The following is an 84,067-nucleotide window of genomic DNA, read 5'->3' as shown; positions in this document are numbered from 1 at the left end:
GGCTCCCGGTAGACGACCGGGTTGATAGGCCGGAGGTGGAAGCACGGTAACGTGTGGAGCTGACCGGTACTAATAGGCCGAGGACTTGACCACAAGGTTCTTGCTTGCGTCCACTAGGCAATTCTGAGACAGCAAACAGTTTTGTTTGTTTGTTTCATAGGGTTACGGCGGTTATGGCGGGAAGGAAACACCCGGTTACATTCCGAACCCGGAAGTTAAGCTTCTCAGCGCCGATGGTACTGCACTCGGGAGGGTGTGGGAGAGTAGGTCACCGCCGGACAATTTTTGTTGAGGGAATTGGGGCTTCACCTTCGGGTGGGGCCCCTTTTTCTATGTGGGCCTGGGCCCCCGGGCCGGACCGGTCGCGGCGGGTCAGTAGGGTTGTGATGTGGACTATCGTGCGGTTGAACGCGCGATCATGGAGCGTGGCGTCGAGTGGGACTTCGAGCCGACGCTCGACAGGATCGCGGCTCTCATGGATCTGCTCGGCTCGCCGCAGCGGGCGTACCCGGTCATTCACATAGCCGGCACCAACGGCAAGACGAGCACGGCCCGGCTCACCGAGGCGCTGCTGAGGGAGCGCAACCTGCGGGTGGGCCGCTTCACCAGCCCGCACCTGGTCTCGATGCGCGAGCGCATCACCGTGGACGGCGAGCCGCTCAGCGAGGAGCGCTTCGCGCAGGTGTACGAGGAGATCATCCCGTACGTCGAGTTGGCCGACACGCAGGGCCGCCGCATCCAGTTCTTCGAGCTGCTGACGGCCATGGCCTTCGCCGCGTTCGCCGACACGCCGATCGACGTCGCCGTCGTGGAGGCCGGTATGGGCGGCTCCTGGGACGCGACGAACGTCGCCGACGGCACGGTGGCCGTGATCACTCCTGTCTCGCTCGACCACACCGACCGGCTCGGGCCCGACATCCCGAGCATCGCGGGCGAGAAGGCGGGCATCATCAAGCCGGGCGCCACCGCCGTGCTTGGCCAGCAGGAGCTGGAGGCCGCCGAGGTGCTGATGCGCCGCGCCGCGGACGTCGGCGCGGTGGTCGCCCGTGAAGGGCTGGAGTTCGGCGTGCTCGCCCGCGAGGTGGCGATGGGCGGCCAGTTGCTGACGCTGCGCGGGCTCAAGGGCGTGTACGACGACGTCTACCTGCCGCTGTACGGCGCGCACCAGGCGAGCAACGCCGTCACCGCGCTGGCCGCTGTGGAGGCGCTGACGGGCGGCGACGAACCGCTCGACGCCGATCTGGTGCGCCAGGCTTTCGCGCAGGCTTCGTCGCCGGGGCGCCTGGAGGTGGTGCGGCGCAACCCGACGGTGGTGGTCGACGCCGCGCACAATCCCGGCGGCATGCAGGCCACGATCGAGGCGCTGCACGAGGCGTTCGACTTCGCCAAGGTGGTCGGCGTCGTCGCCGCGATGGGCGACAAGGACGTCGAAGGGCTGCTGGAGCTCCTGGAGCCCATCCTCGACGAGGTGATCGTGACCCGCAACTCCTCCCCCCGGTCGATGACCGCGGAGGAGCTCGCCGAGCTGGCCGGGCCGATCTTCGGCGAGGACCGGGTGCACGCCGTCGAGCGGCTGGACGAGGCCATCGACAGAGGCATCGCGGCAGCGGACGCGGAGGGCGAGTTCAGTGGCACGGGGGTGTTCATCACCGGTTCGGTGGTGACCGCCGGCGACGCCCGCCACCTGCTCACGGGGGAGGGCGCCTGATGGGGTTCCAGGTCACTCCGGGCATGCGCAGGCTCGGAGCAAGCGTGCTCGGCATGGAGTCCATCGTCGCCGCGCTGACCATCCCCGTCGCGATCGCCGTGGGCGGGGTGCGGCCCGTGCTGGCCGTGTGCGCCGGCGCCGGGCTCGCGGTGCTGTGCGTCGTGTCGGCCGGGCTGCTGAAGAAGCCGGTCGGGTACGTTCTCGGCACGCTCGCCCAGGTGCTGGCGATCGCCACGGGGTTCCTGGTGCCCGCCATGTTCCTCCTCGGAACGATCTTCGCGGCATTGTGGATCACGGCGATATTCGTCGCTCGCCGTGTCGAGGGCGTGACTTCCCGCTAAAGTCGGCGAACATGGCCGTCCCCCCGATTCAGCGGTCCCCGAACCAGTCAGCCACGGGACCCGCCGAGAGCGTCAGGCTTCCCTGGCTGCTCGACACCGTGCTCGCGCTGCTCGTCGTGGCGGCGCTGCCCCTGGCGATCGTCTCGATCCCCAACACCGTCTCCGTCGTCGGAGACCTGCTCCCCGACGGTTTCGACCGGCTCGGTCTCATGCGCGCGCACGGCCTCGCCCTGCCGGCGATGATGCTGACCGTGCCGCTGGCCGCGGTGGCGCTGGGCCGGGTGAAGGCGCCCCACCTCGTGACAGCGGGGCTGTTGCTGCTCGCGCTGGCCGACGCCTCGGGCGGGTACGCCGCCTCGACGTTCCTCGTCGGCGTCATGCGCGTGCTCCACGGCATCGGCGCCGGGCTGCTCGTGCCCGCCACGCTGGTCGCCGTGTGGGAGCGCCCGCCGCTGCTGCGCGCCCTGTGGGCGGGGGTGCTCGCCCTCAGTCTTGTGGGCGCCCAGGCGCTGGCGCTGTGGCCGCTCGACGGCGTGAACGACTGGAAGGTGACGCTCCAGCCGTACCCCATGGTGAGCGGCATCGCGCTTGCCCTCGCCGCCGCGTACCTCGTGGTCTGGCTGCTGCGGGACCGCAAGCCGGCCCCGCGGCCCGAGCCGCGCGAGCGCAACCGTCTCCTGCTCGCGGCCGTGCCCGCGGTGGGCATCGCGGTCGCGGCGATCAGCACCGCGAGCCAGGACTGGCAGGCCAACGTGGTGATCCTCGTGGCGGTGCTTGCCGTGGTGGCGCTGCTCGCGCTCGCGTCCGTCGGCACGGCCGAAGGGCGCACGCTCGCCTGCACCATGGTGGCCGTCGGAGTGGTGCTGCTGCCCAGCATCGCCCAGGTGACGTACGTCGAGATGGGCGGGCTCGGCGGGCCGGGGCTGAAGGGGTTGTGGATCCCGTTCGGCGTGGCGGGGCTGCTGGCCGTGGCCGCCGCCGTGCTGGTGTGCCTGTTCGCGGCGGACGGCGGACGGCGGTTGACGTCGCTGGGCCTGCTGGCGATGGTGCTCGGGCTCGGATCCGTGCGGGTCCTCGTGCCCGACCCCGACGGGCTGGTGCTGGTCGTGCCGTTCACGCTGCTCGCCGTGGGGGCCGCCGTGGCGCTCACGGCGGCGCTGCGCGCGGCCGGTTTCGGGGCGGCGATGTTCGGTGTGGCGTTGTGCTTCCCCGGGGTGCTCGCGGGCTACCTGCTGGGCACAGGGGTGCAGATGGCCATGCTGCAGGGGGTCAGGGCGCCACAGGAACTGGTGGACAGGTTCGTGGACGCGCTGCACCTGTGGGCGTTGATCGGCGGGTTCCTCGTGGTGGCGGTCATCGTGTTCGCCGCGCTGCTGGCCCGGCGTGGGGGCGTGGCCGAGGAGGATGCCGGCGTGCGAGGGGACACCGCCGAGGGCGGGCCGGGGGATACCGGGCCGCTGGGGGCGGGTCCGCAGCGGGCGGCGGAGGAGGGCGGTAGGTCGGGAGACGACACCGGGCCTGTTCCACGCGTTCCGTCAGGCCCGCCGCCCGTTCCGCCTGTCCCACGGGTTCCGCCCGTGCCGCCGGTTCCGCCGGTTCCGCCGCAGGCGGGCTCTCCCGAGGACACGGGGACGGCGTAGGCGCGGGGTCGCGTCGGACGTGTGCCGTACGGGCGTCAGGAGGGTCTGAGGCCGCACAAGCGGGCCGACGGCCGCGGGGCGGTAAGCTGAGCCGCAGCTACGGCGATCGAGGCGCTCCGAGGCGCAGAGCCGTTCCCGGCCGCCCGAGACGGAGGCTCCCCGGCGCGCGTAGCCGCATCCGCGACCCCAGACCCGTTCGAAGGAGAACCTCAAGTGTCCGAGCGCACTCTTGTCCTGATCAAGCCCGACGGGGTGAAGCGCGGCCTCATCGGTGACGTGATCGCCCGCGTGGAGCGCAAGGGCCTCAAGGTCGTGGCGATGGACCTGCGCACCCTCGATGTCGACACGGCCAAGGCGCACTACGCCGAGCACTCCGAGCGGCCGTTCTTCGGCGAGCTGGTCGAGTTCATCACCTCGGGCCCGCTCGTCGCCCTGGTGCTCGAGGGCCCGCGTGCCGTGGAGGCATTCCGCGCACTGGCCGGGCTCACCGACCCGGTGAAGTCGGCTCCCGGCACCATCCGCGGCGACCACGCCCTGGAGATCGGCGAGAACGTCGTCCACGGCTCCGACTCGCCCGAGTCCGCCGCCCGGGAGATCAAGATCTTCTTCCCGGACCGCTTCTAGTCTCGCGTCCGTCGCGCGGGTTCGCCCGCCGCGCCGCCCTTGATGCCCGCCTGGCCGTACGCGCCCGGCGGGCATCATGCTTCAGCCCGCATTTCGGGCAAAAGGGGCTTGGCGCAGAGGCGGCAGGATTTTTGAGGGGCGCGTGGGCTCATTGCGGGTCCTGGTGGGTACGTCACGTTACGATTCGAATTCGGTCCGTAGTCAAAGGCGTACGACACGGAAGGCTCCGTTCCCCATGGGCAGCAAGCTCGCGTTTCTCGGCCGTGACATGGCCGTTGACCTCGGCACCGCCAACACGCTGGTGTACGTGCGGGGCCGCGGCATCGTGCTCAACGAGCCGTCCGTCGTCGCCATCAACACCTCCACCGGCAAGATCGTGGCAGTCGGCATCGAGGCCAAGCGGATGATCGGCCGCACGCCGGGCAACATCGTGGCCGTCAGGCCGCTCAAGGACGGTGTGATCGCCGACTTCGACGTGACCGAGCGGATGCTGCGCTACTTCATCCAGCGGGTGCACCGGCGGCGCCATTTCGCGAAGCCTCGGGTGATCATCGCCGTGCCGAGCGGCATCACGAGTGTCGAGCAGCGGGCGGTGAAGGAGGCCGGCTACCAGGCGGGGGCGCGCAAGGTCTACATCGTCGAGGAGCCGATGGCCGCGGCGATCGGCGCTGGGCTGCCGGTGCACGAGCCCACCGGCAACATGGTGGTCGACATCGGCGGCGGCACCACCGAGGTGGCGATCATCTCGATGGGCGGGGTGGTGACCAGCCAGTCGATCAGGATCGGCGGCGACGAGCTCGACCAGGCGGTGATCACGTTCGCCAAGAAGGAGTTCTCGCTGATGCTGGGCGAGCGCACCGCCGAGGAGATCAAGATGGCGATCGGCTCGGCGTGGTCCACCGGCGAGGAGGCGCACGCCGAGATCCGCGGCCGTGACCTGGTGACCGGTCTGCCCAAGACGGTCGTGGTGTCGGCGGCGGAGATCCGCAGGGCCACCGAGGAGCCGGTCAACACCATCGTGGACGCCGTCAAGGCCACGCTCGACCGGTGCCCGCCCGAGCTCTCGGGCGACCTGATGGACCGCGGCATCGCGCTGACGGGCGGCGGCGCGCTGCTCAAAGGCATGGACGAACGGATCAAGGCCGAGACCGGCATGCCCGTCCACCTGGTCGAGAACGCCCTCGACTCGGTGGCGCTGGGCTCGGGCAGATGCGTCGAGGAGTTCGAGGCGCTGCAGCAGGTCCTCGTGCCGGAGTCGCGGCACTGATGAGGGACTCACGCCGCGCCAGGCTGACCCTCGGCATCCTGCTGACGGCCGCCCTGGTGATCCTCACGGTCGACCACCGCCTGGGCGCGGCCTCGCCATTCGGGTCGCTGCGCGCGGCCGGCACCTGGATCTTCGGCACGGTGGAGCAGACCGCCGGGTCGGTGACGCGCCCGCTCGGCGACTTCCTCCGGGCCATCGCGAACGCTCCGAGCGCCCACGAGGAGATCGAACGCCTGGAGCGGGAGAACGCCCGGCTGCGGACCGCCCTCATCGCCAAGGAGCTCGACACCGCCCGTTCCGAGCAGCTCAAGCGGATGCTCGGGCTGGCCGGGAGGGGCGGCTACAAGGTGGTGACGGCCAACGTGATCGCCCGGCGCGGCAGCCCCGGATTCGAGGAGGCCATCCAGATCGACGCCGGCGCCGCCGACGGAGTCCGTCCCGAGATGACCGTGCTGAACGGCGACGGGCTGATCGGCCGCGTCATCAGCGCGACCGACGACACCGCGACGGCCGTGCTCATCAGTGACCGGGGCTCGGCCACGGGGGCCAGGCTGGAGGGCGGTCAGGAGATCGGCGTGGTCCACGGCGTGGGCGAGAACGGGCGGCTCCTGAGGTTCAAGCTGCTCGACGCGTCGGCGCCGCTCGCGCCCGGCGGGCGCATCGTCAGCTTCGGATCGCAGCACGGCCGGCCGTACGTGCCGGGGGTGCCGATCGGGGTGATCGAGCGGGTGGAGGCGACGCCCGGCGAGCTGACGCGGGTCGCATTCGCCAGGCCGTACGCCGATCTGACCGCGCTGGACGTGGTGGGCGTGGTGGTGCGGGCGCCCGCGCGTGACCCGCGCGACGCCGTCCTGCCGCCCAAACCCGACCCGAAGAAGCAGTTGGCCGACACCGCGCGCCCGCCCAAACGAGGTGTGGTCCCGCCGGAACGTGACGCGCGTGACGCCGCGCTGCGTCCCACCCGCGGCCGGCGGCCCGGCACCGGCCCGCGCGTGCAGCCGCCCGTGCAGCCACCCGTGCAGCCGTCCGGGCAGCCGTCCGGGCAGCCGTCCGTACGGCCGGGCGTCCCGTCGGGGGCGCCGGACGCGCCGGCGGAGGGGGAGCGGGGTGACGGGCCGCGGAGCCCGGACGCCCCGACCGGGCGGGAGAGCGGCGGTCGCGAGCCGGTGGGGGCGGGGGTGGCACCGGGACGTGACTCGACGAGAGCGGTCCGGGGGCCGGCCGCCGAGCAGCAGGCCGCCCGTCCCGCCGCCCGTCCCTCGGCCCGTCCTGTGGCGCGGCCCTCGACCCGTCCTGTGGCGCGGCCCTCGGTTCGGCCCTCGGCCCAACCTGCGGCCCGTCCCTCCGTACGGGCGGCCGTCAGGCCCGCCGAGCGCGGCAGCGAGGACGTCGGACGGGCCCGGCCGCGCTCCGCGACACGTGACGCGGGCGCGGCGCGGCCGCCGGCCCGCGGCTCCGAGGACACCGTCAGGCCCGCCGCGCACGGCGGGCGGGCGTCGCGCGGGGAGGGAGGGCGATGACCGGCGTGCTGATCGTGCTGGCCACGGTGCTGGTGCAGGTCATGGTGGTCAACCGGATGCCGCTGCCGGGCGGGGTGACGCCGGACCTGGTGGTGCTGGCCGTGGTCGGGGTGGCCATGGCGCGGGGGCCGGCGGCCGGCGCCGTGATCGGGTTCGGCGCGGGACTGCTGGCCGACGTGATGCCGCCCACGGCGCACCTGCTGGGGCAGTACGCGTTCGTGCTGGCGATCGTCGGCTACCTGGCGGGGCGGGGGCTGGGCGGCAACGCGGTCACCACCGTCATGGCATGCGTGATCCTGGCTCCGCTGCTGGCGGCCGGGCTGGGCGGGCTGATCTCCGACCCGCGGGTGACGGTGGCCACGCTGACCGAGCAGGTGCCGCTCACGATCGCCTACACGCTGCTGCTCTCGCCGGTCGTGATGTGGCTGTCGGGCCGGACGATGCGGGCGGGGTACGCGACATGATCAGAATCAGGACCCGGCTGTTCATCCTGCATGTCCTGGTCCTGACGCTGCTGGTGGTGCTCGCCGTGCGGCTGTGGCAGGTGCAGGTGGTGCGCGGGCAGGAGTTCGTGACCAGGGCGGCCGAGACGCGGACGCGGACGGTGATCGTGCCCGCGGTGCGGGGACAGATCCTCGACTCCTCCGGGCGTCCGCTGGTCCGCAACCACACCTCGCTGGTCGTGTCCGTCGACCGGACGACGCTGTCGCGCACCCCCGACGGCGGCGTGGGTGTGCTGCGCAAACTCGGCGCGGTGCTGGGCAAGCCGCTCAGGGAGCTGCAGCAGCGGATCAGGCCGTGCGGGCCGACGGTGTCGCAGCCGTGCTGGACCGGATCGCCGTACCAGCCGGTGCCGATCGAGGAGAAGGCCGGTACCCGCGAGGCGCTGCAGATCCTGGAGCGCCAGGAGGAGTTCCCCGGCATCACCGCCGAGATCCAGTCGGTCAGGCAGTACCCCCTCGGCCAGGCCGGCGCGCAGATGCTCGGCTACCTGCAGCCGGTCACCGAGGCCGAGCTGGAGAAGCGCGAAGGGTTGAAGGCCGCCTACTCCGGTGTCGACCTGGCCGGGCGCGACGGCCTCGAACAGGTCTACGACGAGGCGCTGCGCGGCAAGTCCGGGCAGCGCCGGGTGCAGGTCGACCGGATGGGCAAGCCCATCGGGCTGGAGCAGGAGGTGCGGCCGGTCAGCGGCGACCACCTGATCACCAGCATCGACGCGGGACTGCAGGAGGTCACCGAGCGGGCCCTGCACCGGGCGATGGAGCGCGCGCCGAAGGCCGACGGCGGCGCCGCCGTCGTGCTCGACGCGCGGACCGGGCGGGTGCTGGCGCTGTCCAGCGCGCCCGGGTACGACCCGGGGATCTGGGCCGGCGGCATCACCGCGGGCGCCTACCAGCGTCTGATGTCGGAGAAGTCCGGCAAGCCGCTGGTGTCGCGCGCCATCAACGGGCAGTTCGCGCCGGGATCGACGTTCAAGGTGTCGTCGGTGGCGGCGATGCTGCGGGCCGGCTACCCCATCGACGGCACGTACGGCTGCCCCGGCTCCTACATGGTGGGCGACCGGGCGTTCAACAACTTCCGCGGCATCGGGCTCGGCACGCTCACCCTGCACACGGCGCTGGTCAGGTCGTGCGACACGATCTTCTACCGGGCGGCCTACGAGCAGTACCTGCGTGACGGCGGGCGCAGCCCGAAGAAGACGGCCAAGGAGGTCTTCGCCAACACCGCCAGGGGTTTCGGGTTCGGCAGCCCGACAGGCGTCGACCTGCCCGGCGAGTCGGCCGGGCGGATCCCCGACCGGGCCTGGAAGAAGGAGATGTGGACGCTGACCAGCGCCACCAACTGCAAGCGGGCGCAGACCGGCTATCCCGAGGTGACCGACCGGGCGCGGGCGGATTTCCTCAAGCGGCTGGCCCACGAGAACTGCACCGAGGGGTTCGTGCTGCGGCCCGGCGACTCGGCCAACTTCTCCATCGGCCAGGGTGACGTGCTCGTGACGCCGCTGCAACTGGCCCGCGCGTACGCGGCGCTGGTGAGCGACGGCAAGCTGCGCAGCCCGCGCATCGGGTGGGCGCGGGTGCGGCCCGACGGCACGGTGGTCGAGACGTACGACGTGCCGGTCGTCGGCAGGCTGCCGGTCAGCGAGAAGGAGCGTGTCTACATCAAGAACGCGCTCAGCGAGGTCGCCTCCGACGGCACCGCGGCGGGGGCGTTCAGCGGGTTCCCGATGGACGAGGTGCGCATCGGCGGCAAGACCGGCACGGCCGAGGTGTGGGGGAAGGCCGACACCTCCTGGTTCGCGTCGTTCGCGCCGACGAAGAACCCGCGTTTCGTGGTGGTCGCCATGATCTCGCAGGGCGGGATGGGGTCCCAGGCGGCGGCGCCGGCCGTACGGGAGATCTACGAGGGGATCTACGGCATCAAGCGGCCCGCCGTGCTGCCGGGCGGCAAGCCCGTCAGCACGCTGCCGACGTTCAGGCCCGACGGGACGGTGGCGCGCGGATGATCGACGGCGCGGTCACGCGGGGACGGCGGTCGTTCGCCCGGCGGGCGGTCGGCGCGCAGTCGCCGCTGTGGCGGCTGGACGGGGTGCTGCTGGTCGCGGTCGCCGCGCTGTGCGTCATCGGCACGCTGCTGGTGTGGTCGTCCACCCGGACGTGGGCGCCCGGCGCCACAGGGCTGGTCAAGAAGCACGTGCTGAACCTGCTCATCGGGACCGGACTGTTCGTGGTGACGACCGCGATCGACCACCGGGCGATGCGCGCCTACGCTCCGCTGGTGTACCTGCTGAGCATCATCGGGCTGATCCTGGTGATCACCCCGCTCGGCGCGACGATCAACGGGTCGCACTCGTGGATCCTGCTCGGGGGCGGCTTCGCGGTGCAGCCGTCGGAGTTCGCCAAGCTGGGGCTGACGCTGATGCTGGCCATGCTGCTCGCCCAGCCGGCCGACAGCGGCGAGCGGCCGCGCAACCTCGACGTGGTCATCGCCCTGGTGGTCGCGACGCTGACGATCGGGCTGGTGATGGCGCAGCCCGACCTCGGCACCGCCCTGGTGCTGGGCGTCATCGTGGTCGGCGCCCTGGTGATCAGCGGAGTGCGCAAGCGGTGGATCACGCTGCTGGGACTCGCGGCCGGGGCCGGGGTGTTCGCGGTGTTCGCCTTCCAGATGCTGGAGCCGTACCAGGTGGCGCGGTTCACGGCGTTCGTGGACCCGGGGGTGGACCCGCGGGGGGTGGGCTACAACAGCACCCAGTCGCTGATCGCGATCGGCTCGGGGCAGGTGTTCGGCAAGGGACTGTTCGAGGGCGGGCAGACGACCGGCAGGTTCGTGCCCGAGCAGCACACCGACTTCATCTTCACGGTGGCGGGGGAGGAGTTCGGCTTCCTCGGCTCGGTCACGATCGTGCTGCTGCTCGGGGTGGTGCTGCTGCGCGGGCTGAAGATCGCACGCAGATGCGACGACCGGTTCGGCACGCTGGCGGCCGGGACGATCGTGTGCTGGTTCGCGTTCCAGACGTTCATCAACATCGGGATGACGATCGGGATAATGCCGATCACCGGGTTGCCACTGCCGTTCGTGTCGTACGGGGGGACGGCGACCTTCGCCAACCTCATCGCGGTGGGCCTGTTGCAGTCCATCAGGATCCGCGAACAGTCGTTCACCTGACGTGACGCGGGCGTCACCGCCACCTTGCGCGCGCCGCTACCCTTGACATATGCCTGTCGAGTCGATTTTCCACCGCCTGGAAGCGCTGCTGCCCAAGGTGCAGAAGCCGATCCAGTACGTGGGGGGTGAGCTCAACTCGACCGTGAAGGACTGGGACTCCGCCGACGTGCGCTGGGCGCTGATGTACCCCGACGCCTACGAGGTCGGCCTGCCCAACCAGGGCGTCGCGATCCTCTACGAGATCCTCAACGAGCTGCCCGCGACCCTCGCCGAGCGCACCTACGCCGTGTGGCCCGACCTGGAGGCGCTCATGCGCGCCGAGGGGGTGCCGCAGTTCACCGTCGACGCCCACCGGCCGGTGCGCGCCTTCGACGTGCTCGGCCTGTCGTTCTCCACCGAGCTCGGCTACACCAACATGCTGACCGCGCTGGACCTGGCCGGCATCCCGATGCTGGCCGTAGACCGCGGCGACGACGACCCGATCGTGCTGGCCGGCGGGCACGCCGCGTTCAACCCCGAGCCGATCGCCGACTTCCTCGACGCGGCCGTGCTCGGCGACGGCGAGCAGATCGCGATCGCCGTCACCGAGGTCGTGCGCGAGTGGAAGGCCGAGGGCAGGCCCGGTGGCCGCGACGAGCTGCTCATGCGGCTGGCCGAGTCGGGCGGCGTCTACGTGCCGAAGTTCTACGACGTCGACCACCACCCCGACGGCCGGATCAAGCGGGTCGCCCCCAACCGGCCGGGCGTGCCGTGGCGCATCCACAAGCACACCGTCATGGACCTCGACGAGTGGCCCTACCCGAAGAAGCCGCTGGTGCCGCTGGCCGAGACGGTGCACGAGCGGTTCAGCGTGGAGATCTTCCGCGGCTGCACGCGCGGCTGCCGGTTCTGCCAGGCCGGCATGATCACCAGGCCGGTGCGGGAGCGGTCCATCACCACGATCGGCGCCATGGTCGACAACGGCATCAAGGAGTCCGGTTTCACCGAGGTCGGCCTGCTGTCGCTGTCGTCGGCCGACCACTCCGAGATCGGCGACGTGGCCAAGGGACTGGCCGACCGCTACGAGGGCACCAACACCTCGCTGTCGCTCCCATCCACCCGCGTCGACGCGTTCAACATCGACCTGGCCAACGAGTTCTCCCGCAACGGGCGGCGCTCCGGCCTGACGTTCGCGCCGGAGGGCGGCTCCGAGCGGATGCGCAAGGTGATCAACAAGATGGTCACCGAGGAAGACCTCATCCGCACCGTCACCACCGCCTACTCGCAGGGCTGGCGGCAGGTGAAGCTCTACTTCATGTGCGGGCTGCCCACCGAGACCGACGAGGACGTGCTCGGCATCGCCGACCTGGCCAAGAAGGTCATCAAGGCGGGCCGCGAGGCGACCGGCTCGCGTGACATCCGCTGCACCGTGTCCATCGGCGGGTTCGTGCCCAAGCCGCACACGCCGTTCCAGTGGGCCGGCCAGGCCGACCACGAGACCGTCGACCGGCGGCTCAGGGCGCTGCGCGACTCGCTGCGCGGCGACAAGGAGTACGGCCGCGCCATCGGCTACCGCTACCACGACGGCAAGCCCTCCATCGTCGAGGGACTGCTGTCGCGCGGCGACCGGCGGGTCGGCGCCGTCATCCGCGCCGTCTGGGAGGACGGCGGGCGTTTCGACGGGTGGAGCGAGCACTTCTCCTACGAGCGGTGGATGTCCGCCGCCGAGAAGGCCGGCGTCGACGTCGACTGGTACACCGTGCGCGAGCGCGAGGAGAACGAGGTGCTCCCCTGGGACCACCTCGACGCCGGGCTCGACCGCGAATGGCTGTGGCAGGACTGGCAGGACGCCGTGTCCGGGGCCGAGGTCGAGGACTGCCGGTGGACGCCCTGCTACGACTGCGGCGTCTGCCCGACGATGGGCACCGAGATCCAGATCGGGCCCACGGGCCGCAAACTCCTCCCGCTGACGGTCGTCTAGCCCCGCTGGGTGGGCGGGCGGTGTCTCGCCGTACAGGTGCGGAGCCGACCAGACGGCGGGGCGGCTTATTCTGAAACGAAGACACTTTGACACGGGAAGGACGACGAAGCTCTGAAACCTGTTCCTGATGGGCCACCGCCCGCGCCGACGGTGCAGCGACTGCGTGTGCGCTACGCCAAGCGCGGCCGCCTGCGCTTCACCAGTCACCGCGACATCTCGCGGGCCGTCGAGAGGGCGGTCCGCCGTGCCGGCATTCCGGTGGCCTACAGCGCGGGTTTCTCGCCCCACCCGAAGATCTCCTACGCGGGCGCCGCGCCGACCGGCGTGGCCAGCGAAGCCGAATACCTCGAGCTCGGTGTCACGACGCCGTGCGACCCGGAGCGGATCCGGGCCGACCTGGACGGCTCGCTGCCCCCCGGCCTCGACGTGCTCGACGTCGTCGAGGCGGGCTCGGGAGGGCTGGCCGACCGCCTGGAGGCCTCCGAGTGGGAGGTGCGCCTCCCTGGCGCCGATACCGAACTCGCCGGAGCCGCGGTGGAGAAGTTCCTCGCCGCGGGCGCCGTGGAGGTCGAGCGCCTCACCAAGAAGGGCCCGCGCCGCTTCGACGCGCGGGAGGCCGTGCTGAGACTCGCGGTGGCGGGGACGCCGCCCGAGGGGACAGCCAGAACCGCAGCTCAGGTGCCCGGACGGTCGTGTGTCATACTGCGCATGGTTGTTCGGCACATGACGCCTGCCGTTCGACCCGACGACGTGCTCACGGGGCTGCGCCTTGTGGCCGACTTCGCGCCGCCGGTCCCCCCAGAGGTGACCAGGCTGGCGCAGGGGCCGCTCGACGCCAGCACCGGTGCGCTTGCCGACCCGTTCGGCCTTGACCGCGAGACTACGCGCGGCGGCATCCCGGGACAGGCGAGCGAGCAGGTCGCCGGATAGGGAGTGCCTTGCGAGAGCGAGGCGCGACCGCTGACAGGACTTGGCGCCCAAGCCCCTTGACGGGGGCGGGGGCGGACAACGAAACACGAGAGCTCCTGCGCGGCGCGGCGACGCGCCCGGGAGCTGACGGGAGAGCGCCCGCATGCTCGAGAACGAGCCCAACGCCGGGGCCACTGGCCCTGACGGTGAAACAACAGAACAGTCAACGGCGGCTCCGCGCCGCAGGGCCAGCCGGCCGGCCGGGCCGCCGCCCGAGGTGCCCGACGAGCCTGCCCCGGTGACCGTGGCGCCCGCCGCGGGCACGGGTGGTCAGGTGATCACGGGGGAGCAGGCGGCCTCGACGGCGGGTTCGGCCCGCCGCCGGGCGTCGCGACCCGCCGGGTCGCCGGCGCCGGTGGAGGAGTCCGCCGGATCGTCCGTGACCGCGGCGAAGTCCACGAGATCGGCCGCCCGGAGCCAGGTCGAGGCCGCAGCGGCCGAAGCGGTGGCCGACGCCGTGTCCGACGCTGTGTCCGGGGCCGTGGCGCAGGTGGCCGCCGAGGCGGGCCTCGCCGACGACGCGGCGGACGGGGCCGCCGAGCAGGCTGCCGGGGACAAGCCCAAGCGGGCCGCCCGCACCAGGTCGACGGCGACCACGTCGCGCCGCCGTACGAGCAAGAAGGCCGCGGAGGCGGAGGACGCCCAGCAGCTCGCCGGCGGCGGGCAGCAGGCGGCGAGCGGGGCGGACGCGCAGGACCCAGGGCAGGTCGCACCGGCCGCCCAGGGCGCCGCTGCGGAGACCGTCACCCAGGACACCATTGCCCAGGACGCCACCGGCCGGGACACCGCCACGCAGGACACCGCCACGCAGGACACCGCCACGCAGGACGTCGCAGTCGAGACCGCGCAGGCCGAGGCTGCGCAGGCAGAGGCGCGGGCGGCCGCCGGCGCGGGTGACGAGCAGGCCGCCGACGAGGGCGTCGCGCCGGTCAAGCGGCGCCGCACGCGCAAGAAGGCCGAGCCGGAGCCCGTCGAGGAGCAGCCGGTGGCCGCCGCCGAGGCCGACGACATCATCGAGGTGCTGCCCGAGGACGAGCCGCTCGACGACGAGCCCGCGGGCGAGGACCTCGACGAGGAGTTCGACCGGCCGAGCCTGCTGGCCGACCCGTTCGGCCTGTCGGCGACGCGCAGGGACGACGAGCCCGGCGCCGCGATCCGGCGGCCGGCCGCCATCTTCGCGCCGCTGTTCCAGGCGCCCGACCCGAGCCAGGCCAAGCCCGTCGCCAAGCCGGCGCGCGTCGAGCCGGAGCCCGTCGAGGAGGTCGAGGAGGCCGAGGAGGCCGTCGACGAGCCCGTCGACGACGAGCGCGACACCGCCGACGACCAGGACGAGGACGAGAGCGGCGGCCGCCGTCGCCGTCGCCGCCGCGGCGGCAGGGGGCGCGGCAAGCAGCGCGAGCGTGACGAGGCCGACGACTCCGACGAGCAGGACGACGACGGCGATGAGGAGCAGGCCGAGGAGACCCAGGAAGAGGAGGTCTCCAGCTCGCGTCGCCGTCGCCGTCGCCGTCGCCGCGGCTCCGAGGAGGGGGCCGAGCCGGTCGCCGACGACCCGCCCAACACGGTCGTCCGCATCCGCGCGCCCCGCTCGGGTCGCGCCGCCGCGCTCGACACCTCCGCCGACGGCGTGCAGAGCGTGCGCGGCTCCACCCGTCTGGAGGCCAAGAAGCAGCGCCGCCGCGAAGGGCGCGAGCTGGGCCGCAGGCGTCCGCCCATCATCACCGAGTCGGAGTTCCTGGCCCGGCGCGAGTCGGTCGACCGGATGATGGTGGTGCGCCGCCAGGGCGACCGCACGCAGATCGCGGTGCTGGAGGACGGCGTGCTCGTCGAGCACTACGTCAACCGCGAGGCGAGCCAGTCCTACGTGGGCAACGTCTACCTCGGCAAGGTGCAGAACGTGCTCCCGTCGATGGAGGCGGCGTTCGTCGACATCGGCAAGGGCCGCAACGCCGTCCTGTACGCCGGTGAGGTCAACTTCGACACGGCCGGGATGGAGGGCCAGCCCAAGCGCATCGAGTCGGCGCTGAAGTCCGGGCAGTCGGTCCTCGTGCAGGTCACCAAGGACCCGATCGGCCACAAGGGCGCCCGGCTGACCTCGCAGATCAGCCTGCCCGGCCGCTACCTGGTCTACGTGCCCGACGGCTCGATGACCGGCATCAGCCGCAAGCTGCCCGACAAGGAACGCACGCGGCTCAAGACCATCCTCAAGAAGGTCATGCCCGAGAACGCCGGCGTCATCGTGCGCACGGCGGCCGAGGGCGCCTCGGAGGACGAGCTGGCCCGCGATGTCGCCCGCCTGTCGGCGCAGTGGGAGAACATCCAGAAGAAGGCCAAGTCGGCCAGCCCGCCGGAGCTGCTCTCGGCCGAGCCCGACCTGACCATCCGCGTGGTGCGCGACGTCTTCAACGAGGACTTCAGCTCGCTCGTGGTGCAGGGTGAGGACGCCTGGGAGACGGTCGACGAGTACGTCAAGTACGTCGCGCCGCACCTGACCGAGCGCCTGTCGAAGTGGGACGGCGAGCAGGGCGACGTGTTCGAGTCGTACCGGATCGACGAGCAGCTCGCCAAGGCGATGGAGCGCAAGGTCTGGCTGCCCAGCGGCGGCTCGCTGGTGATCGACCGGACCGAGGCGATGACCGTCGTCGACGTCAACACCGGCAAGTTCACCGGCCAGGGCGGCAACCTGGAGGAGACCGTCACCCGCAACAACCTGGAGGCGGCCGAGGAGATCGTCCGCCAGCTCAGGTTGCGCGACATCGGCGGCATCATCGTCATCGACTTCATCGACATGGTGCTGGAGTCCAACCGTGACCTGGTGCTGCGCCGGATGCTGGAGTGCCTGGCGCGCGACAGGACCAAGCACCAGGTGGCCGAGGTGACCTCGCTGGGCCTGGTGCAGATGACGCGTAAGCGGGTCGGCCAGGGGCTGCTGGAGGCCTTCTCCACGCCGTGCGAGTGCTGCAACGGCCGCGGGCTCATCGTCTCCACCGAGCCGGTGGAGTCCAGGTCCGAGTCGCGGGGCACGCAGGGCAAGATGGCGGTCGAGAAGGCCGTCGCCGAGAAGACCTCCGACAAGGCGGACAAGGTTTCCGCCGCGAAGGACTCGGCCGGTCGTGATACTGTGACCGGTGCGCTTGATGACGTCCCCGCAGAGGACGACCAGGCCGGTCAGACTTCCGGCCGGGGGCGGCGACGCTCTCGCCGAGCCAAGTCCGCCGAGTAGCACCACTGAGTGGTCTCGGCTGGCTGTCCGACGATCCGTCCGGTTCGCCTAGGACACCGTTAATCCGGTAACCTAGTGGATCGGTGCGTCAGGTGACGTGCCCTGTTGGCGCGCCCACTCGGGTCGTTGGTTCCAGACCATGCGGGTGCGGGCGCAGCACTCGGCAGTCAACGGTCCTCCCGTCCGGGATGACCGAAGATCGCAGCAGTAGACAGTAGAAGGGTTCCGCGGTGTACGCGATCGTTCGTTGCGGCGGCAGGCAGCAGAAGGTCTCCGTCGGTGACGTCCTCGAGGTGGACAAGGTCGCCGGCGAGGTCGGCTCTTCGATTTCGCTGCCGACGGTGCTCGTCGTCAACGACGGCGATGTGACCACGGAGGCGGGCAAGTTCATGGTGAGCGCCGAGATCCTCGGCGAGACCAAGGGCCCGAAGATCCGGATCCTCAAGTACAAGAACAAGACCGGTTACAAGAAGCGCCAGGGTCACCGCCAGCGGTACACCCAGGTGAAGATCACCGGTATCGACCAGGCCTGATCGGGAGTTTGAGAGATGGCACACAAGAAGGGCGCGTCGTCCACCCGGAACGGCCGTGACTCCAACGCTCAGCGCCTGGGCGTCAAGCGCTTCGGCGGCCAGCTGGTCAACGCGGGCGAGATCATCGTCCGTCAGCGTGGCACCCACTTCCACCCCGGCGACAACGTCGGCCGTGGTGGCGATGACACGCTGTTCGCGCTGACCGCCGGTCACGTGCAGTTCGGCCTCAAGCGCGGCCGCCGGGCCGTGAGCATCGTCCCGGTCGCGGAGTAATCCGCCGCCGGTAAGCGTTGGCACAGGGGTGGATCGGTGTCGATCCGCCCCTTTGCGTGTTCTGTGGGGGTTTCTGCCTCCGCGGGATCGCGGCGTTCCGTGCTGGTGTCCGGGCGGGTTCGCCCGGTGCGTGGGCCCGTGAGAGGAGCGACGCCGGGCGCCCCAGGCCGCACAGGCCGGGCACCCTGTCGTCGAGAAGGAAGCAGCCCCCTGCGGGGGGCCAGAGGAGAGGCAAGCATGCCGGACTTCGTGGACCAGGTCACCCTGCACGTCATGGCCGGTGGCGGGGGGAACGGCTGCGCCTCTGTCCATCGGGAGAAGTTCAAGCCGCTCGGCGGCCCCGACGGCGGCAACGGCGGCCGTGGCGGCGACGTGATCCTGGAGGTGGACCCCAACACCGCCACCCTGCTCGACTACCACCGCCGCCCCTACCGCAAGGCGGAGAACGGCAAGCAGGGCCAGGGCTCCAACCGTGACGGCGCCAACGGCGCGGACGTCGTGCTGCCGGTGCCCAACGGCACCGTCGTCAAGGACGCCCAGACCGGCGAGGTGCTCGTGGACCTCGTCGGGGTGGGCACCCGCTACGTGATCGCCAAGGGCGGCCACGGCGGGCTGGGCAACGCCGCGCTGGCCTCGGCCAAGCGCAAGGCGCCCGGGTTCGCGCTGCTCGGCGAGCCGGGCGACGGCCTCGACATCGTGCTGGAGCTCAAGAGCGTCGCCGACGTGGCTCTCGTCGGGTTCCCCAGTGCCGGGAAGTCGTCGCTGATCGCGGCGCTGAGCGCGGCCCGGCCCAAGATCGCCGACTATCCGTTCACCACGCTGATCCCCAACCTCGGCGTGGTCACCGCGGGCGACACGGTGTTCACCGTCGCCGACGTGCCGGGACTGATCCCGGGAGCCTCCCAGGGCAAGGGCCTCGGGCACGAGTTCCTGCGCCACGTCGAGCGCTGCGACATGCTGGTGCACGTCATCGACTGCGCCACCATGGAGCCTGGCCGCGACCCCGTCACCGACTACGAGGCGATCGAGACGGAGCTCCAGGCGTACGGCAAGCTGGAGGGACGCCCCCGGATGGTGGTGCTCAACAAGGCGGACGTGCCCGACGCGCAGGAGCTGGCCGAGCTCGTCAGGCCCGAGTTCGAGGAGCGGGGCCTACGGGTCTTCACGATCTCCGCGGCCACCCACGCCGGGCTGCGCGAGCTGACCTACGCGATGGGCGAGTGGGTGGCCGCCGCGCGGGCCGCCAAGCCGGTCGAGGAGCCCACGCGCCTGGTGATCAGGCCCAGGCAGCTCGGCGAGACCGGCTTCACCGTGCGGAAGGTCAACGACAACCTGTTCCAGGTCACCGGCGAGAAGCCCCAACGGTGGATCCGGCAGACCGACTTCACCAACGACGAGGCCGTCGGCTACCTCGCCGACCGGCTCGAACGGCTCGGCATCGAGGAGGAGCTGGTCAAGGCCGGCGCCACCGCGGGAGCCGAGGTCGTCATCGGCTCCATGGAGGACGGCTACATCTTCGACTGGCAGCCCACGCTGAGCGCCGAGTCCGTGCACCAGGGGCCGCGCGGCACCGACAGCCGGCTGGGGTAGGAAGAGCGATAGGGTTTCGGTCGTGCGGCAACGGATCAGCGCAGCGTCGAAGGTCGTCGTCAAGGTCGGCTCGTCGTCACTCACCACGCCCCAGGGCACGATCGACGTCGACCGGGTGGACGCGCTGGTCGACGTCCTGGCGGCGCGCCGGCTGACCGGCACGCAGATCGTGCTGGTCTCCTCCGGAGCGATCGCCGCGGGCCTCGGGCCGCTCAGGCTGAGCACCCGCCCGCGTGACCTCGCCACCCAGCAGGCCGCCGCGTCCGTCGGCCAGGGCGTGCTCGTCGCCCGCTACACCTCCTCCTTCGCCCGGTACGGGCTGCGCGTCGGCCAGGTGCTGCTCACCGCCGACGACATGATGCGCCGCGCCCACCACGCCAACGCCCAGCGGACCCTCGACCGGCTGCTGGAGCTCGGCATCATGCCGATCGTCAACGAGAACGACACCGTCGCCACCGACGAGATCCGCTTCGGCGACAACGACCGGCTCGCCGCGCTGGTCACCCACCTCATCCACGCCGACGCCCTCGTGCTGCTGTCCGACGTCGACGCCCTGTACGACGGGCCGCCGAGCCGCACCGGCACGCGACGGCTGGCGGAGATCCGCGGCGCCGAGGACCTCGAAGGCGTCGAGCTGGGCCGCAACGGCGCCGCAGTCGGCACGGGCGGGATGGTCACCAAGGTTCAGGCCGCGCGGATCGCCACCGGGGCCGGCATACCCGTCGTGCTGACCGCCGCCGCGCACGCCGCGCAGGCGCTCGCCGGGGCCGACGTGGGCACCTACTTCCACCCCGGCGGCCGACACCCCGGCACCCGGCTGCTGTGGCTGGCGCACGCCACGACGGGGCGGGGGCGGCTGCACCTGGACGACGGCGCGGTCGAGGCGATCGTGGACCGGCGCAAGTCGCTGCTGCCCGCCGGGGTGACCTCGGTCGAGGGTGACTTCGCCGCGGGCGACCCGGTCGACCTGTGCGGGCCGCGGGGGGCGGTGGTCGCCCGGGGGCTGGTCAACTTCGACGCGGTGGAGATCCCCGGGTTGCTGGGGCGGTCCACGCGGGACCTGGCGAGCGAGCTCGGTCCGGAATATGAACGTGAGCTGATCCATCGCGACGACATCGTCATACTGGAAGCCCACAGCTGACCTGACGGCGCGTTACGGGTGCCGCCAGGCGCGTGGCGGGCGGTGGCCGGCCGCGTGGCGGGCCGGCGGTCGGGCGCGTGGCGGGCGGCGGTCGGGCGCGTGGCGGGCGGCGGTCGGGCGCGTGGCGGGCGGTGGCCGGGCGGTGAGACGGGCGGGGCGGCGAAGGACGTCGCTCCGCGAGCGGCACGACGACGAGGAGCATGTGATGTCCGAGGAGTTCCTGAAGGTCGCCCGCGCGGCACGAGAGGCCGCCGCCGAGCTGGCCCCGCTGCCGCGGGCGCCCAAGGACCGGGCGTTGCGCGCCGTCGCCGACGCCCTGGTCGCCGGCACCGCTGAGATCATCGAGGCGAACGCCGGAGACGTCGAGCAGGCCCGCGCGCAGGGCACCGCCGAGGCGATGATCGACCGGCTGCGGCTCGACGAGGGCCGGATCGCGGCCATCGCCGAGGCCGTGCGGCAGGTGGCCGACCTGCCCGACCCGGTCGGCGAGGTGGTGCGCGGCGGCACGCTGCCCAACGGGCTGGAGCTGCGCCAGCTCCGGGTGCCGCTCGGTGTGATCGGCATCATCTACGAGGGCCGCCCCAACGTCACCGTGGACGCCGCGGCGCTCTGCCTCAAGAGCGGCAACGCGGTGCTGCTGCGCGGCTCGTCCAGCGCCTACTCCTCCAACACGGCGCTGGTCCGGATCATGCAGGACGCGCTGGCGGCGACGGAGGTGCCGGCGGGCGCCGTGCAGCTCGTGCCGGGGCTCACCCGCGACTCGGTCAAGGAGCTGATGCGGGCGCGCGGGCTGGTCGACGTGCTGATCCCGCGCGGTGGGGCCTCGCTGATCAACTCGGTGGTCGAGGAGTCGACCGTGCCGGTCATCGAGACCGGGGTGGGCAACTGCCACGTGTACGTCGACGCCGAGGCGGACGTGGACCTGGCCGTCGAGATCCTGGTCAACGCCAAGGCGCAGCGGCCGTCGGTGTGCAACGCCGCCGAGACGTTCCTGGTGCACGCCGACGTCGCCGACCGGTTCGTGCCCAAGGCGCTGGCGGCGCTCGGGGAGGCGGGCGTGACCGTGCACGGCGACGAGCGGATCGCCGGCTACGGCGACGCCGTCGTGCCCGCCGCCGAGGACGACTACCTCGCCGAATACCTCTCGCTCGACATCGCCGCGGCCGTGGTCGACTCGCTGGAGGACGCGGTGGCGCACATCAGGAGGTACGGCTCGGGACACACCGACGCGATCGTCACCGGGTCCCAGCAGGCAGCCCGCAGGTTCGTGTCGCTGGTCGACTCGGCGGCCGTGGCGGTCAACGCCTCGACCCGGTTCACCGACGGGGGCGAGTTCGGGTTCGGCGCGGAGATCGGCATCTCCACGCAGAAGCTGCACGCCCGCGGGCCGATGGGGCTGCCGGAGCTGACCTCGACCAAGTGGGTCTACACCGGCGAGGGACACCTGCGCACGTCCGAGGGGACGGTCATCCGGGGGTCAGCCTGCTGACCTGATTACGGCAGGCGGCGGCGTGTCGGCGTGGCCGGGCGGCGGCGACCGGTTTGGCTGGACGCATGGAGATCGTCATCGCGCTGGCCTTCTCGGCGGCCGTGCTCGTCGGCGCCGACCGCCTGCTGTTGTGGCTGGAGAGCCGCGGACACGTCCGCTGGCGCAGGACGGGTCGCCGGGACCTGTCGGCCGAGCCCACCACCCGCCTGGATTCCATGCTGTCCGAAAACGCCCGTCGATGAATCCTTCGGCGCGCCTCGGACACCACGGGCCTCCCTGACGCTAGGGTTGTGCCCCTTATGGGCACGCCGAGCAGGGAGGGACGGTGAGCAAGCTCGGCAAGGTCGGGCCGTATGCCTTGCTCGAGCGGCTCGGCCGGGGCGGCATGGGCGAGGTCTACCTCGCCAGCTCCCGGCGCGGCGAGCGCGTCGCGCTCAAGGTCCTGCACGAGCTCACCCAGGATGATTCGTCCCGTATTCGGCTTGAGCGCGAAGTTCGTGCGCTCCGGCGGGTGGAGAGCCCGTACGTGGCCAAGGTGCTCGACGCGGACCTCGACTGCGACCGTCCCTACCTCGTGATGGAGAACATCGAGGGCGTCACCCTGCTCGACCGCGTCCGCCAGGACGGGCCGCTCGACCTGCCGCGGCTCGTGCAGCTCGCGCAGGGCATCGCCGCCGCGCTGGCCATCATCCACGCGGCCGGGGTGGTCCATCGCGACCTGAAGCCGGCCAACATCATCATGGGCGCCGACGGCCCGGTGCTCATCGACTTCGGCATCGCCCAGGTGCTCGACGCGACCCGGCTGACCATGACGGGCACGTTCCTCGGCACGCCCGGCTACACCGCGCCGGAGATCTTCGCCGACGAGCAGGTGGACTCGCCGGCCGACATCCACGCCTGGGCGGCGACGGTGGCGTTCGCGGCGACGGGACGGCCCGCGTTCGGGCGGGGCACGGCCGAGGCGCAGATGTACGCGGTGCTGAACGGGCAGGCCGACCTCAAGGGCGTGCCGGTGGCGCTGCTGCCGCTCGTGCGGGCGGCGCTCAACCGCGAGCCGGCCAAGCGGCCCACGGCGGCGCTGCTGGCCGACCGGCTGTCGAGACTGGCCAAGGCGACCGGGGTGCCCGACGCCTCCGCCGCGCCCGCCGGGCTGCTCGCGGCGCCGGTCGCGGAGGAGACGCGCGATCGTCCGGGTGAGGCGCGGGGACGGACCGGTGAGTCGCGTGGCCGTCCGGGCGAGGCGCGCGGGCGCGGCGGTGAGGACGCCAGGCCGCCGGCGCCGCGCAAGGCGGCGGGGGAGGACAGCCGGGGCTCCGGGCCGCGGCCCAGGCCGGGCGGTGACGCCCTGGCGCGCGGACGCGCAGGGGCCGACGCGCCCCCCAGGGGCCGGGCGGCCGGGGACACCGATCCGCGCGGCCGCACGACGGGTGGCGGCGCTGCCGCCACAGACGGTGTCGCGCGTGGGCGGGGCGCTGCTGCGGGTGGTGCTGAGGGCGCGGTGCGTGGGCGGGGCGCTGGTGCCGGTGTCGACGGGCGTGGGCGGGAGGCCGGGGCCGAGGGCGTACGGGGTCGCGGGGGAGCGGGCACGGACGGGGGCGGTCGCGGGCGTGCGGCGGGTGGCGGGGAGACCGATCCCCGTGGCCGTGCGGCAGGCGCGGACGGCGCCCGGCGGCAGGGCGGTGACGGCGAGGTGCCCGCGCCGCGAAGCCGGGCCGCCGCGGAGGTGACGCGCGGCCGGGCCGGTGGTGAGGGTGGGCGCGGCCGGGCGGGCGCGGAGAGCGCGAGGAGCCGGGCCGCGGCCGAGCCGGGGCGCGGCCGCGCCACAGGAGACGGCGCGAGAGCGCGCTCGGCCGCGGAGGCCCCGAGGGCGCGCTCGGCCGTCGAGGGCACGCGGGCACGGTCCGCGGTGGAGGGCACGCGGGCACGGTCCGCGGTGGAGGGCGCCGCGGTGCCGGCGCCGCGGGGCCGGACGGATGCCAAGGCACGGGCACGTGCGGTCGAGGGAGCGGCGCGGGTCCGGGCACGGGCCGCGATCGGAACGGCGCGGTCGCGCGGCGGGCGCACCGCCGGGAGCGCGACCGGGGGCGGTGCCGAGCAGGGCGGCGGGCTGCCGGCCGGGAGCGCCGCGCTGCTGCTGCTGGCCGTGCTGGCCGTGCCGTGCGTGGTGGCGTCAGTGATGTGGCCGATCGCCTCGATCGGTATCACGACGGTGTTCGTGGTGCTGGCACGTACCATCTGGACGAGTCACTGGCTGGTCAGGAAGCGTCCGTCGCGGCGGTGGCGGATCGCGCTGCGGGTGCTGCTCTTTCCGTTCGCGCTGACCGGCTCGGCCGTGAGCGCGGTGGTCTGGCCGGGCGTGCCCGTCGCGGCGGCGGCGGGCGGGGCGCTCTGGCTGACCGGCGGCGGCGAGATCGGCTCCGACTGGTGGCAGCAGCCCGCGCCGGTGACCGCCGCGGCCGTGGTGTTCGGCATGCTGTGCGGCGGGATCACCGGCCGCGAGATCGAACGGGTCGGCGCGCGGTTGCCGGGGCTGCGCCGGGAGAGGCTGCGCGCACTGGCCGTGCTGGGCGGCTTCGTCGCCCTGTGCGCGGCCGCCGTGCGCGCCATCGCCCTGCTGCTCTGACTCCTGCTGCTTTGACTCTTGCCGCGTACTTGGCTGCTCCGGCTCGGTTGCTCCGACCGGGGGCACGCCGCCCGCCGGCCGGCGGGTCAGCCCTGGCCGCCGTCGCGGCGGGAGAAGCGGTTGAAGATGCGCTCGCCCGCGTTGACCGCGCCCTCGGCCACATCGCGCAGCACGCCGATGAACGGGTCCTGCGACTGCGACCATGACGCCCGGTAGGACTCGGCCGCGGCCTTGACCTCGTCGGTGACCCTGGCGTTGGCGTCGTCCTCGCGGCGCGGGTAGTCGCCGGCCAGGATGCGGTCGTAGTCGCCGCTGCGCTGCCACTTGTCCAGCTCGGCGACCCGCACCACGGCGAACGGGTGGGTGGTGCCGAGCAGGTTGAGGACCTTGAGGAAGCCGTCGCGCAGGTCGCCCGCGGTGTCGTACTCGTTGTACTGCTCGAGGAAGGCCTCGATGTTCATCTCGTGGGTGTAGTCGCCGCCGGCGAGCTTCATCAGCGCGCGCTTGGCCGCCTCCGGGTCCTGGCCGGTGAGCAGGCCGCCGCGGTCGGACGACAGCTCCGACTTGCGATACCACTCCTCCAGGCCCGCCACGATCGCCCGCAGGCCGATGTAGCCGAGGGGGATCCAGGCGACGCGGGAGGCGAGGCGCGTGAGGATGTCGAGCATCGTCCGGTAGACCGCGTGTCCCGACAGGATGTGCGAGGTCTCGTGGCCGATGACGAAGCGCTGCTCCTCCTGGTTCATCAGGTTGAGCAGGCCGGTGGTCACGACGATGAACGGGTCGTCGAAGCCGATGGCCTTGGCCTGCACCTGCGGGTCCTGCTGGACGTAGATCTCGGGGATGCGGTGCAGGTCGAGTGTGTAGGCGGCGTCGCGGCCCATGTCGTAGAGGGAGCGGAACTGGGTCTCGCTCACGCGCACGGCCGACGCGAGGTACATCAGGCGCAACCGCCGCTCGCTGACGAGACCTGACATCTGCTTGAGAACCGTGTCGAACCCACTCAACTTACGCAGAGCGACCAGCGCGGACCGGTCTGCGGGGTGTTCGTAGGCACGGGACGAGATGCCGGGCAGTTGGACGCGGTTGCGGTCCGGGGTGGTCGTCATGCCCGGCATGCTACGTCTGCATCGGGAGAGACGCGCGGGCATCGCGGCGGGGGGTGCCGTCGGGCGGGATACGCCCTCCGCGTAAGGTCCGTTTCATGATGAATGCCCCAGGTGTCGATGGGAAACGGCGTGTGGGTGTCATGGGCGGCACGTTCGACCCCATCCATCACGGTCACCTGGTGGCCGCCAGTGAGGTGGCACACCACTTCCAGCTCGACGAGGTCGTCTTCGTGCCGACGGGCCGGCCGTACCAGAAGTCGGAGCGGGAGGTGTCGGCGCCCGAGGACCGCTACCTGATGACGGTGATCGCGACCGCGTCCAACCCGCGCTTCTCGGTGAGCCGGGTGGACATCGACCGACCCGGCCCGACGTTCACCATCGACACCCTGCGCGACATCGCGCAGGTCCACGGCCCCGACACGGAGCTGTACTTCATCACCGGGGCCGACGCCCTCGGCGCCATCCTCACCTGGCAGAACGCCGACCTGCTGTTCGAGCTGGCGCACTTCGTCGGCTGCACCAGGCCCGGACACCCGCTGCACGACCCCGGACTGCCCGAGGGCAAGGTCACGCTGCTGGAGATCCCGGCGCTGGCCATCTCCTCCTCGGAGTGCAGGCAACGCGTGGCCATGGGCGAGCCGATCTGGTATCTGGTGCCGGACGGCATCGTGCAGTACATCAACAAGCGCGGCCTGTACCGCGACCCGGAGGAGTGACGTCCGGAAAGGGTAGGCTCAAGGTTGGGCATACTGCCGACACAGGAGGACCGACCCGCACCGTGACCGCATCTGACAGAGCCGTCCAGCTCGTCCGGATCGCCGCCGAGGCCGCGGCGGACAAGCTGGCCGATGACATCCTCGCCTACGACGTGAGCGAGCAGCTCGTCATCACCGACGCCTTCCTGCTCTGCTCCGCCACCAACGACCGTCAGGTCCGCGCCATCGTCGACGAGATCGAGGACCGGCTGCGCACCGAGGCAGACGCCAAGCCGGTGCGCCGCGAGGGCGAGCGCGAGGGCCGCTGGGTGCTCCTCGACTACCTCGACATCGTCGTGCACGTCCAGCACGAGGAGGACCGCACCTTCTACGCCCTGGAGCGGCTGTGGAAGGACTGCCCGGCGATCGGCCTGCCGGAGAGCGTGCTGCAGGCCAACATCCAGCGAGCGCGCAGTTGAGCAAGCGGATCGTCTGCCTCCGGCACGGGCAGACGTTGTGGAACGTCGAGCACAGGTTCCAGGGGCATTCCGACATCCCCCTGGACGAGACCGGCGTGGCCCAGGCGGCCAGGGCGGCCTCACTGCTGGCGTCCTTGCGCCCGACGCTCATCGTCTCCTCCGACCTGCGGCGCGCCAACGACACCGCGCTCGCGCTCGGCCGGCTCGTCGGCCTCGACGTGGCCGTCGACAAGGCCTTCCGCGAGCGGGGCGGCGGTCAGTGGGAGGGGCTGACCCGCGACGAGATCGCCGCCCGCTGGCCCGAGGAGTACGTGGCGTGGGACGCGCCGGACGGCGAACAGGTCGCCGACGTCGCCGCGCGGGTCGGCGCCGCCATGCGCCGCTGGGCCGCCGAGATCGACGACGACGGCCTGCTCGTCGTCGTCTCGCACGGCGCCGCGCTGCGGCTCGGCATCTGCGAGCTGCTCGGCCTGCCCGAGGAGCTCTGGCCCGCCCTCGGCGGGCTGGGCAACTGCTCGTGGTCGGTGCTGCAGGAGGGCCGCAAGGGCTGGCGTCTGCTGGAGCACAACGCGGGCACGCTGCCGGAGCCGGTCAGCAGCGACGACCGTCCCGAGACGCAGGTCTGACCACGCCCGTACGGCCAGGGCCGTACGGGCCGGCTCGGTCGATTAGGTGATTCGTACGGATGGCTATATGCTTCCCGAGCGCCGTCTTCGAGCGGGCTCGAAGCGGTGACCAGGGGCTATGGCGCAGTTGGTAGCGCGCCTCCATGGCATGGAGGAGGTCTGGGGTTCGAATCCCCATAGCTCCACCCACCTCGAAGGCCGCTTCCGGAGCGTCGGAAGCGGCCTTTGGCGCCGTGGGTGACCGGCCGGTCACTGGCTGGGGATGACCGGCGGGCCCTCGCTGGCCTGCACCAGGACGAACCCCTGCCCCTGGAAGGCGAGCTGCATGGCCTCGCCGCTGCCCCGGCCGATCAGCGCGCCGGCCTTGAAGGTCCGGTTGACGCCCACGTGCAGGCCGGCGCTCCAGCACACGGCCGACTGGCCGTCGGCGTAGGTCGGCGCCTGGGCGGCGTCGAGCAGGACGGGCGTGCCGTGCGCGGTGACCGCGACCCAGCCGGTGCCCTTGAGGGTCATGTTGAACAGGCCGCCGGCCGCGACGCCCGCGCCCTGCACCCGCTGGATGTCCCAGGTGAGGTGGGCGTCCATGGCGAGCAGGTTGCGGCCGTTGACGGTGAGTGCCTCGTTCTCCAGATAGAACAGGTGGATGTCGTCGGCGTTGTCGGCGAGGAACAACCTGCCCTGCCCCGTGACGCGCATGAGCGGCGCGCCCTCACCCGTCACCATCTTCTTGAACATCTTGCCGACGCCGCCGCCCTCGTAGCTGAAGTCCATCTGGCCCTGGAAGGCCACCATGGAGCCCTGGCGGGCGAGCACCTCCGGAGGCAGGTGGACGACGAGCATCTTGGAGTTCTGCAGGGCGAAGGTGCCGGGCACCTGCTGGGAGTCCAGGTTTCCGAAGAGCGCGCTGCGCATGTGGCCCCATTCCGCTGATGACGGTGTACACGGTGAGGACGTACGGGCGGGGGCCTCGGGTTCCCCTTGGCGGGGAGGCGCAGGTCACGCCGGGACGTGGTGCCGCAGCCGCAGCTCCTCCGGGTACGGGGCGAGGAAGGTCTGGGCGCGGACGTAGGCGGCGGCAGGTCCCTCGGCCTCGGCGTCGTGCCGCAGCAGCGTCGCCGGTACGCTCAGCGGCACGATCCCGGCCCGGTACGCCTCGATGACCTCCAGCAGGTGGTCGCGGCGGGACCGGTCGAGCGGGACCATGCCCAGCAGGTGGTGCAGCACGTTGACGTTCCGGCCGGGGCCGGCCTTCCTCGACAGCGCGGTGCGGAACGCCTCGGCGTAGTCCGCGGCCAGTTCGGCGGGCCGCCGCGCTCCCGCCCGGGCCACCAGGGCGCCCGCCGCGCGGTAGCCGACCGGGTCGTGCGCGAGGAGCTGCATCTTGTGCCGGGCGTGGAAGCCGACGAGGTCGCGCGGCCGCCAGCCGCCGGACAGCAGCTCGCGCAGCCGGGCATGGGCGAAGACCCGTTCCGCGAACGCCTCGCGCAGCACGGCGTCGTTCAGCCTGCCCTCGTCCTCCACGGGCAGCAGCGGGTGCGCGTCGACGATCCGGGCGGCGAACACGCCTCGACGGCGCCGGTCGACGGGCGGGCCGTCGGCTCCGGGGTAGAGCGGGATGCCGTGGACGCCGCAGGTGGGGCTGCGCGACTTGAAGACGTAGCCGTCCACGTCGAGCGAGGCGGCGCGGGCCGCTGCCAGGGCGGTCATCCGGTCGGTGAGGTCGGCGCGGGTGGTGCGGGTCATCAGGCGCGGACCGGCGGCGGAGCGCTCCAGCCGCAGCGTCTCGCGCGGCGTGCCCAGCCCGGCCTCCATCTCGGGACAGATCGGCACCCAGTCGACGTGCGGGTCGAGCGGGCCGGACAGGAAGCGGTCCCGGCTGTGGCCGCCGTTGTAGCGGACGGGCTCGCCGATCAGGCAACTGGACACCGCCACCCTGGGCCTGGTCATGCCGGCTCCAGCAGGCCGGACAGCCGGTGCAGGCCGCGGGCGGTCCGGGCCTTCACCGTGCCGAGCGGCACGCGCAGCCGTTCGGAGATCTCGCGCTGGGTGAGCTGGCCGTAGTAGGCCAGCTCGATGGCCTGCCGCTGGGCGGCGGGCAGCTCGGACAGCGCCCGGTGGACCAGGTCGCGCCGGGCCAGGCCATCGCTGTCGGCCCGGCCGTCGTCCCCTGCGGGCTCGCCGACGGCCTCCAGCGGGACCGTGGCCGGGCGGCGGGCGCGCAGGTGGTCCACGGCCCGCTTGTGCGCGATGCCGAGGAGCCAGGCCTGCGGGCTGCGGGCCGGGTCGTAGCGGTGCCGGGACTGCCAGGCCTCCAGGAAGACCACCTGGGTCAGGTCGTCGATGTCCGCGGTCGGAACGAAACGCCTCAGGTACGAGCGGACCAGCGGTGCGTGGGTGCGGTAGCACGCGGTGAGCGATTCCATCGCCCCCTCCTTCCACGGATAACCTCTTCAAAACTTATTCAACGCCTTCCGCGTGAGACCGGGCAACCAAGGGCGGGGAGATCAGTCCAGTGTCGCGGTGATCCGGGCGACGGCGTCCGGCAGCGAGTCCACCCGGACGGCCTTGCGCGGCAGGCCGGAAGCCCAGCCCGGGCCGCCGACGACGAGCCGGGCGGGCGGGCGGGACGCCGGCAGAGCAGCCAGCGGCGCGGGGTCGCCGGTGGCCGGCGTCTGCGACCAGACGAAGACGACCGCGGGCCCGAGGCGGCGCATCGCGTCCGCCAGCGCCGGGTACGGGGTGCGGGCGCCCAGCACTCGGCAGTCCACGTCGCGTTCGCCCGCCAGCGCCGCGGCCAGCGCGTGGACCGGCAGGCTGTGCTGCTCGTCCTCGGCGCAGGCCAGCAGGACCGGACGGGGGTTCACCGGATGGTCGGGGCGGGCCCCCAACGGGAGCAGGGCCGCCAGCAGCCGGTCGGAGAACAGGTGCTCGACGTCCACGCCCGCGCCGGTCTCCTCCTGCCGGCGGCAGATCGTCGCGAAGACCGGGCGGACCAGCCGTTCCCAGGCGCCCACGACGCCGAGCCGGGTCAGCGCGGCCGTCAGGCCCTCGGCCACGGTGCGGCCGTCGAGGGCGTGCGCGGCGCGGGCCAGCATGGCGGCCGACGGCACGTGGGGCCCGAGAACCTCGGGCGGCGCGGCCTTCGAGGAGTGCTCCGACGGGGCGGCCGTCGGGGAGGTCTCGGGCGGGGCGGCTTTCGAGGGGGTCTCGGGCGGGGCGGCCTCGGCCGGGACGCGGAGGCGCAGGGCCTGGCGGGCGGCGTCGGCGGGCGGGACGCCCGCGTGGATGAGCCGGTTCATCTCCTCCAGGCGCGCCAGGTCGGCCCGGTCGTAGCGGCGGTGCCCGCCGGGGCTGCGGCGGCTCGGGCCGATGCCGTAGCGGAGGTTCCAGGTGCGCAGCGTGGGGGCGGGCACGCCGAGCCGCCGGGACACGGCGCCGATGCCGTACCCCGGCTCCTCCTCGGTGGTCACCGAGCCGGTCTCCTCCACGCGGTGCGCCCCCTCGCGTTGCTCCTGGTCATTCTTCCGGACGCCGCCGCCGGGCGGTTGCATCCGGGTCAAACCGGCCACCCGTGAGATCACGGAACCGTTACGGCAAGTTGGGGCAACGATGATCTTTCTGCGAGGGTTGGCCCATGGACCCATGCCGCCAGGAGGACGTCACCGTCCGCGGGTTCGCCTCGGGCGACGAGGCGGCCCTGGTCGAGAGCTGGAACCGCAGCATGCCGGCCGACCCCACCACCCGCGCGTGGCTGCGCGAGTGCGTGCTGCTCGACCCGAACTTCGACCCCGACGGCCTGCGGGTGGCCGTCGTGGACGGGCGGGTGGCCGGATGCGCGTACGCGGTGCGCAGGCTCGTCCCCATCGCGCCCGGCGCCGACCTGGAGCCCGGGACCGGCTGGATCCCGTTCTTCTTCGTCGTGCCGGAGCACCGGGGACGTGGGCTGGGGCGGAGACTGCTCGACGAGGCGGTGGCGTTCCTGACGGCGCACGGCAGGACGCGGGTGGACTTCGCCTGCTACACGCCGCACTACGTGCTGCCGGGCATCGATCCGCAGCTCTATCCGGGCGGGCTGGGGCTGCTGCGCCGGGCGGGGTTCGAGCGGCTGTACTCGCCGGTCGCCATGGACCGCACGCTCGTGGGCTACCTGACGCCGGACGACGTGCACGAGCTGCGGGCCAGGCGGGAGGGTGAGGGGTACGCCTTCCGCGCGCCGCTGGACGGCGAGCTGCCGGAGCTGGTCAGGTTCGCGGCGAGCGCGTTCAGCCCGGACTGGGGTGAGGCGATCAGGCGCCATCCGAACCCGGACCGGCTCATCATCGCAGAAAAGGGCCGCATAGTGGGATTTGCCGCCTACGGGGCCTATCGCGGGATTCCTGAGCGGTTCGGGCCGTTCGGCGTCGATCCGGCGGAGCGCGGCTCCGGGCTGGGCAAGATCCTGCTCCACCTGACCATGGCGATGATGCGCGCCGAGGGGCTGCACTCGTCGTGGTTCCTGTGGACGGGGGAGACCAGCTCCGCTGGGCACCTGTACGCGCGGGCGGGCTACGGCGTCACCCGGCGCTTCGACGTCATGCGGTGGCAGGGCGGCTAGCGTCACCGCCATGGCGGCGGGCCACCGCCGCGGCCGTCACCGCGATCGCGCGGCGCAGCTCGTCCGGCTCCAGCACCTCGGCCTCGGCTCCCAGCCGCAGGAACTCGCCCGTGGCGTGGCCGACCGACTCGATCGGCACGGTCACCCGGGTCCAGCCCTCGGCGTCCGGCGGCGCGGCGCTCGCCCTGGCCGCGGCCACCACACCGGGCGTCATGAGGTTGCCGAGCAGCTCCAGCCCGCGTGCAGACAGCCGCACCACCGCCTCGCCCCGGCGCAGCCGCTCCTCGAACTCGGCCAGGTACGCCTGCCAGTAGCCCGCCAGGTCGAACCCGGCGGGCCGGGTGAAGCGCTCCTGGAGCGGGTGCAGGGCGAGGATCTGAGAGACCCGGTAGGTGCGCACGTGGCGATCGGACCGGGCCACCAGATACCAGCGCCCCGCCTTGACGACCAGCCCGTACGGCTCCAGCCGCCGCTCCACCTCCTGCGGCGCCCGCCAGCGGCGGTATCTCACCTGAAGCACCCGATCGTTCCACACCGCGTCGGCCACGGCGGGCAGGTGGCTGACCGGCTCCTGGTCGCGGTACCAGGTGGGGGCGTCCAGGTGGAAGCGCTCCCGGACACGGCCCGCCCGGTCGCGCAGCTCCACGGGCAGCGCGGCCATCAGCTTGAGCTGCGCGGCGGTCACCACCGCGCCCAGGCCCAGCTCGGCGGCCGGGCCCGGGAGTCCGGCCAGGAACAGTGACTCGGCCTCGTCGTTCGTCAGCCCGGTCAGCCGGGTGCGGTAGCCGTCGAGCAGCCGGTAACCGCCGCTGGGGCCGGCGTCGCCGTACAGGGGGATGCCGGCGGAGTGCAGCGACTCGACGTCTCGATAGATCGTCCGGACCGAGACCTCCAGCCGGTCGGCGAGCTCCCGGGCGGTCATGCGCCCGCGCGTCTGCAGCAGCAGGAGGATCGAGACGAGCCGGGAAGCGCGCATTCCACTGACACTACCTGTCAGTGACCCCGGCCTACGGTCTCCCCATGAACGACTTCGACTTCTTCATCGGCGCCTGGAACGTCCTCAACCGCAGGCTCGTCAAACCGCTGTCCGGCAGTGACGAGTGGGACGAGTTCCCCGGCACCACGATCAGCACCCGGCACTTCGACGGGGCGGCGAACTTCGACGAGATCGTCTTCCCCACCAAGGGCTTCTCCGGGCTGACCCTCCGCCTTCACGACCCGGCCACCGGACTGTGGTCGATCTACTGGGCGAGCAGCGCGCGGGGCGTGCTCGACCTGCCACCCATGGTCGGCCGCTTCGACGGGCCCAGGGGCGAGTTCTACGCCGACGACTCCCACGAGGGCACGCCGGTGCGCTGCAGGTTCGTCTGGACGGTGCACGGACCGGACTCCTGCCGGTGGGAGCAGGCCTTCTCGGTGGACGACGAGCGAACCTGGGAGACCAACTGGACCATGGACTTCACCCGCGCGTGACCACCCGGCCGCTCAGGAGGGCTGGGGCGGATGCTGCCGGCCGGGCTGCTGCGGGGGCTGCGGGTACGGGTAGGGGGGCGGTGGGGCCTGCGGCGGCTGCCAGGCCGGCTGCCGCGGGTCCGGGGCAGGTCCCGAGCCCGGGGCCCGGCTCGGGGGGCGGCGGGCGATCACGGCCCAGATCAGCAGCCCGGTGCCGACGACGGTGAGCAACGTCTGGAGCGCGTTCTCGGCCAGCAGGACGACCGTGAGGGACTGCGAGCCCACGGCATCGGCCACCATGGGCAGGGTGAAGCTGCGCACGACGCCCAGGATCAGACCGATCAGCAGCACCACGCAGCCCCACAGGCCCAGCACGGCCGCCGTGCCGTGCTCCCTCCGGCCCCGCGCCATGAGGATGACGCCCACGACCAGCAGGACGGCGACGGCCAGGCTGAGCAGGACGTTGACGAGGGTGTAGGCCATGCTCACATCAACCGCCTCCGGTAGAGATCCACCGACGGTACGTTACGCACCCCGGCCGTACTCCGCCACACGTGAGCGGCGGGCCCGACATATGAAATGACTCACCATCGTCAACGGCGGTCGACGTTCGGTGACGATGAATGGCCGAGTTGCGACCGCCCGACCGGGGGCTTATTCTCGCGGCTCATGAGAATCCGCCCTTTATCGGTGCTGGCCTGTGCCGCACTGATCCCCCTCGCGAGTCCGGGCGCGGCCGCGGCGCAGACCGCCTACCCCGTCAAGAACGCCACCCTCACCAAGAACGCCCTGTACGGGGCGGGTGCCCTGCCCACCACGACCTGCGCCGAAAAGAAAGTGCGGGCCAATGACCGCGTTTCGGCCAAGGCGTATCTCGACGGCATTGTCGAGTGTCTTGACGCCACGTGGCAGCAGCACCTCACCGGTGCCGGGCTGCCGTTCAAGAAAATTCGCGTGAAGCACGTCACCAAAACGCCGAAGAAGTGGTGTGGATTCATCACGGGCAAGTCGAACTCGCAGGCCTACTACTGCGGGAACAACAACACTCTCATGATCCAGCTCGGCAGGTCGTGGCTGAGCGAGCCGCACGACCTGTGGCTCGCCTACGTGGCCTCGTCCATGTACGGCATGCACGTGCAGAACCAAAGTGGCATCAGCGCCGCGTACGACAAGCTGTCGTACCGCAGCACGGCCGAGGACATGGAGCAGACGCGGCGCCTGAACCTCCAGGCCGAATGCCTGGGTGGCGCCTTCCTGAAGAGCGTCTGGCCGCTGGACGGCAGGCACTCCAGGGACTGGCAGCAGCTCCTCGGCCTCATGGACGGCGACGGCTGGTCCGGCAAGACGTCCAGCATCAAGGCGTGGCTGAGGGCCGGGTATGCGACGGGTGACCCGGGCTCGTGCAACACGTGGGTCGCGTCCTCCACGAAGGTCGCCTAACACCATATTTCCTGATTTCTGGGTCTTCTCAAGGTGAGCGTGGCTCGTTACGTTCGGGCAGCGCGCATGGATCCACGGGAGCGGCGCGCCCGCCGCTCCCGCTGAGCACTCCTTCGTCCCCACCCCAGCGGAGGACCCATGAAGCAGCTCCACGCCCTCCTGGCCGCTCTCGCGCTGGTCGTCGCGCTGACCCCGGCGACGCCCGCGAGCGCGGCGACCTCCCTCGCGGCACCACCCGACATCCCGCTGGCGAACGTCAAGGCCCACCTCGCCCAGCTGCAGACGATCGCCAACGCCAACGGCGGCAACCGCGCCCACGGCCGGCCCGGCTACCTGGCCTCCGCCACCTACGTCAAGGACAGGCTGGACGCCGCCGGCTTCACCACCACGCTCCAGGCGTTCACCTACAACGGCGCCACCGGCTACAACGTCATCGCCGACTGGCCCGGCGGGGACCCCGGCGACATCGTCATGACCGGCGCCCACCTGGACAGCGTCACCGCCGGGCCGGGCATCAACGACAACGGGTCGGGGTCGGCGGCGATCCTGGAGGTGGCGCTGGAGGTGTCGCGGCAGGCGCTGCGGCCGACCAAGCACCTGCGGTTCGCCTGGTGGGGCGCCGAGGAGCTGGGCCTGCGCGGCTCGCGGCACTACGTGAACACCCTCCCCGCCGCCGAACGCGCCAAGATCAAGGCGTACCTGAACTTCGACATGGTCGGCTCGCCCAACGCCGGCTACTTCGTCTACGACGGTGACGACTCCGACGGCGTCGGCGCCGGGCCGGGGCCCGCCGGCTCCGCCGAGCTGGAGCGGGTCCTGCAGTCGTACTTCACCTCGATCGGCGTCCCCACCCGGGGCACCGACTTCGACGGCCGCTCCGACTACGGCCCGTTCATCAGCGCGGGGATCCCCGCCGGCGGCACGTTCACCGGCGCGGAGGGCACCAAGACCAGCGCCCAGGCGCAACTGTGGGGCGGCACAGCGGGACAGGCGTTCGACCGGTGCTACCACCGCTCCTGCGACACGACGGCCAACATCGACGACACGGCGCTGGACCGCAACGCCGACGCCGTCGCGCACGCCGTGTGGACGCTCGGCACCGCCGTGCCGCCGCAGACGGTGTGGGCCGACACGTTCGAGACCGGCACGCCGGCCTGGACCGCCGACCCGGACGGCACCGACACCGCGACCAGCGGCCAGTGGGAGCGCGGCGACCCCGAGCCCACCAGCTCCAGCGGCGCCAAGCAGCTCGGCACCACCGTGAGCGGCGTGAACGCCCTGGTCACCGGGCGGCTCGCCGGCTCCGGCGCGGGCGCGCACGACGTGGACGGCGGCACCACGTCGATCCGGTCGCCGGAGATCGCGCTGCCGTCCGGCGGGCCGCTGCGGCTGACCCTGGCCTGGTATCTCGCGCACGGCAGCAACTCTTCGAGCGCCGACTTCCTCCGCGTCCGGATCGTCGGCGGTGGCGGCGCCACCACGGTGCTCAGCCAGGCCGGCGCGGCCACCGACCGTGACGGCGCGTGGAGCACCGCCACGGCCGACGTCTCCGCCTACGCCGGGCAGAGCGTCCGCATCCTCGTGGAGGCCGCGGACGCCGCCACCGCCAGCCTGGTGGAAGCAGGCGTGGACGACGTGACGATCACTCGCCCGTAGCGACCGCCCCTGTGCCGGTTCACCGGCGCGGCAGCGCACCGACACGTGGGAGTACCGATGAGCGGCAGCCGCCGCTGGGGCCGGTCCACCAGCACCCGCGAGGCGCTGCTCCGCGCCGCCCGCGACGTCTTCCCGGCCAGAGGGTACGGCGAGGCCACCGTGGCCGACATCGTCCAGGCGTCGGGCATCAGCGTGGGCAGCATCTACCACCACTTCGGCGGCAAGCCGGGCCTGTTCCTCGCCCTGTGGGAACAGTTCGTGCGCGCCCAGCAGGAACGCACCTCCCGGGCGGCCAGGGCGGCCGGGAGCAGCGGTGAGCGGTTCCTCGCCGGGGCGCGCGCCTACCTCGAAGGCTCGTGGGAGGACCGCGATCTGGCCCGGCTGTTCCTGGAGAGCGACGGGCCGGCCGAGTTCGACGCGCTGCGCCGGCAGCGGGGGTGGGACTGGATCGGCGGCAACAAGCGGCTGCTCGGTCTGGACGACACCCGGCGCAGCCACGTGCTCGTCGTGCTGCTGACGACCATGATGCGCGAGGCGGGCCGCGAGGTCGCCGTCTGCGAGTCGGCGCGCGAGGCGGCGGAGACCATCGACGAGGCGATCCGGCTGGTCAGGCGGGTGCTGCCGCCGCCCGCCGGGTGACGGTTCACGGCTCCAGGGCCCGCAGGTGGTCGGCGGCCTCGGCGAGGTGGTCCTCGGTGAAGACGCGGATGCCGTTGGCCTCCAGCAGTGCCGTGGTGACCCCCTGCCCGGCGGTGCGCCGTCCCTGGAACGTGCCGTCGTAGACGGTCAGCGCGCCGCACGACGGGCTGCCCTCCTTCAGCACCGCGAGCCGTATCCCGAACGACCGCGCGACCGCGAGGGCCGCCCGCGCGCCCGCCAGGAACTCCGCCGTCACGTCGGAGCCGTCGGCGGCCAGCACGCGGGCCGCGCCCGCCAGCACCGCGGCGCCGCCCGCGCCGCCCTCGATCTCGGCGGCCGGCCGCGGCGTCGGCAGCCCGCCCTCCACCTCGGGGCAGAACGGCACCAGCCGGCCCTCCTCGCGCCAGGCGGCCAGGCGCGCGTCGGCGCTCGTCCTGGCGCCGCCGTCGTAGCGCACCCGCCGGCCCATCAGACACGCGCTGACCAGGATCCTCTCCACACCTTCGATCCTACGGGCGGCCACGCGACGTGACCCCGCCGACGTGATCCCGCCGGGCAGGACAGCGTCGGCGGGATCAGGGGGCGGCCCCCGCGGACGATAGCCTTTGCGCTGATGAACACCACCGTCGCCACGATCGTCATCACCGGGTCGCTGCTGCTCGCGCTGGCGAGCCTCGTCACGGCGATCCGGGACCGGGCCATGGGCATGATCCTGCTCGTCGGCTTCGCGCTGCTTGAGGTGGCCGTGCTGGTCCAGGCCGGCATCGTGATCGCGGCCGTCGCGGGCGGCGAGGGCGCCGGCGTGTCCAGGGGCACGCTCTTCGGCTATCTCGGTGGCCAGGCCCTCATCCCGCCCGCCGGGGTCTTCCTGGCGCTGGCCGAGCGCAGCCGGTGGGGCTCGGCGATCCTCGCCGTGGCCGGATTCGCGATCGCGGTGATGACGGCGCGGCTGCTGCAGATCTGGCAGGGCGTGGCGTGAGCGTGCCGTCGCTGGGCACCGGGCCGGGCCGCGCGCTGGTCGCCGTCTACGGGCTGTTCGCGCTGGCCGCCGGGGCGCGGGCCACGGTGCAGATCGTCACCAGGTTCGAGGAGGCGCCGCTGGCCTACTCGCTGTCGGCGTTCGCGGCGCTGGTCTACGTGCTGCTCACCGTCGCGCTGGTGCGTGGCGCGCGGCGGCTCGCGCTGGCGGCGCTGTTCGTCGAGCTGGCGGGTGTCCTCGTCATCGGCACGGCCAGCCTGCTCGACCCGGCCGCCTTCCCCGAGGCGACCGTGTGGTCGGCGTACGGCAAGGGCTACCTGTTCATTCCGCTGGTGCTGCCGCTGGTCGGCCTCTACTGGTTGCTGCGCCGACGTTAGAGGCGGATCCGGCGGGGCAGTCAGCATTGCCATGAGTACGATCGAGCATTCCGTAGACGTCAACGTTCCGATCAGGGTCGCCTACAACCAGTGGACCCAGTTCGAGAGCTTCCCCGAGTTCATGGAAGGCGTCGAGTCCGTCAAACAGCTAACCGACACGCGCACCCACTGGATCACCGAGATCGCGGGGGTCAGGCGCGAGTTCGACGCGGAGATCACCGAGCAGCATCCGGACGAGCGCATCGCCTGGCACTCGACCGACAAGCCGCGCCAGGCCGGTGTGGTGACGTTCCACCGGCTCAACGACGAGACGACCAAGGTCACGCTCCAGATGGAGTACGACCCCGAGGGCTTCCTCGAGACGGCCGGTGACTGGCTGCAGCTCGTCCGCCTGCGCGTCCGTGGCGACATGGAGCGTTTCAAGACGTTCATCGAGTCGCGCGGCGGCGAGACCGGCGCCTGGCGGGGCGACGTGCCCGGCCCGCACCAGCACGGCTCCGGCTACGACGCCGGCGGCGCCGTGCCGCCCGGCACCGGTGGGAACGTGCCTCCCGGGACGGTCGGCGGTCCGGACCTCACGCCCGGCGGCACTCCGGGTGGCGGCTCCACGCTGCCCCCGCCCGGCCCGATCCCCACGCGGGACGAGCCGCCGCAGGGTCCGCGCCCGGTTCTCTAGCCGCTGAGAGGCGCGTCACATCAGGCGCGAAGAGCCCCCGAGAAATCGGGGGCTCCGCCATGTGCCAGGAATAAAACACCATTTAGGGCCTGTTAGCATGCGAGTCATCCCATGACCCCATGACCGAAGGATTGACTCCGCATGACTGCGCTCGCCCCCGAGTCCAGGGACCGGACCAGGCCCTTGGCCTGGCTCCTCGTGCTGGGGATCGTCCTCGCGGCCCTGAACCTGCGCACCGCCGTCACCAGCGTTGGACCGCTGCTGGACCAGCTCGCCGGCGCCCTGGGCATGACCAGCGTCGGCACCGGGCTGCTCACCACGCTCCCCGTGCTGGCGTTCGCCACGGTCGGCGCGGTCACGCCCGCCCTGGCGCTCCGGATCGGCGAGCACCGCCTGCTGCTGCTCGCGCTCGTCACGCTCGGCGTGGGGATGCTCGTGCGGTCGGTCGTCGGCTCGGCGACGGTCTTCCTGCTGAGCAGCGCGCTCGCCCTGTCGGGCGGCGCCGTGGGCAACGTGCTCATCCCGACGCTGATCAAGCGCCACTTCCCGGCCCGGACCGGGGTCATGACCACCGTCTACACTACCTCCCTCGCCGCGGGCACCATGCTGGCGGCCGCCGCCACGGTGCCCATCGAGCGGGCGTCGGGCGACTGGCACATCGCGCTCGGCGTGTGGGCCGCGCTGGCCGCCGTCGCCGCGGTCCCGTGGCTGGGGCTGCTGCGCAGCGAGCCCGAGCGCGGCGACGCCCGGCGGGGCACCGGTCTGCGCCGGCTCGCCCGCAGCAGGCTCGCCTGGATGGTCGCCGTGTACTTCGGCACCCAGTCCACGATCGCGTACGTCATGTTCGGCTGGCTGCCCACGATCCTCACCGACGCCGGCTACAGCACCGGGCAGGCCGGAGTCATCCTCGGCGTCTTCACCGCCCTGAGCATCCCCATCTCGATCCTGGTGCCCCTGGTCACCGCGCGCTTTCGCGACCAGCGGCCCGTCGTGGCCGGCCTGGTGGCGTTCTACGCGGTGGGGTTCCTCGGGCTGTGGTTCGCGCCCCCCTCGACCGCGATGGTCTGGGTGGTGCTCGTCGGGGTCGGCATGGGCTCGTTCCCGCTGGCGCTCATGATGCTGGCGCTGCGCACCCGCACCGCCGAGACCACGGCCGCGCTGTCCGCCTTCGGGCAGAGCGCCGGCTACCTCATGGCCGGCGCCGGGCCGCTCGCCGTCGGCGTGCTGCACGACCTGAGCGGCGGCTGGGCGCTGCCGTACGTCCTGCTCTTCGCCGTCCTGGCCGCGCAGCTCTACACCGGCCTGTACGCGGGACGGGACCGGTTCCTCGAGGACGAGCGCGACGCGAAGCCGCGCGACTTCGCCGGTGCTGGCAAGATGGCGGCGTGAACTCGACAGTCGTCACCTTCCCGAACGGTCATGTCACCGGCCGGTCGGACATCGTCGGGGTCGTGCCGGTGGGGGCCCGGCACGGCCTCGTCGTCGCCGAGACCCCGTTCCACCCGCTCGACCACACCTGGCCCGACCAGCCGGCCGACCTGGGCACGCTCGGCGGGCTCCCCGTCGTCGACTGCGTGACGGGCGCCTGGACAGAGCAGGAGGGCCTGCGCCTGGGGCCGGACATCCCCGTACGGCGCGGCGCCGAGGGCTGGCAGTGGCTGGTCGTGCACGTCACCGACACCCCGCTCCCGGTGGGGGAGACGGTGGACCTCGTGGTCGACGCCGGTCGCCGGGCGGCGCTGTCGGCCGGGCACACCGCCTGCCATCTCGCCGCGCTCGCCCTGAACGCCGCCGTCGCCGGGCACTGGCGCAAGGAGGCCACCCGAGACGGGCTCGGGCACCCGGACTTCGACCAGGCCGCGATCACCTCCTCTCGCATCACGCCGTACGGCAGCGTGGACGTCTACCGGCTCGGCAAGTCGCTGCGCAAGAAGGGCTTCGCGGGCGACGAGCTGGACCTCGACCGGGTGGCCGCGGACGTGAACGAACGGCTCACATCCTGGGTGGCCGCCGGGTCGCCCGTCCGGATCGACGTGCCCGGCCCCCTCCTCGCCGCCCGCCGTACCTGGCACTGCGCGCTGCCCGAGGGGGAGGTGTCGATCCCGTGCGGCGGCACGCACGTCACGCGCACCTCCGATCTGGGCGCGGTCACCGTCGCGCTGTCCCGCGAGGAGGCGACCCTCACCATGCGCACCACCGCTACGCCCTGACCGGCCGACCGCCTCCGGATGCCTGTCAGCATGTGTTGACAAGCGGGTGCTTGTCAGTTCATGCTGACAGCATGAACGCCACCGAGCTGGCCCGCGCGGCCGGTGACCGCGACCCCGGCGTCGGGCTGGCCGCGGTCGCGGCCCTCAGGACGCTGCTGGAGGAGCTCGAAGCCGCGCACGTTTCCAACGCCCGCTCCCAGGGCTGGTCGTGGGAGCAGATCGCCGAAGCGCTCGGGGTGAAACGGCAGTCCGCCCATCGCAAGCACGCCCGCCGCATCGGAAGGTGACGCACGTGTTCACCAGATTCACCGAGCCCGCCACACGGACCATGGTCAGGGCCGGCATGCTGGCCCTCGACGCCGGCCGGCCCACCCTGAGCACCGACCTGCTGCTGCTCGCGCTCGCCGAGACCCGGCCGTTCGCCCTCGACGCGTTCACCGCCACCCCGGAGGCCGTCCGCGGCCACGTGGACACCGGCGACGCCCACGCGCTGCTCGCCACGCTCGGCATCGACCTCGCCGAGGTGCGCCGGCGCATCCGCCCCGGCACCGGCGATCCCACCCGCTGGCGCCTGACCCGCTCGCGGCTGAGGCCGCTGCGGGTGACCCTGTACGGGCCGCTCGGCGCGATCCCGCTGGCCATGCACGCGCGCAAGGCCGTCGAGGTGGCGCAGGCGCTGCGGCGGCCCGGCCCGGTCACGGGGGAGAGCCTGCTGTGGGGCCTGCTCGCCGACGGCTCGAACGGCGCCGCGCGCATTCTGCGCGCCACCGGCGTGGACCTGTGTGCGCTCGTCCGCGAGACCGGCATGCCGGTACGCCGCGCGGCCTGAAGCCGTCGTGAAGACAGTCGTGAAGACAGCCGTGAAGAAAGCGGGCGGGCGCGGGCAATAACGGTGTCCGTTGCCCGACGAAAGGCACCTCCCGCATGAGACTCAGCAGGGGTCACCCTCCGGATCCCGTTCTGCCGGACCCCGTCTTCACCCCCCGGCTCGGCACGGGTGGCGCCGGATCACCCCACGACACCGACGCCGAGGTGATCCTGCGCTCCCTCGGCGACCCCGAGGGGTTCGCCGAGATCTTCCGCAGGCACTTCACGACGATCCACCGCTACGCCGCCGCCCGGTTGGGCGCCGCGGCGGACGACGTCGCCGCTGAGACGTTCCTGGCGGCGTTCCGCCAGCGGGAGCGCTACGACACCACGCGCCCGGACGCGCGGGCGTGGCTGTTCGGCATCGCCACCAACCTGATCCGGCGTCATCACCGCGACGAGGCACGCCTCTACCGGACGTGGGAACGGGCGCGCGACGCCTCCCTCCTCGACGCCGGCACGCGGTCCGAGGGCTCCGGCGACCAGCAGCGCCGCCTCTCGGCCGCTCTCGGCGCCCTGCGGCCGGGCGACCGGGACGTGCTGCTGCTCGTCGCGTACGGCGGGCTCAGCTACGTCGAGGTGGCCGACGCGCTCGGCATCCCCGCCGGGACCGTCGGCTCCCGGCTGAACCGGGCACGCAAGCGGGTTCGGGACATCCTGCGCTCAGACGGACGACGCGACGGAGGCCGTGACGATGGATGAGATGAAGCTGCTCCGCGACCGCGCCGGAGCCCAGCCGGAGCCGCCCCCAGAGGTCGTGGCCGCCGCCCTCGGCCGGCTGCTCGCCGAGACCCGCGAACCGTCCCCGCCCCCGTCGGCGAGTCGCCCCGGATGGTTCGCCCGGCCGGTCCGACGGGCGAGGGCGGGCACGACGCGGTCCCGCATGACCAGGGGCGTCATGGCGACGGTCGCCCTGGCCATGGTCGTCGTCGCGGGCATGGCGGCCGTGGCCGCGCGGGACTCCGGCGACGAGGGGCACATGATGATGGCGTACACGGGAGCCGGGTCGCTGCCCGCGTGGCGGGAAGGGAACCCGGAGATAGTCGTGTGGTTCTGCGGGGACGACTCGTACTGGCCCAACTGCGGAGGCCGCGGCCTCCCCGAGGGCGACGGCCCGCCGGAGGCCGTCGGCACCGGGAAGGCGGCCACGCCACAGCAGGTGGCGGCCGCGCGGCAGGCGCTCGCGGCCATGCCGCAGGTGCAGGCGGTCACCTTCGTCACCCGGCAGGAGCGCTACGACCGTTTCCGTCGCCACTACCCGCCGCCCAAGATGGCCACGGTCACCGCGGCCGACATGTCGGAGTCGTTCGAGGTGAAGCTGAAGCGGGACGCCGACGCGGGAACCGTCCTCGACGCGGCCGGGCGGCTGCCGGGGATGTCCTTCGCGATCGACCTTGAGTGCTCGATGCGGGGCTTCCTGCACAGGCTGTTCGCGGGCGGGGACGAGTGCCGTTCGAAGCCCTGATCGGGGGCGGGCGGGTCGCCGCCGGAGGGGATCGCGGCGTGGCACGCGGGTGCCGGGATTCCGGTACACTTGGCGACGGCTCGCGGGGCTATGGCGCAGTTGGTAGCGCGCCTCCATGGCATGGAGGAGGTCTGGGGTTCGAATCCCCATAGCTCCACCGAAGTCGAAGGCCGTCTCTGGTTCTCGGAGGCGGCCTTTCGCGTGCCCGCCCGCAGGGTCGTGCGGCAACCGCCTCGGTTCCGCGACACCTCTGGTCAGGGCCTCCGCCCCTGGTGGCCGGTTCGTGAGCATCGACTCGTGACTTCGTCGATCGGACAGCCGATCATGTTCATGAGGGACGGACGGGAGGGCGAGGTTTGAGGCGGCACAGGGTGTACGCGGACGAGACGTTCACCGGCCCGGGCGGTGCGCTCCGGCGTGCCGTCGGGACCCGGACCCGCCGCTGGGCAGTGGCGATCACCGTGCTGGCCGGCCTGTCGGCCGCCGTCGCAGTGACCACGGTGGCGAGGCCCGCCGAGCTGACCTTCGCCACGCTCTCGCACCTCGTGCAGAGCCTGATGTCGGTCATCGTGCCGTGTCAAGGCATCTGGCTGGCTCACGACCTGCGGCGGGCGGGCCGCACCGTCAGGGTCCTGCCGACCCTGACGGCAGGGATGCTGCTGGCTGCCGCCATCGGCGTGGCCGGGGTCCTGATCTGTGCCACCACGCTCGTGGTCGCCCCCGGCGCCGCCGCCCAGAACCCGTGGCGCCACGCCGGGACCGTCGTGGTGGGCAGCGTGCTGGTGCAGGTCGTCGCCGGGTTGGTCGGCACCGGGCTGGGCCTGCTGTTGCGGTCATCCGTCGTCGCGTTCTCGGCCAGCATCGTGCTGCCGATGGGTTTGTGGTTCGTGCTGGGCGCCGTGGACGGCTTTCGTCCTGCCCAGGCCTGGCTCGCCCCGTACGCCACGGTCCAGAACCTGCTCTCCGGGCAGATGAGCGCGATCATGTGGGCACAGTGGATCGCCGTCTTCCTGCTCTGGGGTGTGGGCCTGAACGCCATGGGCGCGGCGTGGCTGAAGCGGTGGCGGCAGGGAGACGAGTGATCCCGGGCGTGACCGCGCGCTGCGCGCCGGCCGGCACCGGATCGCCCGGCGCGCATACCGTCTCCGCCTATTTGGCGAAATGTCACTCCGGTAACACCTGTCGCGCATAGCGTGGCACGCGCCCTTTGCCCGCCCCTCCGTGAGGAGACGTGATGTTCCGTCGAGCCCTCGGCGTGCTGGTCGCCGCAGGCGCCCTGCTGCTGCCGGTGACCCCCGCCGCGGCGACGACCCGCGGCGCCGAGCCACTCGCCCGCGCCCACGCCCACAACGACTACGAACACGAACGCCCCCTCCTCGACGCGCTCGACCATGGCTTCACCAGCGTCGAGGCCGACATCTACCTCGTGGACGGCGAACTGCGCGTCGGGCACGACCCGGAGGATCTGCGGCCGGGCCGTACGCTCCAGTCGCTCTACCTCGCCCCGCTGGCCCGCCGCGTCCGCGAGGGGCACGGGCGGGTCTACCCCCGCAGCCGCCAGAGGCTCCAACTGCTCGTCGACATCAAGAACAACGGCGCCGCCACCTACACCGAACTCGACCGGGTGCTGCGCTCGTACCGCACGATGCTCACCGCCTACCACCGCGGCAAGGTGAAGCCCGGCGCCGTGACGGTGGTCGTCAGCGGGGACCGGCCGCGCGACCTGATGGCCGCCCAGCGCGACCGGTACGCCTTCTACGACGGCCGGCTGGGCGACCTGGGACTCGGCGGGGCCTCGCTGATCCCGCTGATCAGCGACAACTGGACCAACCACTTCACCTGGCGCGGCGAGGGCGAGATGCCGCAGGCCGAGCGGGACCGGCTGCGGGAGATCGTCCGGACCGCGCACCGCGACGGGCAGCGGGTGCGCTTCTGGGCCACCCCCGACACGGCCGGGCCCGCACGCGAGGCGCTCTGGCGGGAGCTCGTGGCGGCGGACGTGGATCACATCAACACCGACGACCTGGCCGGCCTCCAGCAGTTCCTGCGCGTCCACGACCGCGACCGCCGCGCAGCCGGCGCCCCGGAGGAGGCCGATGGCGCCGCCCGGTCGGTCGGCACGGACGGCGAGCACCGCCAGGCGGACGCGGCCGCCTAACGGACGCGGCCGCCTAACGGACGCGGCCGCGAACCGTCGGGGTCCTCCGGCGTGAGCGTCGGTAGATCTTTTGCTCGGCGCGCCACACAGAGGGTATGAGCGACTACATTTCTTGGATGCGTTATGCCCCTTTTGTCCTGGTTGTGGCTACGTCGCTGTCGGTCGTCGCCACGCCCGCCTCGGCCATCACCAACGGTCTGGCCGACGGTGAGGCCCACCCGGAAGTGGGGGCTCTCGTCGCCGAGCGGCCACACCCGGACAACACCTGGACGTACTGCACCGGCACGCTCGTCTCGCCGACGGTCTTCCTCACGGCCGCGCACTGCGGGGAGCGCGGCCAGAAGACGGCCAGGGTCACCTTCGCCAGCCGGTACGAGCCCGGGAGCAAGCTCTATACGGGCCGGTACATCCCCGACCCGCGGTTCAGGATGAAGTCGGATCTGCACGACATGGCCGTGGTCGTCTTCGACAGGCCCGTCCCGGGCATCCGGCCCGCCCAGTTGCCGCCGCCGGGCATGCTCGATCGCCTTGAGGCGGAGGGCAAACTGGCGTCCGCGCGTTTCACGCCCGTCGGGTACGGCTCCCTCGCCCCCACCGGGAAGGCGCGCCGGGAACGGTTCCGCTTCACCGACACCCGCCGCAGGGCGTCCATCTCGTTCAAGGACCTGTCGCCCCGATGGCTGGATCTGTTCATGACGTCCAAGGGGGACGGCAGCACCTGCACCGGCGACTCGGGTGGCCCCAACTTCCTGGGCGGACCCGACTCGCACCTCCTCGTGGCCACGTCGATCAGCGGAGCCGACGAGGCCTGCAGGGGGATCAACTACGACTACCGCCTGGACAGCGCCTCGGCCCGGCGCTTCCTCGGTGCGTACGTCACCCTTCCCGGCGCCGCCCGTGCTGATGAGTCGGTGCTGATGGCTCGCTGACCTGCGACTATGCGGCTCCGGACCCGGGCCGGGACAGCTCCAAGATCTCTGTAAATCGGCAGCCTGCAACATGGCAAGTCTGTCCGTTTTATTGTGATATTGGTTTCTCTATCCCCTTCATGGGCATGTGGCGATCGGCTGGTGACGGCCAGCCGGTGCTCGACACAGTGGGGAGCGACGTCATGAATGACCGGGCCAGAGTGGCGCTGGCCCTCGCCGCGGGCTACTACCTCGGGCGGCGCCACAAATTGCGCTTGGCGACAGTCCTGGCAGCAGCCGGAGTCGCTCGCAACCTGCGCAAGGGCGACAGCGGCGGGCTGCTGAAGCACGGGATCAAGCTGCTCGGCCAGTCCCCTCAGATGGAGGAGATGACGAACCGGCTGCGCGGGGAGCTCATGGAGGTCGGCAAGGCCGCGGCCGTCGCGGCGACGAGCAGGCAGCTCGAGACGCTGACCTCAAGACTCCACGAGCGTGCCGAGTCGCTGCGGCAGCCCGGCGAGGCCGAGGGCGGCCGGGCCAGGGGCGAGGAAGACGAGTACGACGAGGAAGACACCTACGACGAGTACGAGGAAGAGCCGGAAGAGGAGCCCGAGGAGAAGCCCAAGCCCCGCGCGAAGAGCGCCAAGAGCGCCGGCAAGCCGGTAACCCGGGCCCGGCGTCCCGCTGCCGGCACGAGCCGGACAGGGAGGTGACCTGGCATGGCTGAGGTGACGAAAGCGGCCGGGTCGGCGCGCAGGGCCGCGGGTCAGGCCGCGGGCCGGGGTCGGCAGGCCGCGGGTCGAGGCCGGCAGGCCGCCGGCAGCGCCGCGGACAAGGGGCGGCAGGCCGCCGACGAAGGTCAGAAGCTCCTGCCGGACGGGCTCACGAGCCAACTCGGATCAGCGTTGCAGAGCGTCGCCCTGGCCCTGGCCGAGCGGGCGCTGTCCTCCGTGACGGACAAGGTCGAGGGCGTCACCGACCGGCTCACCGACTTCGCCGAAGGCAACGGCGACGGCGGCGGTGGCAACCTGCTGAGCGCGCTCACCGGCTCCGACAAGAAGCCCGGATCGATGATCGCCGGGGCCGCGACGGGCGCGTTCAAGGGCGCGGTCGGCAGCCTGTTCAAACGCGGCAAGAGCGGCAAGGGCGGCAAGAAGCTCAAGCTGACCAACATCGTCGAGGCCGTCGACGTGGGAGCGCCGCGCCGCGTGGTCTACAACCAGTGGACGCAGTTCCAGGACTTCCCGCAGTTCATGAAGAAGGTCGAGAAGGTCAACCAGGAGTCCGACGAGAAGCTGACGTGGAAGGCGCAGGTCTTCTGGTCGCACCGGGAGTGGAAGTCGACGATCCGCGAGCAGGTGCCCGACGAGCGGATCATCTGGCGGTCGGAGGGCGCCAAGGGCTACGTGGACGGGGCCGTGAGCTTCCACGAGCTCACGCCGGACCTGACCCGCGTGGTCATCGTCCTGGAGTACCACCCGCAGGGACTCTTCGAGCGCACCGGCAACCTCTGGCGTGCGCAGGGCCGGCGGGCCCGCCTGGAGCTGAAGCACTTCGAGCGGCACGTCATGGCCCACGTCATGCTCCATCCGGAGGACATCGAAGAGGGCGGATGGCGCGGCGAGATCCGTGACGGCGAGGTGGTCAAGGACCACGAGACCGCCGTGAACGAGGAGCGCGAGGCCGAGGAAGGCGAGGAAGGCGAGGAAGGCGAGGAAGGCGCCGGCGAGGAGCAGCCGGCGGACGAGGCCGAGGACCGCGTGGAGGCGGGTGGCGAGGAGGAGGAGCCCGAGGAGGGCGAGCGCGCCGAGGTGAGCGACGAGGAGGAGGAAGAGGAGGAGCCCGAGGAGGAGGAAGAAGAAGAGGAAGAGGAACCGGGGGAGACCGCCGAGGCCGAAGAGGAGGAAGAGGAGGAAGAGGAGGAGCCGGAAGAGGAAGAGGAGGAGCCCGAAGAGGAGAAGCCGCGCCGCGGCCGTGCCGCCGCCCCGGCCGCCCGAGGCAGGAGCCGGAGCCAGGGCGCCGAACGTCCGGTGCGACGGCGCCGCGCCGAGGCCGAGGAGGAGGCGCCTGCACGCCGCAGGACGGGGAGCCGTGGCCGGTGACGCCCGCGCCGATCGAGGAGTGAACACATGACTGTGCAACCCGCGTCGTCCGGCGGGGCAGTGGCCCAGCGACCCTCTGCCTCGGGACTGGCCGACGTGATCGACACGATCCTGGACAAGGGGCTGGTGATCGACGCCTACGTGCGGGTCTCGCTCGTCGGGATCGAGTTGCTGACCATCGACGCGCGCATCGTGGTGGCCAGCGTGGACACCTATCTCCGTTTCGCCGAGGCCGTGAACCGGCTGGACCTCGCCGAGACGGGCAGCTCGCAGGGACTGCCCGAGCTGATGCAGAACATGACCAAGAGCGGCGCCACCGGCAAGAGCAAGGGAGCCGTGCAGGGCGTCCTGGAAGCGGCCGGCGACAAGCTGCAGGACATCGTGGGTGAAACGGCCCCGGACTCCGAACGGGGGTCCGCCCGGGGGCGGCGCAAGGGGGAGGGCTGACATGGCAGAGCGTGCTGCGACCGAAACCTCCACGGCCGGCGACCGGCCGGGCGGTGGGGAGGCCCGGCAGCGGGTCGGCACCTACCTGTACGGGATCGTCCCGGCGGACGTCGAGGTGGCCGAGGACACGGGCGGCGTGGGGGACCCACCCGCCCCGGTGACGGTGCTCCGGCACGGGGAGATCGGCGCCCTGGTGAGCGACCTGACCAGCAAGGGGCCGCTGGGCACGCCGAACGACCTCGTCGCGCACGAGCAACTGCTCGACGCCACCGCCGCCGAGGTTCCGGTGCTGCCCATCAGGTTCGGGGCGGTGATGACGGGCCCCGACGAGATCGTGGACGAGCTGCTCGCCCCCCACCACGACGAGTTCCGCTCGGCGCTGGAGGAGCTGGAGGGGCGGGCCGAGTACGTGGTCAGGGGCCGCTACGAGGAGCGGGCGGTGCTCGCCGAGGTGCTGGAGGAGTACCCGGAGGTGGCACGGCTGCGCGAGCAGATCAGGGAGCAGCCCGAAGAGGTGACCCGTGACGCGCGCATCCAGATCGGGGAGATCGTCAACGCGGCGATCACGGCCAGGCGGGAGGCCGACACCCAGGCGGTGAGCGACGCCCTGGCCCCGCTGTGCGTGATGGCCGCCCTCCGCGAGGCGACCCACGAGCTGGACGCCGTCCACCTGGCGCTCCTCGTCGAGACGGAACGGCAGGGGGAGCTGGAGGAGGCGGTGGAGGAGCTCGCCGAGCAGTGGGCGGGGCGGGTCGGCCTGCGCCTGCTCGGCCCGCTGGCGCCGTACGACTTCATCGTGACCCCGGCGGCGGGGTGAGGGGCGATGGGCCTGTTCGGGCTGCTGTTCGGCTGGCCGCTGGCGCCGGTCCGCGGCGTGATCAAGCTGGGTGAGCTCATCCAGGAGCAGGTGGAACGGGAGATGAGCGACCCGGCGGCCGTCCGGCGGGAGCTGGAGGAACTCGACCGGGTCCTGGCCGCCGGCCTGATCTCCGAGGAGGAGCACGCCGAGCGGATGCAGGAGGTGCTGCAGCGGATGATCGGCCCGCCCGCCGCGCCCGCGACGGAACCCGACGACCGGGAGAGGTGATCCCGTGCCTGCCAAGCGGAGGACGCGCGAGGCCGAAGAGGTCGAGCCCGTCGAGGAGTACGAGGAGGACGTGGGCGAGGACGTCGGCGAGGATCTCGGCGAGGACGAGCTGGGTCAGGACGGCTACGACGAGACGTCGGCGCGCCTGAACGCCATGACGGCGGGCGAGGCCGGGCTGCGCCACATCTCCGAGCTGACCGCCCGCCAGGCGGAGGGCGTCACGCTGGTCAAACCCCAGGACGACGGCTGGCTGGTGGGCGTGGAGGTGGTCGAGGACCGCCGCATCCCGTCGTCCGGCGACGTCCTCGCGCTCTACGAGGCCGAGCTGGACGGGGAGGGCAACCTGCTGTCCTACCGGAGACTGCGGCGCTACCGGCGCGGCAGCGGCGACCTGGGCGAGGCGTCGCGATGATGGAACCGATGCGGCAGGGGCCCGCCGGACGCCCGTCGTCCTCGGCCGGCGGCAGGGAGCCCACGAACCTGGGCGACATCCTGGAACGCGTGCTGGACCGGGGTGTGATCATCGCCGGTGACATCCGGGTCAACCTCCTGGACATCGAGCTGCTGACGATCAAGCTGCGGCTCATCATCGCGTCGGTAGACACGGCGAAGGAGATGGGCATCGACTGGTGGGAGCACGACCCCTGGCTGTCCGGAGGCGACCGGCACCTGGTGGAGGAGAACCGCCGGCTGCGCGAGCGGGTCGCCGAACTGGAGGACGGCCGCCCCGCCCACCGCTCCATCGAGGGGGCCGTCGACTACGAGGACGAGGAGCCGCCGCGCAGGCCGCGGGCCAGACCGGCGGGCGAACGGGAGCGCCGCGGTGGCGAACGGCCGGAAGAGAGGAGACGGCATGGCCGCTGACGCGGGCACGTACCTGTACGCGGTCGCGCGTGACACCGGCGCCGCCCCGCCCGAGGAGCTGACAGGCGTGGCCGGCACGCCCGTGCGGGCGATCACCGGGGCGGGCCTGGCGGCCTACGTGAGCACGGTGCCGCTCGACGAGTTCGGTGAGGAGCCGCTGCGGCGCTCCATGGAGGACCTCGACTGGCTGGACCGCACCGCCCGCGCCCACCACCACGTGGTGGAGGAGGTGGCGCGGCGGGCCGCGACCGTCCCGGTCCGGCTCGTCACCGTCTACTCGGGCGACGACCAGGTGCGCGCGCTCCTGGACGGGCGCCGCGACGACTTCACGCAGGCTCTCGCCCGCGTCGCCGGTCGCCGAGAATGGGGTGTGAAGGTGTACGCGGGAGCCGACGAGGGGTCGTCGAGCGGCCGGCCGGACGAGGGGACGCGGGCGGCCTCGCCGGGCACGGCGTATCTGAAACGGCGGCAGGCGGACCTGCGTAGCCGCGAGGAGGCGATGCGGCGGGCCGGGGCGCGCGCCGAGCAGGTGCACGACGTGCTGCGGTCCATCGCGGTCGCCAGCCGGCGGCACCGGGCCCAGGACCCCCAGTTGTCCGGCCGCAGGGAGGGGATGGTGCTGAACGGCGCCTACCTGGTGGACGACGAGCGGGGCCAGGAGTTCGCCCGCGCCCTGGAGGAGCTGCGCGCCCAGGGCGGGGAGATCGAGCTCACGGGCCCCTGGGCGCCCTACTCGTTCGCGGTGCTCGACGACCCCGCCGGCCCTGACGCCCAGGGCCTCGATCCCACTGGCCCCGATCCCGCCGGCTCCGACCCCGCCCGCCATGACCACGGGGGCCGGGCGTGACGTTCGAGCAGACGCGCGGCGCCGCCCTGGCCTCCGAAGGACGTCTGCCCTCGGAGCGGGTGGCGCTGGTCGACCTGCTGGACCGGCTGCTCGCGGGCGGCGTGGTCATCAGCGGCGACCTCGTCCTGTCCATCGCCGACATCGACCTCGTCCGCATCTCCATCCGGGCGCTGATCACCTCGATCCGGGAGTCCGAACCCTACGATGACCTCGACCAGCTCTGACGGGCCGGGCGAGCGTGCGCGCCCGCCCCGGCTCCGCATCGAGACCGATCCCGAGGCGGTGGAGCGCGACCTGTCGCGGCTCGTGCTCACGCTGGTCGAGCTGGTGCGCCAGCTTGTCGAACGCCAGTCGATCCGCCGGATGGAGCAGGGCGACCTGTCGGACGAGCAGGTCGAGACGCTGGGCCTGACCCTGATGAAGCTGGAGGAGGCCATGACGGAGCTGTGCGAGCGGTTCGACCTGACCCCGGCCGACCTCAACCTCGACCTGGGGCCCCTCGGCACGCTGCTGCCGGAGGACTAGCCGTGGACTAGCCGGTCGGCGCGTCGTCCGCGCGGGCCTTGCGACGCTTGCGCATGGTGCCGACGCCGCCCCAGAACGCCAGCCCGGTGATCACCACGCGGGGGCCGCCGGGCCGGCCGGGGCCGTTGGCCCGGTGGTCGAAACCGCCCATGATGCCGACGCCGCTGACCTCCACCTCGGCGTCCTCCGGCACGATGATGCCGACGCCGCCCATGACCGCGAACGCCCTGATCCGGATCTCGTTCCCGTCGAGGATCGCGTCGCGCAGGTCGATCGTGCCGCCGCCCCACACCGTCACGGAGGTGAAGGTCCGGGCGGCCCGCCAGCGGCCGGCCCGGGTGAACCCGCCAATGATCGCCAGCCCGAGCCTGCCCGCCCGGCTGACCGCCCCGCCGCTCGCGGGCGTCGCCCGCCGCGTGGTGTCGGGCAGGTCGTGCGTGATGCGTTCCAGCTCGCCGTAGGTCTTGGCGGAGTAGACGAGGTCGAGCCGTTCGTTGAACTCCGCCATCGGCAGCCGGCCCTCCTCGGTGGCGGAGCGGAGGATGTCGAGCGTGCGGTCGCGATCGCGGTCGGAGGGGCGCATCTGGCGCGGGTCGCGATCGGGGAGGTCGGCCATGATCCGAGCGTAGCGGTCATTTCCCCAGATTTCATGCCGGGGTGGTCGCCGGTGGAGCAGGCCGGGTGTCCGCCCGCGCGGCCGCGGCAGGCGGGGGCGCGGCGGGTGTCCGCACTCGTCGCGGCGGGGGGCGTTCACGCACTTCTTGTTAACGCTAACCCCCTGAGTCGGATGGCCGCAACAGTTTTGAGGTTTCCTGGTAAAGGCCCTCCCGCCACCGATGTCGAGAGTGCGCCCGGTGTGACTCGACCGTAATCCGCGCACCTCTTGACGAGACCCATTGTTAACGCTCACAGTCGTCTCAAGTCAGGAAAGGAGCTGTTCGTGGGATCGATCCCGGGTCGCCGCCCGCCTGTCATGGCCGATGTGGCCAAGGAGGCCGGCGTGTCGCACCAGACGGTCTCACGGGTGCTCAACGAGCATCCCAACGTGCGCGGCGAGACCCGCGCCAAGGTGCTCGAAGCGATCGACAAGCTCGGCTACCGCCGAAACCTCGTCGCCCGGGCGCTCGTCACCCGGCACTCCCGGACCCTCGGCGTGGTCAGCTTCGACACCACGCTGTACGGCCCGGCGAGCACCGTCTACGGCATCGAGCAGGCGGCCAGGGCCGCCGGCTACTTCATCAGCATCGTCAGCCTCAAGTCGATCGACCGGGGCGGCGTCCGCGACGCCCTCGACTATCTGGCGGACCAGGGCGTCGACGGCATCGTCGTGGTGGCTCCGCAGCGCTCGGCCGCCCGGGCGCTGACGGACCTGCCCCCCGGCGTGCCCACGGTCGCCGTCGAGGGCGGCGAGGCCGGTGAGGTGTCGGTGGTCTGCGTCGACCAGGTCGAGGGGGGCAGGCTCGCGACCGAGCACCTGCTGTCCCTGGGGCACGAGACGGTCTGGCACGTCCGCGGCCCCTCCGACTGGCTGGAGGCCGAGGGGCGCGTGGCCGGGTGGCGGGCCGCGCTGGAGCGGGCGGGCCGGGAGGCTCCGCGGCCGCTCGCCGGTGACTGGAGCCCGCGCTCGGGTTACGAGGCGGGGTGCAGCCTGGCGAGCATGACGGACGTGACCGCGGTCTTCGTCGCCAACGACCAGATGGCGCTCGGGGTGCTGCGGGCGTTCACCGAGCGGGGCGTGCGGGTGCCCGACCGGGTGAGCGTCGTCGGTTTCGACGACGTGCCCGAGTCGGAGTTCTTCTCGCCTCCGCTGACCACCATCAGGCAGGACTTCGACGCGGTGGGCAGGCACAGCATCGGGGTGCTGCTACGGCAGATCGAGGGTGGGGAGCCGCACGGGCGCGAGCGCCTCGTGGTCCCGCCCTCCTTGGTCGACCGGGCCAGCACGGCCCGGATCTAGTCGGGGACAGGTTTGGCGCGGCGCTGACGCGGCCTTCGTTGTTAGCGCTCACATCAGGAAGGAACTCCCCACGTGTTGAAGAGGATCTCGACGCTGGTGCTCGCCGGGCTCACCGCGGTGACGCTTGCCGGCTGCGGAGGCGGCGACACCAGCGCCTCCAGCGGCGGCGACGGCTCGATCACCATGGGCTTCTCGCAGGTCGGCGCGGAGAGCGGCTGGCGTACGGCCAACACCAAGTCGATCCAGGAGTCGGCCGGGACGGCCGGCATCACCCTGAAGTTCTCCGACGCCCAGCAGAAGCAGGAGAACCAGATCAAGGCCATCCGCTCCTACATCCAGCAGAAGGTGGACGTCATCGCCTTCTCGCCGGTGGTCGAGTCGGGCTGGGACACCGTCCTGAAGGAGGCCAAGAACGCCAAGATCCCGGTCATCCTGACCGACCGGGCCGTGGACTCCAAGGACACCAGCCTCTACAAGACCTTCCTCGGCTCCGACTTCGTCGAGGAGGGCCGCAAGGCCGGAAAGTGGCTGCTGGAGGAGTACAAGTCGGGCACCGACCCGGTGAACATCGTCGAACTGCAGGGGACCACGGGCTCCGCTCCGGCCAACGACCGCAAGGCCGGGTTCCAGGAGGTCATCGGCGGCGAGGCCAAGTTCAAGATCATCGCTTCGCAGACCGGCGACTTCACGCGGGCCAAGGGCAAGGAGGTCATGGAGGCCTTCCTGAAGGCCCACCCCGACATCGACGTCCTCTACGCCCACAACGACGACATGGGCCTGGGCGCCATCGAGGCCATCGAGGGCGCGGGCAAGGTGCCCGGCAAGGACATCAAGATCATCACGGTCGACGCCGTCAAGGACGGCATGCAGGCCCTCGCCGACGGGAAGATCAACTACATCGTCGAGTGCTCGCCGCTGCTCGGCCCGCAGCTCATGGACCTCGCCAAGAAGGTCGTCAAGGGCGAGTCCGTCCCCGCCCGCGTGGTGACGGAGGAGACCACCTTCACCCAGGAGCAGGCCAAGGCCGCGCTGCCCCAGCGTCAGTACTGACCGGTGGCCGGCCCGGCCCCGGCGCGGTGACGCCGCCGGGGCCGGCCCGGCCCGTGCGACGAGCGCGAACAGGAGAGGGGACGCCGCGATGGCCGAACCCGCACCCATCCTGCGCATGAGCGGGATCGGTAAACAGTTTCCCGGAGTGAGGGCCCTCGACGGGGTCGACCTGAGACTCCTCCCGGGCGAGGTGCACGCGCTGATGGGCGAGAACGGCGCGGGCAAGTCCACGTTGATCAAGGTGCTGACCGGGGTGCACCCCTGCGACGAGGGCACCGTCGAGCTGGCCGGCCGCGCCGTGGCCTTCGCCGGTCCGCTGGAGGCCCAGCAGGCCGGGATCAGCACCGTCTACCAGGAGGTCAACCTCTGCGCCAACCTGTCGGTGGCGGAGAACGTCTTCATCGGCCGCGAACCACGCCGGCGCGGCCGCATCGACTTCCGGCGCATGCGGGCCCGGGCCGCCGAGCTGCTGGCCCGGCTGGAGCTGGACGTGGACGTCTCGGCGCCGCTGTCGTCCTGCTCGCTGGCCATCCAGCAGATGGTCGCCATCGCCCGCGCGATCGACGTCGACGCCCGCGTGCTCATTCTGGACGAGCCCACCTCCAGCCTCGACGCCGGCGAGGTCGAGCAGCTCTTCCGGGTGATGCGCACGCTCAAGGAGGAGGGCATCGCCATCCTCTTCGTCTCCCACTTCCTCGACCAGATCTACGAGATCTCCGACCGGATGACGATCCTGCGCAACGGCCGGCTCGTCGGCGAGTACCTCACCAGCGAGCTGAGCCAGGTCGAGCTGGTCGCCAAGATGATCGGCCAGGAGCTGGCCGACCTGGAGAAGCTGCACGGCGAGGCCAGGGTGTTCGACCGGCCGCTGGTCCAGGCGCGCGAGCTGGGCAGCGCCGGCGCCGTCGAGCCGTTCTCGCTCACCATCCACGAGGGCGAGGTGGTGGGGCTGGCCGGGCTGCTCGGCTCCGGCCGTACCGAGATCGCCCGGCTGCTCTTCGGCGCCGACCACGCCACCACCGGCGAGGTCGCGGTCGGCGGCGCCCCCGTGTCGCTGCGCACGCCGCGCACCGCGATGACGCACGACATCGCCTTCTGCTCCGAGAACCGTAAGCAGGACGGGCTCATCCCCGACCTCACGGTCAGGGAGAACATCATCCTCGCCCTGCAGGCCACCCGCGGCTGGACCAGGCCGGTGCCGCGCGAGCAGCAGGACGAGCTGGTCGGCCGGTACGTCAAGGCGCTGCGGATCAGCCCGCCGAACCCCGACCACCTCGTGCGCAACCTCAGCGGCGGCAACCAGCAGAAGGTGCTGCTGGCCCGCTGGCTCATCCTGGAGCCCAAGCTGCTCATCCTCGACGAGCCGACCCGCGGCATCGACGTCGGTGCCAAGACCGAGATCCAGCGCCTGGTGGCCGAGCTGTCCGACGGCGGCATGGCGGTGCTGTTCATCTCCGCCGAACTGGAGGAGGTGCTGCGGCTCAGCCACCGGGTCGGCGTGCTGCGCGACCGCAGGCTGGTGGCCGACCTGCCCAACGACGACGCCTTGACCACCGACGTGCTCCTGGAGACGATCGCGAGCGGAGGGCGGGCATGAGACGACTGCTGTGGCCGCTGGCCATCCTGGCGGCCCTGATCCTGCTGAACGTGGCGTTCTCGCCCGGCTTCCTGTCGATCCAGATGCGTGAGGGCCACCTCTACGGCAGCCTGATCGACATCCTGCGCTTCGGCGCGCCACTCATCCTGGTGTCGCTCGGCATGACCCTGGTCATCGCGACCGGCGGCATCGACCTGTCGGTCGGCTCGGTGGTGGCCATCTCAGGAGCGCTGGCCTGCCTGCAGATCAGCCAGGACGCGGGCGTGTTCACCGCCGTCGTGCTGGCGCTCGGGCTGTCGGTGCTGCTCGGCGCGTGGAACGGCTTCCTCGTCGCCGGGATCGGCATCCAGCCGATCATCGCCACGCTGATCCTCATGGTGGCCGGGCGCGGCCTGGCGCAGCTCATCACCGACGGGCAGATCATCACCGTCAACAGCCCCGCCTACAAGCTCATCGGCGGCGGCTACCTGCTGACTGTCCCGTTCGGCATCCTGCTCGTGCTCGTCGTGCTGGGCGTCACCGCGTTCCTCACCCGCAAGCTCGCGCTCGGCATGCTCATCGAGTCGGTCGGCGGCAACGCCGAGGCCAGCCGCCTGGCCGGCATCCGCGCGCGCGGGATCATCGTCATGGTCTACGCGTTCGCCGGGCTGTGCGCGGGCGTCGCCGGACTGATGATCAGCTCGAACGTCTCCAGCGCCGACGGCAACAACGCCGGCCTGTGGATCGAACTGGACGCGATCCTCGCGGTGGTCATCGGCGGCACCTCCCTGGCGGGCGGGCGCTTCTCGCTCGGCGGCACGGTGGTCGGCGCGCTCATCATCCAGACACTGACCACGACCATCTACTCGGTGGGCGTGCCGCCGGAGACCACGCTGCTGTTCAAGGCGCTCGTGGTGGCCGCCGTCTGCCTCATCCAGTCCCCGTCGTTCCGTGACAAGGTGTTCCGCCGCCGCGGGACCGCGGCCGGGCCGCGACCGGCGGCCGAGGAGAAGGTGCGGGTGACGGCATGACGCCCCCAGCGATGACGTTCGACCGGGGCCCGCTGCGGGCCGTCCCCGCCAGGTACGTGCCCGTGCTGGTGACGGCCTGCCTGTTCGTGGCCATGTTCGTGGCGGGCGGCGTCCGCTACGAGGGTTTCGCGAGCGGGCAGGTGATTCTCAACGTCTTCATCGACAACGCGTTCCTGCTCGTCGTCGCGGTCGGCATGACGTTCGTGATCCTCACCGGCGGCATCGACCTGTCGGTCGGCTCGGTGGTCGCGCTGTCCACGATGATCTCGGCCAGCCTGATGGCCGGGCCGGGCTGGCCGCCGTACCTGGTCATCCCCCTGGTGCTGCTCATCGGCTGCACGCTGGGGCTGGTGATGGGCTACATCGTGCACGCCTTCGACATCCAGCCGTTCATCGTCACCCTGGCCGGGATGTTCCTGGCCCGCGGCCTGTGCTACACGATCGGCACCGACTCGATCCCGATCGACGACCCGACGTTCACCGCGTTCGCGCAGACCAGGATCGACCTGTTCGCCGACCTGTGGATCTCGCCCAGCGTGATCGTCGCCGCCGTGGTGGTGCTGGGCGCCGCCTACGTGCTGCACTACACGAGGCTCGGCCGGACCGTCTACGCCACGGGCGGCAGCGAGCAGTCGGCACGGCTCATGGGCCTGCCCGTGGGCCGCACGAAGATCGCGGTCTACACGATCAGCGGGTTCTGCTCGGCGCTCGGCGGCGTGCTGCTGTCGTTCTACATGCTCTCGGGCTACGGGCTGCACGCCGTCGGCATGGAGCTCGACGCCATCGCCGCGGTCGTCATCGGCGGCACGCTGCTGACCGGCGGCTCCGGCTTCCTGTTCGGCACGGTGCTCGGCGTGCTGGTGCTGGGGCTGATCCAGACCGTCATCAGCTTCGAGGGCACGCTGAGCTCGTGGTGGACGAAGATCTTCATCGGCCTGCTGCTGTTCGTCTTCATTCTGCTGCAGCGTCTATTCTCGGCGCGGCGCCGTACGTGACCGGCTGTGCGGCTGTGCCGTACCGACCTTGGGGAGTGTTGTGTGAGCGCTAACAATGACCGCTTCGTGATCGGTGTCGACTTCGGGACGCTGTCGGGACGCGCCGTGGTCGTGCGCGTGTCCGACGGAGCCGAGCTGGGCACGGCCGTCCACGAGTACGGCCACCGCGTCATCGAGGACCGGCTGCCCGGCACGGACGTCCGGCTGGCGCCCGACTGGGCGCTCCAGTCACCGCACGACTGGCTCGACGTGCTGCGCACGGCGGTCCCCCAGGCCGTGGCGGACGCCGGGATCGACCCGGCCCGGGTGATCGGGATCGGCACCGACTTCACCGCCTGCACCGTGCTGCCGGCCAGGGCCGACGGCACGCCGCTCTGCCACGAGACGCCGGAGCGGCCGCACGCCTGGCCGAAGCTGTGGAAACACCACGCGGCCCAGGCGCACGCCGACCGGATCAACGCGCTGGCCGCCGAGCGCGGCGAGACGTGGCTGCCGCGCTACGGCGGCAGGATCTCCTCGGAGTGGCAGTTCGCCAAGGCGCTGCAGGTGCTGGAGGAGGACCCCGAGGTCTACGCCAGGACCGAGCGGTGGATCGAGGCGGCCGACTGGATCGTCTGGCAGCTCACCGGGGTGGAGACCCGCAACGTCTGCACCGCCGGCTACAAGGGCGTCTTCCAGGACGGCGGCTACCCCTCCGAGGACTTCCTGGCGGCGCTCAACCCGGGCTTCGCCGGCTTCACCGCCAAGCTGGGCCACGAGCTGTCCCCGCTCGGCGGGCTCGCCGGACGGCTGACCGCCCGGGCCGCCGAGTGGACCAAGCTGCCCGAGGGCATCGCCGTAGCCGTCGGCAACGTGGACGCGCACGTCACCTCCGCCGCCGCCGACGCGGTCCGGCCCGGCCAGATGGTCGCCATCATGGGCACCTCCACCTGTCACGTGATGCCCTCCGACCGGCTCGCCGAGGTGCCCGGCATGTGCGGCGTCGTCCGCGACGGGATCGTGCCGGGCCTGTGGGGCTACGAGGCCGGCCAGTCGGGCGTGGGCGACATCTTCGCCTGGTTCGTCGACAACGGCGTGCCCGCCTCCTACACCCTGACCGCCGGGGAACGCGGCCTGTCGGTCCACGAGTACCTGACCGAGCTGGCCGCCGCGCAGCGCGTGGGCGAGCACGGGCTGGTCGCGCTCGACTGGCACAACGGCAACCGCTCGGTCCTGGTCGACCACAACCTGTCCGGCGTGATCGTCGGCCAGACGCTCAGCACCCGGCCCGAGGACGTCTACCGGGCGCTCATCGAGGCCACCGCCTTCGGCGCCCGCATGATCGTCGAGACGTTCGAGGAGGCCGGCGTGCCGGTCGAGGACTTCGTCGCCGCGGGCGGGCTGCTGAAGAACGGCTTCCTCATGCAGATCTACGCCGACGTGCTGCGGCGCCCCCTGTCGGTGATCGGCTCCGACCAGGGCCCGGCACTCGGCTCGGCCATTCACGCGGCCGTGGCCGCCGGAGCCTACGCCGACATCCAGCAGGCCGCCGCCGCGATGGGCACGCGGCGGGACGACGCCTACCTGCCCGACGAGGCCAGGGCCGACGCCTACGACCGGCTCTACGCCGAATACCGCACACTGCACGACTACTTCGGGGACGGACGGATGCTGCACACGCTGCGCGCGATCAGGAACGAGGCCAACGGATGACCATCGCGGACATGCGGAAGACGGTCAGCGACCTGCACGCCGAGCTGGTGCGCAACAACCTCGTGGCGTGGACCGCCGGCAACGTCTCCGGGCGGGTGCCGGGTAAGGACCTGTTCGTCATCAAACCGTCGGGGGTGAGCTACGACGAGCTGTCACCGGACGCCATGGTCGTCTGCGACCTCGACGGCAACCTGGTCGACGGCGAGCACGCACCGTCCAGCGACACCGCCGCGCACGCCTACGTCTACCGCAACATGCCCGAGGTCGGCGGTGTCGTGCACACGCACTCCACCTACGCCACCGCCTGGGCGGCCCGCGGCGAGGCCGTCCCGTGCGTGCTCACCGCGATGGCCGACGAGTTCGGCGGCGAGATCCCCGTCGGGCCGTTCGCGCTCATCGGCGACGACTCCATCGGCCAGGGCATCGTGGAGACGCTCAAGGGACACCGCTCGCCGGCCGTGCTGATGCGCAGCCACGGCGTCTTCACCATCGGCAGGGACCCGAAGGCCGCCGTGAAGGCGGCCGTCATGTGCGAGGACGTGGCCCGCACCGTGCACGTCGCCCGGCAGCTCGGCGAGCCGCTGACGATCGCCCGGGCCGACGTGGACCGCCTCCACGACCGCTACCAGAATGTCTATGGACAAAGGAGCCCGCGTTGAAGATCTGGTTTCTGACCGGCAGCCAGGGACTGTACGGCGACGAGACGCTGCGGCAGGTCGCCGAGCAGTCGCGGCGCATCGCCGAGGCGCTGCCGCTGCCCGTGGAGTGGAAACCCGTGCTGACCGACGCGGCGGCGATCCGGCGGATCATGCTGGAGGCGGGCGCGGACGACACCTGCGCCGGGGTGATCGCCTGGATGCACACCTTCTCGCCGGCCAAGATGTGGATCGCCGGGCTCGACGCGCTGCGCAAGCCGCTGCTCCACCTGCACACCCAGGCCAACGTGGAGCTGCCGTGGAGCTCCATCGACATGGACTTCATGAACCTCAACCAGGCCGCCCACGGTGACCGGGAGTTCGGGTTCGTCCAGACCCGGCTGGGCGTCGCGCGCAAGACCGTGGCCGGGCACGTGAGCGACCCGTACGTGGCCGAGCGCATCCTCGCCTGGGCGCGGGCCGCCACCGGCCTGGCCGAGCTGCGCACGCTCCGGCTCGCCCGGTTCGGCGACAACATGCGCGACGTCGCCGTCACCGAGGGCGACAAGGTCGAGGCGCAGCTCCGCTTCGGCGTCTCGGTCAACACCTACGGCGTCAACGACCTGGTCGGGGCCGTGGACGCCGCCTCCGACGCCGACGTGAACAGCCTGGTCAAGGAGTACGGGGAGCTCTACCGGGTGGCGCCCGAGCTGCTCGGCGAGCGCCGCGAGTCGCTGCGCTACGCCGCCGGGATCGAGCTGGGCCTGCGGAGCTTCCTGGAGGACGGCGGGTTCAAGGCGTTCACCACGAACTTCGAGGACCTCGGCGGGCTCCGTCAGCTCCCCGGGCTGGCCGTGCAGCGGCTGATGGCCGACGGCTACGGCTTCGGCGGCGAGGGCGACTGGAAGACCTCCGTGCTGCTGCGCACCCTGAAGGCCATGGCGCCCGACGGCGGCACGTCGTTCATGGAGGACTACACCTACCATCTGACGCCCGGCGAGGAGCTCATCCTCGGCGCGCACATGCTGGAGGTCTGCCCGTCGATCGCGGCCGGCACGCCGTCGTGCGAGATCCACCCGCTCGGCATCGGCGGCCGGGAGGACCCGGTCCGGCTGGTGTTCGACGCGGCGCCGGGACCCGGCGTGGTGGTCGGCCTGGCCGACATGGGCGACAGGTTCCGGCTGGTGGCCAACGAGATCGACATCGTCGCCCCGCCCCAGCCGCTGCCGAAGCTGCCGGTCGCCCGCGCGGTCTGGCGCCCGCGGCCCGACCTGCGCACCAGCACGGAGGCGTGGCTGACCGCCGGCGCGCCGCACCACACCGTGCTGTCCACCGCCGTCGGCGCCGAGGAACTGGCCGACCTGTCCGACATGCTGGGCGTCGAACTGCTCGTCATCGACGCCGGCACCACGACCCGGCAGTTCACCAAGGAACTGCGCTGGAACCAGGCCTACTACCGTCTGGCGCAGGGCCTGTAGTGGCGGGCGCCGCGCCCGCGGGGGCGACCAACTGGGCCGGCAACGTCGCCTTCCACGCGAGCCGCGTGCACCGGCCCGCCACGCTGGAGGAGCTGCGGCGGCTCGTCGCCGCGGCGTCCCGGGTCCGGGCACTGGGCAGCGGCCACTCCTTCAGCGACGTGGCCGACTCGCCCGGCGAGCTGGTCCGTCTGGATCGCATGCCGCCGGAGATCGCCCTCGACGGCGCGGCCGGCCGGGTGCGGGCCGGCGCGGGCGTCACCTACGCGCGGCTGGCCGACGCCCTGCACGCCGGTGGGTTCGCGCTGGCCGCCATGGCGTCGCTGCCGCACATCTCGGTGGCGGGGTCGGTGGCGACGGGCACGCACGGCTCCGGCGACGGCAACCGGAGCCTGTCGGCCGCGGTGTCGGGCCTGGAGCTCGTCACCGCCGACGGCTCACTCGTCACGCTGCGGCGGGGCGACGCCGACTTCCCCGGCGCGGTGGTCGCGCTGGGAGCCCTCGGGGTGGTCACGGCGCTCACCCTCGACGTGCTGCCCGCCTTCGAGCTGCGCCAGTACGTCCTGGAGGGCCTGCCGTGGGACGCCCCCTTCGACGAGGTCCTGGCCGACGGCCACAGCGTCAGCCTGTTCACCGACTGGCACTCGGTGCACGCGTGGCTCAAGCGCCGCGACGAGTTGCCGGCCGGCGAGCGGTGGGGCGCCCGGCCGGCGGACGGGCCGCGCCACCCGGTGCCCGGCATGCCGGCCGGCGCCTGCACGGCTCAGCTCGGCGTGCCGGGGCCGTGGCACGAGCGGCTGCCGCACTTCCGGGCCGACGCGCCGCCCAGCAGCGCGGGGGACGAGCTGCAGTCGGAGTTCGCGCTGCCCAGGGCGCGCGTGGGTGACGCGCTGGCCACGCTGCACGCCCTCGGCGACCGGATCCGGCCGGCGCTGCAGATCTCGGAGGTGCGCACGGTCGCCGCCGACGACCTGTGGCTCAGCCCGTTCCACGGCCGTGACAGCGTGACCGTGCACTTCACCTGGGTGAAGGACTGGGCCGTGGTGCGTCCCGTGCTGCGGCTGGTCGAGGACGCGCTGGCGCCCTTCGACCCGCGGCCGCACTGGGGCAAGCTGTTCACCCGGTGGCCGGCCTGCCCGCCGCGCTTCGCCGAGCTGGTGCGCAGGTACGACCCGGACGGCACGTTCGGCAACGCCTTCGTGCGCCGGCTGCTCGACGTACCTGACGCCGGCTGACAGGTACGTCGGGGACGATGCCCGCATGACATTCGCGAAAGGCCCCTTCGACACCGCCGACTGGAACGCCCGGCCCGCCTTCGACGACCGTGACGGCGTCGCACTCTCCCGGGTCACGCTGAGCAAGACCTTCCACGGCGACCTGACCGCCACCTCGGTGGTGCACATGCTCATGGTGACCACCGAGGTCGAGCCGTCGCGCGGGTACGTGGCGGTCGAGCGCGTCGCGGGGACGCTGCACGGCCGTACGGGCTCGTTCGTCGTCCAGCACCACGCGGTCAGCGGCGACGGGCAGCAGGCGCTGCGCGTCACGGTCGTCCCCGACTCCGGCACCGGCGGGCTGCGCGGCATCCGGGGCGAGATGGACGTCGCCGTCGCCCCGGACGGTTCCCACTCCTACGTCCTCGACTACCGCCTGCCGGAGTGACGCCTCACTCGCTCGGCCGCATCCAGTCGAAGCTCCGCTCCACCGCCCGGCACCAGTTGTCGTACTCGGCCGCCCGGCGCTCCGGCTCCATGACGGGCAGCCACTGGGCGGCGCGGTGCCAGTTGCGGCGCAGCCCCTCCAGGTCCGGCCAGTAGCCGACGGCCAGCCCGGCGGCGTACGCGGCGCCGAGCGACACGGTCTCGGCCACCATGGGGCGCACCACCGGCACGCCCAGCACGTCGGCGATGTACTGCATGAGCAGGTTGTCGGCGGTCATGCCGCCGTCCACCTTCAACGTGCGCAGGGCCAGCCCGGAGTCGGCGTTCATCGCGTCGACGACCTCGCGGGTCTGCCAGGCGGTCGCCTCCAGCACCGCGCGGGCGAGGTGACCCTTGGTGATGTACGAGGTCAGGCCGACGATCACGCCCCGGGCCTCGCTGCGCCAGTGCGGGGCGAACAGCCCGGCGAACGCGGGGACGATGTAGCAGCCGCCGTTGTCGTCCACGGTCTTGGCCAGCGTCTCGATCTCCGCGGCGCTGTTGATCAGGCCGAGCCCGTCGCGGAACCACTGCACCAGGGCGCCGGTCACGGCGATCGGCCCCTCCAGGGCGTACACGGCCGGTTCGGCGCCGACCTGGTAGCCGACGGTGGTGAGCAGCCCGTGGGACGAGCGGACCGGCTCGTTGCCGGTGTTGAGCATCAGGAAGCTGCCGGTGCCGTAGGTGCACTTGGCCTCGCCCGGCGCGAAGCAGGTCTGGCCGAACAGCGCCGCCTGCTGGTCGCCGAGCGCGGCGCCGATGCGCACGCCGGGCAGGACCCGGCTGGCCACGCCGTACGTCTCGGTGGACGGGCGGATCTGCGGCAGCATCGCGCGCGGCACGCCGAAGAAGTCCAGCAGGTCGGCGTCCCACTCCAGGGTGGCCAGGTCCATCAGCAGCGTGCGGCTGGCGTTGGTGACGTCGGTCAGGTGCAGGCCGCCGTCGGGCCCGCCGGTGAGGTTCCAGATCAGCCAGCTCTCCATGGTGCCGAACAGCACCTCGCCGCGTTCGGCCCGTTCACGCAGGCCCGGCGTCGCGTCGAACAGCCACCGGATGCGCGGCGCCGAGAAGTAGGTGGCGAGCGGCAGGCCGCAGCGTTTTTGCACCATGGCCGCCTCGGGCCGGGCCGCCAGCTCGTCGACCAGGGCGTTGGTCCTGGTGTCCTGCCAGACGACGGCCCGCCGGAGCGGCAGGCCGGTCCGGCGGTCCCACAGCAGGGTGGTCTCGCGCTGGTTGGCGATGCCGATCGCCGCGATCTCCTCCAGGCCGACGCCTGCCTGCCGGAGCGCCTCGGGGGCGATGCGTTCCAGGTTGCGCCAGATCTCCATGGCGTCGTGCTCGACCCAGCCGGGCCGCGGGAAGTGCTGGCGGTGCTCGCGCTGCGTCACCGAAACCAGGCGTCCCCGCTGGTCGAAGACGATGCACCGCGTCGACGTCGTCCCTTGGTCGATGGACATCACATAGCGCATGACCATGTCGTTCACCTCGGTAGGTGTGGAAGTGACTGGCTACCAGCGGGACGCACCGAGGTCCCGGGACACCGCGCGCGCGGCGTCGCGCACGAACGTCACCAGGGTGGTGTTGGGCTGGCCTTTGGCATCGCAGATCCGTTCGACGGCGCCGGAGATCCCCATGGCCCCGACCACCAGGCCGCCGTGACCGCGGATGGGCGCGGCGATGGCCGCCTCGCCCACGGTCATCTCCTCCACCTGGGCGGCCCAGCCCACCTCGCGGATCGCGGCGAGGGCGCGGGACAGCGCCTTGGGCTCGACGACGGTCCGGCGGGTGAACGCGTCGAGCGGACCGGCGCCGAGCGCGGCGCTCGCGCCCGAGTCGAAGGCGAGCAGCACCTTGCCCAGGGCGGTGGCGTGCATCGGGAGCAGGGAGCCGACGTCGAGCGTCTGCAACGAGTCGTCGGGACGGAAGACGTGGTGCACCACGAGGACCTGGCCGTCGAGGACGGTGCCGATCTTCACGGATTCGCAGCTCCGGGCCGCCAGCGCGTCCGCCCAGTTGATCGCCCGGGAGCGGAGCTCGTTGACGTCCAGGTAGCTCGTGCCGAGGTGGAGCAGGGCGGCCCCGAGCTGGTACTTGCCCGTCGTGTCGTCCTGTTCCACGAAACCGACCAGTTGCAGGGTGCGCAGCAGGCCGTGGGCCGTGCCGCGCGGCAGACCGAGCGAGGTGGCGATCTCTCCCACGCCGAGCCTGCCGGAGCTGCGGGCGAGGAGACGCAGGATCGCCGCTCCTCGCTGGATGGACTGAACGGGACCTGGCACGGTCCAGAGCGTAGCCCGCTGCCGGGCGTTGTTCGACATTGTCGGCAGAGCGAGCCCGAAAATCTACGCACACTTCGACAAGCGGCGCGACGGTGGGCGGGGTCATAGCCCATAGACGATAAACCGGCATGTCATAGCTGACTAGTGTTCGACATTGTCGGCACCTTGTCGTTGACCCGCCCGATTTCCTCACCTAACTTCCAGTCAACTGTGAGGCACCCCAGCGCCTCACCGGACTTCCCGCCTGCGACGACGCCAGTTCCGGCGCGGTGGCGCGGCGGGGGAGGAGGAAAGCATGGCGGAACGGCTGAAAGCCCGAGGACTGCTCGGGGAGATGGCCGCCGAGTTCGCGGGCACCATGATCCTGATCCTGTTCGGGGTCGGCGTGGTGGCGCAGGTCGCGGCGGCCGGCATCGGAGATCACGACAGTATCGCGTGGGCGTGGGGTCTCGGCGTGACCCTCGGCGTCTACGTCGCCGCCCGGATCAGCGGCGCGCACCTCAACCCCGCCGTCACCATCGCGCTGGCGGCGTTCAAGGGCTTCTCCTGGCGCAAGGTGGCCCCCTACGTGCTGGCGCAGACCGTGGGGGCGTTCGTCGCCGCGCTGCTCGTCCGCTTCAACTACGCCGAGGTGCTGACCAAGGCCGACCCCGGCCTCACCATCAAGACCCAGGGCGTCTTCTCGACGCTGCCGGGCAACGGCACCCTGCCGGTCGGCACCTGGGGCGCCTTCGGCGACCAGATCATCGGCACCGCGATCCTGCTGTTCCTCATCCTCGCGATCACGGACATGCGCAACAACGCGCCGCTCGCCAACCTCGCTCCCTTCATCATCGGCCTGCTCGTGGTGGCGATCGGCATGGCCTGGGGCACCAACGCCGGCTACGCCATCAACCCCGCCCGCGACTTCGGCCCCCGGCTGGCGTCGTTCCTCACCGGGTACGAGACGGCCTGGCAAGATCAGTACGGCCAGCTCTACTTCTGGGTGCCCATCGTGGCCCCCATCATCGGCGGCCTGATCGGCGCCGCCCTCTACCAGCTTCTCGTGGGTCGCTTCCTGCCCGTGGACGACGACACCGAGCCGGGCCGGGTGCCGGAGAAGACCTCGTACGAGACCGTCTGACCATTCCACCCCCTTCTGAGGAGGCACGATTCCATGCCGGACTTCGTCGGAGCCGTCGACCAGGGCACCACGAGCACCCGCTTCATGATCTTCGATCACGGTGGCAACGAGATCGCCCGCCACCAGCTCGAACACGAGCAGATCCTGCCCCAGGCCGGCTGGGTGGAGCACAACCCGACCGAGATCTGGGAGCGCACCCGGGCGGTCATCGAGACCACGCTGAACAAGGCGAGCCTGCGGGCCTCCGACCTGGCCGCGCTGGGTATCACCAACCAGCGCGAGACCACGGTGGTGTGGGACCGGCGGACCGGCCGGCCGTACTACAACGCCATCGTCTGGCAGGACACCCGCACCGACCGGATCGCCTCCGCCCTCGACCGCGAGGGCAAGGGCGACGTCATCCGCCGCAAGGCGGGCCTGCCCCCGGCGACGTACTTCTCCGGCGGTAAGATCCAGTGGATCCTGGAGAACGTCGACGGGGTCCGCGAGGCGGCCGAGGCCGGCGACGCGATCTTCGGGACCACCGACACGTGGCTGCTGTGGCACCTGACCGGCGGCGTCGACGGCGGTCTGCACGTCACCGACCCCACCAACGCCAGCCGCACCATGCTGATGGACCTGGAGACGCTCGACTGGGACGACGAACTCCTGTCGTTCTTCGGCATCCCGCGGCAGATGCTGCCGATGATCGTGCCCTCCTCGCACGCGGAGGCGTACGGGCGCACCCGGGCCGGCGGCCCGGTGGGCGGTGAGGTCACGCTCGGGGGCGTCCTCGGCGACCAGCAGGCCGCCACCGTCGGCCAGGTGTGCTTCGACGTCGGCACGGCCAAGAACACCTACGGCACCGGCAACTTCCTGCTGCTCAACACCGGCACCACCCCGGTGCGCTCCCAGCACGGCCTGCTCACCACGGTCTGCTACCAGCTCGGCGACCAGGCGCCGGTGTACGCCCTGGAGGGCTCGATCGCGGTGACCGGCTCGGCCGTGCAGTGGCTGCGCGACCAGCTCGGCATCATCTCCGGGGCGGCCCAGAGCGAGTCGCTGGCCCGGCAGGTGGACGACAACGGCGGCGTGTTCTTCGTGCCCGCCTTCTCCGGGCTGTTCGCCCCGTACTGGCGCTCCGACGCCCGCGGCGCGATCGTCGGGCTGTCGCGCTACAACAACAACGCGCACATCGCCCGGGCCACCCTGGAGTCGATCTGCTACCAGAGCCGCGACGTGGTCGAGGCGATGCGCCAGGACTCCGGGGTCGCCCTCGACGTGCTCCGGGTGGACGGCGGCGTCACCGCCAACGACCTGTGCATGCAGATCCAGGCCGACGTCCTCGGCGTGCCCGTCTCCAAGCCCGTGGTCGCCGAGACCACCGCGCTGGGCGCGGCCTACGCGGCCGGGCTCGCGGTCGGCTTCTGGAAGTCCTGCGAGGAGCTCAAGCACAACTGGCAGGAGGACCGCCGCTGGGAGCCCCGGTGGTCGCAGGACCAGCGCGACACGGCCTACGCCACCTGGAAGAAGGCCGTCACCCGCACCCTCGACTGGGTCGACGTCGGCTGAGCCGGGCGACGCCCGGGGGTACGGGCGCGTACCCCCGGGCCGTTCTTCCTTTTTTCGCGAAATAAGGAGCACTACTGTGACATCTGTACCGCTGGGACCGGCGTACCGCGCGGAAGCGCTGCGGCGGATGGACGAGAGCGAGTTCGACGTGCTGGTCGTCGGCGGCGGTGTCGTCGGCGCCGGAGTGGCGCTCGACGCGGTGTCGCGCGGCCTCTCGGTCGCCATGGTCGAGGCGCAGGACTGGGCGGCCGGCACCTCCAGCCGGTCCAGCAAGCTCATCCACGGCGGCCTGAGATACCTCGAACAACTCGACTTCCGGCTGGTCAGGGAGGCACTCCGGGAACGTGACCTGCTGCTGACCAGGCTCGCCCCGCACCTCGTGCGCCCGGTGCCGTTCCTGTTCCCGCTGCGCCACCGGCTCTGGGAGCGGGTCTACGTCGGCGCCGGCATCGCCCTGTACGACCTGCTCGACGGCGCGCGCACCCTGCCCCGGCACCGCCACCTGAGCAGGCGCCGGGCGCTCGCCGCCGCGCCGTCCCTCAACGCGCAGGGTCTCGTCGGCGCCGTCCAGTACCACGACGCCCAGGTGGACGACGCGCGCTTCGCGATGACGCTGGCCCGCACCGCCGCCCAGTACGGCGCCGCCGTCGCGACCAGGGCACGGGTGACCGGGCTGGTCCGCGACGACGGCCGGGTCACCGGCGCGCGGGTGCGCGACCTGCAGAGCGACGCGGAGATCGTGGTGCGGGCCCGCCAGGTGATCAACGCCACCGGGGTGTGGACCGACGAGACCGGCGAGCTGGCGTCCGCCCAGGGCGGCCTGCGCGTCCGCGCCTCCAAGGGCGTGCACATCACCGTCCCGCGCGACCGCATCACCCTGCACACCGGCCTCATCCTGCGCACCGAGAAGAGCGTGCTGTTCACCATCCCGTGGGGCCGGCACTGGATCATCGGCACCACCGACACCGACTGGAGCCTCGACAAGGTCCACCCGGTGGCCAGCCGCGCCGACATCGACTACCTGCTCGACCGCGTCAACCAGGTGCTGGACACCCCGCTCAGCCATGACGACATCGACGGCGTCTACACCGGCCTGCGGCCGCTGCTCGCCGGGGACGCCTCCGACACCGCCAAGCTGTCCCGGGAGCACACCGTCGCCCGGCCCGCGCCGGGGCTCGTGGTCATCGCGGGCGGCAAGTACACCACCTACCGGGTGATGGCCAGGGACGCCGTCGACGTGGCCGCGCGCGACCTGGGCACCGCCGTGCCCCCGTCCGTCACCCACCGGCTGCCGCTGCTCGGCGCGGAGGGCTACGAGGCGCTGCGCAACGCGCGCACCCGGCTGGCCGCCCGCGCCGGGCTGGACGTGGCCCGCGTCGAACGCCTGCTCACCCGGTACGGCTCGGCCGTCGTGGACGTCCTCGGCCTGATCGAGGCGGACCCCGCGCTGGGCGAGCCGCTCACCGGCGCGGCCGACTACCTCAAGGCGGAGGTGGTGTACGCCGTGTCGCACGAGGGGGCGCTGCGGCTGGAGGACGTGCTGGTCCGCCGTACCCGCATCTCGATCGAGGAGCGCGACCGTGGCGTCTGCGCCGCGGGCGAGGTGGCGACGCTGGTCGCCCCGGTCCTGGGCTGGGACGAGGAGGACGTGCGGCGCGAGACCGAGCGTTACCGGGCCATGGTGCAGGCCGAGATGTCGGCCGAGCTGCAGCCCGACGACGTGTCGGCCGACGCGGAGCGGGCGCGGATCTGGGAGCCGTTCGACCCGCACGCCGGTTCCCGCGCGGTCGCCTGACGCGCACGCCGGCTTCGGCGCGGTCGCCTGACCCGGTCAGCCGGGGGCCCCGCCGCCGAAGGTGCGGCGGTAGGCCGAGGGGGAGATCCGCATCGCGCGGGTGAAGTGGTGCCGGAAGGTCACCGGGCTCTCGAACCCGACCGCCAGCCCCACCTCCTCCACCGGCACGGTCGTGGCCTCCAGCATCGGCAGGCTGGCCGCCACCCGCTGCGCGATCACCCAGCGCAGCGGGCTGGTGCCGGTCCGCCGCCTGAAGTGGCGCAGGAACGACCGCTCCGACATGTGCGCCGCGGCAGCCATGCCGGCCACGCTGATCGGCTCGGCCAGGTGGTCCAGCGCCCAGTCCATCGCCCTGGCCACCGCGTCGCCGTCGGCCACCGGCCGGACGGCGGCCTCGATGAACTGCGCCTGCCCGCCCTCCCGGTGCGGCGCGATGACCAGGCGGCGGGCGACCGCGTTCGCCACCGTCGGGCCGTGGTCCCGGCGCACCAGGTGGAGGAGCAGGTCGAGCCCGGCGGCGCTGCCCGCGCTGGTCAGCACGTCGCCGGTGTCCACGTACAGGACGGAGGGGTTGACCCGGACCTCGGGATGGCGCCGCTGGAGCAGGTCGGTGTACTTCCAGTGGGTGGTGGCCTCGCGGCCGTCGAGCAGCCCGGCCGCCGCCAGCGCGAACGCCCCCGAGCAGACCGACACCATCCGGGCGCCCCGCCCGTGCGCCAGCCGCAGCGCCGCCACCAGGTCGCCGGAGACGGCGGCGCGCACGTCCGGGACGCCGGGCACGATGACCGTGTCGGCCGTGGCCAGCACGTCGAGCCCGTGGGCGGCCTGCACGGTGAACCCGCCCACCGCCCGCATCGGCTCGCGCGTCTCGGCGCACACCCTCAGGTCGTACCAGGGCACCCCGAGCTCGGGACGCGGCAGGCCGAAGATCTCCACGACGCAGCCCAGCTCGAACGGAGCCATCCCGTCGAAGGCGAGCACGGCCACGGTGGGGAGGCGCGCGGGCGGAGCTACGGCACGGGGCATGGCCGCATGGTAGCCAGGCGACGGCGGCCGGCGCGCCCCCGGACCCGCACCCGTGCCGCAAGCGCGCCCCTCCGGTGGCATCCTGGACCCATGACCGACATTCTGCCGCTGATGACGCGCGCCGCTGACCGTACCGCCCACCTCATCGAGACGACGAGTGAGGAGCGGTTCGCGCTGCCCACGCCGTGCGCCGAGTACGACGTGAGGGCCCTGATCGCGCACCTGGAGTGGGTCGCCACACTCTTCGAGCAGATGGCGGAGGGCGGGCCGATGCCCGAGCAGGGCCCGTACTCGGGCGACTTCCGGCCGCGGGCCGAGCGCATGCTGGCCGCCTGGGAGCGCCCGGAGGCGTGGGAGGGCGTCAGCTCCGGCATGGGGCTGCCGATGACCGTGCTCGCCCGCATGTGCCTGGGCGACCTGATCGTGCACGGCTGGGACCTCGCGGTGGCGACCGGGCGGCCGTACCAGGTGGACGAGGAGGAGGCGGCGCGGCTGCTGGAGTTCGCCGAGGAGATGGGGCCGACGGGCCGGAAGATGGGCGCCTTCGGCGACGAGGTCGCGGTGCCCGCGGACGCGCCGCCGCTGGAGCGGGCGCTCGGCCTGCTGGGCCGCGACCCGTCCTGGCGCCCCTGACCCTTCCTCGTGCCGGGGCCGTCCCGGGCGCCGGTCACCATGGACCGCAGGTCGCCGGCCGGACACGGCCGATCACGGCCGATCACATGGTGATCGCGGTTTGTGCTCGCTTGCGTCACTGCCCCGGCCTTCGGGCGACGGGAACCGTCGTACGGCGTGGAGGTGGTAAGCAGTGAAATTCCGCCCTTTGGTAGCCAGTGTCGGACTTATCGGATTACTCGCGCTTGCGGCGTGCGGCGGCGGTCCCGGCGGCTCGCCCCACCACGCGGCCGAGCGCGCCCCGGCCGGTCAGCACGCGCAGCCCACCACGTCCGCCCTGCCGGACGACCAGGACACCACCAGCGCCCAGATCTCCACGTTCGCCCTCGACGTGGACACCGCCTCGTACGACTACGCCCGCCGCGCCCTGAAGGAAGGCCGCCGGCCCGAGCCGGGCCGGATCCGGCCGGAGGAGTTCGTCAACGCCTTCAGGCAGGACTACGCCGAGCCCCAGGGCGACGGTTTCACCGTGCACCTCGACGGCGCGCGGCTGCCGTCGGGCGACGAGGCCGTGCTGCGGGTGGGACTGCGCACCCGCGGCTCCGACGCCGCGGCCCGCCGCCCCGCGAACCTCACCTTCGTCGTCGACGTGTCCGGCTCCATGTCCGAGACGGGCCGGCTCGACCTCGTCCAGCAGGCCCTGCACACCCTGCTCGACCAACTCGCGCCCGGGGACCAGGTGTCGATCGTGTCGTTCAGCGACCAGGCCCGCCTGATCGCCTCGATGACGCCGCTCACCGCCCGCAGCGAACTGCACGCCGCCGTCGACCGGCTCGCCGTCGAAGGCGGCACCAACCTTGAGGCAGGAGTGGTGACCGGCTACCGGGAGGCCGCCCGGGCGTTCCGGCCCGCCGCCACCAACCGCGTCGTCCTGCTGTCCGACGGCCTGGCCAACCAGGGCCAGACGGCCTGGCAGGGCATCCTCGACCGGGTCAAGGAGCACGCGGGCCGGCAGGTCACGCTGCTCACCGTCGGCGTCGGCAGGGAGTACGGCGACGAGCTGATGGAGCGGCTGGCCGACAACGGCGACGGCGCGGCCGTGTACGTCAGCACCAGGGAGGAGGCCGAGAAGGTCTTCGTCTCCCAGTTGCCCGCCACCCTCGACGTGCGGGCCCGCGACGCCAAGGCGCAGGTGGTGTTCAACCCGTCCGTCGTGGCCGGGCACCGGCTCGTCGGCTACGACAACCGGGCCCTGACCACCGAGGAGTTCCGCGACGACGACCGTGATGGTGGCGAGATCGGTCCCGGCCACGCCGTCACCGCCCTCTACTCGGTACGGCTCAGGCCCGGCGCCACCGGCCAGCTCGCCCAGGCCGCCGTCCGCTGGCAGCACCCCGACACCAGGGCGCCCGCCGAGGAGAGCCGGTCCATCGACACCGGGGAGCTGACGGCGGCGGTGTGGGAGGCGCCGCTGCGCCTGCAGGTGGACGTGGTCGCCGCCGCCTTCGCCGGCCACATGCGGGACCGGCAGGCGTTCGGCCTCGACCTGCCGGCGTTGAGCGCGCAGGCCAGGCGGCTCGCCGGTGCCGCCGAGGACCCGATGGTCACCGAGCTCGCCGACCTCATCGACAGAGCCCGCTCGGTGCCGCGCTGATCCGCCGTCCCGTCCGGCCCGTCCCGGCCGTCCCGGCCCGTCCCGGCCGTCCCGGCCCGTCCCGCCCCGGGCCGGCCGGGACGGCCGGCCCGGAGCTCGCGTGTGCGTGAGCGGCCGAGGATTCCGATACACTGGTGCACGCGGCAAGGGGCTATGGCGCAGTTGGTAGCGCGCCTCCATGGCATGGAGGAGGTCTGGGGTTCGAATCCCCATAGCTCCACCCTCACCGGATCCCGTCCTGACACAGGGCGGGATCTCGTCGTTTCGGCCCGCGCCGTCCACCGGCCGCCTCCGGGCGGCCGCTCCCCGGGAGGAAACGATGACGGAGACTCTGCCCGGCTGGCTGTCCGCCATCCCGGGCGAGCAGCCGCAGCCGGTGGCGTTCGCGACGGTCAGCGGGGCGCATCTCTACGGCTTCCCGTCCGCCGACTCCGACGTCGACCTGCGGGGCGTGCACGTGCTGCCGCCCGACCTGGTGGCGGGGTTGCGCACCGGACCGGAGACCCTGGAGCGGACGTGGACCCGCGACGGTGTCGAGGTCGACCTCGTCACGCACGATCTGGCCAAGTTCTGCCGGCTGCTGCTGCGGCGCAACGGCTACGTGCTGGAACAGCTCCTGTCGCCGCTGGTCGTGACGTCGTCGCCGGTGCACGAGGAGCTGGTCGCGCTGGCGCCCGGCTGCCTGACCCGCCACCACGCCCGGCACTACCTGGGGTTCGCCCGGACCCAGTGGCGGCTGCACGGCCGGACGGGCGAGCTGAAACCGCTGCTCTACACCTTCCGTGTGCTGGCCACGGGGCTCCACCTGATGCGCACCGGCGCACTGGAGGCCGATCTGACCCGGCTGTACGCCTACGGCCCGCCCTACCTGCCGGACCTGGTGGCCGCCAAGCGGGAGGCGGAGCACGGCGCGGCGCCGCCCGTGCCCACCGCCGGCGACGACGTGGCTCGGATGACGGCCGGGCTGGAGGCCGCGTGCGAGGCGTCCGCGCTGCCGGAGGCGGCGGCCACGACCGCGCACGACGCCCTGCACGACCTCGTGGTGCGGACGCGGCTCGGCTGACGGGCGGCGACCGCCGCCCGCGGCACTACAGCACGCCGTCCAGGCTCTGCTGGTAGAAGGCGAGGTCGCTCTCCAGCCGCTCCCGGGTGAAACGTTCCGGCTCCTGCTCGCGCGTGGACGTGCCGAGGGGCGTCCAGAACGCCGGGAGCGGCAGCTCGTCGGCGTCCTCGGGGAGGAACTTGAGTGCCTCGGCCGCCGCGTCGCGGGCCAGCCGCCAGCCGTCGGCGGCGCCCGACGCCGACAGCAGGTCGTCCTCCAGGGCCTGGCGGGCGTAGGCGGCGCCGGTCAGCACCCATTCGCCGGCGTCCACCAGGGTCGAGACGCCGGAGCCGAAGGTCGAGCCGTCACGCCGGGCCGCGACCTCGCCGGCCCGGGGGACGCGCAGTTCGATGTGGTGCTCGCCGCGGTCGAACACCAACGTCCAGAACTCGCGGCCCTCCGTGACCGTCGTCCACGCCCGAGGGTCGGGGGCGCCGCCGGGCCCGCTCTCCGCGACGGCGAGACTGATGTGGAGGTACGCCTCGGCGAGGGTCCGGGCCTCACGCATGGTCGTCCATGCCGGGGACGTGGGCGGCGGCCAGGTCGCGATAGGTGTCGCGGACGACGAGCAGGCGGTCCAGCGCGAACCTGCCCGGCTGCGCGGCGCGCACGCCACGGCCCTGCGCGGACCAGAACGCGTGGTCGGGCACCTCGTCCTCGCCCGGCGGCACGAACTTGACGACCTCCTCGACGGCGGCCGTGGCGATGGTGAGCGCCTGCCGGGCGGCGGCCGGGTCGTCGGCGGGGACGTTGCCCGCCGTCAGGTCGGCCACCCAGAGCCACTCGCCCGCGTCGAGGAGCTGGGACGGCTCGCTGCCGCCGAACGTCGGGAACTCCCCGGTCAGCGTTTCGCGCTCCGGCAGGCCGAAGAGGAACTCGCGCTGTCTGCCGCAGTCGGCGCAACTGCCGGAATAGCGCGAGACCAGCTCGCCGCCTGACTGGGCGAGCGTCGTCTCCCAGGTGGTCTCGACCGAACCGCAGGTGCACGGGTGCAGATCGAGGTAGAGGTGTGCCTCGTCCCGCGTGCGGGCCACCGCGAACGGCATCATGCCTCCCTTGCTGTCATGACCATCATGCCAGGACGCGTGGCGCGGTCTCGTCCGGCGACGCGGGGTCCGAGGGCCCGGCCGGCCCGCTGGGCTCGCCGGGTTCCGACGGCTGCGCCGGTGGTGTGGTCACCGGTGGTGTGGTCGGCGGCGGCGTGGTCGGCGGCGGCGTGGGCGTGGGCGGCGGCGTGGTGGTGGGCGGGGTGGTCGGAGGCGTCGTGGTGGGAGGCGGCGTGGTGGGCGGCGTGGTTGGAGGCGGCGTGGTCGGCGGCGGGGTGGTGACGGGCGGAGTCGTGGGGTCGGACGGGCCCGTGGGCGGAGCGGTGGGCTCCGCGGGCCGGGTGGGCTCCGTCGGCCGGGTGGGCTCCGTCGGCCGGGTGGCGGGCTCCTGCACGTCGGTGGGCGAACCGGAAGGGTCGCCGGGGTCGGCGGGCCGCTCAGTGGGCTCGGACGGAGCGGGCTCGGACGGAGCGGGTTCGGACGGAGTGGGCTCGGAGGGGGTGGGTTCGGACGGGGTGGGCTCGGACGGCTGCTCCGGAGAGCCGGACTCGCGGTCGAGCTCGTCGAGCAGCTCGTCGACGCCCGGCACACCGGCGCGTCTGCGCAGCTCCTCCTCCGGAAGCCACCAGCCGGTCCCGTTGGCGATCCGGCGCATCCGCTCCCAGAACTCGTGCCGCGACTCGCCCCGGACGCTGCGGTCGAGCACCTCGGCGAGCTGTGCGGCGAGCGGACCCGGCAGCGCGGCCCGGTTGGCGTCGCGGCCGGGCGACCGCCGGCCCAGCCCGTGAGCCTCCGCCACCTGGACGAGCTGGTCGAACCGGCCCGAGCGCTGCTGGGGCGTCGCCGTACGCACCTGGTGGACCAGTTCGTGCAGCTCGGCGACGAGCTGGGCCTTGGCCAGGAACGCCGCGCTCTCCGCGGTGACCGGGCCGGTCCGCGGCACACCGGACGCCGTCGCGACCAGGCCGGCCATGGTGACCGCCACGGCGCGCTGCACGAACGGCACCGGGTAGCCGCGGTTCACCGTCAGCACGTGCACGCCGTCGCGCTCGGTCAGCTCGACGGGGCCGGCGATGGGGGTGTCGCTGAGTTCCACCTGCACCGCGATCGGCGTGCCGCGGCGCGTGGTGACGTCCACCAGGGCCGCGCCGTACGCGGTGGTGGTGGCGCCGTGCAGGGCGGCGGCGCGGGACAGGGCGGCGATGGCGGCGGTGACGGCGTGGTGCGGGGCGCGGCCGGCGAACTCGTTGACGGCGTCGAGGTGCGCGGCGGGCAGCAGACCGGCGCGGGCCGCGCTCACCTGCCGGGCCGTGGCCCCCTCGGTGCCCGGCATGAGGCCCGCGCTGGTGAGCTCGGCCCGGAGCTGGTCCTCCACGAAGCCCCGCTCCAGCAGGGACGCCTCGGCGCGGGCGGCGATCAGCGCCCGGATGCGGACCAGCGTGGCGGCGTCGCCGCGCCGGAGCTCGGGTACGGCGTTCAGCGGGCCGGGGACCAGCGCGTCGCCCGGCGGCAGACCGGCCTGCCGGGCGACCGCCTCGGCGATCAGCTCGGCCACGCGCAGGCGGACGGCCGACCCGTCGGCGGGTGAGACGACCACCGAGAGCCGGCCGGGGTCCGACGCGCGGACCGCCGCCTGTCCGGGCGGCAGGTCCGCCTCGGCCACGTCAAGGGTGAGGTCGCCGGCGGGCGTGGAGACGGTGAACGTGCCGGAGGTCACGGGGGCGACGCTCGCCCGAGGAGCGCCGTCCGGGGTGATGGAGGTGGCGCCGGCCAGGTCGGCGAGCGTGTCGAGGCCCACGCCGGTGGTCGGCAGCGCGCCGATGGAACCCGCGTGGAAGCCGGGTTGCGTCTGCCGCCCGGCCGACCACGGGAAGGACGGGTGCGTCTGGCCCTGCCGGAGGAGGGCGTCGGCCAGGGCGCGCAGCTCGTGCGTCCACTTGGCCACCTCGTCCCGCGTCTGGGGTGTGGGCTGCTGGTCGTGCGCCGCCCGGGCGGCCACCCACCGGCGGGACAGGTACCGGAACTCGTCGAACTGGGCCGCCACGCACTCGTCGCGGCCCACCGACGACCGTAGCGCGGACGTCCAGCGGCGCAGCACCCCCTGCTCGGACCTGGCCGCGTCGGCGGCGATCCGGCGTCCGGCGTGCGAGATCTCGTGCTGCACCGCGCGGGCGAGCTGGTCGTTGGCCGTGCGCGGCGGCACCACCAGGTTCCGGGTGCGCAGGTTCGTCTCGCCGACGTTGCCGCGGGTGATCCCGCCGACCGAGACCTCGAACCGCAACGTCCCCCACGACTCGGTCCGCACGGTCAGCGTCGAGTCGGACCACGTCCAGCCGAGCACCTTGCCGCCAAAGTCCGAGACGCGCAGGTCACGCTCCACCGCTTCCTTCAGCTCGGCGAGCGTCACGTCGGGCAGGTGCGGCGCCCGGCCGTCGGCGACGAACGCCGAACCGGCGATCTCGGGCGCGTTCACCGACGGTGGGCTCGGCGCCGCCGGGCCCATCGCCGCCCCTTCCGAGCCCACGGCCCGGGCTCCCCCGCCGGGGTTGCCGTCGCCGTCCGGCTGCGGCGTCGGCCAGATGGCGCCGTGGTCGTCCACCGAGGACACGTCCACGCCCTGGCCGACCAGCTCGGTCAGGACCCGCAGGGCGAAGCGCTCCTGGGTGCGCGGGCCTTCGTACACCTGTCGCAGGTTGAGGCCGGCGTCGTCGGCGAGCTGCACGAGCTCGGGGCCCAGCGTGGCGAACGCCGCGGCGAACCCGCGGTCGTGCTCGTCGCCGTGCAGCGCGCCCTGGGGGGTGGCGAGGAAGACCCGGTCGGAGCCGTCCGGCTCGCGGATCTGGACGAGGACGTCCTCCCCCTCCGCCTGGGCGTCGACGCGGGCCTGCCACAGCGCGGTCCAGGGGCGGGCCGGATCGCTCACCGGGGGAGCGCCCTCGGTGGGGGCCGGGGTGCCGGGGACGAGCTGCCACTCGGGGCCGAGCGTCCCGCCGGACTCCAGGATCTCGGTCATCGCCTTGTAGTCGGTCTCGGACATGACGACGATCGCCTCACCCGTGGCGGCGTCCGGGATGTGGACGGACCGGCCCTTCTCCTTGATCTGCTCGGGGGTGAGCGCCTGCATGGCGACGGTGAGGCCGTAGTGGGTGGTGATCCGGACGATGACGGCGGAGTCCTTCTCGAACCGGCTCATCTCGCGGCGGTTGCCGCCGCCGTCCGAGACGCTCACGGACGCCTGCTCGCGCGCCGAGACGCCGCCGCTCAGCCCGGTGGAGCTCTCCTCCAGGCCGGTGCCGCCGCCGATCGGCAGGGCCATCCCGCCGGAGGTGTTGGAGCTCGTGGTCCGTTGGATACGCCAGACGTTGCCGAGCTCCACGTCCTTCAGGCCGCGGGCCAGCACCTGCAGGTCGGTGTGCGACGCCCCGTGGACGCGCATGCTGACCGCGCGGTTGCGCAGCCCCTCCACCGGCACCGTCATCGTGTGCCCCTGCTCGCCGTTCATGCGCTCGAACAGCGTGGTGGTGGCCGTCTCCGACAGCAGGTTCAGCAGCTCGGTGTGCAGCAGGGCGGCGTCGTCGCCGAGGAGGTCGGTGAAGGCCCGCACGGCGGCCGGGTAGAGGTCGGTGCGTACGGAGTTCGCGGCGAAGCTGCGCGGCAGCGTGACCTGCCGCGGGTCGTAGCGCCTGGCCGGTTCGGCGGTCTGGTTCTCGGCGGCCCTGACGAAACCCGTGGGGACGAGCCGGACCATGCTGCCGGTGAGCTCCACCGTGGGAGCGGAGACCGTGGGACCGGAGCGGGGTGACAGGCCCGTTCCGCGCGCCTGCTGCGGGGTGCGCTGCACGTCCACGGTCATCCGGACGTTCTGCATGATCCGGTCCATGCCGTTGAACATGGCCAGCCGCTGGATGCGGGTCTCCTGCTCGGCGGCCACGCCGGTGGCCGACTGGCCGCGATCGGTGCTGAGCGAGGCGTTGCTGCCCTGCCCGTCGCCGGACCTGTCGCCGCCGACGTTCACCGCGTTCGAGGTGGAGTGGGTCTCCGCCAGGATGTGTTCCAGGTAGGTGTAGTCCTGCCAGATCCCGCCCACGTAGTCGGTGTGCTCCAGGAAGACCGTCGGCTCGTCGGTGAACTCGCCCCGGACGTTGATGACGATCTCCTCGCGCCTCCCGATCGTGTCGTAGGGGGTGTAGTAGCGGATCTGGAGACCGTTCTCGCTGAAGATCGTGTCGATCGGGCCGTGCCAGCGGTTGTCCGCGAAGATCTTGCGCAGGCTGTCGGGGATGGCTGGATCGGCGAGCGCGTCCGGCGCGACGGAGGCGACGGCGCCGCGGACCGCGTCGAGCAACTGCACGTCCTCGTCGCCCTGCCGCAGCGACGTGCTCTCGACGAGGGTGTGGCCCACCCGGTCGCGCAGCCACGACGCCATCTGGATCTCGCGAACCGCCTCGACGAGTTCGGTGGCCTTCATGAGGAACTCGTCGACCTGCGTCACCTTCGAGTCGACGTCCACCAGCGGCTTCAGCGCCTCGACCAGCGCCTCGGGGGTGTGCCTGTCCGCCAGCGGGACGGGCGAGGCGGACTGCTCCAGCGCGGCCAGGTAGCGCTTGACGAGCGGCACGGCGACCGCGCGGTCCATCGTGAGGTTCTTGTCGAGGAACCGCTCCACCACGTCGGCCATCTGGGCGAGCGGCAGGTCCAGGCTCCCCTCGGCGTACATGCGCAGGACGTGGCGCTCGGGAATCGTGTAGAGGACGGCGCCGTCGGCCGTCCGGTGCGCCTGCTGCGCGCCCTGCAGGCCGCCGGACACGTCGAAGCCGACCCCGGCCAGGAAGACGTACTGCTTGCCCGTCTCGATGCCGAGCCGCTCGCGGCCCCAGATCGACAGGTTGGTCCGGGCACGGGAACGCGTGCCGGAATGGGAGCCGCCTCCCTTGCCGCCCTCGCCTGATTCGTCGGCGTTCTGGAAGGCGACGCCGGCCGAGCCCTCGACCTTCCCGCCGTGGGAGCGGGACGAGGTGACGCCCATGCTCGCCAGGGTGAGGTTGATGTCGCCGTTCACGTCGTCGACCACGCCGACGAAAGTCGACTCGCCGAGGTTCGCCCGCACGCCGACGGAACCCTTCTGCGGGGTCGCGCCCTGCGGCCGGACGACGAAGGAGGTGTCGTAGTCGGTCCCGAACATCTCCGGGTGGGCGGTCGCGGCGTAGGAGTTGAGGAAGTCGGTCACGAGGTGGTAGGCGGGCGAGTCCGGGGCGACGTTCTTCAGCAGCGACCGTGCCACCCGGGGCATGTCGCCCGTGTCCATGCTCTGGACGGTCGCGTACTTCCACGCCTCGTCCGGCATCGTGACCTGCTCGCCGAACGGCGACGCGCCGTCCACGGGCAGCAGGTCGCTCGACATGAGCAGGTGGGCGCTGCCTTCACGCTCCGCCAGCAGCCGCCACGTCCCGTCGGCGTGCAGGCGGTCGACCCGGGCGGTGTGGCCGACGCGCAGCTTCGCCATCCGCGCGCCGTTCTCCCGGAGCTTCACCTTGTTGATGGTGAGCCCCTGGGTGTGGGAGGTGCCGCGGGAGTAGTCCCGGCCGCCGCCCGCGCCGACGTTGGGGCTCGTGCCGTCGGTCTTCTCGGGCAGCACGTGCTTGACGCCGACCCCGGCGCCCCAGCCGGCGTTCTCCGAACGGCTGTGGGACCACACGTTGGTGTCGCTGCCGATGGGCAGGGCGGCCTCCGCCTCGGAGTCGGTCACCTCCAGCAGCTCGGGCGGCTTCCTGCCGTGCTCGGCGGTGAAGTGCTGCTCAAGCGTGACCCGCAGGGTGTGGACCTGCGGCCGGCGGCCGGTGCGCCGGACGACCAGCTCGATCGGGATGCCGTCCTGGGCGGCCTGGGTGTAGCCCGACTGGAGGCGCTTCTTGTCGATCTGCTGGTCGATCTCCTGCTCGTTGGCCATCTGGCTGAGCCGTTCGAGCCGGTCCTTGGAGTACTGCCGCTTGCCGTCGACGATCGGCGCGAGGATGCCCTCCTCGCGAAGCTGCCTCTTGACGTCCTCCTTGAGCTGCTCGGCCTCGGTGATGGCGCCGACCCGGGCCGGACCGGCGCCGCGCAGCTTCCCGGGCTCGTTGCCGTAGATGGGCGGCAGCTCGCCCTTGCGGCCCGGCGGTGGGTCGGGCGTGCCGTCGTCGCGGTAGGTGAACCGGCCGTCCGCATCCACACCGGTGATCGCGGCGGCGTCCACGGGGCCTCCGTACTGGTGGAGGTCCTTCTCGGCGAACCTGAACAGGCCCTCGCCGTGGCCCTCGATGGGGTCGAGGGTCTTGCCGCTGTCGACCAGCGTGGCGGTCACCACATAGTCGAACTCCATCTGCGCGCCCTGCGAGTGGCCGGTGAAGCGTTGCACGTCTGGGTGGTAGGTGACGCCCTCCGCGCTCAGCCCGTCGGAGACGGAGCCGCCCATGCCGCCCCGCCCGTTCGGGCCGAACCCGACGGCGTACTCGCCGTCGCCGGGAACCACGTCGGGCTCCGGCAGCCCGGTGACGCCCAGCGTGGCCGACGTGCCGAGGGACCGGCTCATCGACTGGTTGCCCGTGGCCTTGACCACCTCGACGCGCAGGCGTTCCTGCCAGTGGTCCCGGCTGGCCGCGCCGACCCGTCTGGCCGTCTTCAGCCGCGGTACGGCCTGGATGTCCAGGTGGACGAACGGCTTGCCGTCGACGTGGATCACCCGCTGGATCGAACCGTTGACCGCCTCGTCCATGCGGCTGTACAGGTCGTCGATCATGGCAGTGTAGAGCTGCTGCCGGGCGACGCCGCCCATCGGGAAGTGCTTGTCGCCCAGGACGCGCGCCGTCTTGTCGGCCAGCTCGACCAGCCCGGTCAGGCCGAGCGGGACGTTCTCGGGGAAGGGCGTCCGGCGCCACTGCTTCGGGTCCAGCCGCGCCTCGCCGGGCGGCGCCGGCTCGGTGTAGGCGTGGGAGACGTAGACCCGCAGGTTCGCGGCGTCGT

General features: G+C 72.4%; 80 protein-coding genes, 3 tRNA genes and 2 rRNA genes (1 of these 85 only partly in view). 70 read left to right on the top strand and 15 right to left on the bottom strand.

The features are described from left to right. The 21 genes from ACGF0J_RS27075 to ACGF0J_RS26975 all read left to right on the top strand — a co-directional run. Window positions 1–93, top strand: a 23S ribosomal RNA gene (locus ACGF0J_RS27075); the annotation flags it as partial. Window positions 94–163: 70 nt separating this feature from the next. Then, window positions 164–280: ribosomal RNA gene (gene rrf / locus ACGF0J_RS27070) — 5S ribosomal RNA — on the top strand. 138 nt (window positions 281–418) lie between these two features. Further along, the gene (locus ACGF0J_RS27065) at window positions 419–1,708 is read left to right on the top strand and encodes a bifunctional folylpolyglutamate synthase/dihydrofolate synthase (RefSeq protein ID WP_393149968.1); all 1,290 of its coding nucleotides are present in this window, start codon (window positions 419–421) and stop codon (window positions 1,706–1,708) included. Beyond that, window positions 1,708–2,049 (top strand): DUF4233 domain-containing protein, encoded by a 342-nt coding sequence (locus ACGF0J_RS27060; RefSeq protein WP_393149958.1) that lies wholly within the window; start codon window positions 1,708–1,710, stop codon window positions 2,047–2,049. The genes ACGF0J_RS27065 and ACGF0J_RS27060 overlap by 1 nt, the downstream gene beginning before the upstream one ends. Window positions 2,050–2,060: 11 nt before the next feature. Beyond that, the gene (locus ACGF0J_RS27055) at window positions 2,061–3,689 is read left to right on the top strand and encodes a hypothetical protein (protein ID WP_393149956.1); all 1,629 of its coding nucleotides are present in this window, start codon (window positions 2,061–2,063) and stop codon (window positions 3,687–3,689) included. A gap of 213 nt (window positions 3,690–3,902) precedes the next feature. Beyond that, window positions 3,903–4,313 carry a nucleoside-diphosphate kinase gene (gene ndk, locus ACGF0J_RS27050; RefSeq protein WP_101789909.1) on the top strand — a complete coding sequence of 137 codons (411 nt, stop codon included), beginning with the start codon at window positions 3,903–3,905 and terminating at the stop codon, window positions 4,311–4,313. Between the two features lie 235 nt (window positions 4,314–4,548). Beyond that, entirely contained in the window at window positions 4,549–5,580 is a 1,032-nt protein-coding gene (locus ACGF0J_RS27045; RefSeq protein ID WP_393149954.1) for a rod shape-determining protein, read from the top strand. Further along, window positions 5,580–7,100, top strand: a complete 1,521-nt coding sequence (locus ACGF0J_RS27040; RefSeq protein WP_393149952.1) for a rod shape-determining protein MreC — start codon at window positions 5,580–5,582, stop codon at window positions 7,098–7,100. The genes ACGF0J_RS27045 and ACGF0J_RS27040 overlap by 1 nt, the downstream gene beginning before the upstream one ends. Then, complete coding sequence (gene mreD, locus ACGF0J_RS27035) at window positions 7,097–7,564, top strand: rod shape-determining protein MreD (RefSeq protein WP_393149950.1); 468 nt, start codon at window positions 7,097–7,099, stop codon at window positions 7,562–7,564. The genes ACGF0J_RS27040 and mreD overlap by 4 nt, the downstream gene beginning before the upstream one ends. Then, window positions 7,561–9,606, top strand: coding sequence for a penicillin-binding protein 2 (gene mrdA, locus ACGF0J_RS27030; protein ID WP_393149948.1), 2,046 nt, complete (start codon window positions 7,561–7,563; stop codon window positions 9,604–9,606). Before mreD ends, mrdA begins: the two co-directional genes overlap by 4 nt. Further along, on the top strand, window positions 9,603–10,769 hold the full coding sequence (gene rodA / locus ACGF0J_RS27025) for a rod shape-determining protein RodA (protein ID WP_393149946.1): 1,167 nt from the start codon (window positions 9,603–9,605) through the stop codon (window positions 10,767–10,769). Before mrdA ends, rodA begins: the two co-directional genes overlap by 4 nt. Before the next feature lie 49 nt (window positions 10,770–10,818). Further along, window positions 10,819–12,729, top strand: coding sequence for a TIGR03960 family B12-binding radical SAM protein (locus tag ACGF0J_RS27020; protein ID WP_393149944.1), 1,911 nt, complete (start codon window positions 10,819–10,821; stop codon window positions 12,727–12,729). Window positions 12,730–12,894: 165 nt separating this feature from the next. Beyond that, window positions 12,895–13,659, top strand: a complete 765-nt coding sequence (locus tag ACGF0J_RS27015) for a TIGR03936 family radical SAM-associated protein (protein WP_393149942.1) — start codon at window positions 12,895–12,897, stop codon at window positions 13,657–13,659. 277 nt (window positions 13,660–13,936) lie between these two features. Beyond that, window positions 13,937–16,921 carry a ribonuclease E/G gene (locus tag ACGF0J_RS27010; RefSeq protein WP_393149940.1) on the top strand — a complete coding sequence of 995 codons (2,985 nt, stop codon included), beginning with the start codon at window positions 13,937–13,939 and terminating at the stop codon, window positions 16,919–16,921. Between the two features lie 230 nt (window positions 16,922–17,151). Further along, window positions 17,152–17,454, top strand: a complete 303-nt coding sequence (gene rplU, locus ACGF0J_RS27005) for a 50S ribosomal protein L21 (protein WP_175588001.1) — start codon at window positions 17,152–17,154, stop codon at window positions 17,452–17,454. A 15-nt stretch (window positions 17,455–17,469) separates the two neighbouring features. Further along, window positions 17,470–17,727: a 50S ribosomal protein L27 gene (gene rpmA, locus ACGF0J_RS27000; protein ID WP_101789901.1), complete on the top strand. Its 258-nt coding sequence runs from the start codon at window positions 17,470–17,472 to the stop codon at window positions 17,725–17,727. 237 nt (window positions 17,728–17,964) lie between these two features. Further along, window positions 17,965–19,317, top strand: coding sequence for a GTPase ObgE (obgE, locus tag ACGF0J_RS26995; RefSeq protein WP_393149938.1), 1,353 nt, complete (start codon window positions 17,965–17,967; stop codon window positions 19,315–19,317). A 22-nt stretch (window positions 19,318–19,339) separates the two neighbouring features. Continuing rightward, a complete protein-coding gene (gene proB / locus ACGF0J_RS26990) occupies window positions 19,340–20,458 on the top strand; it encodes a glutamate 5-kinase (RefSeq protein ID WP_393149936.1) in 1,119 nt (372 codons plus the stop codon). Window positions 20,459–20,663: 205 nt separating this feature from the next. Next, window positions 20,664–21,947, top strand: coding sequence for a glutamate-5-semialdehyde dehydrogenase (locus ACGF0J_RS26985; RefSeq protein ID WP_393149934.1), 1,284 nt, complete (start codon window positions 20,664–20,666; stop codon window positions 21,945–21,947). Window positions 21,948–22,012: 65 nt separating this feature from the next. Then, window positions 22,013–22,189 carry a hypothetical protein gene (locus ACGF0J_RS26980; RefSeq protein ID WP_393149932.1) on the top strand — a complete coding sequence of 59 codons (177 nt, stop codon included), beginning with the start codon at window positions 22,013–22,015 and terminating at the stop codon, window positions 22,187–22,189. A gap of 83 nt (window positions 22,190–22,272) precedes the next feature. Then, a complete protein-coding gene (locus tag ACGF0J_RS26975; RefSeq protein WP_393149930.1) occupies window positions 22,273–24,570 on the top strand; it encodes a protein kinase in 2,298 nt (765 codons plus the stop codon). 86 nt (window positions 24,571–24,656) lie between these two features. On the opposite strand, the gene ACGF0J_RS26970 is transcribed toward ACGF0J_RS26975, so the two are convergent. Further along, window positions 24,657–25,688 carry a M48 family metallopeptidase gene (locus ACGF0J_RS26970; RefSeq protein WP_393149928.1) on the bottom strand — a complete coding sequence of 344 codons (1,032 nt, stop codon included), beginning with the start codon at window positions 25,686–25,688 and terminating at the stop codon, window positions 24,657–24,659. An 86-nt stretch (window positions 25,689–25,774) separates the two neighbouring features. Here ACGF0J_RS26970 and nadD point away from each other — a divergent pair, with 86 nt between their 5' ends. The 4 genes from nadD (at window position 25,775) to ACGF0J_RS26950 (ending at window position 27,664) form a co-directional block, all read left to right on the top strand. Then, complete coding sequence (gene nadD, locus ACGF0J_RS26965) at window positions 25,775–26,395, top strand: nicotinate-nucleotide adenylyltransferase (protein WP_393149926.1); 621 nt, start codon at window positions 25,775–25,777, stop codon at window positions 26,393–26,395. Between the two features lie 62 nt (window positions 26,396–26,457). Further along, window positions 26,458–26,853 carry a ribosome silencing factor gene (gene rsfS / locus ACGF0J_RS26960; protein ID WP_393149924.1) on the top strand — a complete coding sequence of 132 codons (396 nt, stop codon included), beginning with the start codon at window positions 26,458–26,460 and terminating at the stop codon, window positions 26,851–26,853. Further along, the gene (locus tag ACGF0J_RS26955) at window positions 26,850–27,479 is read left to right on the top strand and encodes a histidine phosphatase family protein (RefSeq protein ID WP_393149922.1); all 630 of its coding nucleotides are present in this window, start codon (window positions 26,850–26,852) and stop codon (window positions 27,477–27,479) included. The genes rsfS and ACGF0J_RS26955 overlap by 4 nt, the downstream gene beginning before the upstream one ends. 112 nt (window positions 27,480–27,591) lie before the next feature. Next, window positions 27,592–27,664 (top strand) — tRNA-Ala (locus ACGF0J_RS26950). Window positions 27,665–27,728: 64 nt separating this feature from the next. Here ACGF0J_RS26950 and ACGF0J_RS26945 read toward each other — a convergent pair. The 4 genes from ACGF0J_RS26945 to ACGF0J_RS26930 form a co-directional block, all read right to left on the bottom strand. After that, window positions 27,729–28,391, bottom strand: a complete 663-nt coding sequence (locus ACGF0J_RS26945) for an AIM24 family protein (protein WP_393149920.1) — start codon at window positions 28,389–28,391, stop codon at window positions 27,729–27,731. An 84-nt stretch (window positions 28,392–28,475) separates the two neighbouring features. After that, complete coding sequence (locus ACGF0J_RS26940) at window positions 28,476–29,426, bottom strand: YbgA family protein (RefSeq protein WP_393149918.1); 951 nt, start codon at window positions 29,424–29,426, stop codon at window positions 28,476–28,478. Next, window positions 29,423–29,902: an RNA polymerase sigma factor gene (locus ACGF0J_RS26935; RefSeq protein WP_393149916.1), complete on the bottom strand. Its 480-nt coding sequence runs from the start codon at window positions 29,900–29,902 to the stop codon at window positions 29,423–29,425. The genes ACGF0J_RS26940 and ACGF0J_RS26935 overlap by 4 nt, the downstream gene beginning before the upstream one ends. Window positions 29,903–29,983: 81 nt before the next feature. Further along, a complete protein-coding gene (locus ACGF0J_RS26930; protein ID WP_393149966.1) occupies window positions 29,984–31,030 on the bottom strand; it encodes a MerR family transcriptional regulator in 1,047 nt (348 codons plus the stop codon). Window positions 31,031–31,113: 83 nt separating this feature from the next. Here ACGF0J_RS26930 and ACGF0J_RS26925 point away from each other — a divergent pair, with 83 nt between their 5' ends. Further along, window positions 31,114–32,073: a GNAT family N-acetyltransferase gene (locus ACGF0J_RS26925; protein ID WP_393149914.1), complete on the top strand. Its 960-nt coding sequence runs from the start codon at window positions 31,114–31,116 to the stop codon at window positions 32,071–32,073. Here ACGF0J_RS26925 and ACGF0J_RS26920 read toward each other — a convergent pair. After that, complete coding sequence (locus ACGF0J_RS26920; protein ID WP_393149912.1) at window positions 32,051–33,049, bottom strand: helix-turn-helix transcriptional regulator; 999 nt, start codon at window positions 33,047–33,049, stop codon at window positions 32,051–32,053. The genes ACGF0J_RS26925 and ACGF0J_RS26920 overlap by 23 nt on opposite strands. A 44-nt stretch (window positions 33,050–33,093) precedes the next feature. On the opposite strand from ACGF0J_RS26920, the gene ACGF0J_RS26915 reads away from it, so the two are divergent. Then, a complete protein-coding gene (locus ACGF0J_RS26915; RefSeq protein ID WP_393149910.1) occupies window positions 33,094–33,546 on the top strand; it encodes a hypothetical protein in 453 nt (150 codons plus the stop codon). Between the two features lie 12 nt (window positions 33,547–33,558). On the opposite strand, the gene ACGF0J_RS26910 is transcribed toward ACGF0J_RS26915, so the two are convergent. Further along, a complete protein-coding gene (locus tag ACGF0J_RS26910; RefSeq protein ID WP_393149908.1) occupies window positions 33,559–34,014 on the bottom strand; it encodes a hypothetical protein in 456 nt (151 codons plus the stop codon). 180 nt (window positions 34,015–34,194) lie between these two features. On the opposite strand from ACGF0J_RS26910, the gene ACGF0J_RS26905 reads away from it, so the two are divergent. The 3 genes from ACGF0J_RS26905 (at window position 34,195) to ACGF0J_RS26895 (ending at window position 37,260) form a co-directional block, all read left to right on the top strand. Further along, the gene (locus ACGF0J_RS26905; RefSeq protein ID WP_393149906.1) at window positions 34,195–34,965 is read left to right on the top strand and encodes a neutral zinc metallopeptidase; all 771 of its coding nucleotides are present in this window, start codon (window positions 34,195–34,197) and stop codon (window positions 34,963–34,965) included. A gap of 138 nt (window positions 34,966–35,103) precedes the next feature. After that, a complete protein-coding gene (locus ACGF0J_RS26900) occupies window positions 35,104–36,621 on the top strand; it encodes a M20/M25/M40 family metallo-hydrolase (RefSeq protein WP_393149904.1) in 1,518 nt (505 codons plus the stop codon). Window positions 36,622–36,678: 57 nt separating this feature from the next. Then, the gene (locus ACGF0J_RS26895) at window positions 36,679–37,260 is read left to right on the top strand and encodes a TetR/AcrR family transcriptional regulator (protein WP_393149902.1); all 582 of its coding nucleotides are present in this window, start codon (window positions 36,679–36,681) and stop codon (window positions 37,258–37,260) included. Between the two features lie 4 nt (window positions 37,261–37,264). Here the strand turns inward: ACGF0J_RS26895 and ACGF0J_RS26890 are convergent, their stop codons facing one another. Next, the gene (locus ACGF0J_RS26890) at window positions 37,265–37,759 is read right to left on the bottom strand and encodes a DUF523 domain-containing protein (RefSeq protein ID WP_393149900.1); all 495 of its coding nucleotides are present in this window, start codon (window positions 37,757–37,759) and stop codon (window positions 37,265–37,267) included. 114 nt (window positions 37,760–37,873) lie between these two features. On the opposite strand from ACGF0J_RS26890, the gene ACGF0J_RS26885 reads away from it, so the two are divergent. From ACGF0J_RS26885 to ACGF0J_RS26775, 23 genes are all read left to right on the top strand, one after another. Next, window positions 37,874–38,239: a hypothetical protein gene (locus tag ACGF0J_RS26885; RefSeq protein WP_393149898.1), complete on the top strand. Its 366-nt coding sequence runs from the start codon at window positions 37,874–37,876 to the stop codon at window positions 38,237–38,239. After that, entirely contained in the window at window positions 38,236–38,616 is a 381-nt protein-coding gene (locus ACGF0J_RS26880; protein ID WP_393149897.1) for a hypothetical protein, read from the top strand. Before ACGF0J_RS26885 ends, ACGF0J_RS26880 begins: the two co-directional genes overlap by 4 nt. Window positions 38,617–38,647: 31 nt before the next feature. Next, on the top strand, window positions 38,648–39,292 hold the full coding sequence (locus tag ACGF0J_RS26875) for an SRPBCC family protein (protein ID WP_393149895.1): 645 nt from the start codon (window positions 38,648–38,650) through the stop codon (window positions 39,290–39,292). 141 nt (window positions 39,293–39,433) lie between these two features. Continuing rightward, complete coding sequence (locus tag ACGF0J_RS26870) at window positions 39,434–40,681, top strand: CynX/NimT family MFS transporter (RefSeq protein ID WP_393149893.1); 1,248 nt, start codon at window positions 39,434–39,436, stop codon at window positions 40,679–40,681. Next, complete coding sequence (locus tag ACGF0J_RS26865; protein WP_393149891.1) at window positions 40,678–41,502, top strand: metal-dependent hydrolase; 825 nt, start codon at window positions 40,678–40,680, stop codon at window positions 41,500–41,502. Before ACGF0J_RS26870 ends, ACGF0J_RS26865 begins: the two co-directional genes overlap by 4 nt. Window positions 41,503–41,573: 71 nt before the next feature. Further along, window positions 41,574–41,789, top strand: coding sequence for a helix-turn-helix domain-containing protein (locus tag ACGF0J_RS26860; RefSeq protein ID WP_393149889.1), 216 nt, complete (start codon window positions 41,574–41,576; stop codon window positions 41,787–41,789). A gap of 5 nt (window positions 41,790–41,794) precedes the next feature. Continuing rightward, the gene (locus ACGF0J_RS26855; RefSeq protein WP_393149887.1) at window positions 41,795–42,331 is read left to right on the top strand and encodes a Clp protease N-terminal domain-containing protein; all 537 of its coding nucleotides are present in this window, start codon (window positions 41,795–41,797) and stop codon (window positions 42,329–42,331) included. A gap of 95 nt (window positions 42,332–42,426) precedes the next feature. Further along, window positions 42,427–43,071, top strand: a complete 645-nt coding sequence (locus tag ACGF0J_RS26850; protein ID WP_393149885.1) for an RNA polymerase sigma factor — start codon at window positions 42,427–42,429, stop codon at window positions 43,069–43,071. Beyond that, window positions 43,064–43,834, top strand: a complete 771-nt coding sequence (locus ACGF0J_RS26845) for a permease-like cell division protein FtsX (RefSeq protein WP_393149883.1) — start codon at window positions 43,064–43,066, stop codon at window positions 43,832–43,834. Before ACGF0J_RS26850 ends, ACGF0J_RS26845 begins: the two co-directional genes overlap by 8 nt. A gap of 84 nt (window positions 43,835–43,918) precedes the next feature. Next, window positions 43,919–43,991 (top strand) — tRNA-Ala (locus ACGF0J_RS26840). A 199-nt stretch (window positions 43,992–44,190) separates the two neighbouring features. Further along, window positions 44,191–44,916 carry a hypothetical protein gene (locus ACGF0J_RS26835; RefSeq protein ID WP_393149881.1) on the top strand — a complete coding sequence of 242 codons (726 nt, stop codon included), beginning with the start codon at window positions 44,191–44,193 and terminating at the stop codon, window positions 44,914–44,916. A gap of 152 nt (window positions 44,917–45,068) precedes the next feature. Further along, on the top strand, window positions 45,069–45,992 hold the full coding sequence (locus ACGF0J_RS26830; RefSeq protein ID WP_393149879.1) for a phosphatidylinositol-specific phospholipase C/glycerophosphodiester phosphodiesterase family protein: 924 nt from the start codon (window positions 45,069–45,071) through the stop codon (window positions 45,990–45,992). A 143-nt stretch (window positions 45,993–46,135) separates the two neighbouring features. Next, window positions 46,136–46,921 (top strand): trypsin-like serine protease, encoded by a 786-nt coding sequence (locus tag ACGF0J_RS26825; RefSeq protein WP_393149877.1) that lies wholly within the window; start codon window positions 46,136–46,138, stop codon window positions 46,919–46,921. Between the two features lie 182 nt (window positions 46,922–47,103). Then, window positions 47,104–47,613 carry a hypothetical protein gene (locus ACGF0J_RS26820; protein WP_393149875.1) on the top strand — a complete coding sequence of 170 codons (510 nt, stop codon included), beginning with the start codon at window positions 47,104–47,106 and terminating at the stop codon, window positions 47,611–47,613. 6 nt (window positions 47,614–47,619) lie between these two features. After that, on the top strand, window positions 47,620–49,002 hold the full coding sequence (locus ACGF0J_RS26815) for an SRPBCC family protein (protein ID WP_393149873.1): 1,383 nt from the start codon (window positions 47,620–47,622) through the stop codon (window positions 49,000–49,002). 27 nt (window positions 49,003–49,029) lie between these two features. After that, window positions 49,030–49,449 (top strand): gas vesicle protein GvpJ, encoded by a 420-nt coding sequence (gvpJ, locus tag ACGF0J_RS26810; protein ID WP_393149871.1) that lies wholly within the window; start codon window positions 49,030–49,032, stop codon window positions 49,447–49,449. A 1-nt stretch (window position 49,450) separates the two neighbouring features. Then, window positions 49,451–50,266: a GvpL/GvpF family gas vesicle protein gene (locus ACGF0J_RS26805; protein WP_393149869.1), complete on the top strand. Its 816-nt coding sequence runs from the start codon at window positions 49,451–49,453 to the stop codon at window positions 50,264–50,266. 6 nt (window positions 50,267–50,272) lie between these two features. After that, a complete protein-coding gene (locus ACGF0J_RS26800; protein ID WP_393149867.1) occupies window positions 50,273–50,536 on the top strand; it encodes a gas vesicle protein GvpG in 264 nt (87 codons plus the stop codon). A 4-nt stretch (window positions 50,537–50,540) separates the two neighbouring features. Then, complete coding sequence (gene gvpO / locus ACGF0J_RS26795) at window positions 50,541–50,948, top strand: gas vesicle protein GvpO (RefSeq protein WP_393149865.1); 408 nt, start codon at window positions 50,541–50,543, stop codon at window positions 50,946–50,948. Beyond that, entirely contained in the window at window positions 50,945–51,400 is a 456-nt protein-coding gene (locus ACGF0J_RS26790) for a gas vesicle protein (protein ID WP_393149863.1), read from the top strand. Before gvpO ends, ACGF0J_RS26790 begins: the two co-directional genes overlap by 4 nt. Next, complete coding sequence (locus tag ACGF0J_RS26785) at window positions 51,390–52,247, top strand: GvpL/GvpF family gas vesicle protein (RefSeq protein ID WP_393149861.1); 858 nt, start codon at window positions 51,390–51,392, stop codon at window positions 52,245–52,247. Before ACGF0J_RS26790 ends, ACGF0J_RS26785 begins: the two co-directional genes overlap by 11 nt. Beyond that, window positions 52,244–52,471: a gas vesicle protein gene (locus ACGF0J_RS26780; RefSeq protein ID WP_393149859.1), complete on the top strand. Its 228-nt coding sequence runs from the start codon at window positions 52,244–52,246 to the stop codon at window positions 52,469–52,471. Before ACGF0J_RS26785 ends, ACGF0J_RS26780 begins: the two co-directional genes overlap by 4 nt. Beyond that, a complete protein-coding gene (locus ACGF0J_RS26775; protein ID WP_393149857.1) occupies window positions 52,452–52,772 on the top strand; it encodes a gas vesicle protein K in 321 nt (106 codons plus the stop codon). The genes ACGF0J_RS26780 and ACGF0J_RS26775 overlap by 20 nt, the downstream gene beginning before the upstream one ends. A gap of 7 nt (window positions 52,773–52,779) precedes the next feature. Here the strand turns inward: ACGF0J_RS26775 and ACGF0J_RS26770 are convergent, their stop codons facing one another. Continuing rightward, the gene (locus ACGF0J_RS26770; protein ID WP_393149855.1) at window positions 52,780–53,388 is read right to left on the bottom strand and encodes a DUF1707 domain-containing protein; all 609 of its coding nucleotides are present in this window, start codon (window positions 53,386–53,388) and stop codon (window positions 52,780–52,782) included. 357 nt (window positions 53,389–53,745) lie between these two features. Here ACGF0J_RS26770 and ACGF0J_RS26765 point away from each other — a divergent pair, with 357 nt between their 5' ends. The 10 genes from ACGF0J_RS26765 (at window position 53,746) to ACGF0J_RS26720 (ending at window position 64,845) form a co-directional block, all read left to right on the top strand. After that, window positions 53,746–54,729, top strand: a complete 984-nt coding sequence (locus ACGF0J_RS26765; RefSeq protein WP_393149964.1) for a LacI family DNA-binding transcriptional regulator — start codon at window positions 53,746–53,748, stop codon at window positions 54,727–54,729. Window positions 54,730–54,801: 72 nt separating this feature from the next. Continuing rightward, a complete protein-coding gene (locus ACGF0J_RS26760; RefSeq protein ID WP_393149853.1) occupies window positions 54,802–55,779 on the top strand; it encodes an ABC transporter substrate-binding protein in 978 nt (325 codons plus the stop codon). Between the two features lie 88 nt (window positions 55,780–55,867). After that, complete coding sequence (locus ACGF0J_RS26755; RefSeq protein WP_393149851.1) at window positions 55,868–57,376, top strand: sugar ABC transporter ATP-binding protein; 1,509 nt, start codon at window positions 55,868–55,870, stop codon at window positions 57,374–57,376. After that, window positions 57,373–58,386, top strand: a complete 1,014-nt coding sequence (locus ACGF0J_RS26750; RefSeq protein WP_393149849.1) for an ABC transporter permease — start codon at window positions 57,373–57,375, stop codon at window positions 58,384–58,386. Before ACGF0J_RS26755 ends, ACGF0J_RS26750 begins: the two co-directional genes overlap by 4 nt. Further along, window positions 58,383–59,381: a galactofuranose ABC transporter, permease protein YjfF gene (gene yjfF / locus ACGF0J_RS26745; RefSeq protein ID WP_393149847.1), complete on the top strand. Its 999-nt coding sequence runs from the start codon at window positions 58,383–58,385 to the stop codon at window positions 59,379–59,381. The genes ACGF0J_RS26750 and yjfF overlap by 4 nt, the downstream gene beginning before the upstream one ends. Window positions 59,382–59,423: 42 nt before the next feature. Beyond that, the gene (araB, locus tag ACGF0J_RS26740) at window positions 59,424–61,073 is read left to right on the top strand and encodes a ribulokinase (RefSeq protein ID WP_393149845.1); all 1,650 of its coding nucleotides are present in this window, start codon (window positions 59,424–59,426) and stop codon (window positions 61,071–61,073) included. After that, a complete protein-coding gene (locus ACGF0J_RS26735; protein ID WP_393149843.1) occupies window positions 61,070–61,732 on the top strand; it encodes an L-ribulose-5-phosphate 4-epimerase in 663 nt (220 codons plus the stop codon). Before araB ends, ACGF0J_RS26735 begins: the two co-directional genes overlap by 4 nt. Further along, a complete protein-coding gene (gene araA, locus ACGF0J_RS26730) occupies window positions 61,729–63,186 on the top strand; it encodes an L-arabinose isomerase (protein ID WP_393149841.1) in 1,458 nt (485 codons plus the stop codon). Before ACGF0J_RS26735 ends, araA begins: the two co-directional genes overlap by 4 nt. Further along, complete coding sequence (locus ACGF0J_RS26725) at window positions 63,186–64,418, top strand: FAD-binding protein (RefSeq protein WP_393149839.1); 1,233 nt, start codon at window positions 63,186–63,188, stop codon at window positions 64,416–64,418. The genes araA and ACGF0J_RS26725 overlap by 1 nt, the downstream gene beginning before the upstream one ends. Before the next feature lie 25 nt (window positions 64,419–64,443). Further along, complete coding sequence (locus tag ACGF0J_RS26720) at window positions 64,444–64,845, top strand: DUF3224 domain-containing protein (protein WP_393149837.1); 402 nt, start codon at window positions 64,444–64,446, stop codon at window positions 64,843–64,845. A gap of 4 nt (window positions 64,846–64,849) precedes the next feature. Here the strand turns inward: ACGF0J_RS26720 and glpK (ACGF0J_RS26715) are convergent, their stop codons facing one another. Together glpK (ACGF0J_RS26715) and ACGF0J_RS26710 are read right to left on the bottom strand one after the other, a co-directional pair. Further along, complete coding sequence (gene glpK, locus ACGF0J_RS26715) at window positions 64,850–66,358, bottom strand: glycerol kinase GlpK (protein WP_393149835.1); 1,509 nt, start codon at window positions 66,356–66,358, stop codon at window positions 64,850–64,852. Between the two features lie 33 nt (window positions 66,359–66,391). Continuing rightward, the gene (locus tag ACGF0J_RS26710; protein WP_393149833.1) at window positions 66,392–67,159 is read right to left on the bottom strand and encodes an IclR family transcriptional regulator; all 768 of its coding nucleotides are present in this window, start codon (window positions 67,157–67,159) and stop codon (window positions 66,392–66,394) included. 295 nt (window positions 67,160–67,454) lie between these two features. Between ACGF0J_RS26710 and ACGF0J_RS26705 the strand changes: the two genes are divergently transcribed. From ACGF0J_RS26705 to ACGF0J_RS26695, 3 genes are all read left to right on the top strand, one after another. Next, window positions 67,455–68,282 carry an MIP/aquaporin family protein gene (locus ACGF0J_RS26705; RefSeq protein WP_393149831.1) on the top strand — a complete coding sequence of 276 codons (828 nt, stop codon included), beginning with the start codon at window positions 67,455–67,457 and terminating at the stop codon, window positions 68,280–68,282. 33 nt (window positions 68,283–68,315) lie between these two features. After that, window positions 68,316–69,833: a glycerol kinase GlpK gene (glpK, locus tag ACGF0J_RS26700; protein ID WP_393149829.1), complete on the top strand. Its 1,518-nt coding sequence runs from the start codon at window positions 68,316–68,318 to the stop codon at window positions 69,831–69,833. Window positions 69,834–69,909: 76 nt separating this feature from the next. Next, window positions 69,910–71,628, top strand: a complete 1,719-nt coding sequence (locus ACGF0J_RS26695) for a glycerol-3-phosphate dehydrogenase/oxidase (RefSeq protein ID WP_393149827.1) — start codon at window positions 69,910–69,912, stop codon at window positions 71,626–71,628. Window positions 71,629–71,664: 36 nt separating this feature from the next. On the opposite strand, the gene ACGF0J_RS26690 is transcribed toward ACGF0J_RS26695, so the two are convergent. Then, entirely contained in the window at window positions 71,665–72,654 is a 990-nt protein-coding gene (locus ACGF0J_RS26690; protein ID WP_393149825.1) for a helix-turn-helix domain-containing protein, read from the bottom strand. A gap of 90 nt (window positions 72,655–72,744) precedes the next feature. Between ACGF0J_RS26690 and ACGF0J_RS26685 the strand changes: the two genes are divergently transcribed. From ACGF0J_RS26685 to ACGF0J_RS26670, 4 genes are all read left to right on the top strand, one after another. Further along, window positions 72,745–73,287: a TIGR03086 family metal-binding protein gene (locus ACGF0J_RS26685; RefSeq protein WP_393149823.1), complete on the top strand. Its 543-nt coding sequence runs from the start codon at window positions 72,745–72,747 to the stop codon at window positions 73,285–73,287. 187 nt (window positions 73,288–73,474) lie between these two features. Next, on the top strand, window positions 73,475–74,920 hold the full coding sequence (locus ACGF0J_RS26680) for a von Willebrand factor type A domain-containing protein (protein ID WP_393149821.1): 1,446 nt from the start codon (window positions 73,475–73,477) through the stop codon (window positions 74,918–74,920). Window positions 74,921–75,067: 147 nt separating this feature from the next. Beyond that, a tRNA-Ala gene (locus tag ACGF0J_RS26675) sits at window positions 75,068–75,140 on the top strand. Window positions 75,141–75,239: 99 nt separating this feature from the next. Further along, window positions 75,240–75,983: a DNA polymerase beta superfamily protein gene (locus ACGF0J_RS26670; RefSeq protein WP_393149819.1), complete on the top strand. Its 744-nt coding sequence runs from the start codon at window positions 75,240–75,242 to the stop codon at window positions 75,981–75,983. 25 nt (window positions 75,984–76,008) lie between these two features. Here ACGF0J_RS26670 and ACGF0J_RS26665 read toward each other — a convergent pair whose 3' ends face one another. The 3 genes in view from ACGF0J_RS26665 to ACGF0J_RS26655 are tightly spaced (at most 22 nt apart) and all read right to left on the bottom strand, a layout consistent with a single transcriptional unit that may run on beyond the window. Continuing rightward, window positions 76,009–76,530, bottom strand: a complete 522-nt coding sequence (locus tag ACGF0J_RS26665) for a hypothetical protein (RefSeq protein WP_393149817.1) — start codon at window positions 76,528–76,530, stop codon at window positions 76,009–76,011. Continuing rightward, window positions 76,523–77,071, bottom strand: a complete 549-nt coding sequence (locus tag ACGF0J_RS26660; protein ID WP_393149815.1) for a hypothetical protein — start codon at window positions 77,069–77,071, stop codon at window positions 76,523–76,525. Before ACGF0J_RS26660 ends, ACGF0J_RS26665 begins: the two co-directional genes overlap by 8 nt. 22 nt (window positions 77,072–77,093) lie before the next feature. Next, window positions 77,094–84,067 carry the 3' portion of a hypothetical protein gene (locus ACGF0J_RS26655; RefSeq protein ID WP_393149813.1) on the bottom strand. It continues 4,246 nt past the right edge of the window, so the window shows 6,974 of its 11,220 coding nt (coding positions 4,247–11,220); the start codon falls outside the window, past its right edge — the gene reads right to left on this strand; its stop codon occupies window positions 77,094–77,096.

This window comes from Nonomuraea sp. NPDC047897 (assembly GCF_043204415.1).
Classification (GTDB): domain Bacteria; phylum Actinomycetota; class Actinomycetes; order Streptosporangiales; family Streptosporangiaceae; genus Nonomuraea.
Note: the sequence above shows the minus strand (reverse complement) of the source record. Positions and strands in the feature narration are given on the sequence as shown.

What these genes read in the sequence shown, in the direction of transcription:
- ACGF0J_RS27065 (WP_393149968.1), top strand. Translation starts at nt 419, where the DNA reads ATGGAGCGTGGCGTCGAGTGGGACTTCGAGCCGACGCTCGACAGGATC.
- ACGF0J_RS27060 (WP_393149958.1), top strand. Translation starts at nt 1,708, where the DNA reads ATGGGGTTCCAGGTCACTCCGGGCATGCGCAGGCTCGGAGCAAGCGTG.
- ACGF0J_RS27055 (WP_393149956.1), top strand. Translation starts at nt 2,061, where the DNA reads ATGGCCGTCCCCCCGATTCAGCGGTCCCCGAACCAGTCAGCCACGGGA.
- ACGF0J_RS27045 (WP_393149954.1), top strand. Translation starts at nt 4,549, where the DNA reads ATGGGCAGCAAGCTCGCGTTTCTCGGCCGTGACATGGCCGTTGACCTC.
- ACGF0J_RS27040 (WP_393149952.1), top strand. Translation starts at nt 5,580, where the DNA reads ATGAGGGACTCACGCCGCGCCAGGCTGACCCTCGGCATCCTGCTGACG.
- mreD (WP_393149950.1), top strand. Translation starts at nt 7,097, where the DNA reads ATGACCGGCGTGCTGATCGTGCTGGCCACGGTGCTGGTGCAGGTCATG.
- mrdA (WP_393149948.1), top strand. Translation starts at nt 7,561, where the DNA reads ATGATCAGAATCAGGACCCGGCTGTTCATCCTGCATGTCCTGGTCCTG.
- rodA (WP_393149946.1), top strand. Translation starts at nt 9,603, where the DNA reads ATGATCGACGGCGCGGTCACGCGGGGACGGCGGTCGTTCGCCCGGCGG.
- ACGF0J_RS27020 (WP_393149944.1), top strand. Translation starts at nt 10,819, where the DNA reads ATGCCTGTCGAGTCGATTTTCCACCGCCTGGAAGCGCTGCTGCCCAAG.
- rpmA (WP_101789901.1), top strand. Translation starts at nt 17,470, where the DNA reads ATGGCACACAAGAAGGGCGCGTCGTCCACCCGGAACGGCCGTGACTCC.
- obgE (WP_393149938.1), top strand. Translation starts at nt 17,965, where the DNA reads ATGCCGGACTTCGTGGACCAGGTCACCCTGCACGTCATGGCCGGTGGC.
- ACGF0J_RS26985 (WP_393149934.1), top strand. Translation starts at nt 20,664, where the DNA reads ATGTCCGAGGAGTTCCTGAAGGTCGCCCGCGCGGCACGAGAGGCCGCC.
- ACGF0J_RS26980 (WP_393149932.1), top strand. Translation starts at nt 22,013, where the DNA reads ATGGAGATCGTCATCGCGCTGGCCTTCTCGGCGGCCGTGCTCGTCGGC.
- ACGF0J_RS26970 (WP_393149928.1), bottom strand. Translation starts at nt 25,688, where the DNA reads ATGCCGGGCATGACGACCACCCCGGACCGCAACCGCGTCCAACTGCCC.
- nadD (WP_393149926.1), top strand. Translation starts at nt 25,775, where the DNA reads ATGATGAATGCCCCAGGTGTCGATGGGAAACGGCGTGTGGGTGTCATG.
- ACGF0J_RS26945 (WP_393149920.1), bottom strand. Translation starts at nt 28,391, where the DNA reads ATGCGCAGCGCGCTCTTCGGAAACCTGGACTCCCAGCAGGTGCCCGGC.
- ACGF0J_RS26940 (WP_393149918.1), bottom strand. Translation starts at nt 29,426, where the DNA reads ATGACCAGGCCCAGGGTGGCGGTGTCCAGTTGCCTGATCGGCGAGCCC.
- ACGF0J_RS26935 (WP_393149916.1), bottom strand. Translation starts at nt 29,902, where the DNA reads ATGGAATCGCTCACCGCGTGCTACCGCACCCACGCACCGCTGGTCCGC.
- ACGF0J_RS26930 (WP_393149966.1), bottom strand. Translation starts at nt 31,030, where the DNA reads ATGCAACCGCCCGGCGGCGGCGTCCGGAAGAATGACCAGGAGCAACGC.
- ACGF0J_RS26925 (WP_393149914.1), top strand. Translation starts at nt 31,114, where the DNA reads ATGGACCCATGCCGCCAGGAGGACGTCACCGTCCGCGGGTTCGCCTCG.
- ACGF0J_RS26920 (WP_393149912.1), bottom strand. Translation starts at nt 33,049, where the DNA reads ATGCGCGCTTCCCGGCTCGTCTCGATCCTCCTGCTGCTGCAGACGCGC.
- ACGF0J_RS26915 (WP_393149910.1), top strand. Translation starts at nt 33,094, where the DNA reads ATGAACGACTTCGACTTCTTCATCGGCGCCTGGAACGTCCTCAACCGC.
- ACGF0J_RS26905 (WP_393149906.1), top strand. Translation starts at nt 34,195, where the DNA reads ATGAGAATCCGCCCTTTATCGGTGCTGGCCTGTGCCGCACTGATCCCC.
- ACGF0J_RS26900 (WP_393149904.1), top strand. Translation starts at nt 35,104, where the DNA reads ATGAAGCAGCTCCACGCCCTCCTGGCCGCTCTCGCGCTGGTCGTCGCG.
- ACGF0J_RS26895 (WP_393149902.1), top strand. Translation starts at nt 36,679, where the DNA reads ATGAGCGGCAGCCGCCGCTGGGGCCGGTCCACCAGCACCCGCGAGGCG.
- ACGF0J_RS26885 (WP_393149898.1), top strand. Translation starts at nt 37,874, where the DNA reads ATGAACACCACCGTCGCCACGATCGTCATCACCGGGTCGCTGCTGCTC.
- ACGF0J_RS26875 (WP_393149895.1), top strand. Translation starts at nt 38,648, where the DNA reads ATGAGTACGATCGAGCATTCCGTAGACGTCAACGTTCCGATCAGGGTC.
- ACGF0J_RS26870 (WP_393149893.1), top strand. Translation starts at nt 39,434, where the DNA reads ATGACTGCGCTCGCCCCCGAGTCCAGGGACCGGACCAGGCCCTTGGCC.
- ACGF0J_RS26860 (WP_393149889.1), top strand. Translation starts at nt 41,574, where the DNA reads ATGAACGCCACCGAGCTGGCCCGCGCGGCCGGTGACCGCGACCCCGGC.
- ACGF0J_RS26850 (WP_393149885.1), top strand. Translation starts at nt 42,427, where the DNA reads ATGAGACTCAGCAGGGGTCACCCTCCGGATCCCGTTCTGCCGGACCCC.
- ACGF0J_RS26845 (WP_393149883.1), top strand. Translation starts at nt 43,064, where the DNA reads ATGGATGAGATGAAGCTGCTCCGCGACCGCGCCGGAGCCCAGCCGGAG.
- ACGF0J_RS26830 (WP_393149879.1), top strand. Translation starts at nt 45,069, where the DNA reads ATGTTCCGTCGAGCCCTCGGCGTGCTGGTCGCCGCAGGCGCCCTGCTG.
- ACGF0J_RS26820 (WP_393149875.1), top strand. Translation starts at nt 47,104, where the DNA reads ATGAATGACCGGGCCAGAGTGGCGCTGGCCCTCGCCGCGGGCTACTAC.
- ACGF0J_RS26815 (WP_393149873.1), top strand. Translation starts at nt 47,620, where the DNA reads ATGGCTGAGGTGACGAAAGCGGCCGGGTCGGCGCGCAGGGCCGCGGGT.
- gvpJ (WP_393149871.1), top strand. Translation starts at nt 49,030, where the DNA reads ATGACTGTGCAACCCGCGTCGTCCGGCGGGGCAGTGGCCCAGCGACCC.
- ACGF0J_RS26805 (WP_393149869.1), top strand. Translation starts at nt 49,451, where the DNA reads ATGGCAGAGCGTGCTGCGACCGAAACCTCCACGGCCGGCGACCGGCCG.
- ACGF0J_RS26800 (WP_393149867.1), top strand. Translation starts at nt 50,273, where the DNA reads ATGGGCCTGTTCGGGCTGCTGTTCGGCTGGCCGCTGGCGCCGGTCCGC.
- ACGF0J_RS26790 (WP_393149863.1), top strand. Translation starts at nt 50,945, where the DNA reads ATGATGGAACCGATGCGGCAGGGGCCCGCCGGACGCCCGTCGTCCTCG.
- ACGF0J_RS26785 (WP_393149861.1), top strand. Translation starts at nt 51,390, where the DNA reads ATGGCCGCTGACGCGGGCACGTACCTGTACGCGGTCGCGCGTGACACC.
- ACGF0J_RS26775 (WP_393149857.1), top strand. Translation starts at nt 52,452, where the DNA reads ATGACCTCGACCAGCTCTGACGGGCCGGGCGAGCGTGCGCGCCCGCCC.
- ACGF0J_RS26770 (WP_393149855.1), bottom strand. Translation starts at nt 53,388, where the DNA reads ATGGCCGACCTCCCCGATCGCGACCCGCGCCAGATGCGCCCCTCCGAC.
- ACGF0J_RS26765 (WP_393149964.1), top strand. Translation starts at nt 53,746, where the DNA reads ATGGCCGATGTGGCCAAGGAGGCCGGCGTGTCGCACCAGACGGTCTCA.
- ACGF0J_RS26755 (WP_393149851.1), top strand. Translation starts at nt 55,868, where the DNA reads ATGGCCGAACCCGCACCCATCCTGCGCATGAGCGGGATCGGTAAACAG.
- ACGF0J_RS26750 (WP_393149849.1), top strand. Translation starts at nt 57,373, where the DNA reads ATGAGACGACTGCTGTGGCCGCTGGCCATCCTGGCGGCCCTGATCCTG.
- yjfF (WP_393149847.1), top strand. Translation starts at nt 58,383, where the DNA reads ATGACGCCCCCAGCGATGACGTTCGACCGGGGCCCGCTGCGGGCCGTC.
- ACGF0J_RS26735 (WP_393149843.1), top strand. Translation starts at nt 61,070, where the DNA reads ATGACCATCGCGGACATGCGGAAGACGGTCAGCGACCTGCACGCCGAG.
- ACGF0J_RS26720 (WP_393149837.1), top strand. Translation starts at nt 64,444, where the DNA reads ATGACATTCGCGAAAGGCCCCTTCGACACCGCCGACTGGAACGCCCGG.
- glpK (WP_393149835.1), bottom strand. Translation starts at nt 66,358, where the DNA reads ATGGTCATGCGCTATGTGATGTCCATCGACCAAGGGACGACGTCGACG.
- ACGF0J_RS26705 (WP_393149831.1), top strand. Translation starts at nt 67,455, where the DNA reads ATGGCGGAACGGCTGAAAGCCCGAGGACTGCTCGGGGAGATGGCCGCC.
- glpK (WP_393149829.1), top strand. Translation starts at nt 68,316, where the DNA reads ATGCCGGACTTCGTCGGAGCCGTCGACCAGGGCACCACGAGCACCCGC.
- ACGF0J_RS26690 (WP_393149825.1), bottom strand. Translation starts at nt 72,654, where the DNA reads ATGCCCCGTGCCGTAGCTCCGCCCGCGCGCCTCCCCACCGTGGCCGTG.
- ACGF0J_RS26685 (WP_393149823.1), top strand. Translation starts at nt 72,745, where the DNA reads ATGACCGACATTCTGCCGCTGATGACGCGCGCCGCTGACCGTACCGCC.
- ACGF0J_RS26670 (WP_393149819.1), top strand. Translation starts at nt 75,240, where the DNA reads ATGACGGAGACTCTGCCCGGCTGGCTGTCCGCCATCCCGGGCGAGCAG.
- ACGF0J_RS26665 (WP_393149817.1), bottom strand. Translation starts at nt 76,530, where the DNA reads ATGCGTGAGGCCCGGACCCTCGCCGAGGCGTACCTCCACATCAGTCTC.
- ACGF0J_RS26660 (WP_393149815.1), bottom strand. Translation starts at nt 77,071, where the DNA reads ATGATGCCGTTCGCGGTGGCCCGCACGCGGGACGAGGCACACCTCTAC.